The sequence below is a fragment of the Tenacibaculum sp. TB-53 genome, from assembly GCF_059716285.2.
The window spans coordinates 838872-954214 of sequence record NZ_CM202790.1 but is presented as its reverse complement, the minus strand read 5'-3'; the positions used below and the strand labels follow the sequence as shown (position 1 = coordinate 954214).

Below are 115343 nucleotides of genomic sequence, written 5' to 3'. Positions count from 1 at the left end.
TTTCATAATCTAGTAATTAAGCAGTTACAAATATGAGTAAAAAATATTACAAAAAAGCTTTTTTGATTCAAAGAACAGTTGTATATTTGCAACCGCTTTCACAAAGAAGCAATGACCGGGTAGCTCAGTTGGTAGAGCATCTCCCTTTTAAGGAGAGGGTCCTGGGTTCGAGCCCCAGCCCGGTCACAAAAAGTTAAGCACATGCTTAACTTTTTTAGTTTATGCACGTATGGCGGAATTGGTAGACGCGCAGGCTTGAGGGGCTTGTTTCCAACGGAAGTGCAGGTTCGACTCCTGTTACGTGCACAATAATTATATACATTTTAGATAGTTAATCCTAAAATTAGATAGTTAATCCTAAAATAAGAGTTATTCATCTACCTATGTATTAAATATCAAAGTAAACCTCTTCAATTTACTATAAACTGGAGAGGCTTTTTTGTAAAGTCAATCTTAAAAACGTTACTTTAAGCTGTTTTTCATAAAGTCTTCTACTTCTTGCTTCGCTTTAATAGCTTCAACTTCATTAAATGTTTTTCCTTGTCCTCTTAATAAGTAAGCGTTAAACACATGACTTATATACAATGGTGATTTATTATCTGAAAAACCAACTGTATTATGACAACTAAAACAGTTTGCTAAATTGTCTGCTTCAATATCTTTTAAACTACTTTTAAAAGTTTGCGTGTATGTTTCCATGGTAACATTTGCACAGTTTACAGATCCTCTTGCTACTGAAGTACTATCTGGTGTTGCGTTTCCTATGTTTCCTCCCAAACTATTTATTTTAGCGGTTTGTTCTTCAGGAGTCATTCCATCAGTATCAATCCATAGAGAACCATTATAAAAATAGTTTTTCCATACATCGGTTAAGTTTTCTTTTACACAAGTATTAATATTTTCTATATTATCAAAGTTCATAGGTTCTTCTTGACTTGTCTTCATAAAGTTTCCTACACTATCTCTTGGAACTCCATACTTAAATAAATCGTATGCTTTGTATGGTAATTTCACACTATCATTACTCCATGTAATTCCATCAATTCCAGTAGTATTAATTTTTTCAAAAAGTAATTTATCAGTAGCAGAAATTGCTTTGTTTTCTTTCCAATTGTAGTTTGGTGCTAAATCGTCGTGTTCAAACGTAGCCCAAATAAATTCTGGATGATTCTCTACAATACCTACAACATGCATTCCTAATAAAGCTACCTCAGTATTCGTATATGTTTCTCCATCTCTACTTAAAGCCGCCACTGTAGTATAATAATTACCTATCTCTTCTTCAGCAATTGCAGTTACTGGTGTCCATGATACTTTTAACTCTAAAGAACCTACCGGAAAAGATGCTTGGTTATTTCCACTTAAAGTTCCGCTAACTATAGAGTCTCTATACTTTCTTGAAGATTCTTTCATCGTAGGGCTTACGTGAATTGAGTAAAATACTGTTTCTGAAACCCCTTCTTTGTTATACGCAGGGTTTGTTTTTAAAATACCCCCAGGGCCTGCTTGGGCAGTATCTACCAACACTAAAGCAGCTCCTTCTTTTTGTTTTACATCTTGCATATGAGCCGTTACTTGATGCATTTCTTTTGGATTTAAAAACAACGGTATTTGTGCTTTTATTTTAATTGGAGTTGGTTCTCCCCTCACTAAAATATAGAACAAAGAAACTTCATCGGTTGGTTTGGTTAGCCATAAAAACTTTTGCCAAGACCATTGATGAAAAATTGCATTGGTTGTGCTCGATACATCAAACGGACTTCCTTTTCCTTCTGCAGGAGGTGGAGTTTGTGTGTGAGGAAACCAATTACTTTCACATAAACTATCTTTGACTGTTTGGTTATAAGCCATTTTGGCTATTGGTTCTAAAACATCATTTTCTTTTTTCTTCTTTTTACAAGAATTAAAAAACACAACCCCCATTACAAGCATTGCATTTAAAATAAGTTTGGTTGTTAATTTCATGATTGATTAGTTTTTATAATAGTTACAAATTAGCGAATATTTTACTAGCCTGTTTAAAAAGATGTCATAAACCCATAAATTACAGTTATAAAAAGCTATTTTTTGATACCAAGTGTATATTCCCCTTATAAACACCCTTTAAAAAGTATTTTATTTACTAAATTGAACCAAAGAAAAGACTTAATTTTGTTTCCCTTTTTTTGATAAAAATTATAAATAATGAATACACACGAAGAATATATGAGTGAAGCTGTAAAAGCAGCTTTAAAAGGAATGCAGAACAACGAAGGAGGTCCTTTTGGTTGTATTGTAGTTAAAGATGGTAAAGTTATTGGGCGCGGAAACAACAAAGTTACCTCTACCAACGATCCAACAGCTCACGCAGAAGTAACTGCTATTCGTGATGCTTGTAAAAATATAGGTTCTTTTCAGTTAGATGGTTGTATTGTTTATACTTCTTGTGAACCTTGCCCTATGTGTTTAGGAGCTATTTACTGGGCACGTCCTGATAAAGTTTTTTACGGAAGTAATCAGCAAGACGCTGCCAACATTGGTTTTGATGATGAGTTTATATACAAAGAAATTCCGTTACCATACGAAAAGAGAAGTATTCCGTTTGAGCAAATAGGACGTGATATTGCTTTAGAACCTTTCCAGAAATGGTCTGAGAAAGAAGATAAAATAGAATATTAAAATACTAATGATTTACTAAAATACCGTCATTCTGAATAATAATGAGAATTCTTCTCTTTAGTTGGAATGGCGTTTCTTTTTACTCTAAATCTAACTTCTAGTCTAGTCCTTACCTTCACCCCTACTAACTTTATTTATTGTATTATGATAGAACCATTAATCACATCAATTTCAAAATACATTAAGTTAACTTCAGAACAAGAAAGCATCATTAAAAGTTTTTGGACTGAAAAGACTCTTGAAAAAGGAGCATATCTTCTAAGAAATGGTGATGTATGTAGAACCGATAATTTTGTAATTAATGGAACCCTTAAAGCCTTTTATATAAACGCTGCTACAGGAACTGAAGAAGTTTTATACTTTGCTATAGAAAACTGGTGGGCAACTGATATTGATAGCTTTCAAAAGCAACAACCTTCTATTTATAATATCCAAGCAATAGAAAAAACCAACTTGTTACAAATACGCTATGATTCTTTTCAGGAAATGCTAAAGCAAATACCTAAATTGGAGCGTTTTTTTAGAATTATACTCGAAAACTATCTTGGTAGCTTACAAAGAAGAATTATTCACAACAATGTGTATGATGCAGAACAACGGTATATTGATTTTATAAAAGACTACCCAAAAATAGCAAACAAAGTTCCTCAATACTTAATTGCTTCGTACTTAGGTGTAACTCCTGAGTTTTTAAGTAGAGTTCGTAAAAAACACAAACCATCTTAAACTAGGTCAATTTTTTTTACTTTTTCTACAACGAACTTTGCCATATCATGTAAACTATATTAAGATATGAACAAAGTACTTATTATTAATGCTAGTGTAAGAAACCAAAAATCGCACAGCAGAAAACTAACACAGCTTTTTGTAGATAATTGGCAACAAAAGCATCCTGACGATACGTTTTCGTACCGAGAAGTTGGATTAAAAGAAATTCCTCACATCAACGAAAAATGGATTGCTAGTGCCTTTATTAAGCCTGAAGAAAGAACAGCAGAAAATCAATCAGGAGTTGCTTTGAGCAACGACCTAATTAAAGAATTTAAAGAACACGATGTGTATGTTATTGGTACACCTATGTACAATTGGTCTATTCCTAGCGGATTAAAAGCTTACATAGATCAGCTTATGAGAATTAATGAGACATGGAAATTCCGCTCAGGAACACCCGATGGTGATTATGTAGGTCTTTTGAAAAACAAAAAAATGTTTATTCTATCTAGCCGAGGAGATACTGGCTATGGTGAAAATGAAAAAAACGAGCACATGAACTTCCAAACTACCTATTTAAAGTTTGTTTTTGGAATTATGGGTATTAAAGATATTACCATTATTTCTTTAGATAATGAGGAGTTTGGAGGAGCTATTTTTGAAAACTCTAAAAAGAAGATATATCAAGAAATTGAAGCTATTTAATCCACCATCAAAATGCTGTTTACATTTATCTAAACAGCATTTTTTTATAGTCTCTTTATATCTCACAACACCTAACAAACATTTTTCTACACACGCACCTATTTTTATCTTTTTGTTGTTTGAAGTTGCTCCTCTTAGGCAGTAAATGACACTCCCCTTAGGCGGGGAGCATCGTTCCCCTTAGGCAAGGAGTGTTGACCCGATTAGGCTTCGTGTGTCGACCCGATAAAAAAGTTACACTTTTTTATCTTCCTTTTTTTATATTTGGATGAGTAAAAATTGTTAAAAACCTTTACACAAAATAATTATGAATAACATATATGGATAAAACATCCATGTATATAAATTATGTGTTATAAAAAAGAATATGGAAGATTATAGAATAAGAACGTCAATAATAAAGCCAGGAGAAACAATAATTACAATATGTCCTTCTATAAATGCAGGTACCATAGGACCTATATTTGGTGGAAAAGTTAATAATGCTTTTGGATTATGCTTAGTTAAAAACCCTTTAGGAGATTATATATTAATAGTTTATATGAAACTTCAATTTTTCTTCGAAAATAACGGTAATTTGGCTTGGAATAATTCAGATAAAACTAAGTTTATACAAAAGTTTGAAAGTGCCATAAGTCAAAAGTGGGGAGACATGAGAGTTATTAAAAGCTTATCGCAAGGTAAAAGAGTATTTTTAGATTTTAGATTCCTATCAGTTTATGACCAATGGAGTATTGGAGAACATTGGGAAATTTATGTACAAAAAATAAAAAAAGGAGGATTTGAACAGAGTTATGTTAACTCTTTTTTTGGTACAGCCCATCTTGACAGTGGAGATCTAACACCATCACTAAAATCTGATAATATTTATCAAAGAGGTGCAGTTCACGAATTTGGTCATATGTTAGGTTTAAATGATGAATATATTACTAGCTCTAAACATGTAGACGACTTACACTCAATAATGAATTCAGGGGAAATAACTAGGATAAGACATCATTCAAGTTATATAAAATGGCTAAACGAAATATTAAAAGAAAAAGGTATAAAATGAGAATAACAAACATATTACTAATTACATTCTTCTCTTTAAGTTTATTAAATTGTAACTCAAAAAAGCAATTAGAATACAAATGGGATAAGCTTACCAATGCTGATAGTGAACAGGTTGAAATTAAAAGAATAGAAGAATTAAGTGATTTTATTTCTAAAATAGATGGTCATTTTAAAATGAATGGTATTACTCAAAGTAAAGACACTTTAAATCTATTAACACAAACAAAGGATTCTGTAAAAATAGACCATATAAACCTTATAATTTACTGGGAAGAAAACAGTTTCCATGCAAAAAATTGGAAGCCTATAAATCAAGACAATATTTACTTGTTTTTTAGAGAGTAGTTTTATGTGACTTTCCACGAACTTTAAATTGATTGCTTAGCTAAATAAATGAGTTTTTTCTATATTTTTAAACACTTACTTATTGATGATTTAATCAATAGAAGCTAATGCTTTTTACAATAAAAAATATTTTTTGAAATTTTAACAAAAAAAGTAGGGTTATTTTAATTATAACTGTTTCATAAATTGTAAGATGTATATAGTATATGACGCTGTTCTGAATAAAAAGCCCCTTCACTTTATTACATTTTTTTGTTTCACTACATTTTATTCTTGGCAGCGTCTTTTTTATTAGACATATATAGTTTATAGTATTGTTTGTTTAAGGCTGTTAAAAAAGCAGCCTTTTTTTAACTTTTATCCATACTTCTAACTAAAATAAAGGCAGTATTTTTGCATAATGCAAAAAAATAATCAATCGAAATTAGAATTCATTGCTTTAATGGCTTCTCTAATGTCATTAGTAGCTTTATCAATAGATGCATTACTCCCAGCTTTAGAACAAATAGGTATTAGTATTCGAGTTCAACAAGGATCACACGATAGTCAATTATTAGTAACAATGATTTTTTTAGGACTAGGCTTTGGGCAATTAATTTCTGGGCCAATTTCTGATAGTTTAGGAAGAAAGCCTGTTATTTATGGTGGTTTTATACTTTTTGTTATTGCAAGCTTTATTTGTGTTAGTGCTACAAACATAGAAATGATGGTTTTAGGAAGAGTCTTACAAGGAATAGGACTCTCTGCTCCTAGAACAATTAGTATTGCCATGGTTAGAGATAGTTTTAGTGGAAACTACATGGCTAAAATTATGTCGTTTATTGTGGTGATTTTTATTTTAGTTCCTGTTGTAGCTCCTGCTATTGGTAAGTTAATGTTGGATGCTTACGGATGGAAATCTATATTTTATAGTCAACTAATATTTGGTGTTTTAGTAATGTTTTGGTTATGGAAGCGCCAACCAGAAACTCTTCAAGAAGAAAACAGAATTAAGTTTGCATTTCGTTTATTTTTAGATGGTTCTAAAGAATTTATAAAATATAAACAAGCTGTAATTTTTACACTTATATCTGGTTTTATTACAGGGTCATTTATGGTATATTTAAGTGCTTCACAGCAAATTTTTCAAGAGCAATATTTATTGGTAGACGAATTTCCATATATTTTTGCTGGTTTAGCCATTTCTGTTGGTTTTGCTACCTTTTTAAATGGTTCATTTGTTATGAAGTTTGGAATGCATAAACTCGTTTCATTCTTTTTAATTATGTTTTCAATTGTTCCCATTATTTATATAACATTATTTTATCAAAAGGAAAATCCAAGTATTGTAGTATTATTAATCTTCTTTGCACTACAGTTTTTCTCTATCGGATTTTTATTTGGAAATCTTCGAGCATTAGCAATGCAACCTGTTGGACATATTGCTGGAATTGGAGCTGCAATTAACGGATTTGTATCTACCATTATGGCAGTACCAATTGCTACATTTATAGGAAAATATGTTGAAACCACTACTCTCCCACTTTTTATAGGTTTTTTTATATGTGGTGCGTTATCTTTACTCCTTTTAAACTTCACCAAATTAAAACCAGTAAATGAATAGTATAATGAAGTTAGATGTTATTTATGAAGATGAATATGTGTTGTGCGTATCAAAACCCAATAATGTTGTTGTACATCATGCGCATCATTCTAGAAATGTTGCTGATGAAAATTCTTTGTTACAAATAATTCAACAGAAATGCAATCAAAAAATGTATCCAATTCATCGTCTTGATAGAAAAACGTCTGGAATTATATTACTTTCTAAGGAAACAAAGTTTGTAGCTAAGTTTCAAGAACTATTTACTAATAATGAAATACAAAAAACGTATTATGGAGTTGTTAGAGGTCATGCTCCTGAAACTAAAATTATAGATTCTCCAGTAAAAGGAAGAGACGCCAACGTGCATAAAGATGCAGAAACACATTTAAGTACTATAAAAACGGTTACAGTAAATATTCCTGTAAAACCTTATGACACATCTAGGTATAGTTTGGTAAAGTTAGCCCCTAAAACAGGTAGATTACACCAGTTACGAATCCATATGAACAAAATTAGTCATCCTTTAATTGGAGATCCTAAATACGGTGATAAAAATCACAATACAATGTTTATTGATAATTTTGATTGTGAAAACCTTTTTTTACACGCTTATTCTTTAGAGTTCATTCATCCATATTCGAATAAAAAATTATTAATTAAAGCTGATTTCCCTAAAGATTGGTATGTAGTTTATGAAAAGTTTAATTGGAGTTTATAATAATAGTCTCCTTATACTCTACACTTTTTTATAAATTAAATACTGTTTTTATTTGAATAGAAACAGTTAATTTATTGAAAACAATAAAAAAGGGTAGCATAATTATGCTACCCTTTTAACTTTTTTAAAAATAGTTTTTTAAATATCTTTAAAAATTGCGTGCATTAAACGCTTTTTATCATTGATGCTTTCTTCAAGAGCAATCATTGTTTCTGTTCTATTAACTCCATGAATATCATCTATTCTGTAAATAATGTCTTTTGCATCGTTAGTGTTTTTAGCACGTACTTTACAGAAAATATTATATTTTCCTGCAGTTACGTAGGCTACAGTTACATTAGGAATCAATCTTAAATTGTCTAAAACATGTTGTGTCATAGATGTCTTCTCTAAAAAAATTCCAACGTGAGCAATAAATGAATACCCCATTTTTTCATAATTCAAGGTTAAAGTAGATCCTTGAATAATTCCTTCGTCTTCCATTTTTTTTACGCGTACATGTATAGTACCTGCAGATACTAACAGCTTTTTTGCAATGTCTGTAAATGGTGTACGAGCATTTTCAATTAAAATGTCTAAAATTTGATGATCGATTTCATCTAGTATGAACTTCTTCATTTTTTTGTTTTCTTCAAGTAATATTGCTAAAATATGGTTTTTTTCTAAAAAAAATAAGTTTTATTTAAAGAAAGTAGAATTTTTAACTGTTTTTTATGAATTCTTTGTGAGCTAAACACATAGATAAGTTACCTTCTTTTTCCTTTGTTAAAACGAGTGCAAATTTATCATTTTCTATAGTTTCTACATACTGATATGCAACATCTTTTTCATTATTTTTTGATCGATAAATCACATCGTAGAAGTTCTTGATATTGTTAGGGATAGCTAAATATTTTTTAAACTCTTTAAAATTATTTGTTAAAGAAATATGACAAATCCCCTGTAAAAGCGCATAAAAATTGAATTTTCTAACCTCTTCCCTTTCGTAATCACCTGCAAAATGTCCTGCTTCAATTAGTATTGTATTATGTCCTAACTTTTGAAAATTGTCTCCTGTTGCTGTAGGGTAAAATTCATCCGTATAACGACCAACATGATTGGGTATGATTTCTTGTAACAAATCATTCATAGCAACAATTACATTCATTGTTTCTTTTCTCCCTTCTGTAATTGTTCTTTTTTCTTCTTCTGAAGGAGCCAAAAACGATATTGTTGCTGGGTTTTTAGTTCCTTCAACACCAAAAATGGTTCTTTGATCATGTAAATTGAAGCAAAATTGAGGATTTACCTCTTCTAAAATACTACGTAAAAGTTTACTTTCTTTGGCCTCTAATTCTACAGCATCTCTGTTTAAGTCTACATTGTTAGCATTAACACGTGTATATGCTTGTGCTCCATCTGGATTTAGCATAGGAACAATGGTAATACTACAATTATCTATAATAGATTTTGTTATTTGGTGAGTAGGAAAGCGTTGTAAGAAGTTTAAAAAATCGAATACAGCTTTGGTTCCAGTACTTTCGTTACCGTGCATTTGACTCCAAATAAGAATTCTTTTTTTGCCTTTTCCCAATTTTAATTTATAAATGGCCCTTCCTTCTTCAGACTCTCCAATAATTTTTGTTTGAATTTCTGAGTTTTGTAAGCTTAAATATAAAGGCTCGATATCTGTTAGTGTTATCCACCTTCCAGATATAGAGTCTTCTTTAATTTTTGAATAATTATCTTCTAAAAAAGAGCTTTTTAAGTGTGTCATATCATAATTATAACGAAAACCAATCAGTTACCAGTTGTTTTTCAATTGGTTCAATGGTTTTATGTACATAATCATTTTTAGCAATGTCGTACTCATAGTCTTTAGACCATTCTTCAATATTTTCGGCTAACGTTTGTAACGATTCACAAATAAATTGTACTTCTTCATTTGTAATTGTTGGATGTACTGATAAACGTACCCAACCTGGTTTTTCTGTATTACAACCTTCTAATATTTGACCTTTTATTTCATTTGATCTTATTTGATCTACATTTAATAAGAAGTGTCCATAAGTTCCTGCACACGAACATCCACCTCTAGTTTGAATTCCAAATCGGTCGTTTAATAATTTTACAACAAGGTTAAAGTGATATTTTTCAAAGTAGAAAGAAAAAATACTCAAACGATCTTTATGATCTGGAGCTAATATTTTAACTCCTTCCAAATTTTCTAAACAGTTAAAAATAATTGGATTGATTTCATCTTCACGTTCCTTTATTTTATCAGTACCCATTTGATCTTTTACTTGAATACATAAAGCTATTTTTATAGTTTGTAAAAAAGCTGGTGTCCCTCCATCTTCACGCGTTTCTACATCATCAAAATAATCATGTTGCCCCCAAGGATTTGTATAACTAACCGTTCCTCCTCCAGGATTATCAGGAACCATATTTTTATACAGTTTTTTATTAAAAATCAACACCCCAGAACTTCCTGGACCTCCTAAAAACTTATGTGGAGAAAAGAAAATAGCATCTAAATATTCATCTTCTTTTTCTGGATGCATATTTATATCTACATAAGGTGCAGAACAGGCAAAATCAACAAAGCACAAACCACCGTAACGATGAATTAAAGAGGCTACTTTATGGTAGTCTGTCTTTATTCCTGTTACATTTGATCCTGCTACTATAGAAGCTATTTTAATAGGTCTATCTAAGTATTTTTTTATAGTTTCTTCAAACTTATCTAAACACACTAAACCTTCATTATTACAAGGAACAACCTCTACATCTGCTATAGTTTCAATCCAAGATGTTTGGTTCGAGTGATGCTCCATATGACTTACAAAGACAATAGGTCTTTTTTCATCTGGAACCTGTGTGTTTTCTTTTAAATTTTCATTTATTTTTAGTCCTAAAATACGTTGAAATTTATTCACTACTCCCGTCATACCAGAACCTTCCGTAATTAAAACATCATTGGAAGAAGCGTTTACGTGGCGTTTAATAATATTTCGTGCTTCGTGATAGGCTAAAGTCATAGCAGCTCCTGATGTAGAAGTTTCTGTATGAGTATTGGCTACAAAAGGTCCAAATTTATTTAAAAGTTGTTCTTCTATAGGTCGATATAATCTTCCACTTGCAGTCCAATCTGTATAAATCATTTTCTTTTCACCGTAAGGTGTTTGAAAAGTCTGATCTATACCTACAATATTTTTTCTAAACTTATCAAAATACTGTTCTAAATCCATAGTTGAAATCTCTAGTTGTTTGTTAGGTAGCGTAAAATTAGCAGTATATTATTTGTTTGCCTAAAATAGTTATAATATTAACGTATTTATAATACTTTGTTATTAAAGTCTAAATTTACCTCCTATTAAAATGGTATTTTCAAAAAAGTAAAAACTTTGTGATGCTGTATCTATAGGGCTTTTAGTTGTTCTAACATCTGGCATATAAATATAACCTCCTTTTAAATCCGCTTGTACAAAAAAGTGTTTTAAGAATGTTATATTTAAACCACCTCCAATAGAAGCTCCGTATCCTGATAAATGAAAATCATCGTGACGCTCCATGCCTAAAAGGGTTGTATTGGTTCTTGGGTATAAAATACCAAGCCCCACTCCTTCTGTTAAATTAATTTGTAAGTTTTCTAAGTTTAAACCAAACCAGTGACTCACATCATCAAAACGTTTTACTTCTACATTTACATAATTTAAACCGTCAGTGTGTTCAAAACGTAAAAAATCTGCTGCTAAATTGATAGTTTCGTTATTATATGTTCCATCATACTTCGCGTTTCCTATATTAATATTTCCATTAATTTTTACATCTTGATCAGCTATCATTACATATTTCATATGATCTACTCCAATAGAAATAGTATAGTTTTCTTTAAAGAAATATCCTATTCTATAATTTGTTTGAGGGATAGTTACTCTCCCTGGATTAAAATAATCATTAAATGAAAACTTAGTCTGTCTATCTTGAGCTTTTACATTTTGTAATGTAAAATCGTAATTAGCTCCTTTAAAACGAATATCTGAATTAGAATAACTAGCCCAGTTCCATCCCCAATAAACGAAGAATTTTCCTTTGTTAGTTACTTTTTTCTTTTGAATGATTTCTTCGTTTTTCTTCTGCGCTATTATTGATGCTGAAACCATCAGCATTAATAAACTTACTATTTTTAATTTCAAAGAACTATTGTATTATTTGTTGTATTTCAGTTATAAATCTTTTAGCTAAAGCATCTGCATTGTCTTGGCTAGTACTTTCTGTATAAATTCTAATGATTGGCTCGGTATTCGATTTACGTAGATGTACCCACTCGTTAGCAAAATCAATTTTTACACCATCAATAGTGTTTACATCTTCATTTTTATAGTTATTAGCCATTGTTTCTAAAATCTTATCAACATCAATTTGTGGTGTTAACTGGATTTTATTTTTGCTCATAAAGTAGCTAGGGTATGAATCTCTTAAAGCTTTACAAGATATTTTTTTATGAGCTAAATGTGATAAGAATAACGCAACTCCTACCAACGAATCACGTCCATAATGAGATTCTGGATAGATAATTCCTCCGTTACCTTCTCCTCCAATTACAGTATTGGTATCCTTCATCATTTGTACTACGTTCACCTCTCCTACTGCGCTTGCTGTGTATGTTCCTCCATGTTTTTCAGTAACATCTCGTAAAGCTCTTGAGGATGATAGGTTAGAAACAGTGTTACCACCTCCTAATTGACCTAAAACATAATCGGCACAAGCTACTAAAGTGTATTCTTCTCCAAACATAGAACCATCTTCAGAAATTAGCGCTAAACGGTCTACATCAGGATCAACTACAATACCTAAATCTGCTTTTTCCTTGACTACTAATTCAGAAATATCCGTTAAGTGTTCTTTCAAAGGTTCTGGATTGTGTGGAAAGTGTCCGTTGGGTTCACAATATAATTCTACACATTTTACTCCTAATTCTTTTAGTAAAGCAGGAATAGCAATACCTCCAGTAGAGTTTACACCATCAACAACAACTTTAAATTTCGCTTTTTTGATGGCTTTCTTATCTACTAAATCTAGTTTTAAAACTTCTTTAATATGCTTCTTTATGTAGTTCTTCTTTTTTCTATACGCTCCTAAATCGTCAACTTCAGCAAACTCAATTGTTGTATCATTTTCAGCAATCTTTAAAATGTCTGCTCCATCTTCACCATTTAAAAACTCTCCTTTTTCATTCAATAATTTTAAAGCATTCCATTGTTTTGGATTGTGTGAAGCAGTTAAGATAATACCTCCATCTGCCTTTTCTAAAGGGACAGCAACTTCAACAGTTGGTGTTGTAGATAAACCTAAATCGATTACATCAATTCCTAAACCGACTAGTGTATTTGCGACTAAGTTACTTATCATTTTACCCGAAATACGGGCATCTCTACCTATTACAATGGTAATTTTTTCTTTTTCGGAGTTTTTCTTTTTTATAAACGTACCGTAAGCTGCTGCAAATTTTACAGCATCTATAGGTGTTAAGTTGTCACCTGTATTTCCGCCTATGGTACCTCTAATACCTGATATAGATTTAATAAGTGTCATATTAATTTTTAATTGGTGAGCAAATATAAAGCTATTTAAGAAAGTATCCTTTAAAAAGGGAGAGCTTTAACTGTAACATTTGTTACATAAGGAATTAAAAAAACCGCTAAGCTTTACAAGCTTAACGGTTTATACATTTTAAGAAATTGTTCGGATTATTTTCCTTCCATTTTCTTCTTTAATTCAGCTAATCCACCGATATCTCCTAAAGTAGTTTTTTCTACTTCTTGAGCTTTAGCAGCAGCAGCTTTGATGTTCTTTTGTTCTTCTTCTCTAAAGATAGAAGTATGAGAAACAACAATTCTACGGTACTCTTTACTAAACTCAGTTACTTGGAACTTAGTTTCGTCACCTTTAGCTAATTTACCTCCGTCTTCTTTTTCTAAGAAACGAGTTGGAGCGAAAGCTTCTACACCATCAGCAAATACTACAGTTGCACCTTTATCATTTTTCTCTTTGATAGTACCTTCGTGGATAGATCCGATTGTATAAGTAGATTCATGAGCATCCCAAGGGTTATCTTGAGTTTGCTTGTGACCTAAGTTTAATTTACGGTTCTCTACGTCTAATTCTAATACTTGAACTTCTAATTGATCACCTACAGTTACGAAATCTGATGGGTGCTTAATTTTCTTAGTCCAAGATAAATCAGAGATATATACTAATCCATCAATACCTTCTTCTAACTCTACGAATACACCAAAGTTAGTGTAGTTACGTACAGTACCAGTGTGTTTAGAACCTACTGGATATTTAGTAGTGATATCTGTCCATGGATCTGGGTGTAATTGCTTCATACCTAAAGACATTTTACGCTCTTCGCGGTCTAATGTTAAGATTTGAGCTTCTACTTCATCACCAACTTTTACGAAATCTTGTGCAGAACGTAAGTGAGTTGACCATGACATTTCAGATACGTGGATTAATCCTTCTACTCCTTCTTCAACCTCTACAAATGCACCATAATCAGCTAAAACAACTACTTTACCTTTTACTTTATCACCAACTTTTAAATCAGCATTTAAAGCTTCCCATGGGTGAGCAGATAATTGTTTTAATCCTAATTGAATTCTTGACTTGTTATCATCAAAGTCTAAGATTACAACGTTTAATTTTTGATCTAACTCAACAACTTCGTTCGGGTGGTTGATACGAGACCAAGATAAATCAGTAATATGAATTAATCCGTCAACACCTCCTAAGTCAACAAATACACCATAAGAAGTAATGTTTTTAACAACACCTTCTAGTACTTGTCCTTTTTCTAATTGACCGATAATTTCACGTTTTTGATCTTCTAAATCAGCTTCGATTAATGCTTTATGAGATACTACTACGTTTTTAAATTCGTGGTTGATTTTCACAACTTTGAATTCCATAGTTTTTTCTACATATTGATCGTAGTCACGGATAGGCTTCACATCAATTTGAGAACCTGGTAAGAATGCTTCAATACCAAATACATCAACGATCATACCTCCACGAGTTCTACACTTAACAAAACCGTTAACGATTTCACCAGTTTCGTGTGCATTGTTAACACGATCCCAAGCTTTGATTACACGTGCTTTTTTGTGAGATAATACTAATTGACCTGAAGAGTCTTCTCTTTTGTCAACTAATACTTCTACTTTGTCTCCAACAGCTAAATTTGGATTGTAACGGAATTCGTTTAACGAAATTACACCTTCAGATTTAGAGTTAATGTCGATAATAGCATCACGATCAGTAATACGTACTACTTCACCTTCGATAACATCGCGCTCGTTTACGAACCCTACAGTACCTTCTAAGGCTTTTTCAAATTCTTTTAATTTAGACTCATCAACTTCATCAATACCTTCTTCGTATTTGTGCCAGTTAAAGGTTGCTAAAAATTCTGCTGGATTTACAGCTTCTGCTGTGTTTTTTGTTTCTTCAGACATGTCTGAAATAAATATTTGTATCTTTTTGTTAACCAGATTTTTAACGATACTAACGCCAAGAGAAATTAAACTTAATAAATGTTATTTTCTATCCTTTTTAAATCTGTACTCGTAAAAAGGCCAGCAAATTTACGAATAATTATTGAAGTAACCTAAAATGTTTTGAGCTTAAGTAAGTTAAGATATATTATAGCTTTATTAATTCATCTATAATAAACCTATATGTTAATAGAATAGTTATATTTTGTTTGGTCAGCCCATTCAAGTTTGGAGATAATTCAGCAATATCTTGTAAATATTCAAAGCTAGTTTTGTTTGGAGTATCATAAATAGTTCCCCAGTCTAACCCTAAAAGCACGTCGTGTCTTTTGAATTTAAATTTAGTTCCAATTACAAAGTGTATCTGATTTCCATCTAAAATAGTGTTTCTCAATTTTGTTAATGAAACCTTTTTGTTTTCGTAGGCTAAATTATTTGTTCTAAAACCTCCTGATAATTCTAATGTTGGACTTATTTGATGTGAATACCCTACTCCAAAGTTAATAACTGATTTATTACCATTGACCCAGGAAAAAGCAGAGTTTCCGGATTTTATATTTGCGACTTTATAATCAGATATTCCAGTGTGATAACTGGTACTTAACCATAATTTACTATTTTTATTTACTAGAAAACTATATCCGATAGAAAACTCCCAAGGAGTTCGTATCTCTGGAGATATATCATTATCTACAATTTGCCTGCCTAAACTATGGTCACTATCTATTCTGGTTAATTCTCCTGTATAATATCCATCTTTTAAAATTCTCAAATACTTTGGAGTAGTTATTGTAAAACCAAAGTCGTGTTTATTAGTATCGTATAAAAAACCTATTTTAGTTATAAAACCTGTGTTATCATAACTGCTAGTTTGTTCAGAGTTAAAGTAGCTATTAGAAGTGTTATTAGCTGTATTTAGTTCTTCTAAAAATACTTTATTTCTATATTCAAAGTTAGAAATACTTAGAAACTGACTAATACCTAGGTAAATATTTGATGTTAATTTAAAACTTGTTCCGACTCCAAACCAATCATCTTCGCCTTTATATTCATATTCAAAGTACTGTGTATTTAAAAGGTTACTGTTTGTGGTTTCTCTTTTTGCATTAAAAAAATCTGTTAACTCGCTTTTACTTATTTTAATAAATGCTAATTCAATATTTTTTAAATTAAATTTAAAAGATATAAGAGAAGGTTTTAGCCCATAATTAGTATTTATTTCGCTGCTTTCCCTTGCTCCCCAAAAGCTATTAAAACCAAAGCTACGAATTACAGGCTGAAATAGAGATATACTTACTTGAGAAGGAACTTTGTGTATTCCTGCAGGGTTATAAAAAGTCATACTTTCATCATCTGCTCCAGCAGCTATAGCACCTCCTAACATAGATCCTCGTATACCAAACTGTTCAGTATTATACAAAAAGTTTTGAGCTTTTATGCTCTTAATGGGTAGAACCATTAAAAAGAGGATGATAATATTTTTTCTCATTAACTTCATTTTTTTCAAAGCCTCTATTAGTGTTTAATCTACTAATTTAATCTCCACCTTAAATAAATTATTAAAAACTTCAAAAATACTTTCAGCTTCTTTTTTACGTACTGAAATGGTATACTCGCAGTCTAATTCTAATTTTTGATTAATAATATCTAGGTTTCGTTCTTTGATAATACGTTGTACTTTATTCATCATATCGTACCCGAACTTTAACTTATAATGAATATCTATGGTTTTCTCAATAATTTCAGAGGCTTCTAAAGCTAATTGCGCTGAAGTTCGATAGGCGTTAATTAATCCTCCTACTCCAAGTTTGGTTCCTCCAAAATAACGTACAGAAACAATTAAAATATTGGTTACATCAAAAGATTGTATTTGTCCATAAATTGGTTGCCCTGCTGAATTACTCGGCTCCCCATCATCATTAGCACGAAAACGAATCTTTTCTGTTCCCAATTGCCACGCATAACAATGATGACGTGCAGTATGATGTTGTTTACGGAGTTCTTCTAAACGTTCTTTAATATCTTCCTCAGTAAAAACAGGAAAAGCATACCCGAAAAACTTACTGTTTCGGTCTTTAAATAAGGTTTCCTCAGAGGGTTTGGTAATTGTTTTGTAAGTGTCTTTTATTTCTTCATTCATTATGCCGAAACTACTAATAAAATACTAATTATGGCAAGCCCAATACCAAGCCAATTTTTTTTAATCAATTTTTCTTTAAAAAATGTAAGAGCAAATACGGTGGTTAATATAACTATAGACACATTATTTATGGTAAAAATTGTAGAACTTTCAAGCCCCTTTGTTTGTAATGCTTTTAATAAAAATTCCATAGAATAATAGTTGGGGACTCCTAAAGCAATCCCTCCAAGGAACGTTTTCCATTCAAATACTCCTTTTTTATTTAGTAACTGAGCTGTTAAAATAAAAAAACCAAAAAATAAAGCGCATCCAAAAATAGCTGATAAGAACATTGGTAATGCTTCTTTAGGTACGTAAGTAGTTTCAGTATACTTTAATAATGTATCAATACTCCCTGACCCTAAAAAAAGTAATAAAGGAAATAACAAGTTTTTAAATTTTACTGAAGAAGTATCACTTTTTGCCGAAGATAAATATACTGCTATCAATGCCAAAACTATCCCTATAGCTTTAACTAATCCGATACTCTCATTGTATAAAAAGATTCCAATTATTACAGGGATTACTACCGACATTTTACCTGCAACTGAAGCTACTGAGAGTCCATTTTTCTGTGCCGTAACTCCCATTACATTAAATACAGCTATAAATAAAAAACCTAAAATAAAAGCACCAAAAAACCAGGGTTGATTTGGTATATCCATAATAGGTATGGAAACTTTTGTATGTATAAAACCAAAAGATAGTGCTACAGCATAATTTAAAACAATAGCTTGCAATGTATTTATTTTATAAACATCAAAGAGTTTAAAAATTACAAATAATAAACTAGAGATAAGAATGCTAAAAATTAAGTATATCACGCTATAAATTCTTTTCTTTTTAATAAATCAACCACATCTTCTGTTTTTGGACAATTATTCCATACATGAATCCCTAATTGTTGCGCAGTGTTAGTGTTCTCTTTGGTATCATCTATAAAAAAGGTTTCAGAAGCTTGTAGATTATTCTCTTGTAACACAAACTCAAAAATATCCGTATTTGGTTTTCTGAAATTAACTTCGTGTGATAAGTAAAACTGTTCAAAACAACCTTTAAACTCGTCATACAACTCTTCTCCCCAATCTTTTTGAATCCAAGAAATGTGCAAGTCATTTGTATTACTTAGTAGGAACAATCGGTATTGTTTGCTTGCTGCAAGTTCTTTTATGAAATCTAAACGATGTTTAGGAAAATCTCGTAAAATAGCATTCCACGAACGGATTAAATCTTCTTTTGAAATATTGAATTTATCATGAAAAAAGGACACAAATTCATCAGTAGATATCAATCCCATTTCATACTGATAATATTGTTGCATCATTTCGTCAGAAATTTCAGTAACTCCTAATTTTGCTAATTCTTTATATGTTGCTTCTTTGTCTAAATTGATGAATACATCACCAAAATCAAAAATGATGTTTTTAATCATTCCTATATATTCTTAAAATATCGTTATCTATTTTTTCTTCAGAAGATAGCTTAGTGCTAAAAACTGGGTGCTTCACCCCTTCTCCAAAAACTACATCTCCAATAAAAACTCTAGCTTCATCCCATAAATTTGCATCGATAAATGTTTGTAATGTTTTAGCACCACCTTCAATTATCACTGACTGTATTTGGTGTTTGTGCAACACTTCACAAATTTGTTCCGCCACTTGAAAAGAAAAATCGATTTGTTCGTAAATGACATGTTGATTTTCCTCTTTCTTTTCTTCTGTTATAATTATTGTTTGTACGTTTCTATCAAAAACAGTTACTTCTGACGGAATTCGTAAGTTTTTATCAATAACAATTCTCATAGGGTTATTTCCTTTCCAATTACGAACTGTCAGTGACGGATTGTCTGCAATTACCGTATTCGTTCCAACTAAAATAGCATGCTCTTCACTACGCCATTTATGGACTAACTGTTGAGAATATTGGTTGGAAATCCATACTGGTTTTTGCTCATCTTTTTTTAATGGAGCTATGAATCCGTCTTTCGTTTCAGCCCATTTTAAAATAATGTAAGGACGTTTTTTATTTTGAACGGTAAAAAAACGTCTGTGATGTTCTATGCAATCTTTCTGACAAACACCTACAATTACATTTCTACCAGCTTTTTTAAGTCGCTCTATACCTTTACCCGCTACTAAACTATTTGTATCTACACATCCTATAACAATGTTAGGTATTCCTTTCTCTATTATTAAATCTGCACAAGGAGGTGTTTTTCCATGATGAGAACATGGTTCTAACGTAACATAAATGGTGGCTTCTTTGAGTAACTCTTGATTTTGAACAGCGTTTATAGCATTTACTTCTGCATGAGGACCTCCATAAGGAGATGTAAACCCCTCTCCTATTATTTTGTTATTATGCACGATTACAGCTCCAACGGATGGATTTGGTCTTGTAGTTCCTATCCCTTTTTTAGCTAATTCTAAGCAGCGTAATATGTAGACTTCATGATTCATAATACTAGAACTTAATTTCTATATTTTCTACTTTATCAATAGGGTATACATGTGAAAAACCTAAAACTTTATATTTTAAATCTCCTTTAAAATGAATTTTCAAACGCTGGTTTATTAAAGAGTTTAAAACACCTCCTAAAATTCCGTTTTTATTATTTTCAAACACTCGTTTTGAAGGAATTACCACTTTTAGTGGAATATAAAATTCTTTACGAGCTGGAACTTTAAACTCTTCAGAAGAAACCTGTGCTACTTCTACTTCATCAATTAATACTTTAATTTCATCAGTAGCTATTTTACCACCTATATCGTTAGGGTTTTCAAAATAAGCATTGGCACCAACTCTAATCGTGTCTGTAGAAACGGATAAAAGTTTTATATCATCAACTTTTAAAAAAATCGGTTTTTGTTTTACCGAACAACTAATAATTAGCAATAAAAAAGGTAAAAAATAAATGAATTTCTTCATGAAAACTCGTGTTTTTTTGGGTACTTTGCTCTTGCAAAAGTACTATATTCCTATGACACCATCTGATTTTATTATTAGAGAAATTAAACCACAAGATAATGCCCAAATAGCTAAGGTTATCAGAGATGTATTAATCGAGCTTGGAGCTCCAAAAGTAGGAACCGCTTATGAAGATAAGGCTACTGATGAAATGTATGAGACCTACCAAAAAGAAAAGGCTGGATATTTTGTTGTAGAACATAATGGTGTTGTTGTAGGAGGAGCTGGTTTTGCTCAATTAGATAATTTTGAGGGGAGTATTTGTGAGTTTCAAAAAATGTATTTCTTACCAATAGCGAGAGGAAAAGGTATTGGTAGAAAATTAATAGGTTTCTGTTTGAATAAAGCTAAAAAAGCAGGTTTTAAACAGTGTTATTTAGAAACTTTGCCATATATGAAAACTGCAACATTACTATATAGAAAAAATGGCTTTATAGATTTAGAAGAACCACTAGGAAAAACAGGCCATTATTCTTGTAATATTTGGATGCTAAAAGATTTATAAAATGCTACTAAAACAATATAAAACATACTTTTCTGAGCAATTGATTTCAGTTTATCCACAAACGGAGATTGATACTTTTTTCTTTTTTTTAATAGATGAATATTTAAACTTACAACGTATAGATCTCACGTTACGACCTAATTTTGAAATTCCTTCAAACAAGAAAACATTATTAAATGAAGCCCTACTTCGACTAAAAAAAGAAGAACCTATTCAATATATATTAGGTAAAACAGAGTTTTATGGATTTCCTTTTATGGTAAATGAAAACACGTTAATTCCACGTCCTGAAACCGAAGAGTTAGTTGAATGGGTTATTCAAGAAATAAATAAAAAACAAGAACTCTTGTCTATTCTTGATATTGGAACAGGAACAGGCTGTATTCCTATCAGTTTAAAAAAGCACGTATCTAAAACAAGTGTAAGCGCTATTGATATTTCTGAAGAAGCTTTAAAAGTAGCAGAGAAAAATGCAATCTTAAATAAAGTTGAAGTATCATTCATACATCAAGATATTCTAAAAACTAAGAAATTGAGTAATAAGTTTGATATTATTATTTCTAATCCTCCTTATGTACGTGAATTAGAAAAAAATGAAATAAAAAAAAATGTACTAGAAAACGAACCACACTTAGCCTTGTTTGTAGAAAATGACAATCCATTGCTTTTCTATAAAAAAATAGCCGATTTAGCTAAAAATAGTTTAACTAAAACCGGACTACTTTTTTTTGAAATTAATCAATATCTAAGTAAAGAGACTGTTGAAATGTTAAAAGATAAAGGTTTTACTAAAGTTGAACTTAGAAAAGATTTATTTGGTAATAATAGAATGATTAAAGCCAGTTTATAACTTCCCTTATTCATTGAGTTTAACTTACACCAAAAAATCTTTTAAAAAACGAACCTTTTTTTGTATTATCTTTTATAAACATATTTAAATCGTTATAATCAGATATTAAATATTCTACATACGTATCATAATCTGTATTTTTTGCATCCAAAAAACCAGTTAAGAACTTTTCAGAAGCCTCAACATCTTTCAATCCTTCTATTTCTAAAAGCTTTTTGTATAAGGGGGTTATTTCATTTATAGCCTTTTTAGGTGCAGCCTTTCTTATACCTTTATAATGAGTTACTTCTCCTTTTTCATTTTCTTTAACAATAAAGTCTGTCATAACCCAATAATACCTTCCTGATTTAGCTAAATTCTTAACAAAGGCTACCATATTCTTTTTTTCTTTTAGCCTTTGCCACATTAGCTTAAATATAATTTTTGGCATATCTGGGTGTCTAACAATGTTATGTCCCGATCCTGCTAACTCATGAACTTCGTATCCGCATGAATTTACAAAATCTTCATTACAATATTCAATAACACCTCTAGTATCAGTTATACTTAAAAGTATAGCATTATCATTTAATTTAATTTCAGTATCAATAGGTACTGGTTTTGGTAATTTTGGTTTTCTTTTTTGATCCTCCCCTGTTTTAGAATCCCATTTTTTTTGATAATTATTAGTTGTCATATTATTAATTGATTTTTGAGTTTGTAAGGTATAAATCGTTGTTTTTAAGTTTTAATACTATACAGATTGCGGGGGAGCATCAAAAAAATACACAACTATGAAAAGAAGTAATCTTAATAATTTCACAGATAACCTTAACACAGCTTGACACAAACATAAAAAGCATCTTTTTTTATAAATATGATAAATATCATACTTTAAAAAGTGTTATTATTTTATAGTGTTATTATTTTATTATTTTTTTATTAAAAAAAAGTAATTCATCTCTTAACACTTGTTTTTGGTTAACTAATTGTTTTCTACGCTTATAAAATTGTTAAAAAAATCATAAAAAAAATTAAAAAAAAAAAACGAAAATAACATGTTATTTTTGTGACCCTTTTAAAATATTAGTGTCTTAGGTATAGTGAAGAGACACGGAAAACAAAAAAATAGTTATAAAAACTTAAATGGGGAAAGCAAACTTACAAACGTTAATAAAAGAATCAGAGGCAGATAAAGGAATTGTTTTTGACTCTGAAGGACACGTGGTTGATTTTTATAATATCTCTAAAGAAAACAATATTGCAGCTATGGCTAATGTTATTCTTACCATGGCTGATGAATTTTTCCAAGACACTCTTAACTCTAAAAGTCTCAATCAATTAGTTTTAACATCAAACGACGGACTTATTATTATCAACAAATATGATAATCATACTATTTGCCTTTTGACTAATGATGTTTCTAAACTAGCCATGATTAAATTGACCTTAAAAAAAATAGCCCTTCAATAAATACTTTTTAATTAATTATTATAACAACCATTTTTACAATGAAAGAAATTTTAAATGATTTTATCGAAAACCTAAAAAGTAATGTTCCTGGGTTTGTTGCTGTATCTGTTACCGATGTTAGTTCTGGTGAAGCTTATGATTCATTTACAAAAGATGAGAGCTTTGACCCAAATTTAGCTTCAGCTTATAATTTAGAAGTAGTAAAAGCTAAATTAAAAGCTATTGAAGCTTTAGGTTTAAATGAAGAAATTCAAGATATTACCATAACCTTATCTAGTCAAATACATATTATTAACATTGCTCCTAGTGGTGCTTATTTTGTTTATTTGGCTGTAGACTCTAAAGACGCTAACTTAGGAATAACTAAAGCTTTATTAAATAAATACAAAGTAGACCTAAATAACGCTTTATAAAAAGTTATGAAAAACGTAAATCATTTACTTATTGATAAGTCTTTAAAAAAACAGCTTAACAAAAAAATAAAAGAATTTAGAAAATATAGGTTTTCTGAAGGAGAGTTAAAATCTGACAAGAAAAAAGGCAGTGACTTTTTTGGATTTTTATTCAAAGAATATGATAGTATGAACGATTTAGTAAAAGATATGTTTTAAAAAGCGCTTAAAGCGCTTTTTTTTGTTTTTAAACATTAATAATAACAAGCTTGTCTCTATTATTATAACTTCTAAACTATTTACCTCTGTTAATATACTCACCAAGTACCTAGATTTAATAAGTATAGTAAATACTACATCCCCTCTCTTCTAAAGCTACTCTCTATAAGTTTATCTACAAAAAAACAACTTTTTATCTTATGAATTAAGATGTAAAAGCACCAAATAACGTAATAAAATATTATAAAATGTATAAATAAGCATTTTACAACTTTAAAAATACCACTACATTGCATATATGAAAAAATACGATGCTATTATTCTCACAGATAAGAGATATGTAAACCCTCAAAATCTTGACAACTATATTCAGAATGTATTAGATGAAGACAATTATGTCAAAATAGCTCTTGAAAATCAAGGCTTAAAAGTAGCTCGTCTCTCATGGGATGATGCTACTTTTGATTGGTCTACAACAAAGTATGTTTTGTTTAGAACCACTTGGGATTATTTTGATCGATTTCCTGAATTTTCAAAATGGTTAAATACTGTAAGTAAACAAACAACATTGTTAAACTCAGAGAAAATTATTCGTTGGAATATTGATAAACATTATTTACAAGACTTACAACAAAACGGAGTTCATATTTGTGAATCCTATTTTATTGAAAAAGGAACACAGTCTACATTAAAAGAACTTTCTCTAAAGTATGATTTAAAAGATTTTGTTTTAAAACCTTGTATTTCTGGTGCTGCGAGACACACTTACAAAATCAATTTAGAAAATATAAACGAATATGAAAAGACTTTCTCTTCGTTAATTATAGAAGAAGCTATGATCATCCAACCTTTTCAGTATAATATAGTTGAAAAAGGAGAAATTTCATTAATGGTCATGAACGGTAAATTTACACATGCTATTTTAAAAATAGCAAAACCAGGAGATTTCAGGGTACAAGACGATTTCGGAGGTTCAGTTCATAACTACACTCCTACTAAAGAAGAAATTATATTTGCTGAAAATGCTGTTAAAGCTTGTATAGAACCTCCTATTTATGCACGTGTTGATGTTTTTACTGATAATAATGGTAAATTAGCTATTGCTGAATTAGAGCTAATTGAGCCTGAACTTTGGTTTAGAAATAACCCTTCAGCAGCAGATGAATTAGCTAAAGGAATTAAACAATTAACATTAACAAAAAGAAATGAAGAAGTTATTTAAAACATTAGGTATATTATTGCTAATTGGAGCTATTATATTAGCTGTTTTTTACTTTAAAAACAACGAAAGCCTTCCTACAGGCAAACAAGGACCTAAAGCAGATGCTTTAGCCACTAAAATGCTTGAAGCATTGAATTATGAAGCTTATAAAGATACTCGTTTTATTGAATGGAGTTTTAGAGGAAAGCATTTTTATAAATGGGACAAACAAGAAAATATTGTCGAAGTATCGTGGGATACCAATAAAGTAATCTTGCATACAAAAAGCCCCGAAAAAAGTGTTGTTTTAGTAAATGAAAAAGAAGTTAAGAACAATGAAATACTTCAAAAAGCAATAGACTACTTTAACAATGATAGTTTTTGGTTAGTAGCTCCTTATAAAGTATTTGAAAACGGAATTGAGCGAAGAATTGTACAATATGAAGGTAAAGACGCTTTATTGATTACTTATACCACGGGAGGATCAACTCCGGGAGATTCTTATCTATGGATTTTAGACGAAAACGGCAGGCCTACCAGTTATAAAATGTGGGTTTCTATAATCCCAACAGGCGGAATGGAAGCCACATGGAGTGATTGGGTCACAACTGAATCTGGAGCAATACTACCAACAAAACATGAAATGCCAGTTGGTACTCTAGATATGGGAGATGTAAAAGCATATAATTAACATTATTAAAACTTACAAACAATAAAAAGAGCAGCAAAATTGCTGCTCTTTTTATTTTATATAATACAGGAATTATTTTCCGAAATAGAAAGTAGCACCAATATTAATCCCAAAAGAAGAATAAGGAACTTTTTGAGATAATTGCTTTTCTCCAGCTGGATTTGCACCAAAAGGTAACTCATCAACATACTCTATATTTTTGTTAAATACAGCAGCTAAAGGATTGTATTGAGCATTAGGGTGATTAGCAAAAATAGCTTTTACTTGCTCTATAGATCTTGCTTCTCCATTAACATTTGCTGAAAATTCAGTAATTTCTGAAGTATCTCTAGTAACACTAATTCCCATGTATTCTAATTCTGCAAAAAGAGATACTTTATCACTTAAGTCATACTTATATCCAACAGCTCCTATAAAACCTAATGGCAAACGGCCCTTGTAATCTTGAGTATAATCTACATTAAGCATTTCTGTTTGAGACAATGCCATTCTTATTTTCCCATCAGATTCAGTTTTTCCTCCTACCTTAATCAAGGCCCCAAAACGTCCATAGATATTATTAGTAAATTTATAAACTAACGAAGCAGATGCCCCATAAGCTTTACCTCTAGCTTCAATGTTTATATATTGAGCTTGTGTAGGTAAATCAACTAAAAGAGAAGTTTGATCTGCTCCATTTAAGTATCCAACACCAACTTCAACACCAAAAGTGTCGTTAAAAAAATACCCTCCTCTTAATTGAGTATGTAGTCCTTCACCATAACTACCGTAAGTGTTCTCTACTCCAGCTGCAGTAGTTTCAGTACCAAAACGTACACCAGCACTAGAAATTGAATACCCTCCTGCTGCAGAAACATAAAACTGAGCACTTACACTCATTGTTGCTAAAATCATAGCAAGCATTAAAATACTTTTTTTCATAATAAATTATTTGTTAACTTTAAATTGATAATTAAGTAAACAAACCTAATGAAAATATAGGATTAACAAAACTTTATAACTGTTAAATTATTAGTATTATTGTAGTAAAAAGCATTTAAAAAAACACTTCTTTTTTGAATAAAAACATTTTAAATACTGAGGTTCAGGATTATATTAACCATAACCTAACATCCAATATAGAGCAATTAATTTTTAAAGGAAGCCCTTTTGAAAAAATCTCTATTCAAGAATTAGCCAACCAAATCATTGCGAAACAAAAATCTGAAAAAAAACTACCTACTTGGTTTCAAACAAAAAACATCTATTATCCTCCTAAACTAAGTATTGAACAAACTTCTTCTGAAATAACTGCTCATTACAAGTCTAAATTAATTAACGGAGAGTCAATAATAGATATTACTGGAGGCTTTGGTGTTGATTGTTATGCTTTTTCAAAACAATTTAAAAATGTTATACATTGCGAGCTAAATGAAAAACTTTCAAAAATTGTTTCATACAATTATAAGCAAATGAAAGTGTCTAACATTGAAACTATAGCTACAAACGGATTAAAATATCTAGAAAATACTTCTGAAAAATTCGATTGTATTTATATTGATCCTTCTCGAAGAAACGAAAAAAAAGGAAAAGTTTTTTTATTGAGTGATTGTATACCAAATATACCTGAAAATTTAGATTTTTTATTTGAAAAGTCGAACACAATTCTTATTAAAAACTCACCAATTTTAGACATTACATCAACTATAAATGAATTGAAATTTGTAAAAGAAATTCATGTTATAGCAGTTAATAATGAGGTAAAAGAGTTACTTTTTTTATTAAAAAAAGACATTAAAGTACCTGTTGATATAAAAACATGTAATATACTGAAAAACAATTATCAAATTTTTAATTTCAGTTTAAAAAACAAAATAAAACCTGAATATTCTCTACCGTTAAAATATCTTTACGAACCTAATGCCGCTATTTTAAAATCAGGAGGATTTAACGAAGTAGCAAATCAACAAAAAATAGGTAAACTACATCAACATTCTCATCTTTATACTTCAGAAAATTTAGTTGAAGATTTCCCCGGAAGAATCTTTAACATCAACAATGTATTTACTTACAATAAAAAAAGAATAAAGAAACAAATAACAGAATCTAAGGCAAACATTACAACACGTAATTTCCCAAAAACTGTAGCTCAAATTAGAAAAGAAACAAAATTAAAAGACGGTGGAAATACTTATTTATTTTTTACCACAAACCTAAACAATGAACTTATAGTTATTGACTGCACGAAAAATGGTTAGTATCCAATACTATTATTCGTAATTTATCGTTTATTTAATTGATAGAAAGCCCCTATCAAAAGGTATGTTTTATTGTTTAGGGGCGATAAAACATACCAAAAGCCTTGATTCTTAAATGTCAGGGCTTTTCTTTTTACTTACTTTTTTACATACATTTGCTATCATCATGAAACAGACACAAAGCTACCAATCTATTAAACTTTCTATTGATTCTTTAGAAAAATTTGATGACACTCTTGTAATAGAAGCTCCATTACAAATAAACATTAACAAAGAGCCATACACAGTAGTTATGAGAACTCCTGGAAACGATGAAGAATTAGTAAGAGGCTTATTATATGCTGAAGACATCTACAAAAATAAAGATGGAATTAAAATAAGCATAATAAAAACAGAGAAGGACTTTTCTACAGTTATAAACTTGGAAATTTTAAAAAATAAATTAGGAAAAGGATATTTAAATAAACGTACTCTTTTATCAGTTTCTTCATGCGGAATTTGTGGAAAAAAGGAATTAAAAGATTTAAAAATTAAAGGAAAGTCTTTAAAAAGAAACTCTGCCAATAACATTAAAGATTTAGTTAAAGAAATCCATTTTATGTTTCTGGAAATGAACAAGAAGCAATTTTTATTCAGATCTACAGGAGGTAGTCATGCTTGTGCTATTTTTAACACCAATAAAAAATTATTAACTATAAAAGAAGATATTGGTCGCCATAATGCCGTAGATAAATGTGTTGGTGATTTAATCAATAAAAACAAGCTAAAAGAAGCTAATTATATGTTAGTTAGCGGAAGAGTTTCTTATGAAATAGTTTCTAAAGCTTTTTTAGCTAAAATACCAATAATAATAGCAGTTTCTGCTTGTTCTTCTTTAGCTGTAGATTTTGCAAAAGAATTTGGAATTTTCCTTATTGGTTTTAGTAGAAATAATAAAATGACTGTTTATTCTACCCCTCACGAGTTATAGAAATTATCAATTAGAAGCTCTATTATACTCTTTAAAACTTATGAATGAAAAAAGATTTGTATTTTAGTGCTTTTAATAATTATTAATCAACCCATATTATGCCTTTTATAGAAGAAGAAAAGTTTAAGTTAATACAAGAAGACTTAGATAATGCTAAATTAAAAAGAGAAGAAGCAGAAAGTGAATTAAGCAGTACACAAGAAGAATTGGCTGCTTTAAAAAAGAGTTCTAAAACTCTGCCTATTTTTTTAGGTTTGCTTTTAGGTCTTGCTTTAGGGGCAGCATATTATTTTTATGTAAATGGTGGTGATAGCGCTATTAACAACTTAGACGTTGAGTCTATAAAAAAGAAAGAAGCTTACAGAGTTTTAGACAGCATAAATAGAGCGCAAGCTAGAGCTGCTAGAAATAATGAAGAGTCTTCAGATAACATTAATGACATATCATCAAATATAAACACTGAAACTATTACAAACGAAGTGACAGAAAACATAAATGGAAAAACTATTTATTCTGTACAAATAGGAGTACTTTCTGAAAACAAATACCCTTTATTGTCTTCAGAAGTTATTCCTTCAACAGTTACAACTAATGATGGCTATTTTAAATACTCTTTAGGTTTATATACTACCTTAGATGAAGCTAAAGATTTACAAAAAGAATTAATTAAAATAGGATTTAATGATGCTTTTGTAGCTTCATACATAAACGGTGAACGTCAAAAAATACATAATTAAATAAAATTTAATGCTTAACATTATTTTTAAAAGAGCACTCGTAGTAAGTTTACTAATGAGTGTTCATTTTTTTTACGCGCAAACAAATACCATTCCTGAAAGAAAAACACAGTTTGGTTTTGGTCAAATTGATTTCTTATCAATTAAAATGCCTGAAGGAGAACAAAATATGGACTATACAGGGCTTCACTACAATCTAAAACTAAATGATTGGAGTTATGCTGGAGTTGGTTTATATGGTGCTATTGGAGGTATTAGAGGAGGCTTTTTTACTTTAGGTGTAAATGCTGGAATCCAACAAAAAATAACCGATAACTTTTTTATTGATGCTGGAATTCACTTTGGTGGTGGTGGTGGTGCATCTGCCCCTGATGGTGGAGGAGCTTTTATACTTCCTCATCTTAATTTAGGATATGATTTTAAACACTTTTCTGCAACTGCAGGATACAGTTATGTTGACTTTTTTGATGGTGGCACCATAAATAGTAGCCAGTTTAATGTAGCAATACAAGTACCTCTTTCTTTTGAAACAACAAGTTTTAAAAATAGAGAAAGTAATTTTTCTATAGAAAATTTAAGACAAAGTTCTTGGAATATCTTTAGTAATCGAATTTCATTATTAGTTCACCTAAATAACGCTAAGGTAACCAAAGGTTCTTATGAAGGAAATACAATACGTTTAGCAGGATTTGAATTAAACTCTTATTTTACAGATAATTTTTTCTTTTTTGTTAAAGCTGATGGCGCATATCATGGAATAAAAGCTGGGTATATGGATGTATTTTTGGGTGGCGGATATCATTTATCAATGAATAGAAACCGTACAAATATTTTAGCTAAATTAGGATTAGGAGCCGGTGGTGGTGGTGGAGTAGATACTAAAGGCGGTTTTTTAATTTATCCAGATATCTCTTTAGAACAAAAACTATTCGATAATGTATATGCCTCAATCAATAAAGGATATATGATGAGTCCCGACTCTCATTTTGTTTCTTCTACTTTTGGTCTAGGATTAAAATACTATGTAGATAGAGATGGAATTTTATCAGACGAAAGAGAATTTTCAAGAGGAAAATTTAAAGGTTTTGATGCTATTATTAAACAAGACTTATATGTTAATGCAGCAAGAGATGAAGGACATAATGAAAACATGCATCAAATATCATTACAGTTAAATTTTTTCTTAAATAAATATTTATATGCTGCTGGTCAAACTTCTTTTGCTAATTTTGGTAATGCTGGCGCTTATGCAGAAGGTATAGTAGGGTTAGGAGTGCAAACTAATAGCTTTTTTAAAGAAAGAACAACATTTTTTGCACAGATTCTAGGAGGTGCAGCTGGTGGTGGTGGTATAAGCACAGGACAAGGGTTAATTATTAAACCTAGTATTGGAGTTAATCAAAAACTTACCAATAAGTTAAATTTAAGATTAGGAGCAGGTTATGTAAAAGCTAAAGGTGGAAGTTTAAGTAGCACCCAACTAAATTTAGGTATTTCATATAATTTCTCCTTCTTAAGTGTTAAAAAGTTTTAAAATTTAACTTTTCGTTAAAGTTTGATGAATTATCTTCGCTTTCTGAAACAAAAAAATTAATAACCTTACTTTTTACTAAAAAAGTAAGTAACAATCTATATACATAAACATGATAAAAAAAAGAATTATATCTCCACTCCAAAATTTCATGAAAACTGAAAGTGCAAGTGGTATTTTACTCTTAGGAGCTACTTTACTTGCTCTTATTTTAGCAAATTCTCCTTTTAAAGATAGTTACAATGCTTTATGGGAATACAAAATTGGTTTTAAATCAGAACATTTTGAATTGTATAAACCTTTAATTCTTTGGATTAATGACGGATTAATGGCTGTATTTTTCTTTTTAATAGGGTTAGAAATTAAACGAGAATTTTTAATTGGAGAGTTAAATTCTACCAAAAAATTAGCTTTTCCTCTCTTCGGTGCTCTTGGTGGAATGTTGTTTCCTATTTTATTTTTTGTTTTCTTAAATAAAAGTGCTGATACAGCACATGGTTGGGGGGTACCTATGGCAACAGACATAGCTTTTTCTTTAGCGGTATTAAATACTCTAGGTAAAAGAGTACCTCTTAGTTTAAAAGTATTCCTAACAGCTTTTGCCATTGTAGATGATATAGGAGCTGTTTTAGTTATTGCCTTATTTTATAGTGCTAGTATAAATATAACTTTAATATCTATAGCGTTAGCTTTGTTAGCCTTTTTATATTTTATAGCTTACAGAGGTTTTTACTCAAAATATATAACTTTCTTGTTTGGTACTGTAATTTGGGTTTTATTCCTTAAAGCAGGTATACACCCAACAGTTGCAGGTATATTAATGGCTTTTGCTGTGCCTATTAGACAAAAAGTACATACTCCTGAGTTTATAGCACACTTATCACAAATAATGGATAATATCAAAGGGGCTAAAGTTTCTTCTAAACCTATATTATCGAAAGAACAAGTTGCAGAAATAGATAGTTTAGATCATTGGATAGAAGATTATCAGTCACCTTTACAATTGTTAGAGCATAAACTACATGATATAGTTGCATATGCAATTATCCCTATTTTTGCTTTAGCTAATGCAGGAGTTTTAATAGATGGTGATGCTAACTTAGACACCTCCTTAATAATAAACATCGCTCTATGTTTAGTTCTTGGAAATAGTATTGGAATTACTACAATAATTACTACCGTTAAAAAACTTAAAATAATTGAGGTTCCTAAAGATATAAATAATAGACATATTATAGGTGTATCGTTTTTAGCAGGAATTGGGTTCACTATGGCTATATTTATTGCTAGTTTGGCTTTTGCTAAAAGTCCAGAGTTCCTAGGGTCTGCTAAAATTGGTGTATTACTAGGTTCTCTTGTATCTGCTATAATAGGATACCTAATATTAAGATACAATAAAAGTGAAAGTGATGTTGATAAAAACGATCAAAACAAAAAAGAAGAATTAAGTACTAGTTAATAGTGCTTAATTCTAACTTATATTACTCCAAATTCCACTTGTTTTTCTAAGCTTTTCATAAGCTTTCAGCAAGCTGGAATTTTTTATTTCTGATAAATTAGGATCTTCATGAAGTAAATTTATGGCAGCTTTACGTGCTACATGTAATATTGGACTATCTTTAACAACATCTGCTATTTTAAGGTTTAACACTCCACTTTGCTGTGTTCCCATAATATTTCCCGGACCACGAAGTTTTAAATCTACTTCAGCAATTTTAAATCCATCTGTAGTTTCTACCATAGTTTGTAATCGAGTTTTTCCGTCAGAAGATAATTTGTAACTCGATAATAAAATACAGTAACTCTGTTCAGCTCCACGTCCTACTCTTCCTCGCAATTGATGTAACTGACTTAATCCAAAACGTTCAGCACTCTCTATAACCATTACTGAAGCATTTGGTACGTTCACTCCTACTTCAATAACCGTAGTTGCTACCATAATTTGCGTATCTCCTTTTGCGAAACGTTCCATTTCATAGTCTTTATCAGCAGGTTTCATTTGACCATGAACAATACTAATTTGATATTTAGGAGAAGGAAATTCTCTAGAAATACTTTCATATCCATCCATTAAGTCTTTGTAATCCATCGCTTCAGATTCTTGGATTAAAGGATATACCACATAAGCTTGTCTCCCTTTAGCAATTTCATCTTTCAAGAACTTAAAAACACCCAAACGATTACTATCATAACGGTGTACAGTTTTAATTTCTTTACGTCCAGGAGGCAATTCATCAATTACGGAAATATCTAAATCACCATACACAGACATAGCCAATGTTCTTGGTATAGGTGTCGCAGTCATCACCAAAATATGAGGAGGAATAGCTCTTCCATCAGATGAACTTTTTTCCCACAACTTTCTTCTCTGTGCTACTCCAAAACGATGTTGCTCATCAATAATAGCAATTCCTAGATTTTTAAACTGTACTTTTTCTTCTAAAATAGCGTGAGTGCCAATCAAAATATGCAAAGAACCATCTAGTAAGCTTTCATGAATTTCTCTACGTTTTTTTGTTTTGGTAGATCCTGTTAATAATTCAACTTTAATATCGGTTTTCTCTAATAATTCTATTATCCCATTATAGTGCTGTGTTGCAAGTATCTCTGTCGGTGCCATAATTGTGGCTTGATAGCCATTATCAATGGCTAACAACATAGTTAATAATGCTACAATCGTTTTCCCAGAACCTACATCACCTTGTAATAATCGATTCATGTGCGCTCCAGACCCTGCATCTTTACGAATTTCTTTCAGTACTCGTTTTTGAGCTCCCGTTAAGTCAAAAGGTAAATGATTGTTGTAAAAATTGGTAAACTCCTCTCCTACCTGTTCAAAAACGAAGCCTTTTAGTTTTGATTTTCGTATGAGTTTTTTCTGTAGTAATTGTAACTGAATAAAGAATAATTCTTCAAACTTTAATCGATATTGAGCCTTTGCTAGTAATTCTTGATTCTTAGGAAAATGAATATTTAATAACGATTCTTTTTTACCTAAGAATTGATATTCTTCAATAAAATAAGCAGGAAAAGTTTCTTCAATATCATTATACGCTTGTTGAAACAAGTTTTGAATCATCGTACGCATAACCTTGTTACTTATTCCTTTCGTGCTTAACTTCTCAGTAGAAGGATATACCGGTTGCATAGCCATTTGCAGCTTGCTTTTGTATTCTTTTACTGTTTCCATTTCTGGGTGTGGCATATTAGGAGTTCCATTATACCAATTTAATTTCCCATAAATAACATATGGAGTATTTACTTTTAAACTATCTTTAATCCACTTTACACCTTTAAACCAAACCAATTCCATAGTACCTGTAGCATCTGAAAAAGTAGCCACTAACCTACTTCCTCTTTTTTGCTTTACGGTTTTTACGCCCGTAATCTTACCTACTATTTGTACTTCAGCAGAGTTTTGTTGCAACTGATTAATCGTATAAAACTGTGTTTTATCAATATATCTAAACGGAAAAAGATGCAACAGGTCATTACAAGTCTTAATACCTAACTCGGTAAATAGTAACTCTGCTCTGGCAACACTAATTCCTTTTATATATGTTACGGGGTGATTTAAATTCATTAAGAACGAAAATACAAAAAGCCATTAAAATCAACTATCTTTGCACTCTTAAATTCATCAAATGAGATTACATAGAAATTTAGTTTTCGCGGTTATTGATAGCTTACGCGATATTTTTAATGAAGATGTGTATGCAGACAAAGCTGTTGAAAAAGCTTTAAAGAGAGATAAACGCTGGGGAGCACGTGATAGAAAGTTTGTTGCTGAAACTATTTATGATGTGGTTCGTTGGAAACGATTATATGCAGAAATAGCAAATGTAAAAGCACCGTATTCTCGTCCTGATTTATGGCGATTATTTGCTGTTTGGTGTGTACTAAAAGGAATTCAGTTACCAGATTGGAATCAAATTGAACCTACTCCTACTAGACGTATTAAAGGAAAATTTGATGAATTATTGAAAATAAGAAAGTTTAGAGAGTCTATTCCTGACTGGATTGATGAAGTAGGTGTTCAAGAATTAGGTGAAGAGGTTTGGACCAAAGAAATAGCTGCTTTAAACAAACAAGCAGAAGTTATCTTACGTACAAACACCTTAAATACAACCAAAGCTCATTTACAAAAACAGTTAGCTTCTGAAGGAATTGATACTGAATTTATCAAAGGATATGATGATGCTTTAAAATTAGTAGAAAGAGCTAATGTTTTTAAAACAGAAGCCTTTAAAAAAGGCTTTTTTGAAGTGCAAGACGCTTCTTCACAATTAGTAGCTGCTTATTTAGATGTAGAACCTGGCATGAAGGTCGTAGACACTTGTGCTGGTGCTGGTGGAAAGACATTGCACTTAGCTTCTTTAATGAAAAATAAAGGACAAGTTATAGCAATGGATATTTACGAGAGTAAATTGAAAAAACTAAAAGTACGTGCTAGAAGAAATGGAGTTCACAATATTGATACTCGTGTAATTGATTCAACCAAAGTAATTAAAAAATTACAAGGAAAAGCTGATAGGGTATTAATTGATGCGCCATGTTCTGGTTTGGGAGTAATTAGAAGAAACCCTGACAGTAAGTGGAAATTACAACCTGAGTTTTTAGATAAAATTCGTGGTACACAACAAGAAGTATTACAACAATACTCTAAAATGGTAAAGCCAGGTGGGAAAATGGTATATGCCACTTGCTCAGTATTACCTTCAGAAAATCAACAACAAGTTGAGTTCTTTTTAGCTTCTGATGCAGGAAAAGATTTTAAATTTATAAAAGACGAAAAAGTACTATCGCATAAATCTGGTTACGACGGATTTTATATGGCCTTACTAGAAAGAAAGTAAGCTGTATAAATAGAATATATTAAAAAAGGCTCGGGATAAATATCTCGAGCCTTTCCTTTCAATCAACTATTAAAAACTAACTAATCACTAAACATTACTTGTTAAGTAATTATATGTTTATGTGACGACTATTTTCTAGTGTTGTTACACTAATTACTAGTCTTTAACATTATTTTATGAAAGCCTTCTACTTACAAGCTAATCACTTTCTTTTTTTACTTGTGCACTACTCTTTGATTTACAGTCTGTTTTGGATTTTGAGTTATTTATAACTACATTTAACAGTAACTAACTAAAAAACTATATTTTATGACAGATTCAAACAAACCCACCACACTTTTTTGGATTATTGGTATTGCAGCCTTAGTTTGGAATGGACTAGGTGTTATGTCTTATATTGGTCAAGCTTACATGACAGATGAAGTCAGAGCTGCTTTACCTGAAGCAGAAAGGGCTTTATATGAAAATGTTCCTACTTGGGTTACCGCTGCTTTTGCTATAGCCGTTTTTGGAGGATTACTTGGTAGTGCTTTTTTATTAATGAGAAAAAAGTTAGCAAGACCTATGTTTTTAATTTCACTAATAGCTATTGTAGTTCAAATGTCGTATAACTTATTTATGAGTAGAGCATCTGAAGTATACGGACCTGGAAGCATTATAATGCCTATAATGGTAATTGTTATAGGTGTGTTTTTATTAATGTATTCAAAAAAGACAATAGCGAAAGGCTGGTTGTCATAATACTAAGAAATATAAAACTTTAAATGCTGTCTTTCTTAAGGCAGCTTTTTTTATTCAAATAGAACAAAAATAAATTCGGCAACACAGGCTGGTTTTTCCTGTCCCTTTATTTCTATCGTACAATCAAAAGTTAACTTTTTACCGTTTTGAAAGTCTTCTATTAGTTTAACGGAACTAATTAAACGTAATTTACTATTTACAGGCACAGGGTTTGGAAAACGAACTTTATTTAATCCGTAGTTTAACCCCATAATTACACTTTTTACTTCAAATTGTTTAGAAATTAGTTCCGACAACATAGAAACGGACATAAATCCGTGCGCTATCGTTGTTTTTGTTGGAGAATATTTAGCAGCTTTTTCTTCATCGATGTGAATCCACTGTTTATCTAATGTAGCATTGGCAAAATCATTAATCATTTGTTGAGTTACAGTATACCACTCTCCTACCGGTAACTGTTTTCCTTCTATATTAGAAAGTTCTTTTAAATTTTCAAAAACTAATTTTTTCATATCCTTTATTTACCAAATACATCTTTTTTTATTCGAGGAAGCTCCAATTTATACTGTACAGCAATTGTTCTTACAAGAATAATTATTCCTGCAGAAATAACAAAAAGTACATCTTCATTGATGTTTAAAGGATATAAAAGTAGGTATACAATACCTCCTGCTAAACAGGCTGACGCATATATTTCTCTATGAAAAATTAACGGAATTTCATTTGTTAGCACATCCCTAATTACACCTCCCATTACTGCGGAAGACATTCCCATAACTAAGGCTACAAATGGATGTAAATTAAAATTTATTCCTTTTTGAACACCTAATAACGTAAACACACTTATACCAATAGTATCAAACAAAAACATTGTTCTTCTTAACGGTGCTATTTTACTTCGAAATAAAAAAGTTGCTGCAACAGCTATTAATATTGTCCAGATATAGTTAATATCTCCAATCCAGTTTATAGGATGTGCATTAATAAGTACATCTCTAGTCATTCCACCTCCAACGGCAGTCACAAAAGCTATGATAATGACTCCAAAAACATCAAACTTTTTTCTAATAGCAACTAATGCTCCACTAATAGCAAAGGCAAAAGTTCCAGCAATGTCTATGGCGTAAATTACATCCATTTATATTGATATTTCAGAAAATTGTATTTGTAATGTTCTTTCTACTTCAGCTAAACGACTTCTTTCATTTTGAAGAATCAATGCTAAAGAAATTCCTCTTTTTCCTGCTCTTGCTGTTCTACCGCTTCTGTGTGTATAATATTCTAACTGCTCTGGTAATTGATGATGAATAACAAAAGCTAAGTTTTGAACATCAATTCCTCTGGCTGAAACATCTGTTGACACTAATACTTGAAGATTACCGTTTTTAAAAGCACGCATTACTTTATCACGCTCTTTTTGTTGCATGTCGCCTTCAAGAGCTTCTACCGAAAAACCGTCTTCTTGTAATTCTTTTGTTAGTTTTTGAGCTCCTGCTTTGGTTCTTGAGAAAATGATTCCTCTTTCAGCATGTCTTTTTTCCAAAAACTTAATAATAACATCGGTTTTTTCAGGGATCGTAGTTGTTACAAACTGATGCGTAATGTTGGAATTCACCAATACATTTTTGTTTACTTCAACTTGTTTTGCTGAAGCATTCATGTATTTTTTTATAATACTTCGAATTTCATCTGGCATTGTTGCCGAAAACAACCATGTTTTACGAGTACCAGAAGTATATTTTAAAATACGATTTAACTCTAATTTAAACCCCATACTAAGCATTTCATCTGCCTCATCAAGTACTAAGGTTTTGATATTTTTTAAATCTACATCACCCCTTTCTATTAAATCAATCAAACGCCCTGGAGTTGCCACAATAACATGTGTGGTTCTCTTCAAATTGTTGATTTGACGTTCAATCTTTTCACCACCGTAAACAGCTTCTACAAAAATTTTATCATCAACATATTTTGTAAACTTAAATAGTTGTTTCTTTATCTGTTGTACCAATTCTCTTGTAGGTGATAAAATTAACGCTTGTACATTGTCTTTTGAAGCATCTATTTTATGTAAAATAGGCAAGCCATAAGCAGCAGTTTTCCCTGTACCTGTTTGTGCTAATCCTATAAAATCTGAATTATTTTCAAGTAAATATGGTATAGTTTCTTGTTGTACTTCAGTAGGAGTTGTTATTCCTAACTCTTTCAATCCCTTAACATATTCTTTTCGTACTCCTAATGCGGTAAATGTTGTCATTCTATAAATTTATAAGTGCAAAGATATTGTTTCTTTTACGGTAACAATAAGTTTGTTACCTCTTTCGTAATTCTTTTAGGTTTTTTTGTGTTAGCATCTAACAAACAAAATGTAGTTTGAGATTTTACTAATAACGTTTCTCCTCTATACATTTCAAAATGACGTATGGATCTTATCCCTTCTGTTTTTCCAATCCAAGTCCTAAGCGTAACTTCATCTCCTAATACGGCTTGATTTTTATAATCAACTTCATGTCTAATAACAAACCACACATAATCGATGTTCTTTACATTTTTAGAAAGTTCTTTCCAATGAGCATCTGAAATGTTTTGCATCCATTGTACATATACCACATTGTTTACATGGTTATATTCGTCTATTTCTTCTGAAGTTACGATATGCTTTTGTTCAAATAAATTCATAAGACAAACTTACAGGATTGATGTTAATTATTACTTAAATCTAACCTTGTTTTTATTTTTGATGAATAATTCGTGTTAATTTAGTCAGCATGAATACAATCGCCAACGACTTAGGTACGAAAAGTATTAGTCAACTTATTTTAAAACAAGCTATCCCTGCTTCTATTGGAATTTTAGTAATGTCGATTAATATGATTGTTGATACCATTTTTGTTGGAAGATGGATTGGCGTACTCGCTATTGCTGCAATCACTGTGGTATTACCTATTGCTTTTTTAATTTCTTCTATTGGTATGGGAGTTGGAATTGGAGGAAGTTCTATAATTTCTAGGGCCTTAGGAGCTAATAAAGAAAATAAAGCCTTTGAAGTTTTTGGGAATCAAATTTCATTAACTATTGTATTATCTGTTTTATTTGTGCTTTTAGGAACATTTTTTAGTATTCCTATTTTACAACTTTTTGGGGCTAATGGAGATATTATAACTCCTGCTACTGAATATTTCGATGTAATTGTTTGGGGTGTTCCGTTTTTGGCTTTTGCTATGATGGGAAACCCCGTTGTTAGAGCTGTAGGGAAACCTAATTATGCGATGCTTACCATGCTCTTCCCTGCAATTGCTAATATTTTTTTAGATATTATTTTCATTAAGTTTATGAATTTAGGAATGTACGGCGCAGGTTTGGCTACCTCTATTTCGTATGCTGTTAGTGGAGTATTTATTCTTTGGTTTTTTATTTCAAAAAAGACTGAATTAAAAATTATTCCGAAGTATTTTAAATTGAATTTTTCTATTGTAAAAGAGATTGTGTCTTTAGGAGGAGTAACTATAGTAAGGCAAGGAACAATAAGTATATTAACTATAGTCTTAAACTATTCTCTTTTTAAGTATGGAGGTGAAATTTCAATTGCAGTCTATGGTATTATTAATAGGGTTATGTTATTTGCTTTATTTCCTGTTTTAGGAGTTACGCAAGGTTTTTTACCTATTGCAGGATATAATTATGGAGCCAATAATACAGAAAGAGTAAAGGAAACTATAAATAAATCTATCCTTTTTGGTACAGGTATCGCTGTTTTAATTTTTATTCTGATAATGCTATTTCCATCTGAATTAGTTGGTGTTTTTACAGAAGACGAAAAACTATTAAAACTTACTCCAGATGCATTAATAGTAGCTTTTTTGGCAACACCTGTAATAACCACTCAACTAATTGGATCAGCATACTTTCAAGCAGCAGGTAAAGCGTTGCCTGCACTATTATTAACACTTTTAAAACAAGGGTTCTTTTTAATTCCTTTAGTGTATATACTTCCTAAATTTTATGGCATAAATGGTGTATGGATGTCTTTTCCTATTGCAGATGTTTTATCCACTGCGCTTACCTATGCTTATTTGAAAAGAGAAGTGAAATTACACCTAAATTAATCTAAAATACTCTCTCCGTTTAAATTCGTAGTTAATACGTCACTCATATAATTAAAAAAAGGACGAAGTGCTTTAAAAGAGTCATCTACTTTTGTTAGAAAATCGGGAGCTAATACTTCTTTGTCTGTAAAACGTTGAATAGCTATATATCCTTTTTTTCGAATCAAATCGATATCTGGATGTTGCTTATCAAATCCTTTAGGAGCTGTTTTAAGCTCATCTCCTTCTAATTTACCTCCAAAATGTTGTACGTAATTCTTTTCTTTTAAAATTTCTCTAATTTCAGAAGCATCTACTTCAAATTCCTTTCGAATACGTAAAAGATCTTCTTTATTAGGCTCCCAGAATCCGCCAGCAACAAAACTATCGCCTGGGGAAATATGTAAATAATACCCTCCCCTTAATGCTGGTTTATTTCTATGAAAAGAACCTCCAAAATGTGTTTTATACGGTGTTTTATCTTTTGAAAAACGCACATCTCTGTAAATTCTAAATAGCTTAAACTTATCTATCTCATCATGCTTGTTTAAATTATCTTGAATGGTTTTGTATACAGCTTTTGCGTTATTTTGAGCTTCTGTGAATCGAGGTTTGTGTTCTGTAAACCATTCACGATTGTTGTTTTCTTTTAAGTCTTTTAAAAATTGAAATGTTTGTTTTTCTATTTGCATAGTAAATAAGCGATTTAGAATTTCTAAGGTACAAAAAAACTCCACTAGATTTTAGTGGAGTTTAGACTTTATTCTTCAAAAAGATTATACGTTAAATCTAAAGTGCATAATGTCACCATCTTTAACAATATACTCCTTTCCTTCTACTCTCATTTTACCTGCTTCTTTCACTTTAGCTTCACTACCAAATGATACATAATCATCATAACTAATAGTCTCAGCGCGGATAAACCCTTTTTCAAAATCAGTGTGAATAACTCCTGCCGCTTGAGGTGCAGTAGCACCTACAGGAATTGTCCAAGCTCTTACCTCTTTTACACCTGCAGTGAAATAAGTTTGTAAGTTTAATAACTTATAAGCCGAACGAACTAAGCGAGAAACTCCTGCTTCTTCTAATCCTATATCAGCTAAGAACATCTGACGCTCTTCGTAATCATCCAACTCTGTAATATCTGCTTCTGTACCTACTGCTAACACAATAACTTCAGCATTTTCATGTGCCACAGCTTCTTTAACTTTATCAACATAAGCATTTCCTAAAACAGCAGAACCTTCATCAACATTACACACATATAAAACTGGTTTTGCAGTAATGAACTGTAATGGTTTTACAAATTCCTCTTCTTTTTCTGTAAATTCAATAGAGCGAACAGATTTTCCTTCTAATAATGTTTCTTCAACCTTTAATAGAATTTCCAATTCTACTTGCGCCTCCTTATTACCTGTTTTAGCTGTTCTTTTTACACGCTCCAAACGTTTTTGAACAGTTTCTAAATCTTTTAACTGAAGTTCTATATCAATAGTTTCCTTATCTCTTATAGGATCAACAGAACCATCTACGTGTACTATATTATCGTTATCAAAACAACGCAATACATGTAAAATAGCATCTGTTTCACGAATATTAGCTAAGAATTGGTTACCTAAACCTTCTCCTTTACTAGCTCCTTTTACCAAACCAGCAATATCTACAATTTCTACAGTTGCAGGTAAAACTCTTTCAGGATTTACTAGCTCTTCTAGCTTTTCTAAACGAGTATCTGGCACGTTTACTACTCCTAAATTAGGTTCAATGGTACAAAACGGAAAGTTTGCACTCTGCGCTTTTGCGTTAGATAAACAGTTAAATAAGGTTGATTTCCCTACGTTTGGTAATCCTACAATTCCAGCTTTCATTCTATTGTTTTATTGAAATTTTGCGAGTGCAAATATAGTGCTTTGCTTTCTAAATTTTCTAATTATTTAAGATTCATTTAAGTTAGTTTATAGCTCTTTAATTTATGGTTTTAACATTTTTTTAAGACTTAGGTTGATTTTTTACTATTTTTAAGAAATTAACTTAAAAAATATTTTCACATGAAAAAACGTACCCTTCTTATTATTTACCTATTTTTTGGTGGACTTTACTTGTTAAATGCTCAAACATTAATTAGAGGAACAGTAAAAGATATAAATAACGAACCTTTGCCAGGAGCTAACATTGTAGAAAAAGGAACCTCTAATGGTACATCTACAGATTTTAACGGCGAGTTTTCACTTAATGTTAATACAGATGGAACTTTAATAGTTAGTTTTTCAGGTTTTGAAACACAAGAAATTTCTATTAATGGAAAAACTAATTTTAATATTGTTTTAAAAGAAGGTTTAGAATTAGATGAAGTTGTTATCGTAGGATCTAGAAATCCTAAAAGAACAGCTATTGACACACCTGTACCTGTTGATATAATTGATGTAGGAGATTTAGCAACTAAAAATGGTAAAGTAGAAGTAAATGATATATTACAGTATGCAGCTCCGTCATTTAATGCTACTAAGCAATCAGGGTCAGATGGTGCCGACCATATCGTACCTGCTTCCTTAAGAGGTTTAGGTCCAGACCAAACTTTGGTACTTATCAACGGTAAAAGACGCCATCAATCATCATTAGTTAATATTTTTGGAACACGTGGACGCGGAAATTCAGGAACCGATTTAAATGCAATTCCTGCTGCTGCTATTAAAAGAATTGAAGTTCTAAGAGATGGAGCATCTGCTCAGTATGGTTCTGACGCTATTGCAGGAGTTATTAATATTGTTTTAAAAGATAATACCGACGGCGTTTCAGGAAGTATTGGTTATGGAGTTTATAGCACAGCAATAGGAAGTGGATGGGCTGAAGCTACAGGAGAAACTTTATACAATGTTGAAGGAAAAAACAGATTAGATGGAGAAGACAAAAGTTTTGATGGTGGAACTTTTAAACTAGATTTAAACTACGGAGCTAAATTGAATGATAAAGGAGGTTTTGTAAACTTTACTACCGAATTGTTGTCAAAAGATAGAACGTTGAGACCTGGTTTTTCTTGGCGAAAAGGATATGGTAGCGCTGCTATAGATGGATTCAATTTTATGATAAATGCTAGTTTACCTGTAAATGACAATACCGAAATGTATGCTTTTGGAGGTAGAAATTATAGAGACACTGATGCGTATGCTTTTTCAAGAGATAGTTTTGATGAAGGCGATAATAGAAGTGTTCCTAGCATACACCCTAATGGATTTACCCCTAGAATTACTTCAAATATCACTGATATATCTGTATCGGCAGGAATTAAACATAAATTAGAAAATGGTTGGGAGATTGACTTTAATAATACGTATGGAGAAAACAAGTTTCATTATTTTATAAAAGATTCAAACAACGCTTCTTTAAAAGATGCTTCACCTACCGATTTTAATGCAGGAGGTCATAGTTTATCACAAAATACTACTGGATTAGATTTTAGTAAGTACTTAGAAGATTTAATGAGTGGAGTTAACCTTGCTTTCGGTTTAGAGTATAGAACAGAAAACTTTATCATTTTTGCTGGTGAAGAAGCTTCTTATGGATTATATGATGATAACGGAGTATTAATGGAAAATCCTGCTGTTCAACCAGTAGCTGTTGATAGTAATGGAGATGAATTACCTGGAGGTTCTCAAGGGTTCCCTGGATATGGACCTGACAATGAAGTTGACCGTTCAAGAAGTAATGTAGGTATCTATTTTGATTCTGAATTTAACTTTACAGAAAAATTCTTAGTAGGCGCAGCTGTTCGTTATGAAGATTACAGTGATTTTGGTAGTACATTCAATTTTAAGTTAGCTTCAAGATTTAAAGCAAGTGATAATTTAACCCTACGAGGTTCTATTTCCTCAGGTTTCAGAGCACCATCTTTAGCTCAATTATATTATAATCTAAAGTTTACAAACATTGTTAATGGGGAATCTTTACCATCATTATTGTCTGCAAATAACAGTACTGTAACTAGAGCTTTCGGAATAGAACAATTAAAAGAAGAAACAGCATTCAATGCTAGTTTAGGGTTTACTTATAAAATTGGTGGATTTACAGCTACCATTGATGCATATTCTATTACTGTTGATGATCGCATTATTTTAACAGATAACTTTGATGCTTCTGGATTGAATTTAGGCGTTGATGCAGCACAGTTCTTTGCTAACGGTGTTGATACAAAAACGCAAGGATTAGATATTGTTTTAAACTATAAAAAGTCTTTTGAAGATCATAGAATAGATGTAGGATTGGTAGGAAACTTTAACGATACTAAAATTGAAAAGATAAAGAACGGAAACTTAAACAGATTTACTTTCTTTAGTCCTTTTTCTGAAGCTTATTTAAAAGCGGCAGCTCCAGATCACAAATTCGGTTTAAACCTTGGATATGGATATAAAAAACTAGATGTTGCTTTAAACTTCACTAAATTTAGCGAAGTTCAGTTGCAAGATTTTCAATGGGTAGATACACCAGCAACAACCCAAGCAGAAGCTGATGCCTTATATCCTGTGGCTACTGATGTTTATAAAAGTAAAATTACTACCGATTTAAGTCTAAGCTATGCTTTTACAGATAAAATTACCTTTACGATTGGAGGAAACAATATTTTCAATGTATATCCTACTCCACAGTTTGATGGATGGACTGATCAAGGTGGGTTAGCAGATTCTGTTCAAATGGGATCAGACGGTGCTTACTTTTTTACTAGACTAGGATTTAAACTTTAATAGGTTTTTCATAAAACAAAAAATCCTGAGAATATTCTCAGGATTTTTTTATTTCATATCTCCAAAAATTTGGAGTTTATTAATCGTTATGCATAAAACGTTGTTTAGCTAATAACTCTTCTTCTGTTTCTACATTATCTTCATCAGGAACACAACAATCAACAGGGCAAACAGCAGCACATTGTGGCTCTTCATGAAAACCTTTACATTCTGTACATTTATCTACAACGATGTAATAAATTTCATCCGAAATTGGCTCTTGATCTTCATCCGCATTGGCAGATTTACCGTTTGGTAAAACAATATTTCCTGTTAAATCAGTACCGTCAGCATATTTCCAGTCATCTGCACCTTCGTAAATTGCTGTATTAGGACATTCAGGTTCGCAAGCCCCACAGTTTATACATTCATCAGTTATTATAATTGCCATAATTAATCTCTTTCAGTTTTGTAACTTTGCATTTGCAAAAATAGTTCCAATTTAATTTAGAACCAAAATAAATGGATAGTATAAAAAGTAGAATTAACGCTTTTCATAAACTAGGAGAATTTTTAAGTCAATTTTCTCAAGAAAAAATAGAGAAAAAAGAACATGTAGAACGCAATGAGTTATTTTTTGATGGATTTAAGCATCAATTAAAAATAGCAGGAGAAAATAACACCTGGTTCACCAGAGAAAACATATTATTCTCTATAGAAAATTGGGCAAAAGCACTTACTTCAGAAAACTTAACTCAGTGGATTACTAACGAAAAATTAGGTAACAACGAACCTAAATTAGTCGCTGTTATCATGGCTGGAAACATTCCGCTAGTAGGCTTTCATGACTTTTTATCAGTTCTAATTTCTGGGCACTCGGTATTAGTTAAACAATCCTCTAACGATAAACATTTATTGCCTTTTTTAGCAAAATATTTAGAATATATTGATCCTGAATTAAAAGGAAAAATCACGTTTACTGAAGAAAAACTAACAGGGTTTGATGCGGTAATAGCTACTGGTAGTAATAATACAGCACGTTATTTTGAATATTACTTTAAAGATAAACCTAGCATTATAAGAAAAAACAGAAACTCTGTTGCGGTTTTAACAGGAAATGAATCGGAAGAACAACTGCAAAATTTAAGCGAAGATGTTTTTCGTTATTTCGGATTAGGTTGTCGTTCTGTTTCAAAAGTATTTGTTCCTAAAGACTATAATTTCGACGCTTTTTTCAATGGAATGTATCAACAACATGAAATCATTAACAATGTTAAATACGCTAATAATTACGATTACAATAAGGCAGTGTATTTAATGAGTGAGTTTGATATTTTAGAAAATGGGTTTTTAATGATTAAAGAAGATGAAAGCTACGCCTCACCTATCGCTTCTGTTTTTTATGAATATTATAACAATACTGATGATTTAAAGATTAAACTGTGGGAAGACAGAGAGCAAATTCAATGTGTTGTAGCTAATAATTTTATTGAAAATGAAATAGCATTCGGACAGACACAACACCCAAAGTTATGGGACTATGCTGACGGTGTAAACACACTAGAATTTTTAGCTAAAATTTAAAAGAGTCTCTATATAAATTTGCACCTTTGTGTAGCAAAACACAACAACACAAATGAAAAAACATAACTTTAGTGCAGGGCCTTGTATTTTACCTGAAGAAGTGCTAAAAAAAGCATCAGAAGCAGTCATTGACTTTAATAATGACAATTTATCTTTAATCGAAATTTCACACAGAAGTCAACCCTTTGTAGATGTAATTGAAAAAGCAAGAAGCTTAGCACTAGAATTATTAGGTCTTGAAAATAAAGGCTACAAAGCATTGTTTTTGCAAGGTGGAGCCAGTATGCAGTTTTTAATGGTTGCTTATAACTTACTAAATAAAAAAGCAGCTTACTTAAATACAGGGACTTGGAGTGATAAAGCAATTAAAGAAGCTAAATTATTTGGCGAATTAGTAGAAGTAGCTTCCTCAAAAGATAAGAACTTCAGTTATATTCCCAAAACATATGAAATTCCTACAGATGTAGACTATTTTCATTGCACAAGTAATAATACCATTTATGGAACACAAATGAAGAGTTTTCCTAAGACTTCTGTTCCAATGATATGTGATATGAGTTCTGATATTTTTTCTCGTCAACTGGATTTTTCAAAATTTGATTTGATTTACGCAGGAGCTCAAAAAAATATGGGACCAGCAGGTACAACTTTAGTGGTTGTAAAAGAAGATATATTAGGTAAAGTTGAACGTCAAATTCCTTCAATGTTAAATTACCAAGTGTTTCTTAACAAAGAAAGTATGTTTAATACACCACCTGTATTTGCAGTATATACCTCTATGTTAACCTTAGAGTGGTTAAAAAACTTAGGAGGTATCGAATTCATTGAAAAAGTGAATGAGAAAAAATCAGCACTGTTGTATAATGAAATAGATAGAAACCCTTTATTTAATGGAGTCGCTGCTATAGAAGACCGAAGTCATATGAATGCTACTTTTACCTTAGCTGATAAAAACTTGCAAGCTAAGTTTGATAAAATGTGGCAAGAAGCCAATATTAATGGATTAAGCGGCCATAGAAGTGTTGGTGGTTATCGTGCAAGTATGTACAACGCTTTACCTTTATACAGTGTACAGGCTTTAGTAGATGTAATGCAAGAATTAGAAAGAATAAGTTAGATACAACGTCATTTTTCACAATGACATTTTAATATAAAGAACGATGAAGATATTAGTGAATGATGGAATTTCCGCTAGCGGAATACAAGCTTTAGAAGACAAAGGCTTTGAAGTAATAAACACTAAAGTTGCACAAGAGCAATTAGAAAATTACATAAACGATCATGCTATTGATGCTATTACAGTAAGTAATACTACACAAGTGCGACAAGAGTTAATTGATGCTTGCCCAAGCATTAAACTTATTGCTTGTTTAGGAACCGAAATGGACAACATTGATGTTGATTATGCTATTGATAATGGAGTTCATATTGTGAATAGTGAAGATGCTTCTGCTACTTCAATTGCTGAATTGGTATTTGCTCATTTATTTGGAATGGTTCGTTTTTTACATCAGTCAAATCGTGAAATGCCTTTAGAAGGAGATATGCGCTTTAACGCCTTAAAAAAGCAATACTCGCAAGGAACTGAGCTAAGAGGTAAAACATTAGGTATTATTGGGTTTGATACTGTAGGACAAGAAGTTGCAAAAACTGCACTAGCTTTAGGTATGGAAGTGATAGCAACTGATGTAGAAATAGATAATGCAACTATCACAATTCCTTTTTTCGATGGTCAATCAGTAGACTTCTTTATTGAAACGGAAAGTATAGATAACCTATTATCAAAATCAGACTTTATTACACTACATCTTCCTGCTCAAGAGGGATATGTTATAGAAACATCTTTGTTTGACAAAATGAAAAATGGTGTAGGAATTATAAACACTTCTCATGGAGGTATTCTAAATGAAGTTGATTTAGTTAATGCTATTGATAGTGGAAAGGTTAAATATGCAGGATTAGACGTTTTTGAAAGCCAACCAAGACCTGAAATTCAACTATTAATGAACCCTGAAATATCGATGACACCTCATATTGGTGCTTCAACTGTTGAAGCACAAGATAGAGCTGGAATTGAACTTGCTAACAAAATCATCGAATTACTAAGCGAATAATCTATGGCAATTGTAAAACCTTTTAAAGCTGTTAGAGCCACCAGAGATAAAGTTGCTTTAGTATCTTCTAAATCGTATGAAATTTATACTCCTGCGGAAATTGGAGCTAAACTCGATTTTAATCCATACACTTTTTTGCATGTAATTAATCCTGGATATAAATACCATAAACAAGATGTAACTGGAGAACAACGCTTTAAATTGGTACACAATCGTTACTTAGAATTCAAAGAAAATGAAGTCTTTAAGCAAGATGAAACTCCTGCTTATTACATATATCAAAAAATAACTCCAAATGATAATTTCTGTGGAATAATCGCAGCAACCTCTGTAGAAGATTATCATAATGAAGTAATAAAAAAGCACGAAGACACTTTAAAAGAACGTGAGTTACTATTTGAAAACTACTTAAAAAATACAGGTTTTAATGCAGAACCAGTACTACTCACCTACCCTGACAATGATGTAATTAATGTTATTATAAAAAAATATCAGGAAGAAAGAGCCGAATACGAGTTTTCTACATCTGATAGGGATTTACATTTTTTATGGATAATAAACGAAGAGAAAGATGTAGAGCAAATAGCCAAAGCTTTTAAAGAAGTTAACACCCTATATATTGCTGATGGACATCATCGTTCAACATCTTCATGTTTATTGGCACAAAATTTAGCAGAAAATAATCCAAAACATACGGGTAAAGAAGACTATAATTTTTTCATGAGTTACCTATTACCTGAGAGCCAGGTTAAAATTTATGAATTCAATAGATTTATAAGAGATTTAAACGGGTTAACTCCAGAGGAGCTTTTAATAGAATTAGATACTCATTTTAGAATTGAGAATCGTGGACAGGAATTATATAAACCTAAAGAAAAACACCATTTTAGCATGTATTTAAATGGTGAATTTTATGCTTTGTATTTACGTAAATCAGCTTATGAATTTACTGACTGTTTAAGTGAATTAGATGCTTATATTTTATATACAACCGTATTAGAACCTATTTTAGGAATTGAAGATATTAGAAACGCTTCTAAAATTGTATATTCTCAAGACAAATCTGACGGGTTAGAATTAAAAACAAAGGTTGACAGTGGTGAGTTTAAAGTTTCTTTTGGAATGCTACCTACCAATATTCAAGAACTAAAAACTATTGTTGATGCTGGCTTAATGATGCCACCGAAAACAACCTACATAGAACCTAAGTTAAGAAGTGCTTTAACTATTTACGAGTTTTAGTATAAAGTCTGATAAACAATTATTATGATTACAGGAATTAAAGAAAATCTTCAAAAAATAAAATCAACACTACCAGAAAATGTAACGTTAGTTGCTGTTTCTAAAACCAAACCTATTGCAGATTTACAAGAAGCTTACGATGCTGGTCAGCGAATATTTGGTGAGAATAAAATACAAGAAATGGTAGCTAAGTATGATGAATTGCCTAAGGACATAAAATGGCATATGATTGGTCATTTACAACGTAATAAGGTAAAGTATATGGCTCATTTTGTTGATTTAATTCATGGTGTAGATAGTTTTAAAACACTGAAAGAAATAAACAAACAGGCTAAAAAACATAATAGAGTTATTAATTGTTTGTTACAAGCACGAATTGCTAAAGAAGATACTAAATTTGGGTTACCTTTTGAAGATATTGAAGCTATTTTAGCGTCAGATGAGTTAAAAGAGCTTGAAAATATAAAAATTGTTGGTTTAATGGGAATGGCTACGTTTACAGATAACCAAAAACAATTACAAGAAGAATTTTCTTCATTAGCTAATTTCTTTAATGGAAATAAAGAAAACTATCCTAATTTACAAACATTATCTATGGGAATGAGTGGAGATTATGAATTAGCCATAAAAAATGGTAGTACAATGGTACGAATAGGAAGCTCAATTTTTGGAGTTAGAAATTATATTGCTTAGATTTACATAAACTAGCTTAAAAAAGGGAGAGATTTGTACGCTATTTTAGACATTGAAACTACTGGAGGGAAATATAACGAAGAAGGGATTACAGAAATTGCCATCTATAAATATGATGGACATCAAATTGTAGATCAATTCATTAGTTTAGTTAATCCAGAAAGGGAAATTCAGGAATTTGTTGTAAAACTTACTGGTATTAATAATAAAATGCTACGAAATGCGCCCAAGTTTTATGAAATAGCAAAAAGAATTGTTGAAATAACTCAAGATTGTTTTATTGTGGCTCATAATGCTAATTTTGATTATCGTATTCTTCGTACCGAATTTGACAGGTTAGGTTATAAATACAAACGAAATACACTATGTACAGTTAGTTTAAGCAAAAAACTAATTCCAGAGTCACCATCTCATAGTCTAGGAAAACTCTGTAAGTTTTTAGGAATTCCTATGTCTGATCGTCACAGAGCAACAGGTGACGCATTAGCTACGGTACAATTATTTAAACTATTAATAGATAAAGATGTTGAAAAAGGTATTATTCAACAATCTATAAAGTATTTTGACAACAGACATGAAAAGTTTCGTATTCAAAGAATATTAGATAGTTTACCTGAAAAAGAAGGTCTTTTTTATGTTCATAACCACGAAGGAACAATCATTTTTGTAGGGAGAGGTAAAAATATAAAGCAAGAAACTAATAAACTCTTTTTAAAAGAAACTAGAAAAGCATTAAAAGTAATAAAAAGAGTTAGTAAAGTTTCTTATGAAGAAACTGGGAATATGCTTTTTACCCGTTTAAAATATCATTTAGAACTTGAAAAGCTAAAACCTAAGTACAATATCATTAGAAAAAGAAAAATTACAGATAAAAACTTTAATCACGATAATATGCTTATTGTTGATAAAGGCAGAATTCCAGAAGAACACGCCGTAATTTTAATCGAAAAAAACGAAGTTATAGGATATACATATACCAATCTTGCTTTTCAGGAAAACCAGTTATCTATTCTAAAATCAATGCTTACTCCTATTGAATACAAAGAGTTAGCAAAAACCATCATTAAAAACTACTTACTAAAAAATAAAGTCTCTAAAATAGTACGATTACAAGTTGAAAATAATTTATAATATGCTATAAAGCATTCAAAAACCTAATCTTTTGGATAGTAAAAAACTTAATTGGAGAGAAAAATTACATGAAGTAATCTACGAAGCAGATACTCCTGCAGGACGATTATTTGACATCATCTTGTTATTTGCAATCTTAGCAAGTATTGTACTGGTTATGCTTGAAAGTATTGAAAGTTTTGATAACAAACATCATAATTTCCTATATATTTCAGAATGGATTATTACCATTTTTTTTTCCATTGAGTATATCCTAAGAATTATTTCAATAAACAAGCCAACAAAATACATTTTTAGCTTTTATGGTATTATAGATTTACTTTCTACTATTCCTATGTACCTAACGTTCTTTTTTGTAGGTACACATAGTAGTTTAATAGCTTTGAGAGCATTACGCCTATTAAGAGTTTTTAGGATTTTAAAAGTCTCTAGGTATATTGGAGAGTCAAATCAATTAATAAAAGCTTTAAATGCTAGTAAAGCTAAAATTGGAGTCTTTCTTTATTTTGTGTTGATTATCTGTATCATTTTAGGTTCCGTAATGTATTTTATTGAAGGGGCTGAAAACGGCTTTACAAGTATTCCTAGAAGCATTTATTGGTCAATAGTAACACTTACAACCGTTGGTTATGGAGATATTGCTCCGCAAACCGCTTTAGGACAATTTATTGCAAGTATTACAGTAATTATTGGTTATGCTATTATTGCGATACCTACAGGAATTGTAAGTTCAGAAATGACTAAAAAAAAGGTACACCTAAACACTCAATCTTGCCCAAATTGCTCCTATGAAGGACATAAAGATGATGCAGAATTTTGTTATCATTGCGGAACAAAACTGAACTAAATGTCTCAAAAAAACACATTAATTACGATTGTTGGTGCAACTGCTATTGGTAAAACAGCACTAAGCATTGAACTAGCTCAGCACTTTAATTGTGAAATTATTTCGTGTGACTCTCGTCAGTTTTATAAGGAAATGACTATAGGAACAGCGGTTCCTGACCCCGAAGAACTGGATGCTGCTCCACATCATTTTATTCAAAACAGAAGTGTTTTTGAAAATTATTCAGTAGGACAGTTTGAAAAAGATGCATTAAAAACTCTAAACGAACTATTTACTAAAAACCCTATTCAAATAATGGTAGGTGGAAGTGGTTTGTATGTAGATGCTGTTTTAAAAGGATTAGATTATTTTCCTGATGTAGATCCACAAATAAGAATAGATTTAACTACTGAGTTAGAAAACAAAGGTATAGAACATCTTCAAAAAAGATTAAAAAAACTTGATATTGAAGCTTACAATACGATTGCTATTGACAATCCACATCGATTAATCCGTTCTTTAGAGATTTGTATAGGAACTGGAGAAACATACAGTTGTTTTAAAAATAAACCTAAAGCACCTCGTAATTTTCAATCTATAAAAATTGGATTGACAGCCGATAGAGAAATTATGTATGATCGTATTAATCGTCGTGTAGCTATTATGATTGAAAAAGGTTTGATAGAAGAAGCTAAAAAACTACATCCTTATAAAAACCTAAACGCATTGCAAACAGTAGGATACAGAGAGTTATTCGAATATTTTGAAGGTAACTTTGCTAAAGAATTTGCTATTGAGGAAATTAAGAAGAACTCAAGAAGGTTTGCCAAACGACAAGGAACATGGTTTCGTAAAGATTCAAACATTTTATGGTTTGATTTCCAAGAAGATCTTCAAAATATCATAAAAACTATTGAAAATAAACTTTAACGCTTTTTAAGAGCGCTAAAAAAATCACTTTTTTATATTTGTCAAAAAACAGAAATACATGAAACTAAAAATCACTTTTATACTAACTTTATTTTTTATAGGATTTTCAAATGCGCAAACCAAAGTAGGAACGGTAGATAGCGAATTAGTCATTAGTAAAATGCCTCAAATGAAAGGGGTCTTACAACGAGTAGAAAATTATGGTAAAAAACTAGATTCTAGTTTTCAAATAAAAGCTACAGAATATAAGACAAAAGTTGATTCTTTTAAAGCAGAAGAAAAACTAATGACCGATGATGATAAGAAAACTAGAATTCAAGAATTAAGAACTCTTGAACAAGAAATGGGTAAATTTCGTCAGAATGGATCAGCTATGATGCAAGTGCAAAGAGAGCAGAGTTTAAGACCACTATATAAAAAACTAAGCGAAGTAATAGCTGAAGTAGCAAAAGCTAATGGTTATACACAAATTTTAACTACTACTGGAAACGAATTTGGTTATATCGATGAACGTTTTGATATCACTAAATTGGTATTAGATAAACTAGGAATTAAAGAGTAAATCTTTTATGTCCCTAAAACAAAAAGACTTACAATTACAATATGAAGGATTTTTAAAAACACCTTTTCTATGGCATGGAAAAGGTGTTTTTAATTTAGAACAATTCTCCATATTAAAAATTAAAACAATCTCGTTTAATGAAGAAATCAAACAAAAACTACGTTTGGGTAAATTGGTTGAACGTTTTGTTTCATTTGAATTAAATCAAAATAGTTCTGTATCAATCCTTGCTGAGAACATTCAAATTCAAAATGAAAAAATTACTGTAGGAGAGTTAGATTGTTTATTGTTAAAGGATAAAGAATCAATTCATTTAGAAATTATATATAAGTTCTACTTATATGATGTTTCTGTTGGAAACTCTGAAATTGAACATTGGATTGGCCCAAATCGACGCGATTCTCTTATTCAAAAGCTAACAAAACTTCAAGAAAAACAATTACCACTACTCTATTCTAATCACACTAAAACTTATTTAGATAAATTAAAGTTGGTTATAGATGAAATAATACAACAAGTATATTTTAAAGCACAATTGTTTGTTCCTCTAAAGGATTTCGGGAAAAAAATCAAACAGCTAAATAATGAGTGTATCTATGGTTTTTATATTTACCCGAAAGAATTACCACAATTCTCAGATTGTAAATTCTATATTCCTAATAAACATAACTGGTTAGTAAATCCACATTCAAATATTGACTGGTTAACTTTTGAAACCTTTCAAGATAAACTTCAACAATTTTTAAATGAAGAAAATGCTCCTCTTTGTTGGCTAAAGAAACCAAACGGCGAACTTTTTAAGTTTTTTATAGTTTGGTGGAATAATTAGTGTATTTTAAATTATTCGTAAAAAATTTAAGTTCTCTTTTTTCTTCTATTCTCTTTACGTACTTAGGGTAAACAAGGCATAGTCTTTAAATATCTCACATCAATTAACTTGTTATGAATCACACAAGTTTTCTTCCCCTTTTAATTCTATTTTTTCTTTACTCTATACCTTTTTGTAGATAAATTTATACGCCGCGCTACTTCCCCAATTTTTTAATTTTAAACAATATATAAATACAATGTTTAAAACCTTTAATTAAAAGAGATTATGCTACTTCTTTTATAGCGTTTATGTATTTTTCCTATATCCTCAAAACACCTTGAAACTCCATCCTTAACAAACCCCTTATCATAATTATCATTAAGGTGCATTTTTTTTATATAAATAACTATCTTAAAGTTTATAACCAATTAATCGGTATTTCATATAATCAAAAACCACCTGTAATTCAGGTGGTTTTTGGTTTTATCTAAGCGTGTAATATTACTTTACAAAGTTAATTTTTCGCATACGTAAACTTTCTGGGGTAACTTCTAAATACTCATCTGGTCTAATATACTCCATACATTCTTCTAATGAGAAATCAATTTTTGGAGCAATTTTCACGCCGTCATCTGAACCTGAAGCACGTACGTTAGTTAACTTCTTTCCTTTAATTAGGTTAACTGCCATATCATCTGCCTTGGCATTTTCACCTACCACCTGACCTTTGTAAATCTCTTGGTTTGGATCAATAAAGAAACGTCCTCTATCTTGTAAACGGTCAATTGCATAAGCAGTTGCTTTTCCTGTTTCAGAAGAAACAATAGCACCTTTTAACTCTTCTGCAAACTCTCCTTTATAAGGTCCATATTCGCTGAATCGGTGGTTTATAATTGCTTGACCAGCTGTTGCTGTTAATATTTTATTACGTAAACCAATTAATCCTCTTGATGGAATGGTAAATTCTAAATGTTGTAAATCTCCTTTTGGCTCCATTACTAATAAGTCTCCTTTACGTAAAGAAACTAAGTTAATTGCTTTAGAAGCTACATCTTCAGGAACATCAATTGATAATGTTTCGTATGGTTCACACTTAACTCCGTCAATCTCTTTTAAAATTACTTGAGGACGACCTACTTGTAATTCGTATCCTTCACGACGCATCGTTTCAATTAATACTGATAAGTGTAATACTCCACGTCCGAAAACGTTAAACTTATCCTCTGTATCTGTTTCATCAACACGTAACGCTAAGTTTTTCTCCATCTCTTTAAATAAGCGATCACGTAAGTGACGAGACGTTACAAACTTACCTTCTTTACCAAAGAATGGAGAGTTGTTAATAGTAAATAACATACTCATAGTAGGTTGATCTACTTCAATTCTTGGTAAAGCTTCTGGATTATCTACATCGGCAATCGTATCACCAATTTCAAAATCATCTAAACCTGTTACTGCACAAATATCTCCACTACGAACTTTTTCTGCTTCAGCCTTACCCATTCCTTCAAAAACGTGTAATTCTTTAATACGGACTTTTTTCGTACTTCCATCTGCTTTACAAAGCATGTAGTCTTTGTTCTTTTCTAAATCTCCACGGTAAACACGTCCAATAGCTATTCTTCCTTTAAATGAAGAATAATCTAACGATGTAATTTGCATTTGAGGAGATCCTTCACGATATGGTGCTTCTGGAATTGTTTCTAAAACAGCATCTAACAAAGGAACAATATCTTCTGTTGGTTTTTGCCAATCTGTACTCATCCAACCATTTTTAGCTGAACCGTAAATAGTTGTAAAGTCTAATTGATCTTCATTTGCTTCTAAAGCAAACATTAAATCAAATACTTTTTCATGTACTAAGTCTGGTGTACAGTTTTCTTTATCTACTTTGTTTACTACTACAATAGGAGTTAACCCTAATTCAATAGCTTTTCCTAATACGAAACGTGTTTGAGGCATTGGTCCTTCAAAAGCATCAACCAATAATAAAACTCCATCTGCCATTTTTAGTACACGTTCTACTTCTCCACCAAAATCGGCGTGACCAGGAGTATCAATTACATTAATCTTCACCCCTTTGTAGTTTACGGATACATTTTTAGATAAAATGGTAATACCACGTTCACGTTCTAAGTCGTTATTATCTAATAATAAATCAGTACGCTCTTTACGTTCATCTAAAATTTTGGCTTGATCTATAATTTTGTCTACCAAGGTTGTCTTACCGTGGTCAACGTGTGCTATAATAGCAATGTTTCTTATTGATTGCATTCGTGCTTATTTTGAAGCTGCAAAAGTAGTGTTTTATTGTTTACGATTAACGAAATTTTATTTATGAATTCGTAATATTTTATTTAAAGCTTTACAAAAAGTACTTTTTTATAACAATATACTACTATTTCTACTTTCATTTAAAGGAATTTTGTAGCTTTAATTAATGCCTAAAAAGGGAATAATAGATAATTTTTGTGCTATTTTAACTTTCTATTTTCTAGCTCTTCATCATCTTCTCTAAAAGCACTAGGTAAAATATCAGGAATTAATTTTATAAGTAAAGGCAAAAGTAATGCTCCTCCTGGTAGCATAAACACTGTAAAGGCAGGAATTGCTTTACAAATATCAAGTGTTTGTTCTTTTACTTTTGCCTTTTCTTCGTCTGTTAATGAAGTTGTTAGTGATTTTCTAACAAGAAATATAAGCTCTCTACTTTCTTGAAGCTCTTTTGCTAATCTTTTTTTATTTTTATAGATAGCTTCTTTTATTTCATCAACTGTATTCATTAAAGCTTTCTACGTGCTTTTTCAGTTTTAAGTAAATTCAATTCTCTGGAAGTTTGCCCAGCTACTGAAGTGTTTTCTTCTGCTCTTCGAATTAGGTATGGCATCACATCACGAACAGGTCCGAATGGAACATACTTCGCTACATTATATCCTTCTTTGGCTAAATTGAAACTAATATGATCACTCATACCATATAATTGACCAAACCACATGCGTTTATCATCTTTAGCAATATTATGTTCTTTAGCTAAATCCATTAATAAATATGAACTTTCTTCATTGTGAGTTCCTGCAAAAATTGCCATATTTTTATGGTCCATCATATAACGAACTGCTTCATTATAATTGTCATCTGTTGCTTGTTTGTCCACACAGATAGGAGACTCGTAACCATTTTCTTTAGCTCTTTCACGCTCTTTTTCCATATAAGCTCCACGAACAACTTTCATTCCAATATGATATCCCTTTTGGTGAGCTCTTTGGTGTAGCTTTCGTAGATATTCCATACGATCATGACGATACATTTGTAGTGTATTGAAAACAATGGCTTTTTCTTTATTGTAAATTTCCATTAACTCCTCAATTAAATCATCTGCAGCATCTTGCATCCAGCTTTCTTCTGCATCAATTAGTAATGGAACATCTTTTTCTTTTGCAGCCTTACACACGGTATGAAAACGCTCTACAACTCTATCCCACTCTACTTTTTCTTCTGAAGTAAACTCTTTTCCTTCAGTTAATTTTTGATATAAAGCGAAACGTCCGAAACCTGTAGGTTTAAAAACTGCATAAGGAATAGATTGCTTTTCTTCAGCAAAATTGATTGTTTTCAACGTCATTTTTAAAGCATCATCAAACTGGGCTTCATCTTCCTTCCCTTCTACTGAATAATCTAAAACACTGTGTACATTACCTTGTTCGTACATTTTTTCGATATTAGGTAAGCAATCATCTTCACTTACTCCTCCACAAAAATGATCAAAAACTGTTGAACGGATTAATCCTTCAACTGGTAAGTGTGCTTTTAAAGCAAAGTTTGTTACCGCTGTACCTATTCGAACCATCGGTTGGCTCTGAATCATTTTAAACAAAAAATATGCACGTTCTAACTCTGAGTCAGATTTTAATTTAAAAGCAGTTTCTGTATTATCAAAAAGTCTCATTATCGAGGTAATATTATTTCTTTATTTATTGAGACAAATATAATTGAGTAGACTGATATATTTTAATTTTTTCTATTTAATTTCGCCTTATATTTTTTTGTTATTATGACCACAATTAATGCAGCAACATACCCTATTCATTTTGAAGAAAAAGGCTATAATGAATTAACCTATTTAGTTTCTGAAAGAAACTATTCTTCAGTTTTTATTTTAGTGGATGACAACACTTTAGATTGTTGCTATCCTCGATTCATTCAGTTATTTGCTACAGATAAACCTATTGAAGTCATTCAAATTGATGCTGGTGAAGTTCATAAAAACATAGAAACTTGTATGGGAGTTTGGAATGTAATGACTGAATTAGGAGCTGATAGAAAAAGCTTATTAATTACCTTAGGTGGTGGTGTGATTACTGATTTAGGTGGTTTTGTTGCATCTACATTTAAACGTGGAATTGATTTTGTGAATATTCCTACAACCTTATTAAGCATGGTAGATGCTTCTGTTGGCGGAAAAACAGGTGTTGATTTAGGTGTATTAAAAAACCAGATTGGTGTATTTGCTAATCCAGAGTTAATTATTATTGATCCTGAATACTTACACACCGTAACTCCTAGAGAAATTCGTTCTGGTACTGCGGAAATTATTAAGTATGGAATGACCCACGACATCAAGTTATTTAATGAAATTAAAGATAACGATAAACTTAATATTGTTGATTTGATTCATCGTTCTATAGAAATTAAGAATGAAGTTGTTTTGGAAGATCCTAAAGAACAAGGTATTCGTAAGGTTTTAAACTGGGGACATACTATTGGGCATGGTGTAGAGTCTTATTTTTTAGAGAACCCGAAAAAGGAAGCTCTAACACATGGTGAAGCTATTGCCGTTGGAATGGTTTGTGAAGCTTACTTATCATCAAAAGTATTAGATTTTCCTGAAGATAAAGTCTCTGAAATAAAAGATGCTATTATTAAAATTTATGGTAAAGTAGCATTGGTAAAAGAAGATTTTCAGCCTATTCTTGAATTGATGAAACATGATAAAAAGAATATAGGAGGAGAAATTAACTTTGTGCTTCTTAACGATTATGAAGATTTTAAAATAAACAGTAAAGCTTCTGATGATTTAATTAGGGAGAGTCTTAGTTATTATAATTCATAAAAAAAAAGCAACCCCGTGGGTTGCTTTTTTTATTTTGTTACTGTAATTGGAATACTGTCTTGTGAACCGTATAGCTTTATCTCTGTAATATCTGCAGGCATGTTTAGCCCGTTTTTTATTATCACGTTTTTTACGTTTTTAATTACATCACTTTTAACTTCGAGTGCGCCTCGTTTGTATTCTTTAGTTTTGGTCCAAAAAATAACTTTTAAATTTACAGTACTTACTCCTAAACCGTCTACCGTAACAAAACATTGATGTTCATCTGTATCAATAACTCCTAAAGTATTAACTACCGCATTTATGATTACTTTTTTTGCTGTATCTATGTCATCATCATAATCAATCCCAACCACAAAGTCTGAACGGTAAAAACCATCTTCAGTATAGTTATATACAGCTTTCTTTACAATGTCACTATTGGGAATGTATACATCTCTTCCATCGAATGTTTTTAATTTGGTAAATCTAAATTCCATCATTTTTACTTTACCAAAAATATCTCCAATCATTACTGTATCATTAACATCGAAAGGGCGATTAAAGGATAATATTACCCCTGAGATAAAATTCTCTCCTACATCTTTAAAAGCAAATCCAAAAATTATAGCTGAGGCTCCAGCTGCAGTTAACAATCCAGCAGCAATGCCTCCTAAACCTGCTATCTTTAAAGCAAGCATGATTACCAAAATACTAAAACTAATTTTTATTGTTTTGGCTAAAAAATTAGTCATTAAAGGATCATTTGTTTTCTTAGAAATTGTTTTTCTAAAAAAATTTGATATAAGATTAGCAATAATAATACCTACAGCCACTATAAGAATAGCTATAATTATTTTTGGAATTTGGTTTATAAACTCATTCCAGTATAATTGAACAGATTCTTTTAATTTGGCTATGGTGCTGCTAAAATTCATGTAGGAGAAAGTAGTTTTTTTTTAGTTATTAGATAAATTCAACAATAATTTTATGACAATACAATATCCTCATTTAATTGCTCTACGGTACTTTTGCTCCAAGCGTTCAACATCCAACTTGTTTTTTCTAAAGAAGCAATATATCCTCCCATTAAATCTATCGTTCCCTCATCTTCTGCTTCTTCCGCTTTTTTTATCACATTTGCCATTTGCTTTAATAATGTTTTATGATCATCTAATAAAATATAAATCATATCACTATCTGTTTGAAAAGGACTTTCTTCTGATATATTTGCTATTTTTAAATACTTACTATATCTACTAATTGGATGATACTGTAAAGTTAAAATACGTTCTGCGATCTCATCTATTTTAACTCTAGCATCACTATACATTTCTTCAAATTTTTCATGTAGTTCAAAAAAGTTTTTCCCCACAATATTCCAATGAAAATTTCTTAACTTTTGATAGTATATGTGATATTCAGCCAATAATTGGTTTAATTCTTTTGCTACTGGTAATACTTTTTCTGTTTGTATGTTTAAATAATTCATTTTACTGTGTGTGTTTTTTGTTAATAATTAATTATGTTACAAAACTACTTAAGAACTTAAGCCTAAGTTTGCTTATTTAATACGAATCTTTGCTCATTTCATTTTAACCTTTTAGTGATAAAAAAGGATGAAATTATCACTTATTAGTTTTATAAATTACATTTTAAAGGTTTCAAAAATGGCTTGTCCCAAGTTATTAGATTCTTGATTTTTATATTCAATAATAAAATCACCATATTTATTAAAATAACCTACGCCATTAAAATCCTTACCTTCTACTACATAAAAGTTATTATTAATAGATTTTATAGCTCTTGCTGATGTTATATCTTCATTATTAAGCTTATATGTGATTAGTAAATTATTTTGATCAATTAAAAAGTCATACTTATTACCTTTATACTTAAAATATTTTACTTTTGCTTTTGAGTCATAAAAAATATCAGAATCATTATCTACCATAATGGTTTTATCTACTGTGATTGGAGACTCTACTACATCTTGATTAAGTTTATTCTTTTGATTGGGATTAAACTTAGTTTGTTTTTCTTTTTTTGTTACTACTTTTACTTTTGTATCATAAATTAAACCTTTTTCATTAATCTTTTTTGCTTTTTTTACTTCAGTCGTTTTTATTACTTCCGTTTGCGCGTTTAAAGAGGTAATACTTCCTGTAAGTAATAATCCCATTATTATTTTTTTCATTTTAATCTATTTTAAAATTACAAGTAACTTTATTTGAGATGTGTACTTTTTAACACCTGAAATATATTTTATATATTCCTATACATTTTCGCTATGAAACAACGATTTGTAATATCTGTTACAAAATTAACGTAGGTTTATTTACGTGTTTTGCTCATTTAATTTTGTTTTTTGCTCACTTAATAAATAAAACTTATTCATAAATAAAAAAAGCGTGAAAACTCACGCTTTTTTAATACTCTATTCTTTATTTTTTTAAACTTTTCTTTTACCTGTAAATAAGGATATGATAAATAAAATTATAAAAATAAAGAATGCTATTTTAGCAAACCCTGCAGCTGCTCCTGCTATTCCTCCAAATCCTAAAATACCGGCTATGATTGCTATTATTATAAAAGTGACTGTCCAACGTAACATATTATTAAAATTTTAAATTAGTGTTTATAAAGTACATCTTTTGTACAGTTACAAAATTAACTAGATAGCTTGTTTTACATTTACTCATTTAGTTTTGTTCTTAACTCATATAAAAAATATACTCATTAAATTTAACAGACTTCAAACTAACTTTATTAGTTAACAAACTAAAATATAATCTCTTGTTAATTGTTACACTTAACTTAATATGAAATGAGTCAATATCTATTTCTAAAGAACAAAGATTGACTCTTTTAACAATATAGTTTTGCAACAAACAAAATATAAATAATTAATAAGTATGAAAAAAAGTAATGAAGATTTTAAAATAATTAAAGAGAATCCTGACTCTAAGCATAAAAATTATATTTTTCAAAACAATAAAATAACTAGAATAGCCTTTTATATTATACTTTCTTGTTTATTAATAGGTATTACTCTCATTTTTATTTTTAATAATCAACAGTAGCTTTATGATTTATAAGCTATCAAACATAGCAAGTATAGAACGTATTGAAACCTTTACAAAACTCCCTTTTAAGTATCCTTATTTACATAAACCTAAAAGAAAAATTAATGGTTTAAAAGAACAAACAGTTTGTATAATTAATATGGAAAATCCTAATCAAATTATGCAAGCCATTTGGGGGCTACTTCCTCAAAATTATGGAGATAATTGGAATAAGTTTCAACATATAAAACAAACACTACATATAAATAAGGAAGATATTAAAAATAATATACTTTTTAAAGAAGCTCTTTATTTACGAAGGTGTTTATTTATCGTAACTGGTTTTTATATTCATAAAGTTATTAATGGAGTTGTAGAGAATTATTTAGTAGAAAAAGACAATCAAGAACCCTTTTATTTAGCGGGTTTATATAACATTACCAACGATGGCTTTTATACATGTTCAGTTATTAACACCAAACTAATTGGAAAACTTAATGACTTTAATAATCTTTATCAGGTAATGCCCATACAAATTCCTGAAATTTTTAAAAATATGTGGTTAAATAAAAAATCAGAAATTATAGATATAAATTACCTTATGAGTACACCTTACATTACAAATTTAAAGGTACAGAGAATAGCTTCTAAAAAAGAAAATGTTTGAAATTAATTTATTCTTTCTTCTAGTTTTTTATCTATGTACTTTTTTGCTGTTTCATATATTGAATCTACTTCTTTAGTGCTAAAACCGCTAAACTCACCTAAAGGAAAACAAATAGTAGCATAAGTTTCAAAAAACTTATATTCTTCAGATGATAACATTAAAAGTTTAGATGTATGTGCTAAAACTTTCAAAGTGGTATTTAGTTCCTCACTTGTTTTTTCAGAAGGATATACTACATAACTTCCCACTATTGGATATTCTGACTGTTTAAAGGGAGTTGTAGGAAAGTTATCTATAATTCCACCATCAGAATAAAGTGCATCTCCAATTTTTACAGGATTGAATAAACCTGGTAATGCACATGATGCTAAAACAGGTTTTAGTAAACTTCCTTCATTAAAGTACTCTGTAGTTCCTTTATTTAAATTAGTTGTAGAAACTATTAAAGGTATTTCTAGATCTTCAAAGGTTGGTTTTATTTTATCGTCAATTAATCTTGCATAATTGGATGAATTAAAAATTCCTGGTTTAGCAATTGTTATCCAAGAAAACTGAAATATTTCAGTATTTTTAAAAAAGTTTAATATTTCTTTTGGTTTCATTCCAGAAGCATACATTGCTCCTACCAATGAACCAGCGCTACAAGCTGAAATTGAATTAATTTTAATATTTAACTCTTCTAACTTTTCTAATAAAGCAATATGAGCTACACCTTTTTCGGCTCCTCCACTTAATACTAAATTTATAGGCACTTTTGTGTCCAGGTTCTTTATTTTTTCAAAAGAACATTTATATTTTTCTTTAATCATTTTTTTAGCTCTTTTTTAGTTTTACTTATCTATTTTTTTAAAATTTTATTTTGGATAATTTTAATTTTTTCTACAAAACTGCTATCAATACTTAAAACTTATTTTCTACTTCTTTTCATCAAGCTAATCATAATATCTATAATCTTTTTGTTCTTGCTAAACTATTTCTAATATGTTTAAGACGCTATACCAATAACACATTCTTTTAATGATATAAAATTACATTTTTTTGCTTAATGTATTCTATCTTTTCTACAAACATTTGATTTTAACAAGAGTTTTGTATATGAGCAAAAAAAGAAAAGATATGAGCTAAACAGCATTTCAAGTAAATATTAATTTTGTAATGTAATTAATTAGTCATAAAAATATTAAGCGTTTTTATTTACACATTTATGACTTAAAATATTATGAATAGAATAATGATAAACACTGTTTATTCTTACTGATATCATATTAATAAACTAGGATTTTTATAAAAATCATAACATTTTAGATTACATATTATTTAACATTTTTGAGTTTAACTCTCAAAATAATAACAATACTTATGTAAGCTTAGGAATTAGTACCATTATTTTAATTGGTTCTTTTTCTCAAAAAAGAGGGCGGTGTTCTAACTTGATGGTATTTGGGTAAACATCAATAAAAAATTACTCATTAATTTAAAAACTTAAAATATATGTATAGTTACACAGAAGAAGTATCAAATAAGTTAAACGGATTATTAGAAAAAAATTATGATGCTGCAAAAGGGTATAAAACAGCTGCAGAAAATGTAAATAGTGAAACATTAACAAATCTTTTTGTTCGTAAAGCCAATGAACGTGAAATGTTTGGTAAACAGTTAAAATCAGAAATAAAATCTTTTGGTCAATCTCCTGAAAAAGGAGGTAGTTTAACGGGAACAGCACACAGGGCTTGGATGAATACCAAAGCTTTTTTCTCAAATGAAAGTGAAGAAGCTATATTAGAAGAGGCTTTAAGAGGTGAAAAAGCTTCACTTGAAGAATATAATGAAGTAATTAACTCTGAAGAACATTTACCAAACTCTACAACTAATTTATTAAAATCTCAAAGAGACATTATATTAAATGATGCTATATTAGTAAAAGAACTAGAAAAAATTAAATAGTGATAGTTTTTAATTAAAAAAAGGAGAGTTAATAACTCTCCTTTTTTATGCTTCTACTGAACATTTTTTATAAAGTCTCTCATAAGCTGGGAGAATATTATTTAGTGAAAATAGCTTAATATGTTCTTTTGCATTTTCTTTAAACTCATTCAAAGCTTTATCATCTTTTAAAATATTAATAGCATTATTAGCCATACCTTCAATATCACCTAATTTACTTAAAAAGCCTGTTACACCATGAATATTAACTTCTGGCAAACCTCCTGTATTTGTGGATATAACTACTGTGCTTGCAGCCATGGCTTCTAAAGCTGCTAACCCGAAGCTTTCCGTTTCAGATGGTAATAAAAACACATCGGTATAACATAATATTTTTGCTACTTCTGTACTATTCCCCATAAAAAGCACTTTGTCTTCGATTTCTAACTCTTTAGCTAAGTTCTCAGCTTTTAAACGCTCAGGGCCATCACCAACCATTAATAATTTTGATGGAACTTCTTCTTGAACCCTATTAAAAATTCGAATTACATCATCAGTACGCTTTACAGGCCTAAAGTTACTTATATGTGTTAAGATTTTTTCCTCCGGTTTAGCTAGCGCTTCTCTTTTACACTCTCCCTCATGAGCTCTATCATATTTTTCTCCATCAATAAAATTGTACACCACTTTAATATCTTTATCAATATTAAATAACCTAAGAGTATCTTCCTTTAAACTTTTAGACACTGCGGTAACTTCATCTGATTTATTTATACTAAATTCTACTGCGGTTTTGTAGGTTGGATGGCTTCCTACCAAAGTAATATCTGTACCATGCAATGTTGTTACTACTTTTATGTCAATTCCTTTATCTTCAAGCATTTTTTTTGCCATGTAAGCAGCATAGGCATGCGGAATAGCATAATGTACGTGTAACACTTCAAGTTCATATTTTTGAACTACTTCCACCATTTTACTTGATAAAGCTAATTCATAAGGTTGATATTGAAATAAAGGGTACTCTTCTAAAACAACTTCGTGGAAATGCAAACGATGAGAAAAGAAATCTAATCGAACAGGCTGATTGTACGTTATAAAATGTACCTCGTGACCCTTATCTGCTAATGCCATTCCTAATTCGGTTGCTACTACTCCACTTCCTCCAAAGGTAGGATAACATACAATTCCTATTTTCATCTGTATCTATTTGGTTATTTTATATGATTACAGACGTAAATTTACGGTTTTACTTACTTCTTTTTGTAAAGTTTTTCATAAAATAAAAACGCCATTACAAAGTTGTAATGGCGCTTAAAATATTTAACTACTCTTTATTTTAGTAATCTCCTAAAGTTTCTGGGTTTTGAGCTAAAGCAACCTCTAACTGTTCATCATTAGGTGCTTTACCATGCCACGCGTGGGTATGCATCATAAAATCAACTCCATTCCCCATTTCAGTACGTAATAATACACAAACTGGTTTACCTTTTCCTGTACGTGATTTTGCTTCTGCCATTCCTGCTAAAATAGCTTCTACATTATTTCCTTCTGCAATTTCTACAACATCCCAACCAAAAGCTTCAAATTTAGCTTTTAAGCTTCCCATGGCTAAAACTTCATCAGTAGATCCATCAATTTGCTTTTCATTTACATCTACGGTAGAAATTAAGTTATCAACCTTTTTAGCAGAAGCATACATAGCTGCTTCCCAAATCTGACCTTCTTGTAACTCTCCATCACCATGTAATGAATATACAATTTTATCATCTCCGTTTAACTTTTTTGCTTCAGCAGTACCAATAGCAACACTCATACCTTGTCCTAAAGAACCTGAAGCAATACGAATACCTGGTAAATTTTCGTGCGTAGTTGGGTGACCTTGCAAACGAGAGTCTAACTTTCTAAAGGTTGCCAACTCAGCTACAGGGAAAAACCCGCTGTGAGCTAGTACACTGTAATATACTGGTGAAATATGTCCGTTTGACAAGAAAAATAAATCTTCATTTTTACCGTCCATAGAAAAATCGGTAGAATAATCCATAATTTCCTGATACAAACAGGTTAAAAATTCAGCACACCCTAAAGAACCTCCTGGATGACCTGAATTTACAGCATGTACCATTCGTACAATATCTCTACGAACTTGTTGTGTAAAATCTTGTAATTGTTGTGTTGTTGGCATTATTGTTTTGTTTTATACCCACAAATGTACAAAATCAACTTAGAGATTTGAAAAAAACTTGAAGTTTATAAAGTATTGTTAATTTGGTTTTTATTAACAAAAACACATTTTCAAAATTATACTATTGTTTTAATTAACAACGAAACATTTTACTATGAAAAAATTATTACTCCTTTTACTCTTGCATTTTATAAATGTAAATGCTCAAAACACCACTAAAACAGAAGATTACCAATACGTATCAACTTTTACGATAGATGAAAAGAATAAAGAAATTATACCCTTTGTAAATATTTCTAATGTTAAAAGACAGATTTACAGAATTTCTAATGAAAATGGTGAAATAGAATTTCCGTATCTAACCAGTCACTTAAATGATACAATTGTTTTTAGTGGAATTGGTATTGAAACAAAGAAAATTGTTTTAAAGAATATTGCCCCTAAAGTTTTGTTAGAAAACTCTTTTGATATTTTAAATGAAGTTATTATAACAACTAAAAGATCGCCCGAATCTATACTGAAAGAAGTAATTTCAAAACTAGAAGAAAACCACCCTACGCATCCACATAATTATAAACGCTACAGCAAAATACTTTCTAATAAAAATGATATTAATATTTTTGAGTTAGAACTTGTAGCCAAAGAGTTTAGTTTTGGGTATAGACAAGAATACATAACTGCTTTAGGGTTAGAACGTGTTAATTGGATAACAAAAGACACAACCAATACCTTAAAATATACTTCTCAACTTTTTGCCTATAGAGAAAATCCAATACAATATGCCAACATTTTACATAAAAGAAAGCATAAAAAATTTACTTTAAATTTTGCTACAACCAACAAAAAAGAAGAAGAACAATATTATATTATTTCATTTAAAACCGAAAAAGATGACTGGAGTTTCACTAATAAATCTTATCCTACAGCCTATTTTGGATCAATTTATATAAGAAAAAATGATTTTTCGATAGCCAAAATTATTGAAAAATGGGAAGGTATTCTTAAAAATGATGATTTAGATTATTATCTTAATAAGACTAAACATAGGAACATTATTAATATAAAATTAAAAGAACAAAGCATAGCTGTTTTCAATAAAAAAATTGAGAATAAGTACTATGTTAGTAATTTTGATTATAAAAATTATAGTGAAGTCACTTTTAACAGTAAAAAAACAATAAACTCTAGCTTTAATTCTAAAAGTTATTTATTTGATTTTGAATTAAATGATGTTAAAGAAATTTCTTACGAGAATTATGAAAATGAAAAAATAAACACTGTTTTAAATGATACCGAAATAAATACTAATTTTTGGAAAAATTTCACATTACCTGAAATGTAATCTAAGTATTGATATTAACTAAAGATTCTACCTAATTTAGAATTTCATCTCTAAATAATACTTACGTTTTTTGCTTTTTCTTCTTAGCTGCAGGAAATAATACATTGTTTAATATTAAACGATATCCTGGTGAGGTTGGGTGTAAATCTAATTCTGTTTTAGGATCTCCTACTCTATGCTGATAATCTTCAGGATCGTGGCCTCCGTAAAAGGTAAACATTCCTTTTCCTTTAGTTCCGTGAATATAGCGTCCTTCTCCATTGGTTTTATTTCCTCCTAAAACAATAACTGTAGATTTTATAGTATTAGGATCAAACGATGTTGTTTGTCCCATAAAACCTTTCACTAACATGGTATGATTTTGGGTTAACATGGTCGGTACTTGATCCCATTTTGCAGAAAACTCTTTTAAAACAAAGTAATCTACTTCTTTTCTTATTCTTCGTTTACGAGTCATATCTATTGAAGAAAACTCATACGTAGTAGGGTTACGAATCAATTCAAAATCTTTAAAAGCAAAGGTTTTATTAAAGTTTATTTTTGATTGATAATTAGGTTCTGAGGCATCTCCATCAAACATTCCTTCACAAATATCTACGCCATCAGCAGCCAGCGCAATATCAAAACTATCGGTCGCAGAACACATCGCAAACATAAATCCACCACCTACTACATAATCACGTATTTTCTTGGCTACAGCTCCTTTTTCTTCTGACACTTTATTGTATCCTAGTTTCTTGGCTAAAGCTTCTGCATCTTTCTTTTGTTGAATGTACCAAGGCGCTGTTCTAAAAGCTCCATAAAAACGTCCATATTGTCCTGTAAAATCTTCATGGTGTAAGTGTAACCACTCGTACAATAATAGTTTATCATTTAATACTTCTTCATCATATACTACATCAAACGGAATTTCAGCATATGTCAGTACCATGGTTACTGCATCATCCCAAGGCATTTTATCTTTTGGAGAATATACTGCTATTTTAGGTGCTTTTTCTAAAGTTACTGCCTCTTGATTTTTTGAAGGCGAAGAAATTTCTTCTAAGATTAATGCTGATTTAGCATCTGAAATGATTTGATAGGATACACCTCGTATTTTGCATTCTTTTTCAACAGCTTCATTATTTTCAATTAAAAAAGCACCTCCATCATAATTTAACAACCATTTTGCCTTTAACCCACTTTCTAAAGCATAGTACACAATACCGTATGCCTTTAAATGATTTTTCTGATTTTCATTACTCATTGGCACATAAATAAAGGATGCCCATAACGAGTTTGAAAAAAGAAAAAATGTTAGTATGTAAAGAAATTGTTTCATTTATAAATTAATTTTCACTTTATGACTTGAAGGAGTCGGATTTGATAAAGAAACACTTTCTAGTTCTTTTTTATAAGTTTCAAAAAACAGTAATATTGTTTTTTTGACTTGATCAATATAATTCTCTAATTTTTTTGAAGAGATAATAGTAATAACGTTTGAATTACCTTCGCTAAAAACTTTAGTGTTTAAAATTGATGAATAGTTAACTTCTTTTAAAGTTAACTCATCTTCTCCATCAAGAAAAGATTCATACAAAACTCCTTCGATAATAATTAGAGGAATGTAAATATTACATGCTTTAACTTCACTTTCATTAAACTTATCTGTTAAATATTTACATGCTTTAAGAAGAGAAGTTGTTGAAGAATACGCTAAGTCCTTAGAAGATTCTTTTAACGCAGTTACTAAATTAAACCCAGAATCAGATAAGTTAGGAAATAACAACTGAAATTTACTATTTCTTAAAACTTCTGTTTTTTCGATTAATATTTCTCCATTTTTTGTAGCAAATGGTTTATATCTTTCTAATTGAGGATTATGAAGGCTTTCATTTTTAAATACTACCCAAGGCTTGTCTGTGGACTTTTTACATTCAATAACGAACGTAAAGTTGAACCAAACACCATTAATAGCAGTGTTAAAATATGAAATTATATCTAGTTCCCTTAATTTATCTGTATGCTCATCTTTATATAAAATTGATTGAGAAACTTTAAAATCTGATTTTTTAAATAGATTCGCAACCCTCATTTCAAATGGATATCCATTTTTAAGTATCCAGTTTTTAACTTTTTTATCCAATTCATTCATTAGATAAAAATAGTAATTTAAAATGGAATGTCAACATCATCGTCGCTAGGTCCAAAAGCATCTTCTGGTGAAGCAAAATTACTAGACGCTACTTCATCGTTAAACCCTGAGTTCATACTCGATTGGAACTCACTACTAAACCCTTCTTCTAAATCTGAGAATTTTGCTAAGTGTCCTGTAAACTTCAAGCGAATATTATCCAATCCACCATTACGGTGTTTTGCTACAATAAACTCCCCTTGTCCTTCACACGGTGAGTGATCGTCGTCATCCCACTCTGTCATTCCATAGTATTCAGGACGATAAATAAACGATACAATATCGGCATCCTGCTCAATTGCTCCAGATTCACGAAGATCGGATAGTAACGGACGTTTACTTCCTCCACGCGTTTCAACCGCACGCGATAACTGAGAAAGTGCAATTACAGGTACATTCAATTCTTTACCTAGTGCTTTTAAGTTACGCGAAATCGTCGAAATTTCTTGTTCACGGTTACCTCCTGCTCCACCTGCTGTCATTAACTGTAAGTAATCAATAATTAAGATTTTAACTCCGTGTTGTGATACTAAACGACGTGCTTTTGCACGTAAATCAAAAATGGATAATGCAGGTGTATCATCAATAAAAATAGGGGCATCTGAAAGCTTTTTTACTTTTACATTCAATTGCTCCCATTCATGAGGTTCTAAGTTTCCTTTACGTAATTTTTCAGAAGTCAACCCTGTTTCTGAAGAAATCATACGAGTAATTAACTGTACCGAGGACATCTCCAGCGAGAATAATGCTACTGGGTGTCCGAAATCGATTGCCATATTTTTAGCCATCGATATTACGAAAGCGGTTTTACCCATACCAGGACGTGCAGCGATAATGATTAAATCGGTAGGTTGCCAACCCGAGGTTAATGCATCTAGTTTGGTAAATCCTGTAGCCAAACCACTCATTCCTTCTTTGGTTGAAATTTCTTGAATCTTATTAATCGATTGCTGAACTAAAGAGTCAGCTCTTTCAGCTCCTTTTTTAAGGTTTCCTTGCGTTACTTCAAATAATTTTCCTTCGGCATCATCTAACAAATCAAAAACATCAACAGTTTCATCATATGCATTTTCAATAATTTCTGAAGAAATGGTAATTAGTTTACGTTGAATGAATTTTTCTAGAATAATTCTAGAGTGAAATTCAATATGTGCAGATGAGGCAACTTTTTGGGTTAACCCAATTAAGTAAAAATCTCCTCCTGCTAAATCTAACTTTCCATTTTTCTTTAATTGATTTGATACAGAAAGTAAATCAATTGGTTCTGAGTTTTGGAAAAGCTCGTAAATAGCGGCATAAATTTCTTGGTGCCTTTTATCATAAAAAGCATCAGGATGTAAAATATCAATTACTTCATCAATCCCTTTTTTATCAATCATCATAGCCCCTAAAACAGCCTCTTCTAACTCTAAAGCCTGCGGTGGTAACTTTCCTTTTTCTAAGCTTATAATTCTAGCTTTATCTATTTTTGTTCCTTTGAGAGATTGGGTTCTTTCCATAATAGCAAAAGTAAATTTTTAAGATGATATTAGTAGAGACATTATTCAATTTTCTTTATGCACATTTTTTGTAAATAAACTGTTATTAACTTGTTGATAACGTTACAACTTTCTTATTTTTGGTGGCATGCATAACCTAAAAAAATATTTTTTTGTTGCTTTATTTCTGCCTATTCAAGTGATTTTTGTGCTTTTTATAAGACAAAAACCACAATGGATTGAATTTTATTATAGTAATGGAATTTACCCGTATATTTCACAATTCTTTCGAATTATTCTAGGTTGGATTCCTTTTTCTGTTGGGGATATAATTGGTTTTGTTTTATTGTATCTTTTATTAAAATCTATCTATTTTTTAATTAAAAAAAGGTTTCAAAACTTCCTTCCTAAGTTAGTAAAATTTATTGCAATTTTATCTATTATTTATTTTTGTTTTTATGCTTTTTGGGGATTAAATTATTTTAGAGAGCCGTTAGCTAAAAATCTTGAGCTAAAACAATCCTCCTACACTACTGAAGAACTAATTTCAACAACTAAACAGATTGTAGTAGAACTAAACAAAGTTCATTTACAAATAACAAAAAATGATTCAGTCCCTGTAATAGTTCCATATTCTCAAAGAGAAATTTATAAGTTAGCTCCTAACGGGTTTCAGGAACTTTCGAAAACATATCCCCAACTTACTTATCAAACTTCCTCAATTAAAAGCTCATTAGTTAGTTTATTTCAATCATACAATGGAACATCAGGGTACTTAAATCCAATAACAGGAGAAGCACAAGTAAATAATATGATTCCTAAAACGGGTTATCCAGCAACTACCTGTCATGAAATGGCACATCAAATTGGTTGGGCAGCTGAAAATGATGCCAATTTTGTGAGTTTTTTAGCCTCCATAGCTAATAAAGACTTGTATTTTAAGTACTCTGGATACCGTATGGCTTATAACTATTGTATTGGTCAAGTTTACAAAAGAGATAAAGCATTAGGTAAAGAAATTGCTAAGACAGTAAACAAAGGTGTTTATAAAGACTACAAGGCTACTTATTTACATTGGAAACAGTTTAAAAACCCTATTGAACCTTATTTAAAGAAGGGATACAACTCTTACCTCAAAGCTAATAATCAATCAAAAGGGATTCAATCATATAGTTATGTTGTCGATTTATTGATTGCCTATTTTAAAAAGAAAAGTTCTTAAAAATTTCATCCTATTTCAATTGACAAAATACATTTGAAATGGCTATTTTTGATGCTTTAAAAATACTACGATGAACAAACAACATATAATCGACCGATTTGTAAAGTATGTAACTATTGATACTGAAAGTGATCCTAATAACCCAGCATTTCCTAGTACTGAAAAACAATGGAATTTAGCTAAAGTTCTTGAAAAAGAACTAAAGGAAATAGGAATGGCAGATGTTGAATTAGATGAGAATTGTTATTTAATGGCAACTTTACCTAGTAATTTAGATTATGAAGTACCTACTATTGGTTTTGTTGCTCATATTGATACAAGTCCAGATTTTACTGGAGCTAATGTGAAACCTCAAATTCATGAGAATTACGACGGAAAAGATATCTTATTAAACAAAGAAGAGAATATCGTTTTATCTCCTGATTATTTTGAAGATTTATTACAATATAAAGGTCAAACTATTATTACTACTGACGGTACTACATTATTAGGTGCTGATGATAAAGCTGGGGTTACTGAAATTGTTTCTGCAATGGAATACTTAATTCAACACCCAGAAATTAAACATGGTAAAATTCGTATTTGCTTTACTCCTGATGAAGAGGTTGGTAAAGGTGCTCATATGTTTGATGTTGAGAAATTTGGAGCTGAGTGGGCTTACACCATGGATGGAAGTCAAATTGGTGAGTTAGAATACGAAAACTTTAATGCTGCTAGCGCTACAGTTACTATTCAAGGTAAAATTGTACATCCTGGGTATGCAAAAGGTAAAATGATTAACTCAATGCTTATTGCTAGTGAATTTATCAATGCATTGCCTGAAGATGAAGTTCCTGAAAAAACAACAGGTTATGAAGGTTTCTTCCACTTACATCATATGGAGGGTAAAGTTGAGCAAACAACATTGAGCTATATTATTAGAGATCATGATATGGATCAATTCAACAACCGTAAAAAAGCAATGCTTGATTTAGCTGAAGTTTTAAACGCTAAGCGTGGACAAAAATTAGTTTCTGTTGAAATTAAAGATCAATATTTTAACATGAAAGAAAAAGTTACTCCTGTAATGCACATTGTTGATATTGCTGAAGAGGTGATGAAAGATATGGGAATTACTCCATTAATTAAGCCTATTCGTGGTGGTACTGATGGTTCTCAATTATCATATAAAGGTTTACCTTGTCCTAACATTTTTGCTGGCGGACATAACTTCCATGGACGTTATGAATATGTTCCTGCTGAAAGTATAATAAAGGCTAGTGAAGTAATTGTTGGAATTGCACAAAAAGTTGCGGTAAAATTTAAGTAATCTTATACTACCTTTTATAAAATCAAAAACTCTAGCTTTCGCTAGAGTTTTTTTATGATATTTTTACCCCTTAAAAAATATCATTCTGTTTGAAATAAATCCCCTTAATTTTATTTCATGGCAAATATGATTCTTTTTAAAAGATTATATTATAGGAAAACACCCTTTTGCCTAGACGTAAAACCCCTAATTTCACAAAAAAACACAAATTTGTGAATTTCTTTCATTTTATTTTTTGTAATCATTCACCTCTATACTTTTGCCTGCAAATATTAAAGTAAATGAATAGACAAGACCTTTTAAAGCTGGCTGACAAATATCAGTCACCTTTGTATGTTTACGACACTGAAAAAATTATATCTCAGTATAAAAAAATAACATCTGCTTTTTCTAAAGTTAAAAATGTAAAAATTAATTACGCTGTTAAAGCATTATCAAACATTAATATTTTAAAGGTTTTTAATAAGCTTAACAGTGGTTTAGATACGGTTTCTATTCAAGAGGTTAAACTTGGTTTATTAGCAGGGTTTGAGCCTCATGAAATTATATATACGCCTAACGGAGTTTCTCTACAAGAAATAGAAGATGTTGCTAAATTAGGCGTACAAATTAATATTGATAACTTATCTATTTTAGAGTTATTCGGACAAAAACACCCAAAAATTCCTGTTTGTATTCGTATTAATCCGCATGTTATGGCAGGTGGAAATAGTAAAATATCAGTAGGTCATATCGATTCTAAATTTGGAATTTCAATTCACCAAGTACCTCATATAAAAAGAGTAGTTGAAAATACAGGAATGCATATTAATGGAATACATATGCATACGGGTTCTGATATTTTAGATATTGATACTTTTTTACGTGCTTCTGAAATTTTATTTAATGTAGCTAAACAATTCGAAGACATTGACTTTGTAGATTTTGGTAGTGGATTTAAAGTTCCTTATAAAAAAGATGATATCTCTACTAATATAGAAGAGTTAGGAGAAAAACTATCGACTAGATTTAATCAATTTTGTAAAGATTACGGTAAAGATGTTACCCTAATGTTTGAACCTGGGAAATTTTTAGTTAGTGAAGCTGGTTATTTCTTAGCAAAAGTAAATGTGATTAAACAGACAACTTCTACTGTATTTGCTGGTATTGATAGTGGTTTAAATCATTTAATTCGACCAATGTTTTATAATTCATACCATCAAATAGAAAACATTTCTAACCCAAAAGGGAGAGAGCGTTTTTATAGTGTAGTAGGTTATATTTGTGAAACAGATACTTTTGGCTCTAACCGAAGAATTAATGAAATTTCTGAAGGAGATATATTGTGTTTCCATAATGCAGGAGCTTATTGTTTTTCTATGGCATCTAACTATAACTCTAGATACAAACCTGCTGAAGTAATGGTTTATAAAGGAAAAGATTACTTAATTAGAAAAAGGGAAACTATAGAAGATATTCTTAGAAACCAAGAAAACATTACATTATAAGAAAAGTTAAAAGCCCTGACTCAAAAAAGTCAGAGCTTTTTTAAAATATAATCAACCCCTCAAAGACTATATTTTAAAACGTTGTAATTAAAGTCCCCTATCTTTATTTACATATACAAATATCACTTATTTATTTCAAAATTTTCACAGGAAAAACACCCTTTATTATAAAAATTTTAACTAAAAAACAAAAAAACCACTCAGAAAATGAGTGGTTTTATAAATTTTAATTCGTCTTTTTTTAAAATATATAACGCAGACCTATTTGCATTTGCCAACGAGAAAGCAAACTAGAATCGAATCCAAATGTCTGTTCTTGATTGGTACTAAATGTATAAGTAGGTGCTTCAGAATAATCTGGTACATAATTAGCAGGATCTGTGTTCATAGGATCTACATCAGGGAATCTTACACCTAAAGGTTGTACGTTATTAGGTTGTTGTACTACTCCCCAATCTGAGTTAATTAAATTACCTACATTTAAAATATCAAGACTTAACTGTATTGTGTTTTGCTTTTCAGCAGATACGTTAAAATTAAAGTCTTGTAATATTTTTAAATCCCATTTACCTCTCCATGGTGCCAAAGCTCCATAACGTTCAACGTACTGCCCTCTTCTTTCACTTAGATAATCATCTTGTTGTATATAGCTTTCAAAAGCAGCCGCGTGAGCAGGATTACTAAATTGCATTTGATTAAGTTCTGAACTAGTTGGAACGTATAATAAATCATTTACAGCTGACCCATCATTATTAATATCTCCTCCATAAGTGTAATTAAACCTTCCTCCTTGGGCATACTCAAAAAATGTAGAAATAGTAGTAGCAAACTTATCTCCTCCATAAGTAAACTTCTTAGACGCTACACCAATAATTCTATGTGTATCTCCATATTTTGAATATGATAAAACATCATTATTAGCATTTCCTACCACTGGATTAAAAGCAAAAGCATCTCCAGTAATTTCTGCCTCAATAGAGTTTACATCTTTAGCATTTAAGTAATTATATGCAACACTTGTATATAATCCGTTATCAAAAGTTTTTTGAAGTTTTAAAGAAGCATTCCATACACGACCTTTGTCTGAATTCGTAAACACATAAGCATTATTTCCTTTATTACTTCCATTATATATATCTCTATTATCAAATGGTGTATTTAAAGTAGCAGTAGGCTCTCTTAGTCCCCAGTTTTGTACATGGGCACCATTAATGTCTTTTGTATAAGAAATATCTGTAGTAGCTATAATTCCATTTTCAAATTTCCAGTCTAAACCTAAGTTTGTTCTCCATACTTGAGGAAATTTAAAATCTGGATCAACCAATTGGAAGAAACCATCATCAGCTCCACTTACTTGATTTCCAATCCATACAAAAGGTAAACGTCCAGTAAAAACCCCTGAACCTCCACGAAGTTGCATTGTATTATTTCCTTTTACATCCCAGTTAAAACCAACTCTTGGTGAAATTAACCATTGGTTTGTAGGCATTTTAGTTGAAAGTAACTGTTGTTCTTCTCCTGTATTTGGGTTGTAGTACAGTACAGAATTATCTCTGGTTGCTCCATTATCAGTATCTATAAACTTCTGAATTAAACTAGATGTATTGAAGTACAGCGGCTTATCAAAACGAACTCCATAAGTTAACTTAAAATTGTCATTCATTTCCCACTCATCTTGCACATAAAAAGCTAGTTGACCTACATTTAACTCAGATAGTTTCCAACCACCATCATTACCATCTCCATTAGCATTAAATGAATTGTAAGCATTTTGAGTAGCTGCTAAATACTGCTCCACTACTCCACCTGATTGTGCAGCTGATAAAAAAGTTGCTACATCTGGGTATGGGTTAAATAATCCATAATATGGGAAAATTCCAAAATTGAAAGATTCATAATTTGTTAAATTAAATGAGTTTTCAAACTCAAATTGTTCAAATGAAAAACCAACGGTATACGTATGATCTCCCTTATAAAAGTTCATATTATTTGTTAACTGAAAAACTCGTTGGTCTAACTTGTTATTGATAGAAAACGGTTCATGACCTGCTATAATATAATTACTACCATTACCATCTTGAATTGTAATTACCGGTGCTGGTGCAGATAACGGATTTCTAAAGTCATCAAAATGTGTATAACCTATTTGTAACTTGTTAGTAGTTGTTTCTGATAAGTTAGAGTTTAATTCTAACTGAAATGAATTTAAGTTATTATTAATTTCATACCCAGAATTTTCAAACTGTAATGTAGAAAAACTTGGTCCTCTAATACCTAGAGCTGTTGGATGTGCTGGTGTTTCTTTTGAAGCTCTTAAGAAATTATAAATTAACGCTAATCTATTTTTATCGTTAATATTCCAATCTAATTTAAAAATTCCTTTAGTAGATTCTGAACCATAAGTGAACCCCTCATAAGCTCCTGTATCATATCCTAAGGCTGCTAAAGCATCACGAACAGCTATCATATCCGATTCTAATACTCTCGATTCATTAACAGCTCCACTACCAGTATTTGGTATCCAACCCGCTGTTCCTAAATCTTCTCTATCATCTTTTTCAAAATTTGCAAAAAAGAATAATTTATCCTTAATAATTGGACCTCCTAAGCTCGCTCCGTATTGGCTTTGACTTAACTTAGGTTTTACAACTTCTTGACCTTTAATTTTGCCTCCAGTCATATCTTGGTTTCTGTAAAACCCATAAACTGTACCTGTAAATTCATTTGTACCACTTTTGGTTACGGCATCTACCGAAGCTCCTGTAAACCCAGACAAAGTAACATCGTATGGTGCAGTAGAAACCGAAATTTGTTCAATTGCATCTAACGAAATTGGTTGTGAACCTGTTTGACCTCCTGGTGTTGGTGAATCTAAACCGAAAGGGTTATTGAAAATAGATCCGTCTAAAGAAAAGTTGTTGAACTGGTCATTTCTCCCTCCAAAAGAGTTTCCACTTGCAGTTGGTTCTAAACGAGTAAAATCTGCAGCGGAACGTGAAATGGTTGGTAAGGTTTTTAGCTGAACAGCACTTACACTAGTTTGTGCTCCTGTTCTGTCATTATTAAAAACTTTACTTCTGGTTGTTGATATAACTACTTCTTCTAATTGTTCACCATCCTCAGACAAAACACCATCAATATTGGTTGTCTTACCCAAAGTTAAGTAGATATTGGTTACTTCTTGTGATTGAAACCCAATATAGCTAAACGTTACTTTATAAGGCCCTCCTACTCTTAAGTTAGGTATGGTGTATCTTCCATTGTCTTGAGCTACGGCTCCAGATATGGTACCTGTTGGCTCATGTAAAACAACAATGTTAGCACCAAACAAAGGTTCTCCCTGATTGTCTGTTACAGTTCCTTTTATTTTTGATGTGGTTACCTGGGAATAGATGGATAAACTCAAAAAAACAAAAGAAAAAATTATTAATTTCTTCATAATAGTTCTGATTTTGTTTATGTTACAACTCAAATTTAAGCATAAAAAAAATCCGCTCGACAGAGCGGATTTATACTTTATTAACATGTATTTAACAATTTAGTTACTATTCAGCAACTACTTCAAATACGATGTCAGCTACAACAGTTCTGTGTAAACGTACAGCAGCGTTGTATTTTCCTAATCTTTTTACGTTACCTCCAGTAACTTTGATAAATTTCTTATCTACTTCAGTACCAGCTTTAGCTAAAGCTGCAGCAACATCGATGTTGTTTACCGAACCAAATAATTTATCTCCTGAACCTACTTTAGAAGCTATTTTGATTTCATAACCTTTAATAGTTTCTGCTACTTTATTAGCATCTTCTATTAATTTAGCTTCTTTAAAAGCACGTTGCTTTAAGTTTTCTGCTAATACTTTTTTAGCTGAAGAAGTAGCTAAAATTGCATATCCTTGAGGTATTAGGTAGTTACGTCCGTAACCATTCTTAACGGTTACAACATCGTCTTTAAAACCTAAGTTTTCTACGTCTTGTTTTAATATCAATTCCATGTTTCTACTTCTTTATTATTTTAACATATCTCCAACGTAAGGCATTAAAGCTAAGTGACGAGCTCTTTTAATAGCTTGTGCCACTTTACGTTGATATTTTAATGATGTTCCTGTTAAACGTCTTGGTAAAATTTTACCTTGCTCGTTTACTAAATACATTAAGAAGTCTGCATCTTTGTAATCGATGTACTTAATACCGTTTTTCTTGAAACGACAGTATTTAGCTTCTTTTTTAGTTTCGATATCAAGCGGAGTTAAGTAACGTACTTCCCCTTGCTTATTTCCTTTTGCTTGTTGTTCTATAGATGCCATTTCTTACTTTTTTGCAGATTTAACACGGTTTCTTCTCTTTTCAGCCCAAGCTGCAGCATGCTTGTCTAACTTTACAGTTAAATAACGCATAACGCTGTCGTCACGTCTAAACTCTAATTCAAACGGAGCAATTGCTTCACCTGCTACCTTGTACTCAAATAAGTGGTAAAATCCACTTTTTTTCTTTTCGATTGGATACGCTAATTTTTTTAAGCCCCAATCTTCTTTAGAAATCATTTCTGCACCTTTAGAAAGTAAATAGTCCTCAAACTTCTTTACTGTTTCCTTTATCTGAGTTTCAGATAAAACGGGATTCAAAATGAAAACAGTTTCGTAATGATTCATAATTAAATTGTTTAAAATTTATTTTTAAGCCTGCAAATATACTGCTTTTTAATCCATAAACAAATTTTGCTACTTAAATAATTTAATGATTTAGTGTAAGTTTGTAACTAAACACTCTTTTTATATACTACTCTACATCTCTAGCATTTTTTTGTACATAAATTACAGCGTAAATACTTATGCAAAAGATGTAACATAAAACCGTCTTTTACCTAGCAATGAATTTGCATGTTATAGACAATATTTTTTGTAATTAACTTCCATTATTGGTTATACAAAACTTCAAAATCCATACTAAAAAGTTTAACTTTTAAATATTAGAAAATAGCTCTCTCTTTGAAATTTGAAGTTAAACTGCTTATACTTTTTGTGGTTTTATGCTAACATTTTTAGATTTAAATATTCAAAAAAATATTTTAACTATAAAAAAAACACACTCAAAAACAAAGTTCCAAGTTTGCTTAATTCATAATATATTTTGACTGAGTTAACCTAAACCTCTTTAGTTTTATTGTTTACAGTTTTCGTTTGCTAAATCAGTAACTGTAGGATTATATAAATTATTTTCTATTCTTGAACTACCTTCAATAGTTAGTGAACCAAGAGAACAAAAATTAGAAAGCTTATCATTATATTCAATATATAAAGACTTTACTTTTCTTAAATTATCTAATCCTTCCAAACTCTCTAGATTTGTTCTTTGTATATACAGGTGCTCTATTTCTTCTATATTACTCAATGCGGTTAAAGTAGTTATATCACTATCATTTATATAAACTTCTCCACTAATTTTTGTAAACCCTTTTTGTTTAAAATAATCTAAATCATAACGATCATCAATCCATGTTTGTACTCCATGGTATTCATTAAAAGGTACTTGTCTTTCACAATCTAACTCATCAACCCATGAAGGATTAAATCTATTACGTCTAGGGAGGTAAAAAGTACCTTCTAACCCACCTAATTTCATCAAATTAACTAATCCACAATAACTATATAAAGCATTATTTTCCTGAATGGAAATATTACCTCCAACCCTTTCTAAATTTGAAAATGAATCTAAGTTTGTTATAACATAATTTCCTGATATCTCTAAATCTCGTTTAATTTCTTTCAAATTTTCAAGCCCTGTTAAACTTTCTAATTTAGGGTTTCTATGAACTCTTAACCAGTCTATAATTTCAATACCGGCTAAAGCTTTTATGTCTATTAAATTTTCGTTTTGTACTATATTAATTAGAGCAGATGAATTATTTTTTGGAAAGCCATTTAAGCTTGTTAAGTTATTATTAAGAGCTATTTGAATTGTCTCTATTCCTTTGATATTTTCTAAACCTTCTAAAGAGGTAACTTGAGCTCCCCAGACACTTAATCTTTTAGCTGAATTTAAAGATTTCAATAATTTTAAATCTGTTACAGGGTGATTCGCACCATCGTAAGGACTTCCTATACCAAGTGTTCCATTAATGTTTTTATATCCTTTACCTATAAAATCGATTAACTCTTTCTGAGTTTTAAAATCAACATCACCCTCAAAAGTATCATTAACTCCTAATCCCTCAAGAATTGTATTGTTATAAGGTTCCGTTACATTACTAGTAAATGTGATATTTCCTGAATATTTCTTTTCTTCAGTAGGTTTGAAAAGTATATCTAATTCAAAAAAATCACTTGGAGGTATTTTAATAGTTTCTAAATTCACTGAAAAGCCTTCGGGAAGAATTACCTCTGTAATTTCTAAGGTCAAATTTCCTTCATTAAATATAGATATAGGTAATGTCTTTTCGTTTCCTATAACAAGGTCTTTAAAATTTAAAGTCTCGTAATCATCAGGTAATTTAATAGATAGTTTAACTTCTTTTAACTCTTCTGGTTCTGGATCTACTTCTACTTCAGGAACTGGTTCATTACTACTACATTGAATTAAAAGTTTAGATAAAATAAACAAGGCTATAACTAACTTCGTCTTTTTCATAGTTCTTTGATTTTTTTAAAATTTAAGCAAAAGTAAAAAGTTCGTGATAATATCAAAAATTATTCACTCTTTTAAATATTAAACAAGTTAAACCTACAACTACTTATACTTTTTGTGGTTTAAAAGTTACTTTAAGTTTTGATATTCGTTTTCTTGACGTAATAAAATAAACTCCTGATAATAATACAATAGACGCTATTACCGATTGTGTTGTTAAGGTTTCATCTAAAAAATACCATCCTAAAAACAAGGCTACGACAGGATTTACATACGCTGATGTTGATACTTTTTCTGTTGGAACAATTTTTAACAAGTAGTTAAAAGATGTAAAAGCTACAATACTTCCAAAAACTATTAATAAAAACATAGCTCCTTGCGCTTTAAAAGACCAATCCAAGGGAGAAGACCAGTTTTCACCTAATAATAAAGATGCAGTAAAAAGTAAGCCACCTGCAAAAAGCATTTGGTAACCTGTACTTACAAAAAAGTTTTTAGGAAGTTTGGCTTTAGAAACAAATACACTACCATAACTCCAACTTAAAACACAAGAAAAAATCATAAAAATTCCTATTAGCATATCTTTTGAAGTTGTTATTTCATTTTGACTAACCAATAAATACATTCCTATAATCCCTAAAACTACTCCTATAATTGATTGTCGTTGCATCTTTTTTCCATCAATTAAACGTAGTAGTAATAATACAAATAATGGCTGTGTTGCCGCTAATAAAGCTCCAAAACCGCTATCAACAAACTTTAATGCCCAAACAAACATTCCATTTCCATATACTAAAAAAAGGAAGCCTGCTATCGCAGAGTTTAAAAGTTGCTTTTTGGTTACTGTAATAGGTACTTTTAAAAACTTAGCTATTAACATAATTAATGCTCCCGATATAGAAAAACGAATGGCCGCTAATAATAACGGAGATACTTCTGTAACAACAATTTTATTCAATAAATAAGTGGATCCCCAAATGACATAAATAGCAATAAAAGCCGCTATAATTAGTGGTTTAGATTCTTTCATTTTTTTATTCTTAGGCGTTAAATGTACAATAAAACCTTTTTACTTATACCTAAAAAATAAAAATCGGCTAAAAATATTTTTAACCGATTTTTATTTTAATATTCTCCCTTAGAATAACTATAATTTTGCCAGTAATTTTTCAGCTACTAACTCTGATGAAGCTGGGTTTTGTCCTGTAATTAAATTTCCGTCTTCAATAACATATTCTTGCCAATCTCCTGCTTTACTATAAATTCCGCCTTTGTTTTTTAGCTCATCTTCCACTAAAAATGGCACAATTGAAGTTAATTGCATTATCTCTTCTTCTGTATTAGAAAAACCAGTTACTTTTTTATTTTTAACTAAAGGCTCTCCATTTACTTGTGCATCTTTTAATACTATAGGCGCATGACAAACAGCACCAACTGGCTTATCGTTTGTATAAAAAGCTTCTATTAAAGCTATAGAATGTTTATCTTCAGCTAAATCCCATAAAGGTCCATGTCCTCCTGGATAAAAAATAGCATCATAATCAGCCTCACTAATATCACTTAACTTTGCAGTGTTCGCCATGACATTTTGAAGTTCTTCATCTTTATTAAAACGAAGTGTTGCTGGTGTTTGAAAATCTGGTTCATTACTTTTAGGGTCAATTGGTGGTTGTCCTCCTTTTGGAGATGCTAGAGTCACTTCTACTCCTTTATCTTTTAATAGATAATAAGGTGCTGCAAATTCTTCAATCCAAAAACCTGTTTTTTCTCCTGTATTTCCTAGCTCTTCATGACTAGTTAGTACAAATACTACTTTTTTCATGTTATTTATATTTTTAAGTTACTCCAAAATTAGAACATGAAAGTTAAAAAAAAATTGATGTATGGTAATAAAGAGGCTTATAATGTATCTTTTCGTATTCTACTTAAACTTTCGGTTGTTATTCCTAAATAAGATGCTAAATGATAGTTTTTAATTTGTTGCTCTATGTTTGGATAGGTTTGTAAAAACAAATGATACCTCTCTTTAGCTGATAACACCAAATTATTTAAGATTCTTTTTTGAAATCGCACTGTTGAACGCTCTAACTTTTTTCTAAAAAAATGTTCTATTTTAGGAACTTTTTCATAAATATTATCTAAATCATTCTTGGCTACTTTTAATACAATAGCATCGGTAATACATTCAATGGCAAGTATCGATTCTGATTCAGAAAAGTAACCTATATAATCACTAATCCACCAATCGTGAATTGCAAATTGTATGGTATGTTCTTTTCCTTTAGTATCCATAAAAAAAGTTCGTAAACAACCTTTTATTACATAATATTGATAGTATACTTTCTCGTTAGTATGTAATATCATATCACCTTTTTTATAAGTTACTTCTGAAAAAATATCCTCAACTACCTTTAATTCTTCACTTTCTAACTGAAGATCTTTAAACACATTACTAACAGATGTACTCATTATAAAAAGTTATAGTAAGCCCTCTAAATAGTGTTGTTCTATTTGATAAGCTCCTTTTAATTCTGAAATTTTAGCTTCAATACGTTTTTCATCTACCTTTTTAGATGATTTAGCACCTATCAGCATTACATTTTTACGTGTATGTTCGTTGCTTATAAATTCAAAAACTTTCGTAGTATAATTATTCTTCTCTAAAATTAAAGCGCGTATGGTGTCAGTAACCATTTCAAACTGACGTTCTTTAAAAATACCATATTTTAACAAAGGACTCTCCTGCTCTTTTCCTTTTACTTGTTGACGGATTTGTTTATGACAACACGGTGCACAAATGATTAACTCTGCTTTAGAAACCAACCCTTTGTATATAGCATCATCTGTAGCTGTATCACAAGCATGTAAAGCTATTAAAATATCTATTTTATCATTGTCATACTCCTGAATAGGTTGTGCTACAAATAATAAACCTTTGAACCCACATTTTTTAGCAATATTATTACAATAATTTACCAAACTTTCACGCAATTCAATACCTGTAACACTAGCTGTATACCCTTTTTGATTTACCAAATAATCATATAAAGCAAAGGTTAAATACCCCTTTCCTGACCCCATGTCAACAATATTGATATGATTAGGTAACTTAACCGATTGTATTTGCGCTTCTATAATTTCTAAATACTTATTAATTTGACGGTATTTATCCGCCATTTTGGGGATTACCTTTCCCTCTTTATCAGTTATTCCCAAATGATATAAATACTCGCTGTTTTTGGCTCTTTTCTCTTTGGGTTTGTCATGGGTTTCTGGTAACTTATTTTTAAAACTAGGTTGTGTAGTTTTATAGCTTACTTTCTTCTTCTTAGAAAGAAACACTAATAAATCATTTTCCAACGTAAATAATGTCGCCGCTCTAAACTTTTCTGAAAGTAAAAGAGTTAATTCTTCTATACTCTCTTCAAATGAATAATTTTTTGCCTGGTCGTTTGTTTTATATCGATATAAAAACTGAAAACACACGTCTCCTTTTAGCGTTATTTGACGAACGTATACATTCGACAAGTCATCACTTTTACGAATTGGTTTACTTAAAGTCAATTTTACAAAATCGTTTTTTTGTATACTATTTTGGAACTCTGTAAATAGTTGGTGTAAGTCTTCTTTCATACCGTAAAAATAGACAATCGATTATTAATATTTCTCATATTTCTTATCATCCTTAACATTTTTTATTCAAAATCGTCTTTAAAAAAACTAAACTGTATTAAATATCTAAAAGTTAATAATTTATTATCTACATCTTTCTTCTTACTTAACTTTAAAAAGAATAATTATAGTTTTATAATTAATATTAGCACATAGCCTTCCCTAATAGTTGACTTTATAAACTTTCTATAAAGGAGGTTGTAACATGTTAATTAACTTTATTAATTTCTATTTTTCAAAACACTTTCAATATCTGTTAGCTTAAAACCTTTAGCCTTTAATAAAATTAAATAGTGGTATAGTAAATCAGCAGCCTCATTTTTAAATAGTTCATCGTTATTATCTTTTGCTTCGATGACTACTTCTACAGCCTCCTCTCCTACTTTTTGAGCTACTTTATTAATGCCTTTTTTAAAAAGTTTATTAGTGTAAGAAGTTTCAACATCATTATCTATTCTGTCAGAAATAGTATTTTCTAGCGAATATAAAAAGCCTTTAGAGGTTTCTTCTCCAAAACAAGAAGTTGTTCCTTTATGACAGGTTGGTCCTTCTGGAGTTACTTTAATCAATAAAGTATCATTATCACAATCTATTTGAATATCTTTTACCCATAAAAAATTCCCTGATTCTTCACCTTTTGTCCAAAGTCTATTTTTACTTCTGCTATAAAAAGTAACTTTTCCTTCTTTTTGTGTTTTGGTAAAGGCTTCTTTATTCATATAACCCAGCATTAACACCTGCAAAGTAGTATTGTTTTGAATAACAACAGGAATTAACCCGTTTCCTTTTGTAAAATCTATATTCATCGTATAGCTATGTTTTGTTTTTTTAATTCGTTTTTTAGTACGGGTACTGGTATTTCACCAAAGTGAAAGATACTAGCAGCTAATCCTGCACTAGCTTGGGTTTTGGTAAAGACTTCTGTAAAGTGCTCTACTTTTCCAGCACCACCAGAAGCAATCACAGGAATATTAACAGCTTTACTCACTGCATTGGTTACTTCAATGTCAAATCCGTTTTTTGTTCCATCACTATTCATAGAGGTTAATAAAATTTCACCTGCGCCTAATTTTTCAACCCCTGTAGCCCAACTCACAGTTTCTAGTTCGGTTTCAAAAGTACCTCCTTTGGTGAACACTTTCCATTCCCCATTTACATTTTTCGTATCAATAGCTACAACTACAAACTGACTCCCGAACTGATTTTTTAAATCCGTAATTAATTGTGGATTTTTTACTGCGGAAGAATTGATGCTTACTTTATCTGCTCCAGCTTGTATTAACGCCACTGCATCTTCAACAGTACTAATACCTCCACCAACAGTAAAAGGAATATTAATCTCTCGTGCAATTGTTTTTACTAATGTAACTAAGGTTTTTCTATTTTCTAGAGTAGCTGTAATATCTAAAAATACTAATTCATCCGCTCCTTGTTTTACATATTGTTTTGCTAATTCTACTGGATCTCCAGCATCTTTAATATCTATAAAATTGACCCCTTTAACCGTTCTTCCATTTTTTATATCCAAACATGGAATAATTCTTTTCTTTAACATGTTTTAACTTATAAATTCTTGTAATTCTTTTAAACTTATATTTCCTTCATAAATGGCTTTTCCTACAATGGCTCCTTCACAACCAATTTCTTTTAATCGATGTAAGTCATTGATACAGGCTACTCCTCCACTCGCTATTAAGTTGACTGAAGTTTTACTCAAAATTTCTAAATATAAATCTAAAGAAGCTCCTTGTAACATCCCGTCTTTAGCTACATCGGTACAAATTGTGTTTAAAATACCTATTTCTTGATATTCACTTATAAATTCAACAACATCAACTTCTGAGGTTTGTAACCAACCATTAGTCGCTATTTTTCTATCTTTACAATCAGCTCCCAAAATTATTTTATCCTTTCCGTATTTAGTAAGCCATCCAATAAATGTATCTGGATTTTTTACCGCTATGCTTCCTCCTGTTATTTGGTTTGCACCACTTTCAAATGCAGTTCGAGCATCTTCATCTGACTTTAGACCTCCTCCAAAATCAATTTTTAAATTCGTTTTCGTTGCTATTTGCTCTAATACTTTGTGGTTTATAATTCGACTAGATTTTGCGCCATCTAAATCAACAACATGTAAGTATTCTATTCCGTTTGCCTCAAATTCTTTTGCTACTTCTAACGGACTTTCATTATATATTTTTTTGGTATCATAATCGCCCTTAGTCAAACGGACACATTTTCCTTCTATAATATCTATTGCGGGTATAATTCTCATTTTAATTTCTTTTTATAACTCTAAAAAATTCTTCAATAACTGCTCTCCAACATCAGCTGATTTTTCTGGATGAAATTGCATCGCATAAAAATTATCTTGCTGCATAACGGTACTAAACGGAAGAATATAATCGCAGATTGCCAGTGTGTTTTTAGATACTTCTGCATAATATCCGTGAACATAGTATACATCGTCTTCTAAAGCTATGTTTTTAAACAGTTTAGATGATTTTAATTCAAAAAAGTTATTCCACCCCATATGTGGGACTTTTTCTTTTGGTGGAAATTGTTTTGTGCACGCATCAAAAATGCCCAAACATTCGGTATTTCCTTCTTCTGAGTATGTGCACATTAACTGTAATCCTAGACAAATTCCTAGTACAGGTTGTTTTAGGGAAACAATTAACTCATCAAGATTTCTTTCTTTTAAGTATTGCATTGCTGAACTTGCTTCTCCAACCCCAGGAAATATTACTTTATCTGCCAATTGTATTTCTTCTGGATTATCAGTTATAATACTTTCGTACCCCAAGCGAGTTAGTGCATTTTGTACCGATCGTATATTTCCAGCATTATATTTTATAATAGCTATCATATTTTTCAATTATCATTTATCAATCATCAGTTACCTATTATTCTCTTTAACCATTGTCTACCGATAATTGATTATTGTTCATTGTTATAAAACTCCTTTTGTTGATGGTAAAATCATCTTATCTACATCTCTTTTTACTGCTACTTTTATAGCCTTAGCAAAGGCTTTAAAAATGGCTTCTATTTTATGATGTTCGTTTGTTCCTTCTGCTTTGATATTCAAATTACACTTAGCACCATCGGTAAACGACTTAAAGAAGTGATAAAACATTTCCGTAGGCATTTTCCCTATCATTTCTCGTTTAAAATCTGCCTCCCAAACTAACCAGTTTCTTCCACCAAAGTCAATGGCTATTTGAGCTAAGCAATCATCCATTGGTAAACAAAACCCGTAACGTTCAATTCCTAGTTTATTTCCCAATGCTTTATAAAATACTTCTCCTAAAGCAATTGCAGTATCTTCAATGGTGTGGTGTTCATCTACGTCTAGATCACCTGTTACTTGGATGTTTAAATCCATTTGACCGTGACGCGCTATTTGATCTAACATATGATCGAAAAAAGCAATACCAGTATTTATTGTACTTTTTCCCGTTCCATCTAAATTCAAATCAATTTTAATTTGAGTTTCATTTGTATTACGTTCAATAGTTGCTGAACGTTCTTCTAATTTTAAAAACTCATAAATAGTGTTCCAATCGTTACTCTCTAAAGCTATAAAATCATCTAGTTCCTCTCTTTTTACAGTAATTTCATCAGTTCCTAAATTTGTTTCATCATTTATGTAAATTCCTTGAGCTCCCAAGTTTTTAGCAAGTTCTATATCGGTTAAACGGTCACCAATCACAAAAGAGTTTTTCAAATCATATTCTTTAGAGAAATATTTTGTTAATAAGCCTGTGTTTGGTTTTCTTGTAGGTTGGTTGTCTTTAGCAAAGGTTCTGTCAATGATTTCTTCTACGAACTCAATACCTTCTTCTTTTAAGGTGTTCATCACAAAGTTATGTACTGGCCAAAACGTATTTTCTGGATATGCTTCTGTTCCTAATCCGTCTTGATTAGTAACTAACACTAATTCAAAGTCAAGCTCTTTGGCTATTTTACTCAATCCTTGAAAAACCTTTGGATAGAATTGTAATTTCTCAAACGAATCTGTTTGTTCATCTGCTGGTTCTTTAATTAAGGTACCATCTCTATCTATAAATAATATTTTTTTCATCGTCTTTTTAAAATTTAAAATGAGTTTTCAACTTCATCAGGTGTAACACTCAATTCCTTTAATGTAGTCATTAATTTTTTGTTTTCTTTCTCGCTTCCTACCGTAATTCTTATGCAATTATTTACTAAACTATTCCTGTTTCTAGTTATAATTTTTTGAGCTACTAATGAGTTATACAATTCATTAGCGTTTGTAACTTCAATTAGTATAAAATTAGCTTCAGAAGGATATATCTTTTTTACCAATTCAATTTCTTGTAGCTGTTTTTCTAGTTTTTCCTTTTCATTGAGAATGATATTTTTCTCAATCTCAAACTGCGCTAAATTATCTAGTTTATTAAGTACAGCTTCTTGATTTAAAGCACTGATATTATAAGGAGGCTTCACCTTGTTGTATATATCAATGATTTCTTTACTAGCATAGGCTGCTCCTACTCTAACACCTGCCAATCCCCATGCTTTACTAAAGGTTTGACTTATAATTAAATTAGGGTAATTTTTTAATTGATTTATAAAAGATTCTTTAGAACTAAAATCAATATAAGCTTCATCAATAATTACAATTCCTTTAAATTTACTAAGAATAAACTCAATTGTTTCATCTTCAAAACAGTTACCTGTTGGGTTATTTGGTGAACAAATGAATATTATTTTTAAATTTTCATCTTCTAAATAACATTCTAAAACATCTGTATTTATCTGAAATTCTTGATTTAAAGCTAATTCAATCAATTCAACATCATTAATAGCTGCGGAAACATTATACATTCCATAAGAGGGTGTAAAAGTTAAGGCTTTGTCTTTCCCCGGATTACAAAATATTCTAAATGCTAAATCGATTACTTCATCACTTCCATTTCCTATAAAAATTTGATTCTCATTTACATCTTTAATCTCAGACAATCGTTTTTTAATTGTTATTTGTTGCGGATCTGGATAGCGATTCAAAGTACCAAACGGATTCTCATTAGCGTCTAAATACACTTCAGCAACACCTTTAAATTCATCTCTAGCAGAAGAATAAGCTTTTAATTGCTGAATGTTTGTGCGTACTATCTTGTTTAAGTTTATTTTTTTCATTGTTAACTATTTTGAGGTGTTACTCAATAAGGTTAAGATTTCTCATATTCATTCGAAATGACGCTTAGCCATTTAACTCTTTTAATCTAACTGTAATGGCATTTTTGTGCGCTTGTAAGCCTTCTGCTTCTGCCATTAATTCTATGGCTTCACCTATATTTTCAATTCCTTCTTTAGTTACTTCTTGAAAAGTAATTTTCTTTACAAAACTGTCTAACGAAACTCCGCTATAGTTTTTTGCATAACCGTTAGTTGGCAAGGTGTGATTGGTGCCACTAGCATAATCACCTGCACTTTCACAACTGTAATTTCCTAAGAATACTGAACCAGCATTTACAATTCCTTCGATATATTCAGAAGCTTTTTCTGATGCTATAATTAAGTGCTCTGGAGCATATTCATTACTAAACTGAATACATTCTTCAGAAGAATTTAAAACAACTGCAAAACTATTCCCTATTGCTTTTTTAGCTAATTCTTTTCTAGGTAATTCTTCTATTTGTTTGTTTAGTTCTGTTATAACATTTTGAGCAATTTTTTCAGAAGTAGTGGCTAAAATAGCTTGACTATCTGCTCCGTGTTCTGCTTGTGATAATAAATCGGAAGCTACAAAAACAGGGTTTGATGTTTTATCTGCAATTACAAGTACTTCACTAGGGCCTGCAGGCATATCAATAGCTACCCCTTGTTGTTGTACCAATTCTTTGGCTTTAGTCACAAACTGATTCCCTGGTCCTAATATTTTATATACTTGAGGAATGGTTTTTGTTCCGTACGCCATCGCTCCAATAGCCTGAGCTCCTCCAACTTTAAAAATTTTAGTTACTCCTACCAAAGAAGCAGTGTATAGAATAGCTGGGTTAATCTTACCTTCTTTATTCGTTGGAGTACACAATACTATTTCTTTACAACCCGCTATTTTTGCTGGTACTCCTAACATTAAAATAGTAGAAAATAATGGTGCAGAGCCCCCAGGAATATACAAGCCTACTTTTTCTACTGCTACACTTTTTCTCCAACAAGTTACTCCTTTTGTTGTTGTTATTTTTTTAGGTGTTTCTTTTTGTGTGTTGTGAAAAGCTTCAATATTATTTTTTGCTAATTGTATGGCTAATTTTAATTCTTCTGAAACTAAGTTTTGTGCTTCTTCTAACTCTTTTTTAGAAACTTCTAACTCGGTTAGCAACACTCCATCAAATAACTGTGTATATTTTTTTAAAGCTCTATCTTTATTAAGCTTTACATCATTTAATATTGTTTGTACTGTTTCCTGTAAACTGTTTTCACTTAAAGTAACTCTTTTACACAGTGACTCCCAAGTTTTTTTTCCTGGATTTTTTATAATTTTCATCTGTTTATTTTTATTGTTTTTAGCTATAATTATTGGCTACTTTTCTGTTATTAAACAACCATTTTTTCTATTGGACACACCAAAATACCTTCTGCTCCATTACTTTTTAATTCGTCTATAATTTCCCAAAATTGATTTTTATTCAATACAGAGTGCACAGAACTCCACCCTTCTTCAGCTAAAGGAAGTACCGTTGGACTACGCATTCCTGGTAAAATATTAATAATTGTTTCTAATTTTTCATTCGGAGCGTTTAATAGCACATACCTTGATTGTCTTGCTTTTAATACTGATTGAATTCTAAACTGTAACTTGTTAAGTATTACTTGTTGTTGCTCTTTTATTTGAGGAGAAACCGCTAATACTGCTTCTGATTTTAATAAAACTTCTACCTCCTTTAAATTGTTTTTAAATAAAGTTGAACCACTAGAAACAATATCACAAATACCATCGGCTAATCCAATATTTGGAGCTATTTCTACTGAACCATTAATAATATGTAATTGTGCTTTTATGTTCTCTTTTTCTAGAAATTTTAAAACTGTATTCGGGTATGAGGTTGCTATTTTTTTATTCTGAAAATAGTTTATTCCTGTATATTTCTCATTTTTAGGAATTGCTAAGGATACTTTACATTTTGAAAAACCTAATTTTTCTATAAATTGAATCTCCTCTCCTTTTTCTATTAATAAATTCTCGCCAATGATGGCTATATCTACAACTCCATCTTTTAAATATTGCGGAATATCTCCATTTCTTAGATAAAAAACCTCTAAAGGAAAATTGTTTGCAGAAGCTTTTAATTGATCTTTACCGTTATCAATAGAAACTCCACAATCTTTTAAAATTTGTAAGGAATCTTGGTTGAGTCTTCCTGATTTTTGTATGGCTATTTTTAATTTACTCATTTTAGTTTTGAATGGGTTTGAGCAAATCTTTTGAGAAGTATTTTCGTGGCGCCTTGTTGAAAATAAAAACCCGTTTGATTTACTCAAACGGGTTTAAAATATATCTTGATTTTATTCAATACATTTTCAGCTCGCCTGAGTGCAAGTATGAAAATGATGATGATGTAATTGAATAAAATTCATTTCTTCGTTTTTGTTGTTACAAATATTTGAAATAAAAATTGAATTATGCAAGTTTTTTTATTTTTTTTAATAAAACAAACTCAAAAAAACAACTTATAGGAAATATATTTTCAAGCTTTAAACATTTATTTTACAATAATTTTTCTTTTGAGATTTAATTTATTCTGATGATATTTTTAGAGTAATCTTGTAATCTGATTAATTAATATCAAATCGAACTCCTAATGAAATATTTCTTGTATCTGTATTTTTAAATAGTGGATTTAAGTCATATTTAGCATATAATCCAATTCCTTGGTAAGCAACATAAGCACTTAACCCATAGTTATATTTATTCATATTAAAATTATTCTTCTGAACTTCTTCAACTGTAACTCCTTGTGCATTTTTATACTCTAAATATTGACGAGTTCCTAGTTTAAAACCCAAGAAACCACCTACTCCTATCTGAAAGCTTTGATGTGTTCTATCTACAATTTCTCCATCAGAATATTTTTTGTTTTTTGAAAAATCAAACTCTAAGTGCATTGGAAATGTCATTTGTACATGTCGTAACCTACTTTCTGAAAGTTGCTCTGGATGAATACTTAAGTTTGTTTCATTTCCATTTACAATATGATATTGATTGCTTTTAGCTCTTAAATTATTCCATAGAAAAGAGAAACCATATTTAAAATATGCTTTTGAAGGTTCTTTTGACAAACGTGTTTTCCAAGTAAACCCTAACTCGTAAAAATGTGATTGCCAAAATTTATAGTCTGAATCGTCTAAAGAACTTAACTTGTTATTTGTTAATACATTATTTACACCTAAGGCAAAAACAAACTGTGTTGTAGTTCTTTTTTTTCTTCTTTTCTTTTCTTTTTCTATGTCTTCTTTAGAAAAATCTAATTTAAACTTAGTTCCTGCTATACTAAAAGTACTTTCGGTTGAATTTTCTTCACTACTAAATATTTTACCATCAATTTTGTCTTGGACAAGTTGTTGTAGTTTTTGTTCTTCAAAACTAACTTTTTTCTCTATTTGAGCTGCGTGATAAGCCGCAGCTTCTTTTTTTAATGCTGTTGCTTCATCAAACGATATTGTATTCTTTTCTAATTTTGTGTTAATCTCTTTTACTCTCATCTTTAAAGAGTCTTTTTGCTGCTTAGTAATACTATCAATGCTCATTGATATTTTCTTTACTTCTTTTTCAAATACTTTTTCTTGAGATTGGGCAATAGTCGTTACAAACAACACTAATAATAGTATTCTTTTCATTTCTGTAATTTTAAATTAAACTGATAATAATTTTGAATGGTTAATTATCGATAATTAATAAGCGTTTTATTTATTTCTATCAACAATCGCTACCGCAATGTCGGATATTCTTGATTTTAGTTTTTGCATAAAGTCTCCCTTAAACTCTTCATCATCAATCGTTCTCTCAACTTCTGCTAAAATGATGCTAGGATCTATTTTTAAGTTTGATTCTTTTAATTCATCTTCAATAGCTTTTAACACATCTTCTCTTTTCAACTTATGCTTTGCATAATATTCTTTAACTTCATTTGGAGTATGTGTTACTGAAAATAATAAATCATCACTATTTACTTTAACTCTTGAAATTGAGTTTTTCTTTTTTTGTTTTACAGATTTATTCAATTCTACTACCTCTCCTTTTGAGAGTTCTTCTTTCTGAATATTTTTAAAAGCTATTTCTTCTTTTAGAATGGAAGTCTTTGTCTCTGTAATTGTTTCCTTTTTGTTGTGTAATTGTTTCTCTTGCTTCTTTTCTTCAAACTCCACCACAGCTTCATCAGTGTTCTTAATAAATTTCTCTATCCCTTTATTATTAATTTTTAGTGTATCTATTGAAGTATTAACTATAACTTCTTCTATTAGCGTTTTTGAATCTGAACCTGTAAAGTAGAGAGCTACAACGTTTATTAATAAAGCTAAACCAGCTGCATAACCTATATATAAAAACCAGTTTCTTTTCTTTGTTGCCTCCTGATTATCTAAACGAGTCTCTAACCTTTCCCATGCTGAGTTGGATGGCTTAAGCTCTCTGTTCTTTAGCTTTTCTGCTATATGTTTATCAATATTATTGCTTGACATTTCTTACTTGATTAATTTTCTCGTAACTAGCTTGTAAATATTTACGAGCTTTAAATAATTGTGACTTAGAGGTACTTTCAGAAATTTGTAATTTTTCTGCTATTTCTGAATGCTTATATCCTTCAATAGCATATAAGTTAAAAACTAACTTATACCCTTCAGGTAACTCATCTATTAACTTTTGTATATCTTCTGCCGATGTGTTTTCAAGGCTTTCCGTTACAGCATCATTAAAAACAAAGTCTTCATCTGATACTTGAACTGGATTCTTTTTTCGTAAATAACTAATACTAGTATTTACCATAATTCTACGAATCCAACCTTCAAAACTTCCCTCTCCTTTAAATTTTTCAATATTCGTAAAAACTTTAAAAAAACCTTGTAGCATTAAATCTTCCGCATGATGTAAATCTTTAACATACTGTCTACAAACTCCTAACATTTTTGGAGAATACTGCTCAAATATTTGTTGTTGAGCTTCTCTGCTTTGTTTTTTTGCTTGTTTTATAAGCGAAGCTTCTTTGTTATGTAATGAAATAATTTTCAAATCAATAGTTACTTTTTTGTAGCCTTACAAATATAAAGACTACCTGATTTGAAAAAAGGTTGCCCGAAGAATAAAAAAACCTCCGAACTTTATTAACCGGAGGTCAAATATCATCTTATAATGATATTTCGGGGGGACTTGTTATGTAGTTACTTAATTTTAAATAAAGTATAAAGTTATGTTATAAATCTATATGTTTTTACAGGAAAAACCCTAAATATTTTTAGGCCATGTCAGTCTATTATATACTAACATCTGCTCCGCCTCTTTCCAGATTATTATCATAAGTATCTGAAAAAGAAAGCTATTAGAAAAACCATCAGACACTTATATGACTACTTGGTTAGTCGTTATTTTTTTAACCAGTGAATTATCATTATTTCTTTCGTTTTTATAATTTATATAAAAGTAACGAGCTCATATAAAACATTTGTATATAAAACTTGCTCAATATAATTCTTTATATTATTTTTATTTTAATCCAGTTAAGTAAAAGAGTTTTATTGTATGAGTTATAATGTGACGATAGAAGAAGAAAATAAAGAAATAGCCAGTAGATATAAAAATTTGTTAAAAGGTACATATCAAACATTATCAGAAGACGATAAAAAACTGATACGTAAAGCTTTTGATATTGCTGTAGAAGCACATTCTGAACAACGTAGAAAATCAGGAGAACCTTATATTTATCACCCTATAGCTGTAGCAAAAATAGTTGCAGATGAAATTGGTTTAGGTGCAACATCTATTGCTGCTGCTCTACTTCATGATGTTGTTGAGGACACGCATTATACTTTGGATGATATGGAGCGCTTATTTGGAGAAAACATTGCTCGTATTGTAAGCGGATTAACTAAAATATCAAACTTAAAACAAGAGCAAGACTACTCTATCCAAGCAGAGAATTTTAGAAAAATGTTACTCACATTACATGATGACGTTAGGGTAATACTTATTAAAATTGCTGATAGGTTACATAATATGCAAACTATGGATTCTATGCCGCCTCATAAGCAGGTAAAAATAGCCTCTGAAACCTTGTATATTTATGCTCCTCTTGCACATCGTTTAGGTCTTTATAATATTAAAACTGAACTTGAAGACCTTGGCTTAAAGTACACAGAGCCTGATGTATATAGAGATATTGCTAACAAGATAAAAGAAAGTAAAGAAGATCAACAGAGATATATTGATAGTTTTACTAGTGTTTTAAAAGAAGCTTTAAACAAAGAAGGATTTACTTATGAAATAAAGGGACGTTTTAAATCTATTTTTTCTATCCGTAGAAAAATGCGTAAACAAAACGTAACTTTTGATGAAGTGTACGACAAATTTGCTATTCGTATTATATACAAACCAACTTCTGACGATGAAAAGTTTGATGCTTGGAAAATATACTCAATCGTTACAGACTTTTTTAAACCAAATCCTGCCAGATTAAGAGATTGGATTTCTCAGCCAAAATCAACTGGATACGAAGCATTGCATATAACTGTAATTGGCCCCCAAGCTAAATGGGTAGAAGTTCAAATCCGTTCTGAAAGAATGGATGAAATAGCCGAAAAAGGTTATGCAGCCCACTTTAAATATAAACAAGGAGCTGTTAAAGAAAATGGTTTAGAAGGATGGTTAAATCGTTTAAAAGAAAGTTTAGAAAATCAAAGTTTAGATGCTGTAGATTTTGTCGAAGATTTTAAACTTAATCTTTATGCTAAAGAAATTTATGTATTTACTCCTAAAGGAGATTTAAAATCACTTCCAAAAGGAGCCTCTGCATTAGATTTTGCCTTTTCCGTACATACCGATGTTGGTTTAAAATGTCGTGGGGCAAAAGTAAACGGGAAACTGGTTCCTTTAAGTCACGAGTTAAAAAGTGGAGATCAGGTAGAAGTACTCACCGCTTCTAACAATAAACCCAATGTACGCTGGTTAGATTTTGTTATTACTGCAAGAGCACGAGCTAAAATTAAATCAGCTTTAAAAGCAGAAGAAAAGAAAATAGCAGAAGAAGGAAAAGCTATTTTACAACGAAAACTGCGTCATTTAAAAATCAACTCCAGTGAAAAGGTTATTCATGAATTAGCAAGTTATTTTGGGCTAAAAACTAGCTTCGATTTATTCTATCGAGTTGGTAATGGAGCCATAGATAACACACAACTTAAAGACTTTGTTGCTCAGAGAAGTAATCGCTTCATGGGCTTTATTAAAAGTACATTTAGGCGTTCTCCATCAAAAGAAATATCCGAAAAAGAAGAAGTTACAAACAAATACGATGCACTTGTTTTTGGTAAAGAAGAACAAACATTAGATTATACTTTGGCTAAATGCTGCTCTCCAATTCCTGGTGATAAAGTTTTTGGTTTTGTAACTATTAATGAAGGTATTAAAGTGCACAAAAACGATTGCCCAAATGCTATTTCATTACAATCAAACTATGCTTACAGAATTATGCCTGCAAAGTGGATTGATTCCACCAAGCAAGAATTTACAGCCATTTTACACCTTTCGGGAATTGACAATAAAGGAATAGTAAATAATATTACTAAAATTATTTCCAATAGTATGGATGTATTTATACATAGTATTAATATATCTGGAGATAATGGTGTATTTGACGGAAAACTATCATTAAGTGTAAAAAATAAGACACAACTCGATAAATTAATTAACAACATGAAACAAGTAGAAGGCGTTCAAAAAGTTGAACGTGTGAATACTTTGTAAATTTCGTTTTTAACATCCTTGTTTTTTATCAAGAAATAAACGTAAATTTGTCCTTTCGTAAAATTTAAAAAATAAATGAGTAATTCAGCCGAAAATCAAGAAATTGTAAAAAAAGTATTCACTTCTTTTTTAGAAGAGAACAAGCATCGTAAAACACCAGAACGCTATGCTATTTTGCAAGAAATTTATGACGCTGAAGAACATTTTGATATTGAATCTCTATACATTAAAATGAAAAACAAAAACTATCGTGTTAGTAGAGCTACTCTTTATAATACGATGGATTTGTTGCTAGACTGTGGTTTGGTTCGTAAACATCAGTTTGAAGGTCAATCAATGGCTCGTTACGAAAAAAGTTACTTCGATAAAAATCACGACCACGTAATACTTACAGATAGTGGTGAAGTAAAAGAGTTTTGTGACCCAAGAATTCAAATCATTAAAAAAACAATTGAAGATGTTTTCGATATAGACATTCACAACCATTCACTTTATTTCTACGGAACAAAAAGAAACAACAAATAAAACACAACACTTAACAACACACTAAATGGCAGTAGATTTATTACTCGGACTACAATGGGGAGATGAAGGAAAAGGTAAGATTGTAGACGTTTTAACAAAAAACTACGATATAATCGCGCGTTTTCAAGGAGGTCCAAATGCTGGTCACACACTAATTTTTGATGGAAACAAACATGTATTACACACCATTCCTTCAGGAATTTTTCATAAAACAGCTTTAAATGTAGTAGGTAACGGAGTGGTTATTGACCCTGTTATCTTTAAAAAAGAATTAGAAAACTTAGATAAGCATAATATTGATTATACTTCTAAATTATTAATTTCTCGTAAAGCACATTTAATTTTACCTACTCACCGATTATTAGACGCAGCTTCTGAAACTTCAAAAGGAAAAGCAAAAATCGGTTCTACTTTAAAAGGAATTGGACCTACTTATATGGACAAAACTGGTAGAAACGGAATGCGTGTTGGTGATTTAGAATTAGATAACTGGAAAGAGAAATATAGAGCTTTAACTGAAAAGCATTTAAGTATGTTAGCATACTTTGATGTTCAAATCGATTACGATTTAGACGAGTTAGAAGCTGAATTTTCTAGAGGAATTGAAAAATTAAAAACATTACATTTTATTGATTCTGAAGAGTTTTTAAACAATGCTATTAAAGAAGGTAAAACTATTTTAGCTGAAGGAGCTCAAGGGTCATTATTAGATATTGATTTTGGAACATATCCTTTCGTAACCTCTTCAAACACCACTGCTGCTGGTGCTTGTACTGGTTTAGGAGTTGCTCCTAATAGAATTGGTGAGGTTTTCGGTATTTTTAAAGCATACACTACTCGTGTAGGCTCTGGACCTTTCCCTACTGAATTATTTGATGAAGATGGAGCTACTATGGCGAAAGTTGGTCATGAATTTGGAGCTACAACAGGACGTGCTCGTCGTTGTGGATGGTTAGATCTAGTTGCTTTAAAGTATGCTGTTGATGTAAACGGTGTTACGCAATTAATGATGATGAAAGGTGATGTATTATCTGGTTTCGATACCTTAAAAGTTTGTACTTCATACAACTATAAAGGAGAAGAAATTTCTCACTTACCTTATAATATTGAACCTGAAAATGTAAGTGTTAACTATACAGAATTCAAAGGTTGGGAAGATGATTTAACAAAAATGACTTCTGCCGATGATTTACCTCAAAACTTATTAGACTACATCGCGTTTATTGAAAAAGAAACGGGTGTACCTGTAAAAATAGTTTCAGTAGGACCTGATAGAAAACAAACAATTAATAGATAAAAATTTAGAGGAGCTCAATTGAGCTCCTTTTTTATGATGGTAAAAGAATACTTAGAGAATATAACTACCCAGTTTAAATCGTATAAAGAAGTTGCTGATAAAACGATTGCTCAATTAGAAGAAAAAGACTTACACTGGAAATACAATGAAGAAAGTAACAGTATAGCTGCTATTATTGTTCATGTATCTGAAAATATGTTGTCGCGTTGGACGGATTTTTTTACTTCTGATGGAGAAAAAGAATGGAGAGATAGAGATGCTGAGTTTGAAACTCATAATTTATCAAAAAAAGAATTGATTTCTCAATGGGAAAAGGGTTGGAACTGTCTTTTTGCTGCTTTAGATTCATTAAATGAGGAAAACTTCAATCAACCGATTCTTATCAGAAATAAACAAGTTAAGTTAATTGAAAGTATTACGAGGCAAATAGCTCATTTTCCATATCACATTGGTCAAATAGCTTATGTAGGTAAAATGATTTTAAATGATAAATGGCAAACAGCTTCTATTGCCAAAGGAAAATCTAAAGAGTTTATACAAGCTCAATTTGAAAAAAACAACTCATAAAAAAACGTCTTTTAAATTTTTAAAAGACGTTTTTAATAGGAAACATGTTTATGGCAACTAATTTTTTACTGTTTCCAAAATACTCGCTATAGTTTCTTTATTATCTACACCTAAACCTTCTTGTTGGTGCACTAACTCCCCTTCCGGATTAAATACACTGATGATATTTGAGTGTGAAAAATCTAATGGAGAAATTTGTTTGTATTTCACAGCTAGTACATTGGCAAATTCTCTAACAGATTCTTCTGTACCTTGTAAAAAAGTCCAATGCTCATCATCCATAAAGTTTTCTTTCGCAAAAGCCTTTAATCGTTCAGGAGTATCATTTTTAGGGTCAATACTAATTAAAACGTATTGTAAGTCTTCGTTATATTCTTTAGGTATTTTAGCTTCAATATTACGCATATCAGCAACCAATCTAGGGCAAGCAGCTTTACACGTAGTATAAATCATGACCATTACCAAAGTTTTTCCTCTTAAACCTTCTAAATGAATCGTTTTATTCTCTTCGGTTTTCCATTCTGATGTTAAATTAAATATAGAACTTTCAGAAATATCAGTAGCTAAAACTAACTCTTTAGGCTCTTTTTTATCTTTCTGTGTTAAATCCATTTTACAAACCGGACAACTTCCTTCTTCTGTATATGTTTTATCTTCCTCACAAAACATCGGACATTCATATACAGTTGCTAAATTTGTGTTGCTTTTTTCTTTTTTACAAGAACTTAATAACGTAATTGAAAAAAGAAGTATCGTTATATATTTTACTACTTTCATTGTGCTATATTTTTATCTTTTACACATCTAAAACCTAAGTTTCTCATTGTGTAATTAGCTTTTAAACTTCCACGGGTAGCATAACGCATAAAAGCTGCATAATTCATTAAATCTGTTGATCCTACTGCTGCACTACCACAAAACAAATTACTATCATTGTCAACGTCTTTTCTAGATTCTCCTGATACTAATACTGAATTAAAATCAGAGGTCCATTCCCAAACCAATCCGTGCATATCATACACTCCCCAATAGTTTTTAAATGTTGACCCTATAACATTATTAAATGTTCTTGGCTTTTCATACCAACTTAAAATGTATTCATTATACGTTTTTAAAGTTCTTGCATCTGATAGTTTTTGATTTGCCATTCCCACATATTCCCATTCATCTACTGTTGGTAATCGTTTTCCTTGCTTTTCACAGTAACATTTTGCTGCAAACCACGAAACATTGGTTACAGGTGATTTTAAGTTAACCTTCTCCCCTATTTCTGTATCATCTTTCCAATTAATAAGATAACTTTTGTCTGCAAAAAGTTTAATTACTTTAGATTTTCTCCACTTTGGGTTTTCTTTCACAAATTGTAAAAAATCTTCATTAGTTATAGGATACACATCCATTAAAAAATCTTGAATCGTTACTCTTGCTGAATCTCTTCCGTACAAAGGAATATAACTACCACCTTTAATAGGAACCATTTTAGATTGACAATTCATATTTGAAATGCCTAAGAAAAATATACAAATTGTCAATCTTAAAATAGTTTTCATTTCTTATAATTTAGAGTTTAACTACAATTTTAGTGAGTACTTTTTACTTCCATTACAGTATTTACACTAACGTTGGTTTTATTATTGCCCCAAGAATTATAAACATAGGTTAGTACATCTGCTACTTCTTGATCGTTCAACGCTTGCTTGGTCATTACACTATTATATTTTTGACCGTTTACTGTAATTTCTCCTGTTTTACCATGTAAAATAATATCTATAGCTCTCTTTACATCAGCATTTAAATAATCTGATTTGGCTAAAGGAGGAAATGCATTTGGAATTCCTTCACCATTAGCTTGGTGACAAGCAAAACACGTTTTCGTATAAATCTGTTTACCATCTGCTATTTTTTGTGCTAATGATTTTTCTTGCTTGGAAGCTACAGCTTTATCTTCTTTACCATTTGGCATTTCTTGAATAGTACCTCCTTCTGGATTGTAAATACCTTCTTGTTTTACTCCTGAATAAATCTTTTTGCTTTCTTCTCCCTTTACCTTTAACATTCCTAAAGCACCTTTATTAAACGCTCTAAAAATAGCATGATCTACTAAAATAAAAGTACCTGGAACATCTACCTTAAAGTCCACTATCGCAGCTCCTCCTGCCGGAATAGAAGTTGTTTGTACATCTTTGTTAATCATAGAACCACCTTCAACATGAACATTGTCAAAAATTTCACCAATAACATGGAAAGATGATGTTAAGTTAGGACCTCCGTTACCTACAAATAAACGTACTGTTTCGCCAACATTAGCGGTAATTGCATTATCTCCTGTTAAAGCTCCTACACTTCCGTTAAACACTACATAATCTGCATCTTCGTCTACTGCTTTTCTCATATCAAAAGCCTGTAAACCAGGTTCTCCGTTTTCTCCTTTTGTATAAAAATCTCCTTGCATAATATAGTATTCCTTATCTACTTTTGGTAAACCTCCTTCAGGCTCTACTAAAATTAAACCATACATTCCGTTCGCAATATGCATTCCTACAGGTGCAGTAGCACAGTGATATACATATAATCCAGGGTTTAATGTTTTAAATGAGAATGTTTTTTCATGACCAGGCGCTACAAATGAAGAAGTAGCACCTCCTCCAGGTCCAGTTACTGCATGCAAATCGATATTATGAGGTAATCTATTATCTGGGTGATTAGATAAGGTAAATTCTACTTCATCTCCTACTCTAGTTCTTATAAAGCTACCTGGAACAGAACCACCAAACGTCCAGTACACATATTCTACACCATCTGTCATAGTTCCTTCTTTTTCAATAATTTCCATATTTACCAGTAACTTTTTAGCTGATCTATTACCAACAGGTGCCGGAACATAAGGCGGAGCTGTTAATTCTGCTTCTATCGTTCCTTTAACTGCTATATCTGAAGCACTTTTCATTGCAATACTTTCAGATTTTTCATTTTTACAACTTGCCATTAAAAACATAGCTGCTAAAACCATTGAAATTGTTTTCACTTGTTTCATCTCTTCTATTGATGTAGTTATTAATAATCTTATAAAAGACTTTTTTATCTTTTATACAAACAAAGCTACTAAGAGAAAAGCTTTTGAAATATGATTTTTATCATAAAAACAAAAAAAGGAGCTTAGAGCTCCTTTTAATCTATTTTTCTTTTAAAATTTCTTTACCAAATTGATGACACAACTCCAAGGTTTCTTTCACATCATCCATAGTTGTTTTTGGGTTTATCAGACACATTCTAAGCACTACTTGTTTATTTAATATTGTAGTTACTAAAAATGCTTCTCTTGATTCCATTATCTTTTGAGAAATTTTCTGATTTAATTCATCAATTTCTTTTTCTGATAAGTTTAATCCAATAGGATTATATCTAAAATTAATTACTGCCAAGGTAGCTGGTGAAATAATTTCCCAATTTCTACTTTTACGCAGCATCTTTTCTACATCATCAGCTAATTGGATGTTGTAAGTAACAGCTTCTTTAAAAGCATCTAATCCATATGTTTTAATAGACATATAAAATTTTAAAGCTCTAAAACGTCTTGTTAACTGAATTCCGTAATCGTAAAAGTTAATCTCAGATTCATTTCCTTCAATATCGCGTAAATATTCTGGTTTTTCACTAAAAGTACCACTTAACCAAGAAGCATCTTTTACTAATAAGCAACCAATTTCATAAGGTTGGTAAAACCACTTATGCGGATCTACAGTAAGAGAGTCAGCTCTTTCAATTCCTCGTAAAGCTTTGGCTCCTTTTTCAGCTAAAATAGCGGCTCCACCATAAGCTCCATCAATATGGAACCATAAATCTTCCTCTTCACAAATGTCAGCTATTTCATTTAAAGGATCTACAGTACCTGTGTTGGTGGTTCCCGCAGAAGCGATGTAACAAAATGGTTGCAACCCTTCTAGTCGGTCTTTTGCTATAGCATTTTTTAATTTGTTAATACTAATTCTAAACTCTAAATCTGTTGGTAAAATTCGAATTTGCTCTTTTTTAAACCCTAAAACACGAATTGCTTTAATATTTGAAGAGTGTGCCTGATCAGACAAATAAATCACCGCTTTAGAAAAATCATCACCACACTTTAAACGTCTCGCGGTAACCAAAGCTGTTAAGTTTGCCATAGAACCACCACTGGTAAAAATTCCTCCTCCTTTTTCAACAGGGAAATTATACATTTTTAGTAACCAGTTCATTGTTACAATTTCTAACTCAGCTGCTGCTGGAGAAACCATCCATCCACCAGAAAAAATATTGAATCCAGTAGCTAAACTATCAGCCATAGTACTAATAAAGTTACTAGGTCCAGGTACAAATGAATATGCTTTAGGGTGAGAAATAACTGTACTGTTTGGTATTACATTATCCATCACAAAATCTAGTACCTTTTCAGCAGACATTCCTTCGTTTGGTGCTTCTTGTAAGAAAATACTATCCATTTCTTTTCTAGAAGCACTAGCTACAGGCTTTTTTTGCTCTAAAGTAGCCCAATGTTCTGCAATTATATCTACAATTTTATATCCGTAAGACTTCATCTCTTCTTTTGATAAATCAAAATGAGCGCTCATATCTTTATAATTTTTTAATTTGCTACAAAATTAACCATTTACTAAATGACAGCCTTTTATTTATCTTGATAATTTTATTTCTTTATTAAGATTTTGGCATATTCTTTTCATTATTTTTGTGCATTAAATCGTATTATTTTGAAAAAACTATTTCTACTAACTTTTATATTATTTTCTGTTGTAAGTTTTTCTCAAACAAAAAAAATCAAAATACTTTCTACCGAACTAAGTACTGCCGATGAAAGCAAGTACCCTGGAGCTACTATACTTATAGGAAAAGTTAAAATGTCACACGAAGGTGCTACTTTAGATTGTAAAAGAGCTCTACTTTACAAAGACAAAAACTTATTTAAGGCCATTGGTGAAGTAATTATTGAACAAGGAGATAGTATTATTCAATACAGTGATTTTGCTACCTATAACGGAAACACTAAAAAGGCGAAATCTTGGGGAAATGTAGAAATAAACGATAAAGAAATGACGCTAAAAACTGATACGCTTCATTTTGACAGAATTAATCAAATTTTGTATTACCCAAACGGCGGAACTATTCGTGATACTAAAAACACCTTGAAAAGTAAAAAAGGAACCTATCTTTTAAGAGAAAAAAAGTTTACTGCTAAAACAAAAGTAACAGTTGTAAACCCTGAAAATCATTTAGAGTCTGACCATTTAGATTATTATACCAATACTAACTTAGCTTATTTATACGGGCCAAGTACCATTACTAATTTAAAAGATAGCACTAAAGTATATTCTGAAAGAGGTTTTTACGATACGAATACCGATGTTTCATACTTTGTAAAACGTGCAAAATTATTTTTAAAAGAAAGAACCGTTTCTGCCGATAGTTTGTATTATGATAAACGTAACGGTTTTGCTTCTGCAACCAACAATATAAAAGTAGTTGATACCGTTCAAAATATGGTAGCAAAAGGAAATTATGCTGAATTATACGAACTCAAAGATTCTTTATTTATAATTGATAGAGCTGTTGCTATTTCTGTATTTGAAAAAGACTCTATGCATGTTGCGGGCGATAAAATTTTACTTACCGGTAAACCAGAAAAACGTATTGCTAGAATTTTTAACAATGTAAAAATATTCAAGTCCGATTTACAAGGAAAATGCGACTCTATTCACAGTAGTCAAGAAACGGGATTAACCAGAATGTTTAAAAATCCCATATTATGGTCTAATAAAAGTCAAATTACAGGAGACAGCATTCAGTTAGTATCTAATAAAGAAACAAATAAACTTGACTCTTTAAAAGTATTACAAAATGGTTTTATGATTCAACAAGACTCCGTTCATACAGAAAACTTTAATCAAATTAAAGGAAGAAATATTTATGGTAAGTTTGAAAAAGGAGAATTAAGAACAATGTTAGTTAAGGGTAATGCAGAGTCTTTATACTACAGTAACAACGAAAAAACACAAGAATTAGAAACAATTACCAAAGAAATAGCAAGTGATATTGAGTTTATTTTAGAAGATGGAGAAATAATACAAACTAAATACTTTAAAAAATCTGAAGGAAAAACTTTTCCTCCTTCTGAATTCCCTTCTGACGAAAAAAAATTCAAAGGCTTTTTATGGCGAGGAGATGAACAACCCTTAACTGTGGAAGATATTTTTATAAAAGACGCTACTTCTACCGTTCCATCAAAAAGAAAAAAACAACCTGATGTTGTAAAAGAAGCTAAGGAAATGTTTATCGAAGAAACTTCAAAAAACAAGAAAGAACAAAAAAAGCTAAAACTTAAAAAATTAAAATAATTTCTGTGAAAGACGATTTTTTTAAATACCAAGGCCAAACCACACCTCACCCATTAGCTATTGAAATCTCACACGCCAAAGGAAGTTATATTTATGATAGCAACGGAAAAGCGATGTTAGATTTTGTTGCAGGAGTTTCTGCAAATAGTTTAGGACATAATCATCCTAAGGTAAATGAAGCTATAAAAAATCAATTGGAACAATATACCCATGTAATGGTGTATGGTGAGTTTATACAAAAACCTCAATTAGAGTTGTGCAAAGCCTTGGCTGCTACCTTACCTCCTAACCTTTCGTCTGTTTATCTGGTAAATTCTGGTACCGAAGCTACCGAAGGTGCTCTAAAATTAGCCAAACGTTTTACGGGTAGAAGTGAAATTATTGCCGCTAAAAATGCGTATCATGGAAATACACAAGGTGCTATGAGTGTTTGTGGTGCCGAACAACAAAATCGTGCATTTCGTCCGTTAATTCCAGGAAGTAAGTTTATTGAATACAACAACGAAATAGATTTAGAAAAAATAACATCTAAAACAGCGGGTGTTATCTTAGAAACCATCCAAGGAGGTGCAGGATTTATCGAGCCTAAAAATAACTACTTAACAAAAGTAAAACAACGTTGTGAAGAAGTTGGAGCTTTATTAATTTTAGATGAAATTCAATCAGGAATTGGACGTACAGGAAAATTTTGGGGATTTGAAAATTACAATGTTATCCCTGATATTATTATTACAGGAAAAGGTTTAGGTGGTGGAATGCCAATCGGCGCTTTTATAGCTTCTTTTGAAATAATGAACTGTTTAAAAGAACACCCGAAATTAGGACATATTACTACGTTTGGCGGCCATCCTGTAATTGCGAGTGCTGGATTGGCGACCGTACAAGAAATCACTTCCTCTAACTTAATGGAAGAAGCCTTACGAAAAGAAAAAATTATTCGCGATGCCTTTAAGAATCATCCTGCGGTTAAAGAAATTAGAGGAAAAGGATTAATGCTTGCTTTACTAGTAGATACTCCTGAAGAAGCTTCACAAGTTATTTTAAACTGTTTAGATAAAGGGCTAATTTTATTCTGGCTACTTTTTGAAGGAAAAGCCATTCGTATTACCCCTCCACTCACCATTTCTGATGAGGAAATAGAAAAAGGGTGTGAACTTATTGTAAGTGAGTTGGATAAGTTGTAGTTTATCAACAATTCAACACCCTAAAATTATTATTATGTAAGAATTAAAAATAAATATAGTAACTTTAAACAACTGGACTAGTGTTTTTCATAGGAGCCATTGTTATGTGTAGTTATTCTATTTCTAAATCAAAGTTTAATTTAATTAAAGAAACTTTATGAGATGGGTAATTAGTTGATAAAGTATAAATATTTTTATTAGTTAAATCTATAGATTGTCCCCATTGCTCGTCATTTTCATTTCTATGATAATATGACTTTTCAAGGTTACCGTTAAGATCATATTTTGCTATTGCCATTCGTCTTGGTCCAAAACCTATTTGCTCATTAACAGCTCCGATTAAATATGTATTACCATTATTGTCAGTTTTAAAATCTTCAATGAACTCAAATCTGTTATAGGGAAAATTGTTAATAGTAATGTTTTTTTTCCAAATTAACTGTCCTTCAAATGATACTTTACAGAAAATATGTCTACCATTTTGTCTATCGGGCATTACAGATAAAATATAATTATTTGTTTTATTAATTATGAAATTATCATATCTAAATGTAAAGTCAAAAAAAGTGTGAAGCTTTAGTTCCCACAATATATTGCCTTGTAAATCAGATTTTATGATATATGGTTCTATTTCAGAGATACCTAATTCTTTTTTAAAACAAGATAAGATAATTGATTCGTTATCAAGACTGATAATGTCATTGAAATTTTTATACTCATCAGGAAAGTTTATTTCATTAATAAAATTGCTGTTTAAGTCAAATATCAAAATGCTTGATTTTCTATTTTCTTGATTTCCAACAATTAAATTTTTTAAGACAAAAAGATTGTTTGAAATAATCACAAAATTATTCACAAAAGTTTTATTATCTAGTTCTTTTTCCCAAATAAGATTGCCTTTATTTGAAGTTTTTATAAGCATAGATTTATTCTCATAGTCAGTTAGATAAGAATATGCTATGTAAAGATTATTGTTTTGTGGAATAGTAATTATATTTCTAGACTCAATGTTTCCGTTATGAAAACTAGAATTTTGATTAAACTGATCTCTAATAGGGGATTTCTTGTCTGTTATATTTAAGTTTTGGTCTAGATAATTAATAAATAGACCTTCAGAATTATTGTCTTTAAAAGAAATCCCAGAAACTAAAATATCATTATTAAAGATATTTAGATCTAACCAACTTATATAATAAGGATTTTCAACAGGGTAATATTGTTTCTCTCCAATAATCAATTGAGTAGGTTCACCTTGTTCTTCACTCATATCGATATCATCACTATTACAGCTAATGAAAGTTAAGAAAAATAAAAGTAAAACTGTTTTATTCATTTTTTAATTAATATTTTGTAGCTTATTACACATAACGGTTTGGGCTATGAACAGTTGGGGATTTTATGCCCTAACTTTTCAGTTTAGCACCGACCTTTGTTTTATGTTTATAGTTTGGTTTTATCACTTTCACCCCAATTGTTTATAGCCATTGTTAGGCACAGTTTTTTTAAAATCCGTAATATTTTCCAATTGCTTCGGCTAATAAACTTCCAGCAGCTCCAATTCCAACATTCCACGAACCATCTAAAGCTTTATTAACCATTTTTCCAATTCAACCATTTACTTTCGCTCCAAAAGTCTTCTTTACTGGGTTTGGTTCTTCTGTGTCAATGATTTCAACTAATTCAGCTGTGTCCTCTGCTGATATTCCATTTTGTTGTAAGAAATCAGAAAGTTCATCTTTGTTCCCTTTATTTATTGTAATGTTAGCTTCAATTTTAGCTTTGTCGCCAGTATTAATTACATTGCCATCTCCAGTCGTTGTAATATTATTTGTCGTCATATAATGTAATATTGTTTTGTTATTTGCTTCTCTTTGTTCGTTATAGTCAGTCAATCCAATTTCGTAGCCAAATTGCTCAGCGATTTCCATTGAAAATGCTAATAGATTTGTTCTTACAGTTTCAGTAATTCCGAGCATTTTACTGCTATTACCAATTAATCTTGCTCCAGTAACCTGCATTCTTATGTCACTTCTATAAAGTTTTGTCGCATAAGGTTGTATTTGAGGTAATAGCTCTAACGGAATAGGAAATTGAAGTTCATAACTACTACCTTTTTCGCTGAATTTTGAATTCATATTTTCTATTTCTCTGATACTTTCGTAAACAGGAATATATTTGCAAAATTCTTGAATGTCTTTATCAAGTCCAAAAATTGGTATTTCTTTATTTGGATGACTGTTCCAGCCAGCTTGAAAGTCCACGTACAATCTTGAGCCAATTTTTCTATAATCAGGTAGATTTGAATCCACCGAATAGCCTTTAATTTCATTTAGTGTGTATTCAGTCAATTCCGTATTTTTAGTAATTCGACCAAAATAATTAAGTTTCATCAACGGATTGATAAGACTTTTTTCAGCGTCTATTAAATCATTGATTACGTTATTTAAAACAAAGGTATTATTTGTTTTTTTTGTCATTTTGGTTCAAATTGTGCCTAACGTGTTTGGCTATGGTTTCGTTGCGTGAAAATCCGCGAGGATTTCTCCGCCGTAAACCGAAGATAGCAAATTTGCGAGGATTTTCGGTAGAAAATCCGAAGCAATGAACTATAGTCGGTGTTGTAAGTAGGGCTTTATCTTTTCAGTGCTATATTTTCATGAACCCATTTCACTTCGTCTTTTGGTTCAATTTCTCCAAGTTTACTACTACATCTACTAAATGTTGCTACAGGAAAGTCATAAGGTTTACTGTCGTCAAAATATGGTCCAACTACACCTAACATCCATCCATTTTCAGCAGCCCAATGTGGCTTATTTGTCATATACTTAAATACATGATAATATACATTGTTACCGTCAAAATCTATTTTTACTTTTTCAAGATGTTTTATTTCATCAGGTGCTTTGTCCAATTCAGTTGGGAATTCAAGCCAGTTAACTAGTTTGCTTTCTGCACCACTTTCAATTGTCAGATATTCTTTAGGGAATAGTTCCGTTTTATTATGTTCGGATAGTATTTGATAAGTCAGTTCGCGAGTTTTATTATCTTTTGCATATTCCAGGATTTCATCTTTCTGTATTTCTCTGCCGTTTTCTAATTTTTCCACAAGCGGTTTAATTCTTTCAAATCTCAACTTATGAGTTTTAGCACTTTCTCTTTTGAATGCAAAATATCTGTAAATTATGAACAGAACTATAATTCCAATTATTATAAATATTATTTTCATACGTCGTTTTTCAGCCTTACTTACAACGTTCTCGGCTATGAGTAGTTGCGTGGTTTAGCACTGAGATTTGCAAGCAAACACCGAGTTGGAAATTCCGCAGGAATTTCCAAAGTAGGCAAGAACAAGCAATTACTTATAGCCATTGTTGTGCTTAGTTTTTTATTTGTTCAAATTTATAAGTTTTTACCCATTCACTTCCAGCTCCTAAAATTAAAATCGCACCAGAGTTACTTATTCCTTGTACTAAAATTAATTCATTTTCCGATTTAGATAGGATAGCTTTTGCCTCATAATCCTTTGCATAAATTGGATAAAACGGAATTAATTCTCTATATCTTTTAAGCGAAAAAGATTTATCCTTGATTTTTCCATTTAGTCTAATTGATTTTAGTTTTTTTTGGTCACGAGTTAATGAGATTTCAATTTCATTTGGTTTAATCAATTCAAGTTTAATTATGTCCGATTCCAAGTCAGTTGTGTCATTGTATTTTTTTGAGTTTAATTGTAGTGTTCTCCACAAAGTCAATTCAGTGTTTGAATCAGAAGTATTACTATAAATTCCATTAATATCCGCACTATTTATTTCAACTTCACTTTTTTTAATCAGCTTTTTTGTTCCAAAACTTGGTATACAAGATTGAAGTACATAACAGTAACAAATTAATATTCCGATTTTTTTCATCAAATTAAGCACAACGGGTTTGCATAGAAGTCAGTTTGGGAGAAAATGGCAACGCCTTTTCGACCTTTGCACTGACTTTGGTTAAATGTACTTGATTTTCGATAGAAAATCAACCCCAAATTGCTTTTATGCGTTGTTGCCCACCGTTTTTTATTGTTCATCATAGCCAATTCAGAACTGAAAAAAAACCGATAATTGTCAGTCCAATTAGCAGAATTCCAATTCCGATACATCCTATTTTATAAGCTTTGTCTTTCCAAGTTTCTTTATATTCAGGGAATAATTTGTCTTTAGATTCTCTGTCTTTGTTCGTAAGTTCTACATAGTCAAAGAAGAATTCTCCATTTTCATCAGTCCAGTCTATGTTCAACTCAACAGATTCGACCTTGTTTTTTTCATACTCACGATTTTCAGATTCAAGTCCGGCTTTTAGTAATTCAACTGCATAAAGTTCAAGCCCTTTCCGGTTTGCTTTTATACAACTTTCATCTGGTCCACCACCATATTGATAAAATCCGAAATATGCTTTCTCTCTTTCATTTCGATTTTCTAATTCTGTTATTATCTTTTTTAGTTCTTCGTCTGTCATTTCTCAAATGGTGGGCAACGGTCTCGGCTATGAGTAGTTGCGTGGGTTAGCACTTAACTTTGCAAGTACACACCAAACTGAAAATCCGCAAGGATTTTCAGAAATAGGCAAGAACAAGCAATTACTTATAGCCATTGTTGT

At 30.7% G+C, this 115343-nt stretch carries 112 protein-coding genes and 2 tRNA genes (1 of these 114 only partly in view); 48 read left to right on the top strand and 66 right to left on the bottom strand.

Annotation, left to right across the window (positions count from 1 at the left end):
• Positions 1-6, bottom strand: the start of a protein-coding gene (locus AC3VJB_RS04320) for a shikimate kinase (RefSeq protein ID WP_047788817.1). It extends 513 nt beyond the left edge of the window; the window shows 6 of its 519 coding nt (coding positions 1-6); the start codon lies at positions 4-6; its stop codon lies off the left edge, out of view.
• A 107-nt stretch (positions 7-113) separates the two neighbouring features.
• Between AC3VJB_RS04320 and AC3VJB_RS04315 the strand changes: the two genes are divergently transcribed.
• A tRNA-Lys gene (locus AC3VJB_RS04315) sits at positions 114-186 on the top strand.
• A 37-nt stretch (positions 187-223) separates the two neighbouring features.
• Positions 224-306, top strand: a tRNA-Leu gene (locus AC3VJB_RS04310).
• Positions 307-462: 156 nt separating this feature from the next.
• On the opposite strand, the gene AC3VJB_RS04305 is transcribed toward AC3VJB_RS04310, so the two are convergent.
• The gene (locus AC3VJB_RS04305; protein ID WP_497666802.1) at positions 463-1965 is read right to left on the bottom strand and encodes a hypothetical protein; all 1503 of its coding nucleotides are present in this window, start codon (positions 1963-1965) and stop codon (positions 463-465) included.
• Positions 1966-2184: 219 nt separating this feature from the next.
• On the opposite strand from AC3VJB_RS04305, the gene AC3VJB_RS04300 reads away from it, so the two are divergent.
• From AC3VJB_RS04300 to AC3VJB_RS04270, 7 genes are all read left to right on the top strand, one after another.
• The gene (locus tag AC3VJB_RS04300; protein WP_073184040.1) at positions 2185-2658 is read left to right on the top strand and encodes a nucleoside deaminase; all 474 of its coding nucleotides are present in this window, start codon (positions 2185-2187) and stop codon (positions 2656-2658) included.
• A 144-nt stretch (positions 2659-2802) separates the two neighbouring features.
• Positions 2803-3384 carry a Crp/Fnr family transcriptional regulator gene (locus AC3VJB_RS04295; protein WP_497666801.1) on the top strand — a complete coding sequence of 194 codons (582 nt, stop codon included), beginning with the start codon at positions 2803-2805 and terminating at the stop codon, positions 3382-3384.
• A 66-nt stretch (positions 3385-3450) separates the two neighbouring features.
• A complete protein-coding gene (locus AC3VJB_RS04290; RefSeq protein WP_497666800.1) occupies positions 3451-4074 on the top strand; it encodes an FMN-dependent NADH-azoreductase in 624 nt (207 codons plus the stop codon).
• Positions 4075-4441: 367 nt separating this feature from the next.
• The gene (locus AC3VJB_RS04285; RefSeq protein WP_497666799.1) at positions 4442-5128 is read left to right on the top strand and encodes a hypothetical protein; all 687 of its coding nucleotides are present in this window, start codon (positions 4442-4444) and stop codon (positions 5126-5128) included.
• A complete protein-coding gene (locus tag AC3VJB_RS04280; RefSeq protein WP_497666798.1) occupies positions 5125-5475 on the top strand; it encodes a hypothetical protein in 351 nt (116 codons plus the stop codon). The genes AC3VJB_RS04285 and AC3VJB_RS04280 overlap by 4 nt, the downstream gene beginning before the upstream one ends.
• A 400-nt stretch (positions 5476-5875) precedes the next feature.
• Complete coding sequence (locus AC3VJB_RS04275) at positions 5876-7078, top strand: multidrug effflux MFS transporter (RefSeq protein ID WP_167713837.1); 1203 nt, start codon at positions 5876-5878, stop codon at positions 7076-7078.
• Positions 7071-7778: a pseudouridine synthase gene (locus AC3VJB_RS04270; protein WP_317166148.1), complete on the top strand. Its 708-nt coding sequence runs from the start codon at positions 7071-7073 to the stop codon at positions 7776-7778. The genes AC3VJB_RS04275 and AC3VJB_RS04270 overlap by 8 nt, the downstream gene beginning before the upstream one ends.
• Before the next feature lie 138 nt (positions 7779-7916).
• Here the strand turns inward: AC3VJB_RS04270 and AC3VJB_RS04265 are convergent, their stop codons facing one another.
• The 12 genes from AC3VJB_RS04265 to AC3VJB_RS04210 all read right to left on the bottom strand — a co-directional run bounded on the left by AC3VJB_RS04265 (position 7917) and on the right by AC3VJB_RS04210 (position 20426).
• Positions 7917-8396 (bottom strand): Lrp/AsnC family transcriptional regulator, encoded by a 480-nt coding sequence (locus tag AC3VJB_RS04265; RefSeq protein WP_047788824.1) that lies wholly within the window; start codon positions 8394-8396, stop codon positions 7917-7919.
• An 82-nt stretch (positions 8397-8478) separates the two neighbouring features.
• Positions 8479-9534, bottom strand: coding sequence for a M14 family zinc carboxypeptidase (locus tag AC3VJB_RS04260; protein ID WP_167713838.1), 1056 nt, complete (start codon positions 9532-9534; stop codon positions 8479-8481).
• A 7-nt stretch (positions 9535-9541) separates the two neighbouring features.
• A complete protein-coding gene (locus tag AC3VJB_RS04255) occupies positions 9542-11008 on the bottom strand; it encodes an aminotransferase class V-fold PLP-dependent enzyme (RefSeq protein ID WP_497666797.1) in 1467 nt (488 codons plus the stop codon).
• A gap of 102 nt (positions 11009-11110) precedes the next feature.
• Positions 11111-11929 carry a hypothetical protein gene (locus AC3VJB_RS04250; RefSeq protein ID WP_389863594.1) on the bottom strand — a complete coding sequence of 273 codons (819 nt, stop codon included), beginning with the start codon at positions 11927-11929 and terminating at the stop codon, positions 11111-11113.
• Between the two features lie 31 nt (positions 11930-11960).
• Entirely contained in the window at positions 11961-13355 is a 1395-nt protein-coding gene (gene glmM, locus AC3VJB_RS04245; protein ID WP_253680196.1) for a phosphoglucosamine mutase, read from the bottom strand.
• Positions 13356-13510: 155 nt separating this feature from the next.
• Positions 13511-15280, bottom strand: coding sequence for a 30S ribosomal protein S1 (gene rpsA / locus AC3VJB_RS04240; RefSeq protein WP_047788829.1), 1770 nt, complete (start codon positions 15278-15280; stop codon positions 13511-13513).
• 187 nt (positions 15281-15467) lie between these two features.
• The gene (locus tag AC3VJB_RS04235; RefSeq protein ID WP_156167003.1) at positions 15468-16808 is read right to left on the bottom strand and encodes a hypothetical protein; all 1341 of its coding nucleotides are present in this window, start codon (positions 16806-16808) and stop codon (positions 15468-15470) included.
• A 33-nt stretch (positions 16809-16841) separates the two neighbouring features.
• The gene (locus AC3VJB_RS04230) at positions 16842-17459 is read right to left on the bottom strand and encodes an IMPACT family protein (RefSeq protein WP_206337267.1); all 618 of its coding nucleotides are present in this window, start codon (positions 17457-17459) and stop codon (positions 16842-16844) included.
• Entirely contained in the window at positions 17459-18238 is a 780-nt protein-coding gene (locus AC3VJB_RS04225; protein ID WP_520980979.1) for a DMT family transporter, read from the bottom strand. Before AC3VJB_RS04225 ends, AC3VJB_RS04230 begins: the two co-directional genes overlap by 1 nt.
• Before the next feature lie 80 nt (positions 18239-18318).
• Positions 18319-18930: an HAD-IA family hydrolase gene (locus AC3VJB_RS04220; RefSeq protein ID WP_497666795.1), complete on the bottom strand. Its 612-nt coding sequence runs from the start codon at positions 18928-18930 to the stop codon at positions 18319-18321.
• Positions 18923-19960 (bottom strand): bifunctional diaminohydroxyphosphoribosylaminopyrimidine deaminase/5-amino-6-(5-phosphoribosylamino)uracil reductase RibD, encoded by a 1038-nt coding sequence (gene ribD, locus AC3VJB_RS04215; protein ID WP_497667313.1) that lies wholly within the window; start codon positions 19958-19960, stop codon positions 18923-18925. The genes AC3VJB_RS04220 and ribD overlap by 8 nt, the downstream gene beginning before the upstream one ends.
• Position 19961: 1 nt before the next feature.
• Positions 19962-20426 (bottom strand): LEA type 2 family protein, encoded by a 465-nt coding sequence (locus tag AC3VJB_RS04210; RefSeq protein ID WP_159615544.1) that lies wholly within the window; start codon positions 20424-20426, stop codon positions 19962-19964.
• A gap of 52 nt (positions 20427-20478) precedes the next feature.
• On the opposite strand from AC3VJB_RS04210, the gene AC3VJB_RS04205 reads away from it, so the two are divergent.
• Both AC3VJB_RS04205 and prmC read left to right on the top strand, forming a co-directional pair.
• Positions 20479-20970, top strand: coding sequence for a GNAT family N-acetyltransferase (locus AC3VJB_RS04205; RefSeq protein ID WP_047788928.1), 492 nt, complete (start codon positions 20479-20481; stop codon positions 20968-20970).
• Between the two features lies 1 nt (position 20971).
• Entirely contained in the window at positions 20972-21820 is an 849-nt protein-coding gene (gene prmC / locus AC3VJB_RS04200) for a peptide chain release factor N(5)-glutamine methyltransferase (protein WP_047788835.1), read from the top strand.
• 19 nt (positions 21821-21839) lie between these two features.
• Here prmC and AC3VJB_RS04195 read toward each other — a convergent pair whose 3' ends face one another.
• Entirely contained in the window at positions 21840-22496 is a 657-nt protein-coding gene (locus AC3VJB_RS04195; RefSeq protein ID WP_497666794.1) for a PAS domain-containing protein, read from the bottom strand.
• A 449-nt stretch (positions 22497-22945) separates the two neighbouring features.
• Between AC3VJB_RS04195 and AC3VJB_RS04190 the strand changes: the two genes are divergently transcribed.
• The 5 genes from AC3VJB_RS04190 (at position 22946) to AC3VJB_RS04170 (ending at position 25775) form a co-directional block, all read left to right on the top strand.
• Complete coding sequence (locus AC3VJB_RS04190) at positions 22946-23272, top strand: roadblock/LC7 domain-containing protein (protein ID WP_047788836.1); 327 nt, start codon at positions 22946-22948, stop codon at positions 23270-23272.
• 38 nt (positions 23273-23310) lie between these two features.
• Entirely contained in the window at positions 23311-23685 is a 375-nt protein-coding gene (locus AC3VJB_RS04185) for a hypothetical protein (RefSeq protein ID WP_047788837.1), read from the top strand.
• A gap of 6 nt (positions 23686-23691) precedes the next feature.
• The gene (locus AC3VJB_RS04180) at positions 23692-23883 is read left to right on the top strand and encodes a hypothetical protein (protein ID WP_047788838.1); all 192 of its coding nucleotides are present in this window, start codon (positions 23692-23694) and stop codon (positions 23881-23883) included.
• A gap of 298 nt (positions 23884-24181) precedes the next feature.
• Entirely contained in the window at positions 24182-25105 is a 924-nt protein-coding gene (locus AC3VJB_RS04175; protein ID WP_437824637.1) for an ATP-grasp domain-containing protein, read from the top strand.
• Entirely contained in the window at positions 25089-25775 is a 687-nt protein-coding gene (locus AC3VJB_RS04170; protein ID WP_253056622.1) for a hypothetical protein, read from the top strand. Before AC3VJB_RS04175 ends, AC3VJB_RS04170 begins: the two co-directional genes overlap by 17 nt.
• A 72-nt stretch (positions 25776-25847) precedes the next feature.
• Here the strand turns inward: AC3VJB_RS04170 and AC3VJB_RS04165 are convergent, their stop codons facing one another.
• Positions 25848-26696 (bottom strand): outer membrane beta-barrel protein, encoded by an 849-nt coding sequence (locus AC3VJB_RS04165; protein ID WP_047788841.1) that lies wholly within the window; start codon positions 26694-26696, stop codon positions 25848-25850.
• 134 nt (positions 26697-26830) lie between these two features.
• On the opposite strand from AC3VJB_RS04165, the gene AC3VJB_RS04160 reads away from it, so the two are divergent.
• From AC3VJB_RS04160 to nhaA, 5 genes are all read left to right on the top strand, one after another.
• Positions 26831-28012, top strand: a complete 1182-nt coding sequence (locus AC3VJB_RS04160; RefSeq protein ID WP_159491127.1) for a THUMP-like domain-containing protein — start codon at positions 26831-26833, stop codon at positions 28010-28012.
• Between the two features lie 166 nt (positions 28013-28178).
• On the top strand, positions 28179-28982 hold the full coding sequence (gene fdhD, locus AC3VJB_RS04155) for a formate dehydrogenase accessory sulfurtransferase FdhD (protein ID WP_437824634.1): 804 nt from the start codon (positions 28179-28181) through the stop codon (positions 28980-28982).
• A gap of 98 nt (positions 28983-29080) precedes the next feature.
• Positions 29081-29719: an SPOR domain-containing protein gene (locus AC3VJB_RS04150; protein ID WP_073184078.1), complete on the top strand. Its 639-nt coding sequence runs from the start codon at positions 29081-29083 to the stop codon at positions 29717-29719.
• 10 nt (positions 29720-29729) lie between these two features.
• Complete coding sequence (locus AC3VJB_RS04145) at positions 29730-31253, top strand: hypothetical protein (protein WP_073184080.1); 1524 nt, start codon at positions 29730-29732, stop codon at positions 31251-31253.
• Between the two features lie 148 nt (positions 31254-31401).
• Positions 31402-32709 (top strand): Na+/H+ antiporter NhaA, encoded by a 1308-nt coding sequence (gene nhaA / locus AC3VJB_RS04140; protein ID WP_231128414.1) that lies wholly within the window; start codon positions 31402-31404, stop codon positions 32707-32709.
• 12 nt (positions 32710-32721) lie between these two features.
• Here the strand turns inward: nhaA and recG are convergent, their stop codons facing one another.
• Entirely contained in the window at positions 32722-34833 is a 2112-nt protein-coding gene (gene recG, locus AC3VJB_RS04135; RefSeq protein WP_497666793.1) for an ATP-dependent DNA helicase RecG, read from the bottom strand.
• 61 nt (positions 34834-34894) lie between these two features.
• On the opposite strand from recG, the gene AC3VJB_RS04130 reads away from it, so the two are divergent.
• Both AC3VJB_RS04130 and AC3VJB_RS04125 read left to right on the top strand, forming a co-directional pair.
• Positions 34895-36106, top strand: coding sequence for an RsmB/NOP family class I SAM-dependent RNA methyltransferase (locus AC3VJB_RS04130; protein WP_497666792.1), 1212 nt, complete (start codon positions 34895-34897; stop codon positions 36104-36106).
• Between the two features lie 309 nt (positions 36107-36415).
• Positions 36416-36847 carry a hypothetical protein gene (locus tag AC3VJB_RS04125; RefSeq protein WP_253680214.1) on the top strand — a complete coding sequence of 144 codons (432 nt, stop codon included), beginning with the start codon at positions 36416-36418 and terminating at the stop codon, positions 36845-36847.
• Between the two features lie 50 nt (positions 36848-36897).
• Here AC3VJB_RS04125 and AC3VJB_RS04120 read toward each other — a convergent pair whose 3' ends face one another.
• The 4 genes from AC3VJB_RS04120 to AC3VJB_RS04105 are packed head-to-tail and all read right to left on the bottom strand — an operon-like array spanning position 36898 to position 39526.
• Complete coding sequence (locus AC3VJB_RS04120; RefSeq protein ID WP_253680216.1) at positions 36898-37359, bottom strand: MaoC family dehydratase; 462 nt, start codon at positions 37357-37359, stop codon at positions 36898-36900.
• Between the two features lie 5 nt (positions 37360-37364).
• The gene (locus tag AC3VJB_RS04115; RefSeq protein ID WP_047788850.1) at positions 37365-37985 is read right to left on the bottom strand and encodes a trimeric intracellular cation channel family protein; all 621 of its coding nucleotides are present in this window, start codon (positions 37983-37985) and stop codon (positions 37365-37367) included.
• Positions 37986-39104, bottom strand: coding sequence for a DEAD/DEAH box helicase (locus AC3VJB_RS04110; RefSeq protein ID WP_437824626.1), 1119 nt, complete (start codon positions 39102-39104; stop codon positions 37986-37988).
• Positions 39105-39139: 35 nt separating this feature from the next.
• The gene (locus tag AC3VJB_RS04105; RefSeq protein WP_437824624.1) at positions 39140-39526 is read right to left on the bottom strand and encodes an acyl-CoA thioesterase; all 387 of its coding nucleotides are present in this window, start codon (positions 39524-39526) and stop codon (positions 39140-39142) included.
• 89 nt (positions 39527-39615) lie between these two features.
• Here AC3VJB_RS04105 and AC3VJB_RS04100 point away from each other — a divergent pair, with 89 nt between their 5' ends.
• A complete protein-coding gene (locus AC3VJB_RS04100; RefSeq protein WP_437824622.1) occupies positions 39616-40953 on the top strand; it encodes an MATE family efflux transporter in 1338 nt (445 codons plus the stop codon).
• On the opposite strand, the gene AC3VJB_RS04095 is transcribed toward AC3VJB_RS04100, so the two are convergent.
• Entirely contained in the window at positions 40950-41624 is a 675-nt protein-coding gene (locus AC3VJB_RS04095) for a DUF2461 domain-containing protein (protein WP_437824620.1), read from the bottom strand. The two genes, AC3VJB_RS04100 and AC3VJB_RS04095, sit on opposite strands and share 4 nt — an antisense overlap.
• 84 nt (positions 41625-41708) lie before the next feature.
• Positions 41709-42800, bottom strand: a complete 1092-nt coding sequence (gene ychF, locus AC3VJB_RS04090) for a redox-regulated ATPase YchF (protein ID WP_437824618.1) — start codon at positions 42798-42800, stop codon at positions 41709-41711.
• A 180-nt stretch (positions 42801-42980) separates the two neighbouring features.
• Here ychF and AC3VJB_RS04085 point away from each other — a divergent pair, with 180 nt between their 5' ends.
• Positions 42981-45668, top strand: coding sequence for a TonB-dependent receptor (locus AC3VJB_RS04085; protein WP_437824616.1), 2688 nt, complete (start codon positions 42981-42983; stop codon positions 45666-45668).
• A 79-nt stretch (positions 45669-45747) separates the two neighbouring features.
• Here AC3VJB_RS04085 and AC3VJB_RS04080 read toward each other — a convergent pair whose 3' ends face one another.
• Positions 45748-46098: a 4Fe-4S dicluster domain-containing protein gene (locus AC3VJB_RS04080; protein ID WP_047788857.1), complete on the bottom strand. Its 351-nt coding sequence runs from the start codon at positions 46096-46098 to the stop codon at positions 45748-45750.
• A gap of 71 nt (positions 46099-46169) precedes the next feature.
• Here AC3VJB_RS04080 and AC3VJB_RS04075 point away from each other — a divergent pair, with 71 nt between their 5' ends.
• The 10 genes from AC3VJB_RS04075 to AC3VJB_RS04030 are packed head-to-tail and all read left to right on the top strand — an operon-like array spanning position 46170 to position 55558.
• Positions 46170-47231: an acyl-CoA reductase gene (locus AC3VJB_RS04075; RefSeq protein WP_437824614.1), complete on the top strand. Its 1062-nt coding sequence runs from the start codon at positions 46170-46172 to the stop codon at positions 47229-47231.
• A gap of 52 nt (positions 47232-47283) precedes the next feature.
• Positions 47284-48348 (top strand): 3-phosphoserine/phosphohydroxythreonine transaminase, encoded by a 1065-nt coding sequence (gene serC, locus AC3VJB_RS04070; RefSeq protein ID WP_437824612.1) that lies wholly within the window; start codon positions 47284-47286, stop codon positions 48346-48348.
• Between the two features lie 43 nt (positions 48349-48391).
• Complete coding sequence (locus tag AC3VJB_RS04065) at positions 48392-49345, top strand: D-2-hydroxyacid dehydrogenase (RefSeq protein ID WP_437824610.1); 954 nt, start codon at positions 48392-48394, stop codon at positions 49343-49345.
• 3 nt (positions 49346-49348) lie between these two features.
• The gene (locus AC3VJB_RS04060; RefSeq protein ID WP_437824609.1) at positions 49349-50587 is read left to right on the top strand and encodes a DUF1015 domain-containing protein; all 1239 of its coding nucleotides are present in this window, start codon (positions 49349-49351) and stop codon (positions 50585-50587) included.
• A 24-nt stretch (positions 50588-50611) separates the two neighbouring features.
• On the top strand, positions 50612-51280 hold the full coding sequence (locus tag AC3VJB_RS04055; protein WP_073184101.1) for a YggS family pyridoxal phosphate-dependent enzyme: 669 nt from the start codon (positions 50612-50614) through the stop codon (positions 51278-51280).
• A 33-nt stretch (positions 51281-51313) separates the two neighbouring features.
• Positions 51314-52411 (top strand): exonuclease domain-containing protein, encoded by a 1098-nt coding sequence (locus AC3VJB_RS04050; RefSeq protein ID WP_047788863.1) that lies wholly within the window; start codon positions 51314-51316, stop codon positions 52409-52411.
• 31 nt (positions 52412-52442) lie between these two features.
• The gene (locus AC3VJB_RS04045; RefSeq protein ID WP_082118625.1) at positions 52443-53258 is read left to right on the top strand and encodes an ion transporter; all 816 of its coding nucleotides are present in this window, start codon (positions 52443-52445) and stop codon (positions 53256-53258) included.
• On the top strand, positions 53259-54167 hold the full coding sequence (gene miaA, locus AC3VJB_RS04040; protein WP_437824606.1) for a tRNA (adenosine(37)-N6)-dimethylallyltransferase MiaA: 909 nt from the start codon (positions 53259-53261) through the stop codon (positions 54165-54167).
• Between the two features lie 58 nt (positions 54168-54225).
• Positions 54226-54729 carry an OmpH/Skp family outer membrane protein gene (locus AC3VJB_RS04035; protein ID WP_047788866.1) on the top strand — a complete coding sequence of 168 codons (504 nt, stop codon included), beginning with the start codon at positions 54226-54228 and terminating at the stop codon, positions 54727-54729.
• Positions 54730-54736: 7 nt separating this feature from the next.
• Positions 54737-55558 carry a DUF1853 family protein gene (locus AC3VJB_RS04030; RefSeq protein ID WP_437824604.1) on the top strand — a complete coding sequence of 274 codons (822 nt, stop codon included), beginning with the start codon at positions 54737-54739 and terminating at the stop codon, positions 55556-55558.
• A gap of 483 nt (positions 55559-56041) precedes the next feature.
• On the opposite strand, the gene typA is transcribed toward AC3VJB_RS04030, so the two are convergent.
• The 3 genes from typA to AC3VJB_RS04015 all read right to left on the bottom strand — a co-directional run bounded on the left by typA (position 56042) and on the right by AC3VJB_RS04015 (position 59489).
• A complete protein-coding gene (gene typA / locus AC3VJB_RS04025; protein WP_073184109.1) occupies positions 56042-57814 on the bottom strand; it encodes a translational GTPase TypA in 1773 nt (590 codons plus the stop codon).
• A gap of 200 nt (positions 57815-58014) precedes the next feature.
• Positions 58015-58323 carry an LETM1 domain-containing protein gene (locus AC3VJB_RS04020; protein WP_047788869.1) on the bottom strand — a complete coding sequence of 103 codons (309 nt, stop codon included), beginning with the start codon at positions 58321-58323 and terminating at the stop codon, positions 58015-58017.
• Positions 58323-59489: a proline dehydrogenase family protein gene (locus AC3VJB_RS04015; RefSeq protein ID WP_047788870.1), complete on the bottom strand. Its 1167-nt coding sequence runs from the start codon at positions 59487-59489 to the stop codon at positions 58323-58325. The genes AC3VJB_RS04020 and AC3VJB_RS04015 overlap by 1 nt, the downstream gene beginning before the upstream one ends.
• Before the next feature lie 102 nt (positions 59490-59591).
• Here AC3VJB_RS04015 and aroB point away from each other — a divergent pair, with 102 nt between their 5' ends.
• Positions 59592-60650 (top strand): 3-dehydroquinate synthase, encoded by a 1059-nt coding sequence (gene aroB / locus AC3VJB_RS04010; protein ID WP_047788871.1) that lies wholly within the window; start codon positions 59592-59594, stop codon positions 60648-60650.
• A 29-nt stretch (positions 60651-60679) separates the two neighbouring features.
• On the opposite strand, the gene AC3VJB_RS04005 is transcribed toward aroB, so the two are convergent.
• The 4 genes from AC3VJB_RS04005 to AC3VJB_RS03990 form a co-directional block, all read right to left on the bottom strand.
• Entirely contained in the window at positions 60680-61567 is an 888-nt protein-coding gene (locus AC3VJB_RS04005; protein WP_047788872.1) for a mechanosensitive ion channel family protein, read from the bottom strand.
• 50 nt (positions 61568-61617) lie between these two features.
• Positions 61618-62121, bottom strand: a complete 504-nt coding sequence (locus AC3VJB_RS04000; RefSeq protein ID WP_047788873.1) for a Dps family protein — start codon at positions 62119-62121, stop codon at positions 61618-61620.
• 156 nt (positions 62122-62277) lie between these two features.
• Positions 62278-62826 carry a hypothetical protein gene (locus AC3VJB_RS03995; RefSeq protein ID WP_497666791.1) on the bottom strand — a complete coding sequence of 183 codons (549 nt, stop codon included), beginning with the start codon at positions 62824-62826 and terminating at the stop codon, positions 62278-62280.
• Between the two features lie 255 nt (positions 62827-63081).
• On the bottom strand, positions 63082-63243 hold the full coding sequence (locus AC3VJB_RS03990) for a DUF1328 family protein (RefSeq protein ID WP_047788875.1): 162 nt from the start codon (positions 63241-63243) through the stop codon (positions 63082-63084).
• A 473-nt stretch (positions 63244-63716) separates the two neighbouring features.
• On the opposite strand from AC3VJB_RS03990, the gene AC3VJB_RS03985 reads away from it, so the two are divergent.
• On the top strand, positions 63717-64361 hold the full coding sequence (locus tag AC3VJB_RS03985) for an SOS response-associated peptidase family protein (protein WP_047788876.1): 645 nt from the start codon (positions 63717-63719) through the stop codon (positions 64359-64361).
• A 2-nt stretch (positions 64362-64363) separates the two neighbouring features.
• On the opposite strand, the gene AC3VJB_RS03980 is transcribed toward AC3VJB_RS03985, so the two are convergent.
• Positions 64364-65170, bottom strand: coding sequence for a patatin-like phospholipase family protein (locus tag AC3VJB_RS03980; protein WP_053056662.1), 807 nt, complete (start codon positions 65168-65170; stop codon positions 64364-64366).
• Positions 65171-65852: 682 nt separating this feature from the next.
• Here AC3VJB_RS03980 and AC3VJB_RS03975 point away from each other — a divergent pair.
• Positions 65853-66305 (top strand): ferritin-like domain-containing protein, encoded by a 453-nt coding sequence (locus AC3VJB_RS03975; RefSeq protein ID WP_047788877.1) that lies wholly within the window; start codon positions 65853-65855, stop codon positions 66303-66305.
• A gap of 45 nt (positions 66306-66350) precedes the next feature.
• Here AC3VJB_RS03975 and bshA read toward each other — a convergent pair whose 3' ends face one another.
• Both bshA and AC3VJB_RS03965 read right to left on the bottom strand, forming a co-directional pair.
• Positions 66351-67481, bottom strand: coding sequence for an N-acetyl-alpha-D-glucosaminyl L-malate synthase BshA (gene bshA / locus AC3VJB_RS03970; protein ID WP_073184117.1), 1131 nt, complete (start codon positions 67479-67481; stop codon positions 66351-66353).
• Between the two features lie 139 nt (positions 67482-67620).
• Positions 67621-68466, bottom strand: coding sequence for a transketolase (locus tag AC3VJB_RS03965; protein ID WP_047788879.1), 846 nt, complete (start codon positions 68464-68466; stop codon positions 67621-67623).
• Between the two features lie 154 nt (positions 68467-68620).
• Here AC3VJB_RS03965 and AC3VJB_RS03960 point away from each other — a divergent pair, with 154 nt between their 5' ends.
• Complete coding sequence (locus AC3VJB_RS03960) at positions 68621-69808, top strand: peptidase associated/transthyretin-like domain-containing protein (protein WP_047788880.1); 1188 nt, start codon at positions 68621-68623, stop codon at positions 69806-69808.
• A gap of 61 nt (positions 69809-69869) precedes the next feature.
• Here the strand turns inward: AC3VJB_RS03960 and AC3VJB_RS03955 are convergent, their stop codons facing one another.
• The 3 genes from AC3VJB_RS03955 to dnaB are packed head-to-tail and all read right to left on the bottom strand — an operon-like array spanning position 69870 to position 73480.
• Positions 69870-71129 carry an asparagine synthetase B gene (locus AC3VJB_RS03955; protein ID WP_497666790.1) on the bottom strand — a complete coding sequence of 420 codons (1260 nt, stop codon included), beginning with the start codon at positions 71127-71129 and terminating at the stop codon, positions 69870-69872.
• Positions 71130-71942 (bottom strand): hypothetical protein, encoded by an 813-nt coding sequence (locus tag AC3VJB_RS03950; RefSeq protein ID WP_497666789.1) that lies wholly within the window; start codon positions 71940-71942, stop codon positions 71130-71132.
• A 17-nt stretch (positions 71943-71959) separates the two neighbouring features.
• Positions 71960-73480, bottom strand: coding sequence for a replicative DNA helicase (gene dnaB, locus AC3VJB_RS03945; protein ID WP_497666788.1), 1521 nt, complete (start codon positions 73478-73480; stop codon positions 71960-71962).
• A gap of 127 nt (positions 73481-73607) precedes the next feature.
• On the opposite strand from dnaB, the gene AC3VJB_RS03940 reads away from it, so the two are divergent.
• From AC3VJB_RS03940 to lysA, 3 genes are all read left to right on the top strand, one after another.
• Positions 73608-74681 carry a DUF3810 domain-containing protein gene (locus AC3VJB_RS03940; RefSeq protein ID WP_497666787.1) on the top strand — a complete coding sequence of 358 codons (1074 nt, stop codon included), beginning with the start codon at positions 73608-73610 and terminating at the stop codon, positions 74679-74681.
• A gap of 70 nt (positions 74682-74751) precedes the next feature.
• Positions 74752-75990: a peptidase T gene (gene pepT, locus AC3VJB_RS03935; protein WP_497666786.1), complete on the top strand. Its 1239-nt coding sequence runs from the start codon at positions 74752-74754 to the stop codon at positions 75988-75990.
• 281 nt (positions 75991-76271) lie between these two features.
• Positions 76272-77477, top strand: coding sequence for a diaminopimelate decarboxylase (gene lysA, locus AC3VJB_RS03930; RefSeq protein ID WP_497666785.1), 1206 nt, complete (start codon positions 76272-76274; stop codon positions 77475-77477).
• Positions 77478-77718: 241 nt separating this feature from the next.
• Here lysA and AC3VJB_RS03925 read toward each other — a convergent pair whose 3' ends face one another.
• The 20 genes from AC3VJB_RS03925 to AC3VJB_RS03830 all read right to left on the bottom strand — a co-directional run bounded on the left by AC3VJB_RS03925 (position 77719) and on the right by AC3VJB_RS03830 (position 98025).
• Positions 77719-80916, bottom strand: a complete 3198-nt coding sequence (locus tag AC3VJB_RS03925) for a TonB-dependent receptor (RefSeq protein ID WP_497666784.1) — start codon at positions 80914-80916, stop codon at positions 77719-77721.
• Between the two features lie 106 nt (positions 80917-81022).
• Positions 81023-81469: a 50S ribosomal protein L9 gene (rplI, locus tag AC3VJB_RS03920; RefSeq protein WP_047788887.1), complete on the bottom strand. Its 447-nt coding sequence runs from the start codon at positions 81467-81469 to the stop codon at positions 81023-81025.
• Between the two features lie 15 nt (positions 81470-81484).
• Positions 81485-81781 carry a 30S ribosomal protein S18 gene (gene rpsR, locus AC3VJB_RS03915; protein ID WP_028892048.1) on the bottom strand — a complete coding sequence of 99 codons (297 nt, stop codon included), beginning with the start codon at positions 81779-81781 and terminating at the stop codon, positions 81485-81487.
• A gap of 3 nt (positions 81782-81784) precedes the next feature.
• Complete coding sequence (rpsF, locus tag AC3VJB_RS03910; RefSeq protein ID WP_047788888.1) at positions 81785-82126, bottom strand: 30S ribosomal protein S6; 342 nt, start codon at positions 82124-82126, stop codon at positions 81785-81787.
• 508 nt (positions 82127-82634) lie between these two features.
• Entirely contained in the window at positions 82635-84101 is a 1467-nt protein-coding gene (locus AC3VJB_RS03905; RefSeq protein WP_047788889.1) for an ASH domain-containing protein, read from the bottom strand.
• Positions 84102-84204: 103 nt separating this feature from the next.
• Entirely contained in the window at positions 84205-85128 is a 924-nt protein-coding gene (locus tag AC3VJB_RS03900) for an EamA family transporter (protein ID WP_497666783.1), read from the bottom strand.
• Between the two features lie 117 nt (positions 85129-85245).
• Positions 85246-85920 (bottom strand): type 1 glutamine amidotransferase domain-containing protein, encoded by a 675-nt coding sequence (locus AC3VJB_RS03895; RefSeq protein ID WP_047788891.1) that lies wholly within the window; start codon positions 85918-85920, stop codon positions 85246-85248.
• Positions 85921-85997: 77 nt separating this feature from the next.
• Positions 85998-86567: a Crp/Fnr family transcriptional regulator gene (locus tag AC3VJB_RS03890; protein WP_047788892.1), complete on the bottom strand. Its 570-nt coding sequence runs from the start codon at positions 86565-86567 to the stop codon at positions 85998-86000.
• A 9-nt stretch (positions 86568-86576) separates the two neighbouring features.
• Complete coding sequence (locus tag AC3VJB_RS03885) at positions 86577-87731, bottom strand: class I SAM-dependent methyltransferase (RefSeq protein ID WP_047788893.1); 1155 nt, start codon at positions 87729-87731, stop codon at positions 86577-86579.
• 260 nt (positions 87732-87991) lie between these two features.
• Entirely contained in the window at positions 87992-88576 is a 585-nt protein-coding gene (gene hisIE, locus AC3VJB_RS03880; protein WP_437824581.1) for a bifunctional phosphoribosyl-AMP cyclohydrolase/phosphoribosyl-ATP diphosphatase HisIE, read from the bottom strand.
• Entirely contained in the window at positions 88573-89325 is a 753-nt protein-coding gene (hisF, locus tag AC3VJB_RS03875; protein ID WP_497666782.1) for an imidazole glycerol phosphate synthase subunit HisF, read from the bottom strand. Before hisF ends, hisIE begins: the two co-directional genes overlap by 4 nt.
• 3 nt (positions 89326-89328) lie before the next feature.
• On the bottom strand, positions 89329-90045 hold the full coding sequence (hisA, locus tag AC3VJB_RS03870) for a 1-(5-phosphoribosyl)-5-[(5-phosphoribosylamino)methylideneamino]imidazole-4-carboxamide isomerase (protein WP_047788896.1): 717 nt from the start codon (positions 90043-90045) through the stop codon (positions 89329-89331).
• Between the two features lie 12 nt (positions 90046-90057).
• Entirely contained in the window at positions 90058-90639 is a 582-nt protein-coding gene (hisH, locus tag AC3VJB_RS03865) for an imidazole glycerol phosphate synthase subunit HisH (protein ID WP_159491197.1), read from the bottom strand.
• A gap of 84 nt (positions 90640-90723) precedes the next feature.
• Positions 90724-91857, bottom strand: coding sequence for a bifunctional histidinol-phosphatase/imidazoleglycerol-phosphate dehydratase HisB (gene hisB / locus AC3VJB_RS03860; RefSeq protein ID WP_073184137.1), 1134 nt, complete (start codon positions 91855-91857; stop codon positions 90724-90726).
• 14 nt (positions 91858-91871) lie between these two features.
• A complete protein-coding gene (gene hisC, locus AC3VJB_RS03855; protein ID WP_497666781.1) occupies positions 91872-92936 on the bottom strand; it encodes a histidinol-phosphate transaminase in 1065 nt (354 codons plus the stop codon).
• Between the two features lie 64 nt (positions 92937-93000).
• The gene (hisD, locus tag AC3VJB_RS03850) at positions 93001-94287 is read right to left on the bottom strand and encodes a histidinol dehydrogenase (RefSeq protein ID WP_253056664.1); all 1287 of its coding nucleotides are present in this window, start codon (positions 94285-94287) and stop codon (positions 93001-93003) included.
• Between the two features lie 50 nt (positions 94288-94337).
• Entirely contained in the window at positions 94338-95195 is an 858-nt protein-coding gene (gene hisG / locus AC3VJB_RS03845; RefSeq protein ID WP_073184144.1) for an ATP phosphoribosyltransferase, read from the bottom strand.
• A 381-nt stretch (positions 95196-95576) separates the two neighbouring features.
• Positions 95577-96638, bottom strand: coding sequence for a hypothetical protein (locus tag AC3VJB_RS03840; protein ID WP_206337270.1), 1062 nt, complete (start codon positions 96636-96638; stop codon positions 95577-95579).
• A 66-nt stretch (positions 96639-96704) separates the two neighbouring features.
• Positions 96705-97478, bottom strand: a complete 774-nt coding sequence (locus tag AC3VJB_RS03835) for a hypothetical protein (protein WP_497666780.1) — start codon at positions 97476-97478, stop codon at positions 96705-96707.
• Positions 97465-98025, bottom strand: a complete 561-nt coding sequence (locus tag AC3VJB_RS03830) for an RNA polymerase sigma factor (protein ID WP_497666779.1) — start codon at positions 98023-98025, stop codon at positions 97465-97467. The genes AC3VJB_RS03835 and AC3VJB_RS03830 overlap by 14 nt, the downstream gene beginning before the upstream one ends.
• Before the next feature lie 507 nt (positions 98026-98532).
• On the opposite strand from AC3VJB_RS03830, the gene AC3VJB_RS03825 reads away from it, so the two are divergent.
• From AC3VJB_RS03825 to AC3VJB_RS03810, 4 genes are all read left to right on the top strand, one after another.
• The gene (locus tag AC3VJB_RS03825; protein ID WP_047788905.1) at positions 98533-100749 is read left to right on the top strand and encodes a RelA/SpoT family protein; all 2217 of its coding nucleotides are present in this window, start codon (positions 98533-98535) and stop codon (positions 100747-100749) included.
• A 75-nt stretch (positions 100750-100824) separates the two neighbouring features.
• Positions 100825-101274: a Fur family transcriptional regulator gene (locus tag AC3VJB_RS03820; protein ID WP_047788906.1), complete on the top strand. Its 450-nt coding sequence runs from the start codon at positions 100825-100827 to the stop codon at positions 101272-101274.
• Positions 101275-101299: 25 nt separating this feature from the next.
• Complete coding sequence (locus AC3VJB_RS03815; RefSeq protein WP_167713875.1) at positions 101300-102571, top strand: adenylosuccinate synthase; 1272 nt, start codon at positions 101300-101302, stop codon at positions 102569-102571.
• 33 nt (positions 102572-102604) lie between these two features.
• Positions 102605-103138 (top strand): DUF1572 family protein, encoded by a 534-nt coding sequence (locus AC3VJB_RS03810; protein ID WP_231128415.1) that lies wholly within the window; start codon positions 102605-102607, stop codon positions 103136-103138.
• Between the two features lie 57 nt (positions 103139-103195).
• On the opposite strand, the gene AC3VJB_RS03805 is transcribed toward AC3VJB_RS03810, so the two are convergent.
• The 4 genes from AC3VJB_RS03805 to AC3VJB_RS03790 form a co-directional block, all read right to left on the bottom strand.
• Positions 103196-103915: an SCO family protein gene (locus AC3VJB_RS03805; RefSeq protein ID WP_167713876.1), complete on the bottom strand. Its 720-nt coding sequence runs from the start codon at positions 103913-103915 to the stop codon at positions 103196-103198.
• Positions 103912-104688: a formylglycine-generating enzyme family protein gene (locus AC3VJB_RS03800; RefSeq protein ID WP_497666778.1), complete on the bottom strand. Its 777-nt coding sequence runs from the start codon at positions 104686-104688 to the stop codon at positions 103912-103914. Before AC3VJB_RS03800 ends, AC3VJB_RS03805 begins: the two co-directional genes overlap by 4 nt.
• A gap of 29 nt (positions 104689-104717) precedes the next feature.
• Positions 104718-106172, bottom strand: coding sequence for a copper-containing nitrite reductase (nirK, locus tag AC3VJB_RS03795; protein ID WP_167713878.1), 1455 nt, complete (start codon positions 106170-106172; stop codon positions 104718-104720).
• A 139-nt stretch (positions 106173-106311) separates the two neighbouring features.
• Entirely contained in the window at positions 106312-107742 is a 1431-nt protein-coding gene (locus tag AC3VJB_RS03790; RefSeq protein ID WP_159491212.1) for a pyridoxal phosphate-dependent decarboxylase family protein, read from the bottom strand.
• A gap of 138 nt (positions 107743-107880) precedes the next feature.
• Here AC3VJB_RS03790 and AC3VJB_RS03785 point away from each other — a divergent pair, with 138 nt between their 5' ends.
• The gene (locus AC3VJB_RS03785; RefSeq protein ID WP_167713879.1) at positions 107881-109521 is read left to right on the top strand and encodes an OstA-like protein; all 1641 of its coding nucleotides are present in this window, start codon (positions 107881-107883) and stop codon (positions 109519-109521) included.
• A gap of 5 nt (positions 109522-109526) precedes the next feature.
• On the top strand, positions 109527-110705 hold the full coding sequence (locus AC3VJB_RS03780) for an aspartate aminotransferase family protein (protein ID WP_167713880.1): 1179 nt from the start codon (positions 109527-109529) through the stop codon (positions 110703-110705).
• Between the two features lie 112 nt (positions 110706-110817).
• Here the strand turns inward: AC3VJB_RS03780 and AC3VJB_RS03775 are convergent, their stop codons facing one another.
• The 5 genes from AC3VJB_RS03775 to AC3VJB_RS03755 form a co-directional block, all read right to left on the bottom strand.
• Positions 110818-111972, bottom strand: coding sequence for a hypothetical protein (locus AC3VJB_RS03775; RefSeq protein WP_073184171.1), 1155 nt, complete (start codon positions 111970-111972; stop codon positions 110818-110820).
• 340 nt (positions 111973-112312) lie between these two features.
• The gene (locus tag AC3VJB_RS03770) at positions 112313-113182 is read right to left on the bottom strand and encodes an AbiTii domain-containing protein (RefSeq protein WP_497666777.1); all 870 of its coding nucleotides are present in this window, start codon (positions 113180-113182) and stop codon (positions 112313-112315) included.
• A 155-nt stretch (positions 113183-113337) separates the two neighbouring features.
• On the bottom strand, positions 113338-113931 hold the full coding sequence (locus tag AC3VJB_RS03765) for a hypothetical protein (RefSeq protein WP_167713882.1): 594 nt from the start codon (positions 113929-113931) through the stop codon (positions 113338-113340).
• Positions 113932-114082: 151 nt separating this feature from the next.
• A complete protein-coding gene (locus AC3VJB_RS03760) occupies positions 114083-114613 on the bottom strand; it encodes a hypothetical protein (RefSeq protein WP_167713883.1) in 531 nt (176 codons plus the stop codon).
• 160 nt (positions 114614-114773) lie between these two features.
• Positions 114774-115202: a hypothetical protein gene (locus tag AC3VJB_RS03755; RefSeq protein ID WP_167713884.1), complete on the bottom strand. Its 429-nt coding sequence runs from the start codon at positions 115200-115202 to the stop codon at positions 114774-114776.
• Positions 115203-115343: the final 141 nt, after the last annotated feature.

Excerpts from the sequence above, each read along its gene's own strand:
- AC3VJB_RS04305 (WP_497666802.1), bottom strand. The coding sequence starts at position 1,965 with ATGAAATTAACAACCAAACTTATTTTAAATGCAATGCTTGTAATGGGG.
- AC3VJB_RS04300 (WP_073184040.1), top strand. The coding sequence starts at position 2,185 with ATGAATACACACGAAGAATATATGAGTGAAGCTGTAAAAGCAGCTTTA.
- AC3VJB_RS04295 (WP_497666801.1), top strand. The coding sequence starts at position 2,803 with ATGATAGAACCATTAATCACATCAATTTCAAAATACATTAAGTTAACT.
- AC3VJB_RS04290 (WP_497666800.1), top strand. The coding sequence starts at position 3,451 with ATGAACAAAGTACTTATTATTAATGCTAGTGTAAGAAACCAAAAATCG.
- AC3VJB_RS04285 (WP_497666799.1), top strand. The coding sequence starts at position 4,442 with ATGGAAGATTATAGAATAAGAACGTCAATAATAAAGCCAGGAGAAACA.
- AC3VJB_RS04280 (WP_497666798.1), top strand. The coding sequence starts at position 5,125 with ATGAGAATAACAAACATATTACTAATTACATTCTTCTCTTTAAGTTTA.
- AC3VJB_RS04275 (WP_167713837.1), top strand. The coding sequence starts at position 5,876 with ATGCAAAAAAATAATCAATCGAAATTAGAATTCATTGCTTTAATGGCT.
- AC3VJB_RS04270 (WP_317166148.1), top strand. The coding sequence starts at position 7,071 with ATGAATAGTATAATGAAGTTAGATGTTATTTATGAAGATGAATATGTG.
- AC3VJB_RS04265 (WP_047788824.1), bottom strand. The coding sequence starts at position 8,396 with ATGAAGAAGTTCATACTAGATGAAATCGATCATCAAATTTTAGACATT.
- AC3VJB_RS04260 (WP_167713838.1), bottom strand. The coding sequence starts at position 9,534 with ATGACACACTTAAAAAGCTCTTTTTTAGAAGATAATTATTCAAAAATT.
- AC3VJB_RS04255 (WP_497666797.1), bottom strand. The coding sequence starts at position 11,008 with ATGGATTTAGAACAGTATTTTGATAAGTTTAGAAAAAATATTGTAGGT.
- AC3VJB_RS04250 (WP_389863594.1), bottom strand. The coding sequence starts at position 11,929 with ATGCTGATGGTTTCAGCATCAATAATAGCGCAGAAGAAAAACGAAGAA.
- glmM (WP_253680196.1), bottom strand. The coding sequence starts at position 13,355 with ATGACACTTATTAAATCTATATCAGGTATTAGAGGTACCATAGGCGGA.
- rpsA (WP_047788829.1), bottom strand. The coding sequence starts at position 15,280 with ATGTCTGAAGAAACAAAAAACACAGCAGAAGCTGTAAATCCAGCAGAA.
- AC3VJB_RS04235 (WP_156167003.1), bottom strand. The coding sequence starts at position 16,808 with ATGAGAAAAAATATTATCATCCTCTTTTTAATGGTTCTACCCATTAAG.
- AC3VJB_RS04230 (WP_206337267.1), bottom strand. The coding sequence starts at position 17,459 with ATGAATGAAGAAATAAAAGACACTTACAAAACAATTACCAAACCCTCT.
- AC3VJB_RS04220 (WP_497666795.1), bottom strand. The coding sequence starts at position 18,930 with ATGATTAAAAACATCATTTTTGATTTTGGTGATGTATTCATCAATTTA.
- AC3VJB_RS04210 (WP_159615544.1), bottom strand. The coding sequence starts at position 20,426 with ATGAAGAAATTCATTTATTTTTTACCTTTTTTATTGCTAATTATTAGT.
- AC3VJB_RS04205 (WP_047788928.1), top strand. The coding sequence starts at position 20,479 with ATGACACCATCTGATTTTATTATTAGAGAAATTAAACCACAAGATAAT.
- prmC (WP_047788835.1), top strand. The coding sequence starts at position 20,972 with ATGCTACTAAAACAATATAAAACATACTTTTCTGAGCAATTGATTTCA.
- AC3VJB_RS04195 (WP_497666794.1), bottom strand. The coding sequence starts at position 22,496 with ATGACAACTAATAATTATCAAAAAAAATGGGATTCTAAAACAGGGGAG.
- AC3VJB_RS04190 (WP_047788836.1), top strand. The coding sequence starts at position 22,946 with ATGGGGAAAGCAAACTTACAAACGTTAATAAAAGAATCAGAGGCAGAT.
- AC3VJB_RS04185 (WP_047788837.1), top strand. The coding sequence starts at position 23,311 with ATGAAAGAAATTTTAAATGATTTTATCGAAAACCTAAAAAGTAATGTT.
- AC3VJB_RS04180 (WP_047788838.1), top strand. The coding sequence starts at position 23,692 with ATGAAAAACGTAAATCATTTACTTATTGATAAGTCTTTAAAAAAACAG.
- AC3VJB_RS04175 (WP_437824637.1), top strand. The coding sequence starts at position 24,182 with ATGAAAAAATACGATGCTATTATTCTCACAGATAAGAGATATGTAAAC.
- AC3VJB_RS04170 (WP_253056622.1), top strand. The coding sequence starts at position 25,089 with ATGAAGAAGTTATTTAAAACATTAGGTATATTATTGCTAATTGGAGCT.
- AC3VJB_RS04165 (WP_047788841.1), bottom strand. The coding sequence starts at position 26,696 with ATGAAAAAAAGTATTTTAATGCTTGCTATGATTTTAGCAACAATGAGT.
- fdhD (WP_437824634.1), top strand. The coding sequence starts at position 28,179 with ATGAAACAGACACAAAGCTACCAATCTATTAAACTTTCTATTGATTCT.
- AC3VJB_RS04150 (WP_073184078.1), top strand. The coding sequence starts at position 29,081 with ATGCCTTTTATAGAAGAAGAAAAGTTTAAGTTAATACAAGAAGACTTA.
- AC3VJB_RS04145 (WP_073184080.1), top strand. The coding sequence starts at position 29,730 with ATGCTTAACATTATTTTTAAAAGAGCACTCGTAGTAAGTTTACTAATG.
- nhaA (WP_231128414.1), top strand. The coding sequence starts at position 31,402 with ATGAAAACTGAAAGTGCAAGTGGTATTTTACTCTTAGGAGCTACTTTA.
- recG (WP_497666793.1), bottom strand. The coding sequence starts at position 34,833 with ATGAATTTAAATCACCCCGTAACATATATAAAAGGAATTAGTGTTGCC.
- AC3VJB_RS04130 (WP_497666792.1), top strand. The coding sequence starts at position 34,895 with ATGAGATTACATAGAAATTTAGTTTTCGCGGTTATTGATAGCTTACGC.
- AC3VJB_RS04125 (WP_253680214.1), top strand. The coding sequence starts at position 36,416 with ATGACAGATTCAAACAAACCCACCACACTTTTTTGGATTATTGGTATT.
- AC3VJB_RS04120 (WP_253680216.1), bottom strand. The coding sequence starts at position 37,359 with ATGAAAAAATTAGTTTTTGAAAATTTAAAAGAACTTTCTAATATAGAA.
- AC3VJB_RS04115 (WP_047788850.1), bottom strand. The coding sequence starts at position 37,985 with ATGGATGTAATTTACGCCATAGACATTGCTGGAACTTTTGCCTTTGCT.
- AC3VJB_RS04110 (WP_437824626.1), bottom strand. The coding sequence starts at position 39,104 with ATGACAACATTTACCGCATTAGGAGTACGAAAAGAATATGTTAAGGGA.
- AC3VJB_RS04105 (WP_437824624.1), bottom strand. The coding sequence starts at position 39,526 with ATGAATTTATTTGAACAAAAGCATATCGTAACTTCAGAAGAAATAGAC.
- AC3VJB_RS04100 (WP_437824622.1), top strand. The coding sequence starts at position 39,616 with ATGAATACAATCGCCAACGACTTAGGTACGAAAAGTATTAGTCAACTT.
- AC3VJB_RS04095 (WP_437824620.1), bottom strand. The coding sequence starts at position 41,624 with ATGCAAATAGAAAAACAAACATTTCAATTTTTAAAAGACTTAAAAGAA.
- ychF (WP_437824618.1), bottom strand. The coding sequence starts at position 42,800 with ATGAAAGCTGGAATTGTAGGATTACCAAACGTAGGGAAATCAACCTTA.
- AC3VJB_RS04085 (WP_437824616.1), top strand. The coding sequence starts at position 42,981 with ATGAAAAAACGTACCCTTCTTATTATTTACCTATTTTTTGGTGGACTT.
- AC3VJB_RS04080 (WP_047788857.1), bottom strand. The coding sequence starts at position 46,098 with ATGGCAATTATAATAACTGATGAATGTATAAACTGTGGGGCTTGCGAA.
- AC3VJB_RS04075 (WP_437824614.1), top strand. The coding sequence starts at position 46,170 with ATGGATAGTATAAAAAGTAGAATTAACGCTTTTCATAAACTAGGAGAA.
- serC (WP_437824612.1), top strand. The coding sequence starts at position 47,284 with ATGAAAAAACATAACTTTAGTGCAGGGCCTTGTATTTTACCTGAAGAA.
- AC3VJB_RS04065 (WP_437824610.1), top strand. The coding sequence starts at position 48,392 with ATGAAGATATTAGTGAATGATGGAATTTCCGCTAGCGGAATACAAGCT.
- AC3VJB_RS04060 (WP_437824609.1), top strand. The coding sequence starts at position 49,349 with ATGGCAATTGTAAAACCTTTTAAAGCTGTTAGAGCCACCAGAGATAAA.
- AC3VJB_RS04055 (WP_073184101.1), top strand. The coding sequence starts at position 50,612 with ATGATTACAGGAATTAAAGAAAATCTTCAAAAAATAAAATCAACACTA.
- miaA (WP_437824606.1), top strand. The coding sequence starts at position 53,259 with ATGTCTCAAAAAAACACATTAATTACGATTGTTGGTGCAACTGCTATT.
- AC3VJB_RS04035 (WP_047788866.1), top strand. The coding sequence starts at position 54,226 with ATGAAACTAAAAATCACTTTTATACTAACTTTATTTTTTATAGGATTT.
- AC3VJB_RS04030 (WP_437824604.1), top strand. The coding sequence starts at position 54,737 with ATGTCCCTAAAACAAAAAGACTTACAATTACAATATGAAGGATTTTTA.
- typA (WP_073184109.1), bottom strand. The coding sequence starts at position 57,814 with ATGCAATCAATAAGAAACATTGCTATTATAGCACACGTTGACCACGGT.
- AC3VJB_RS04020 (WP_047788869.1), bottom strand. The coding sequence starts at position 58,323 with ATGAATACAGTTGATGAAATAAAAGAAGCTATCTATAAAAATAAAAAA.
- aroB (WP_047788871.1), top strand. The coding sequence starts at position 59,592 with ATGACCACAATTAATGCAGCAACATACCCTATTCATTTTGAAGAAAAA.
- AC3VJB_RS04005 (WP_047788872.1), bottom strand. The coding sequence starts at position 61,567 with ATGAATTTTAGCAGCACCATAGCCAAATTAAAAGAATCTGTTCAATTA.
- AC3VJB_RS04000 (WP_047788873.1), bottom strand. The coding sequence starts at position 62,121 with ATGAATTATTTAAACATACAAACAGAAAAAGTATTACCAGTAGCAAAA.
- AC3VJB_RS03995 (WP_497666791.1), bottom strand. The coding sequence starts at position 62,826 with ATGAAAAAAATAATAATGGGATTATTACTTACAGGAAGTATTACCTCT.
- AC3VJB_RS03990 (WP_047788875.1), bottom strand. The coding sequence starts at position 63,243 with ATGTTACGTTGGACAGTCACTTTTATAATAATAGCAATCATAGCCGGT.
- AC3VJB_RS03985 (WP_047788876.1), top strand. The coding sequence starts at position 63,717 with ATGATTTATAAGCTATCAAACATAGCAAGTATAGAACGTATTGAAACC.
- AC3VJB_RS03980 (WP_053056662.1), bottom strand. The coding sequence starts at position 65,170 with ATGATTAAAGAAAAATATAAATGTTCTTTTGAAAAAATAAAGAACCTG.
- AC3VJB_RS03975 (WP_047788877.1), top strand. The coding sequence starts at position 65,853 with ATGTATAGTTACACAGAAGAAGTATCAAATAAGTTAAACGGATTATTA.
- bshA (WP_073184117.1), bottom strand. The coding sequence starts at position 67,481 with ATGAAAATAGGAATTGTATGTTATCCTACCTTTGGAGGAAGTGGAGTA.
- AC3VJB_RS03965 (WP_047788879.1), bottom strand. The coding sequence starts at position 68,466 with ATGCCAACAACACAACAATTACAAGATTTTACACAACAAGTTCGTAGA.
- AC3VJB_RS03960 (WP_047788880.1), top strand. The coding sequence starts at position 68,621 with ATGAAAAAATTATTACTCCTTTTACTCTTGCATTTTATAAATGTAAAT.
- AC3VJB_RS03955 (WP_497666790.1), bottom strand. The coding sequence starts at position 71,129 with ATGAAACAATTTCTTTACATACTAACATTTTTTCTTTTTTCAAACTCG.
- AC3VJB_RS03950 (WP_497666789.1), bottom strand. The coding sequence starts at position 71,942 with ATGAATGAATTGGATAAAAAAGTTAAAAACTGGATACTTAAAAATGGA.
- dnaB (WP_497666788.1), bottom strand. The coding sequence starts at position 73,480 with ATGGAAAGAACCCAATCTCTCAAAGGAACAAAAATAGATAAAGCTAGA.
- AC3VJB_RS03940 (WP_497666787.1), top strand. The coding sequence starts at position 73,608 with ATGCATAACCTAAAAAAATATTTTTTTGTTGCTTTATTTCTGCCTATT.
- pepT (WP_497666786.1), top strand. The coding sequence starts at position 74,752 with ATGAACAAACAACATATAATCGACCGATTTGTAAAGTATGTAACTATT.
- lysA (WP_497666785.1), top strand. The coding sequence starts at position 76,272 with ATGAATAGACAAGACCTTTTAAAGCTGGCTGACAAATATCAGTCACCT.
- AC3VJB_RS03925 (WP_497666784.1), bottom strand. The coding sequence starts at position 80,916 with ATGAAGAAATTAATAATTTTTTCTTTTGTTTTTTTGAGTTTATCCATC.
- rplI (WP_047788887.1), bottom strand. The coding sequence starts at position 81,469 with ATGGAATTGATATTAAAACAAGACGTAGAAAACTTAGGTTTTAAAGAC.
- rpsR (WP_028892048.1), bottom strand. The coding sequence starts at position 81,781 with ATGGCATCTATAGAACAACAAGCAAAAGGAAATAAGCAAGGGGAAGTA.
- rpsF (WP_047788888.1), bottom strand. The coding sequence starts at position 82,126 with ATGAATCATTACGAAACTGTTTTCATTTTGAATCCCGTTTTATCTGAA.
- AC3VJB_RS03905 (WP_047788889.1), bottom strand. The coding sequence starts at position 84,101 with ATGAAAAAGACGAAGTTAGTTATAGCCTTGTTTATTTTATCTAAACTT.
- AC3VJB_RS03900 (WP_497666783.1), bottom strand. The coding sequence starts at position 85,128 with ATGAAAGAATCTAAACCACTAATTATAGCGGCTTTTATTGCTATTTAT.
- AC3VJB_RS03895 (WP_047788891.1), bottom strand. The coding sequence starts at position 85,920 with ATGAAAAAAGTAGTATTTGTACTAACTAGTCATGAAGAGCTAGGAAAT.
- AC3VJB_RS03890 (WP_047788892.1), bottom strand. The coding sequence starts at position 86,567 with ATGAGTACATCTGTTAGTAATGTGTTTAAAGATCTTCAGTTAGAAAGT.
- AC3VJB_RS03885 (WP_047788893.1), bottom strand. The coding sequence starts at position 87,731 with ATGAAAGAAGACTTACACCAACTATTTACAGAGTTCCAAAATAGTATA.
- hisIE (WP_437824581.1), bottom strand. The coding sequence starts at position 88,576 with ATGAATATAGATTTTACAAAAGGAAACGGGTTAATTCCTGTTGTTATT.
- hisF (WP_497666782.1), bottom strand. The coding sequence starts at position 89,325 with ATGTTAAAGAAAAGAATTATTCCATGTTTGGATATAAAAAATGGAAGA.
- hisA (WP_047788896.1), bottom strand. The coding sequence starts at position 90,045 with ATGAGAATTATACCCGCAATAGATATTATAGAAGGAAAATGTGTCCGT.
- hisH (WP_159491197.1), bottom strand. The coding sequence starts at position 90,639 with ATGATAGCTATTATAAAATATAATGCTGGAAATATACGATCGGTACAA.
- hisB (WP_073184137.1), bottom strand. The coding sequence starts at position 91,857 with ATGAAAAAAATATTATTTATAGATAGAGATGGTACCTTAATTAAAGAA.
- hisC (WP_497666781.1), bottom strand. The coding sequence starts at position 92,936 with ATGAAAAAAATAAACTTAAACAAGATAGTACGCACAAACATTCAGCAA.
- hisD (WP_253056664.1), bottom strand. The coding sequence starts at position 94,287 with ATGAAAATTATAAAAAATCCAGGAAAAAAAACTTGGGAGTCACTGTGT.
- hisG (WP_073184144.1), bottom strand. The coding sequence starts at position 95,195 with ATGAGTAAATTAAAAATAGCCATACAAAAATCAGGAAGACTCAACCAA.
- AC3VJB_RS03840 (WP_206337270.1), bottom strand. The coding sequence starts at position 96,638 with ATGAAAAGAATACTATTATTAGTGTTGTTTGTAACGACTATTGCCCAA.
- AC3VJB_RS03835 (WP_497666780.1), bottom strand. The coding sequence starts at position 97,478 with ATGTCAAGCAATAATATTGATAAACATATAGCAGAAAAGCTAAAGAAC.
- AC3VJB_RS03825 (WP_047788905.1), top strand. The coding sequence starts at position 98,533 with ATGAGTTATAATGTGACGATAGAAGAAGAAAATAAAGAAATAGCCAGT.
- AC3VJB_RS03820 (WP_047788906.1), top strand. The coding sequence starts at position 100,825 with ATGAGTAATTCAGCCGAAAATCAAGAAATTGTAAAAAAAGTATTCACT.
- AC3VJB_RS03815 (WP_167713875.1), top strand. The coding sequence starts at position 101,300 with ATGGCAGTAGATTTATTACTCGGACTACAATGGGGAGATGAAGGAAAA.
- AC3VJB_RS03810 (WP_231128415.1), top strand. The coding sequence starts at position 102,605 with ATGATGGTAAAAGAATACTTAGAGAATATAACTACCCAGTTTAAATCG.
- AC3VJB_RS03805 (WP_167713876.1), bottom strand. The coding sequence starts at position 103,915 with ATGAAAGTAGTAAAATATATAACGATACTTCTTTTTTCAATTACGTTA.
- AC3VJB_RS03800 (WP_497666778.1), bottom strand. The coding sequence starts at position 104,688 with ATGAAAACTATTTTAAGATTGACAATTTGTATATTTTTCTTAGGCATT.
- nirK (WP_167713878.1), bottom strand. The coding sequence starts at position 106,172 with ATGAAACAAGTGAAAACAATTTCAATGGTTTTAGCAGCTATGTTTTTA.
- AC3VJB_RS03790 (WP_159491212.1), bottom strand. The coding sequence starts at position 107,742 with ATGAGCGCTCATTTTGATTTATCAAAAGAAGAGATGAAGTCTTACGGA.
- AC3VJB_RS03775 (WP_073184171.1), bottom strand. The coding sequence starts at position 111,972 with ATGAGTGAAGAACAAGGTGAACCTACTCAATTGATTATTGGAGAGAAA.
- AC3VJB_RS03770 (WP_497666777.1), bottom strand. The coding sequence starts at position 113,182 with ATGACAAAAAAAACAAATAATACCTTTGTTTTAAATAACGTAATCAAT.
- AC3VJB_RS03765 (WP_167713882.1), bottom strand. The coding sequence starts at position 113,931 with ATGAAAATAATATTTATAATAATTGGAATTATAGTTCTGTTCATAATT.
- AC3VJB_RS03760 (WP_167713883.1), bottom strand. The coding sequence starts at position 114,613 with ATGAAAAAAATCGGAATATTAATTTGTTACTGTTATGTACTTCAATCT.
- AC3VJB_RS03755 (WP_167713884.1), bottom strand. The coding sequence starts at position 115,202 with ATGACAGACGAAGAACTAAAAAAGATAATAACAGAATTAGAAAATCGA.